Genomic DNA, 107,618 nt, shown 5'->3' with positions numbered 1-107,618 from the left:
GCGCCGCCTCTCGCCGCATCCCTGCGGCTCGCCCTGGAATCCCTCACTCGCTCAGCGGGTTGGGATGTCGCCTCAACACCCGCGCTGCAGCATCCATGCGTTTTTCTAGATCACCATCGCTGTAACGCCTGTAGGGTCGCCGTTCATGGCGACCATAAAGGCATCAGGCATGCAAATACTTCTCAAACCAGCCCAGTGTGCGGCTCCAGGCCAACTCGGCGGCGGCTTTGTCATAGCGCGGCGTCGAATCATTATGGAAGCCATGATTCACGCCCGGATACACATAGCCTTCATAAACTTTATGGTTGGCTTTCAGCGCCTCTTCATAGGCGGGCCAGCCTTCATTGATGCCTTTATCCAGCGCGGCATAGTGCAGCAGCAACGGCGCTTTGATGCGCGGCACATCCTCGGCTTTAGGTTGACGTCCGTAAAACGGCACGGCGCAGGCTAGATCGGGAAATGCCACCGCTGCGGCATTCGCCACGCCGCCGCCGTAGCAGAAGCCGGTAATGCCCACTTTGCCGGTGCCTTCCTCGTGATGCATCAGGAAATCAATCGCGGCGAAGAAGTCATTCATCAATTTGGTGGGATCGACTTTGGCCTGCATGGTTTTGCCTTCGTCATCGTTGCCCGGGTAGCCGCCCAGCGAGCTCAAGCCATCCGGCGCCAGCGCGATATAACCGGCTTTTGCCACGCGTCGTGCCACATCTTCGATATAAGGATTCAGGCCACGATTCTCGTGCACCACCACCACCGCAGGCACTTTGCCTGTTGCGTTGGCCGGACGCACCAGATAACCGCGCACCTCGCCGTGCCCTTGTGGCGAGGGATAGTGAATGTATTCGGGTTTGATCGCCGGATCGGTAAATTCCACCTGCTGCGCCAGCGCATAGTTCGGGCTCATTGCGCTTAACAACGTGGCACCCGTCATCCCGGCAATGGTGAATTTTGCCGCCATCGCGATGAATTCGCGTTTGCTGATTTTTCCATGGGCGTAGTAATCGTAAAGCTCGAGCAGTTCCTGAGGGAAATCCTGTGCGGTAAGACGGGCCATAACCTCTCCTTCGCTGTTTTAACTGGTTGATTACTGTTCTAAAAAAGCACAGCTTGCCGTCGCTGGCAAATGCCATGCAGCACCAGGTTAACGCCGCAGGCTTTACATCACGTCACTAATAAGCATCAGGAATATATCTTTTTGTTCTAAAATGGTTATCTTTTAATTAACAATTAAGATCATGTTTATCTGTCCGGAAATATTTACATGCCAAAATGCCGGCTGATAAATAATCCATTTTTTCTCCGCACTAAAAAATAAATAAATGAAGTGCTTACCTGATAAGCACAGCGGGAATATGTCGCAAATAATAACAATATTGTCACAATGAATGAGGGTGATTAACCTTAACGTGGTGATTTTTAAAGTATTAGTTTCTACTGAAAACAATGATCGAAATCAAAAAACACTGTTATAGTTTTACCGACTTCCACTGTTTCTTTTCGTTCGCATCGCTTGCTTTTACATTGGTGCGACATTTCTTTAAGTACGGCGAAATATCGCGCTGCGCTCTGCTTGTTAATTATAAGTAAAAATTTCGGTGTAATTTGTGGCAATGAGGTAAGCAATGTTTGGATTAGATGCCTTTCATCTGGCAAGGGTACAGTTCGCCTTTACTGTTTCCTTCCATATTATCTTCCCAGCCATCACCATCGGTCTCGCCAGTTTCCTGGCGGTGCTTGAAGGGATGTGGCTGAAAACCCGTAACGAGACCTATCGCGATCTCTACCATTTCTGGTCGAAAGCTTTCGCCGTTAACTTCGGTATGGGTGTGGTATCCGGTCTGGTGATGGCCTACCAGTTCGGTACCAACTGGAGTGGTTTCTCGCAGTTTGCCGGCAGTATTACCGGTCCGCTGCTCACCTATGAAGTGTTAACCGCCTTCTTCCTCGAAGCGGGCTTCCTTGGCGTGATGCTGTTTGGCTGGAACCGCGTCGGTCCTGGCTTGCACTTCTTCGCGACCTGCATGGTGGCGCTCGGCACCATCTTCTCCACCTTCTGGATTCTTGCCTCAAACAGCTGGATGCATACGCCGCAGGGCTACATCATTCAGAACGGCATTGTGGTGCCGGAAGATTGGCTGAAAATCATCTTCAACCCTTCATTCCCTTATCGCCTGTTCCATATGTCGGTCGGTGCCTTCCTTGCCAGCGCCTTCTTTGTTGGTGCGTCGGGCGCGTGGCATCTGCTGCGCGGCAATGACAATCCAGCGATTCGGAAGATGTTCTCGATGGCGCTGTGGATGGCACTGATCGTGGCACCGATTCAGGCGATGATTGGTGATGCGCACGGTCTGAACACCCTTGAGCATCAGCCAGCGAAAATCGCTGCGATTGAAGGTCACTGGGAAAATAAATCGGGTGAAGCGTCGCCGCTGATTCTGTTCGGTGTGCCGGATATGGATCAGGAGCGTACTAAGTACGCCGTTGAGATTCCGTATCTCGGCAGCCTGATTCTGACGCACAGCCTCGATAAGCAGATTCCTGCGCTGAAGAGTTTCCCGAAAGAAGATCGCCCGAACTCAACCATCATCTTCTGGTCATTCCGCGTGATGGTGGCGCTAGGCCTGCTGATGATTACGCTGGGCGTGGTTAGCCTGTGGCTGCGTTTCAAAGGTCGCTTGTATCACTCGCGTCCGTTCCTGTGGTTCACGCTGCTGATGGGGCCATCGGGTCTGATCGCCATTCTGGCCGGCTGGTTTACTACCGAAATTGGTCGTCAGCCGTGGGTGGTGTATGGCGTGCAGCGCACCATTGATGCGGTCTCCGCGCATGGCGATATGCACATGAGCATCAGCCTGCTGGCGTTTATTCTGGTCTACTCATCGGTATTTGGCGTCGGCTATCTCTACATGATGCGTCTGATCAAAGAGGGTCCGGTGACCGGCGAAGGTAAAGAGGTTGATCACGGTGGTCCGGGTCAGCATCACACGCCAGCGCGTCCGTTGTCGGCGGCGAAAACCCATAGCGAAAAGAGTGGGGAGCACTAAGATGATCGACTTTTCAATTATCTGGTTTGCCATCATCGTATTCGGCACCCTGATGTACATCGTGATGGATGGCTTCGACCTCGGCATTGGCCTGCTGCTGCCGTTCAATAAAGATCCCATCGAACGCGACATGATGGTCAACACCGTTGCGCCAGTATGGGATGGTAACGAAACCTGGCTGGTGCTGGGCGGCGCGGCGCTGTATGGCGCATTCCCGCTGGCGTACTCAGTTCTGCTGGATGCGCTGTCGATTCCGTTAACGGCGATGTTGATTGGCCTGATCTTCCGTGGCGTTGCTTTTGAATTCCGCTTCAAAGCCACTTTGGAACATCGCGCGTTCTGGGATAAGTCGTTCATTGCCGGTTCACTGCTGGCGACCTTCAGCCAGGGCGTGGCGGTTGGCGCGATCCTAAATGGCTTCCCAGTGGTTGGCCGCGAATATGCCGGTTCAGCGATGAGCTGGCTGGCACCGTTCCCGCTGTTCTGTGGTGTCGGTTTGGTCATCGCCTATGCGCTGCTGGGTTGTACCTGGCTGATCATGAAAACCGAACACGATCTGCACCGTAAAATGTCTGCGCTGGCCACGCCGCTGACGCTGACGCTGCTGCTGGTAGTGGGGATTATCAGCATCTGGACGCCGCTGACGCATGCGGATATCGCGCAGCGCTGGTTTACGCGTCCAAACCTGTTCTGGTTCCTGCCGGTTCCGGTGCTGGTGGTGCTGTGTTCGTGGGGGATTGTACGTGCGATTAAACGCGAAGCGCATTACTCGCCGTTCATCCTGACGCTGGCGCTGATTTTCCTGGGCTTCTCGGGCTTGGGGATCAGCATTTGGCCGAACATCATTCCACCGTCAATCACCATCTGGCAGGCCGCTTCTCCGGCCAGCAGCCAGGCGTTTATGTTGGTGGGCGGCTTGCTGATTATTCCGGTAATTCTGGGTTACACCTTCTGGAGTTACTACGTATTCCGCGGAAAAATCAAAGCAGACGAAGGATACCATTGATATGAAAACCGAGGTCAGCAGCATGAAAACTCACACTGAAACGAAGATTCCGTGGTGGAAGCAGGTGATGTGGCTGGTTGTTATTTACGGCGCAAGCGTGCTGGCACTCGGTGTGGTGGCATCACTGTTTCGTATGATGATGACGGCAGCGGGCATGCGCTCGCACTGAGCATCTGCACGGAGGTGCGCAGCAATGCGCACCCTACAAATCAGGTCCGTTATGCCCCAGGTCGCCATTCGTGGCGGCCTTTTTTGTTTTTGTGAGCTAAAAAACGTTAGTAACCTAAGCAATTAATGCTTTTCCCGCTTCGGTACGTTTACTCTTCCTTACGTTAGTAATACGTTTTTGTTATATTTATGTGACGAATAACGCATATTCATTACCTTCAACTCCTTCACTCGACCATCAAAATCATGCTCAGTCTGAATCTGAAAAAACAGTACATCATTGATCTGGTGGACTGGATCGAGGCGAATCTGACCGACGAGCTTAATGTCGATCTGATCACCCTGAAATCCGGTTACTCCAAGTGGCACATGCAGCGCATGTTCAAAGAGATGACCGGGCAAACGCTGGCGTCCTACACGCGTAAACGTCGTCTGACGATGGCGGCGATGGCGCTGCGTCTTACCAGCATGCCGCTGATCGATATTGCCGTGCGCTTTGGCTTTGATAATCAGCAGAATTTTACGCGGGTGTTTAAAAGTCACTTCTCGATGACTCCGGGTGCTTATCGCCGCATCCCGGACATGCTGATGAAGGATTTCCACAGTCGTATCTCAACGCAGCGCGAGTGGGTGAATGCGCGTCTGGCGCAGAAGCCGGAGATTCAGCTGTGCGGTGAAGTGATTGAGTGGGAATGCCGCTTTGGCGAATATATTGATCATCACCACCATGTAGTGGCGCAGCACACGCGTGATTTTATCGCCTTTGCCGGCCAACACGTGAGCCGCGGCTGGCTGGGCTTTCAGTTCAGTCCGGGCGTAAATTCTGCCGACCAGCAGCACATTAGTCTGTTCCAGGCGCTGGAGAGTCAGTACGCCGATGTGCTGCCGCGCAACGTACAGAACTGGACCGGTGAAAAGGGCTTGTACGCGGAGATTGACTGGCACGGTACGCCGGAAGAGATTAACGCCTTTACCGCCGAGATTTACTACAACCATCTGCCTGCGCTGGGCGTGGCACGACGTACGGGGAAGGATCTGCTTAAGCTCGATCTGAAATACAGCACGCCCGATCTGCTACAGGGCACGTTCTATATTCCGGTGGCGGATAAGTAATGCATAATTCGTGCGGTAAACCGTGACAAACCGCACGATTTTATAAACTCATCGCCATAATTGGCGTAAAATTCTTCATCGAAACCTGATTGGCCGCGTAAATCACCAGCCGCCACACATCAGGCTGGATAATCACCTGCATTCCTGGTCCATTCCGGACCGCTATAGTGAATTGATAAAAAATTATGCGACTTTTACCGTTGTTCCTCATGACAGCGCTTGTAGCGTTTTCTTCGCTGGCAAGTGCGCAGATGGCTGAGCCTTTTTCACCGCCGGGCGGCCTGCACCCGCATCAACCACATTGTGCGCAACATGAAATTCTTGGCGACAATGTGCTGCCGAATCATACCCAGGATGAGGGTAGCTTCGTCACCTGCGGTAACCATCAGGCTTAATACCCTTTTAATTCCGATCCACACCGTCGCAACCCATGCACGGTCTCGGCATTAATCCTCATTTCTGCATTGCGCAATAAATTGCGCCGCTACCAATCCTGCCTTTAATTAGCTCCACATCCCCGACCGCACTTCACCGTAGCGGCGCGATTTATCGCGCTAATCTGACCTTATGATTCTGCCAATAGCATTTTTCGGCATTGCATCGAAGATATATCATAGCTAATCTTTGCCCATGAGATGAGAATGACTTTCACTATCTTTTAGGGAGACAACGCTTGCAAACTACCCCTACCGCACGCATACCGCGTCGCGTACGAAATGAACTGCGTTTCCGTCACATCACCGTGGTGAGCAAAACGCTTATTGCCGGTGAATTCTGGCGCATTGTTTTCAACGGCAGCGATCTGGCAGGCTTCAATTCGCCGTCGTTTGACGATCACATCAAAGTGTTCTTCCCGGATAGCGCCGGCAGCGCGCTGGCACTGCCACAAATGACGGATGACGGCATTGTCTGGCCGGGCGGCGTACGTCCTGCCGCGCGTGATTACACGCCGCTGGAGTTCAACGGCGTTGATTCACTGACCATCGATTTCTACCTGCACGATGGTGGCGTGGCCAGTAGCTGGGCCAATGACGCTAAGCCGGGCGACCAAATTGCCATGGGCGGCCCGCGCGGTTCACTTATCGTACCCGCTGATTATGCCTGTCAGATTTACGTCTGCGACGAGACCGGTCTGCCGGCCTTTAAGCGCCGTTATACTGAGATGCAGGCGCAGCAGATTCATCTGCTGGCGTATGCGGATGAAGCGACAGGGCGCGATTATCTGGGGGATTTACCCAATGTGCAGGTGACCTGGCTCGGCAGCGGCACCATGCAGGCCGCTAACCTTGCCGCCATCACCGCGCAGCTGGATAACATTGCCTTGCCCGCCGATGATTACTTCATCTGGCTGACGGGTGAGGGCGAAGCGGTGAAACAGCTCAGCGATTACTTTACTCAGGGACGCGGTGCACACACCGATTACGTGCGCGCTGTGGCCTACTGGCATCAGAAATAACCGACACTTCCCCGCGCGCTGCCGCCTGTGTTGAATTTTGCCAGGTGGCAGACTACTATCAACCTCCCCAAATTGACGCTCAGGAAGGCAATGAAACAGCAGCGGGATTTTCCATGGCAGTCCGACCACGCACCGCGTGCCATCTGTGCAGGCGCACGTAAAAAGCGTCGGGAGCGAATGCTGGATGCCAGCGATATCCGCCTGTTAATGCTGCACTTTCTGGCGAACAGCTCTGCGCACGGCTATGAGCTGATCAAATCAGTCGAAGAGCTCTCCAAGGGGGAATACTCCCCCAGTCCCGGCATTATTTATCCCAACCTGACGCTGCTTGAAGAGATGGATGCGATTCGCGTGGTGGATGCGCAGGCGTCACGTAAAGCCTATGCGCTGAATGACAGCGGCGCGGCGCTGCTGGCGGATAATCGTGACAATGTGGAGGCGATTATCGAGCGCTTAACTTCGCTGGCGATTCTGGTGAATAACCGCAGCATTCCGCAGGTTGAGCAGGCGATTCATTTGATCAAGCACACCTTGAATCATCGTCTGGCGCAGGAAGATATTTCGCCAGAGGCGCTGGAGATTGTGATTAACGCGCTGCACGAAGCGGCGGAGAAAATCGCCAGGAGTTAGGTGGTTGCCAGTTCCACCCGCAGGGTCGCCATTTATGGCGACCGTTCCGATAACCGTACGGAGAGCAGATCAGCTCTTCTTCTTGTCCACATGCCCCAATGCGCGATCCGGCCAGCAAACATCGCGCACGCGCTGCTTCAACGCGGCCGCATCCGGGAATCCGCCTTCCTGCTTACGCTCCCAAATCACCAGCCCATCAATCTGAATCTCAAACACGCCGCCGGTGCCTGGCTTAAGCGTTACCGCACTCAAATCCTCGGCAAAGGTATGCAGTAACTCCTGCGCCATCCACGCAGAACGTAGCAGCCAGTTGCATTGAGTACAGTAGTGAATGGTAATGGCAGGTTTCTGAGTCATAGGTGTCTCTGCTTAATTATTGATAATAAACAAGTTAACAAATTGTGCGCTCTAAGATACATCTTAATGTAAATGCTATTGATAATGATTACCACTTGCATTACATTTCTGTCGCAATCATTTATTACATAAAATAAGTCCGCAACTTTTTACGGTCTTTGCTTCAAAGTCCGTACTTTCTGGTAGCAAGCAAGTGAGCGAATACTAACAATTAACCAGGTATTTCGCGCATGTCTTCACTTTTTCAGGGATTAAACCAGCAGCGTCTTTTCAAAGTTGCCATCTTATCTTCGGCTATTCATGCCGCTTGCAGCTTTGCCGCCAGCGATAACGCCAGCAATGAGCCGGTACTCACCGTCACCGCGCCGAAGCAGCAGGCCGGCAATAAAACCACCATCACCGCGCAAGAGCTGCAAAAACGTGGCGCCAATGATTTCGGTTCGATCATGCGGTATGAACCGCTGATCAGCGCGACCGGCTCCAGCGGTGGTTCATCTGCCGGTAAAAGTGGCTTCGACCGCGCGGGTTACACCGGTTACAACATTCGTGGCCTGGAGAGTAACCGCGTCGGCATGGATATCGACGGCATTCCGATTCCGGATGCCACCGGACGTCCTTACGTCAGCCGCACCGGCAATAATACCTTTGGTATCGGCCGCGATTACATCGACCCTTATATGTTCGGCAGCGTCGACATTGAGAAGGGCGCTACTGCGGTGGATCAGCCGAATACGTCGATCGGCGGCAACGTCTCGTTCCACAACAAAACCGCCGATGATTACCTCAGCAGCGATAAAAATACCTACTTTGGCTATCAGAGCGGTTACGACTCATCGAACCGAAGCTGGCACAACGGTATCACCGCTGCCGCAGGCGATGATGAGCTGCGCGGCCTGTTTGTTTACAGCCGTCGTGATGGTCAGGAAACCGAGAACAACAGCGGCGTCAAAGAGGCTTATCCGGCCAACTGGCACTCCGATGCCTTTATGACGTCGGGCATCTGGCAGCCGAACGATCAGCACAAGCTGAGTGCCACCTTCGATTACTACCACAAAACCAATCACAGCCACTACGATACCTGGGACACCAGCGGCAACACCGTGTGGGGCACCGCGCAGCAGCAAAGTGATACGCGCCGCTGGGGCATCAATCTGGCGGATGAGTGGACGCCGTACAACGATTTCATCGACACGCTGACCACGCGCCTGTACTGGCAGCAAACCCAGGCGCATGACAATACCTGGCTGCCGACCAGCGCCAGCCAGTACGGCTTTGTTTATTCTGATTTCAACGTTGATACCTACGGTTTCGACACGCGTGGCACCAAAACGCTGGGGCGCCATGAGCTGAGCGCCGGGATTAACACGCGTCTGGATAACAGCGAGCGCCCGTTCCGTCAGGCGCCGACGCCGAGCACCTTCAGCGCCATTACCCAACCGCAGTCAGACAGCCGCACGTTTGCCGTAGCCGGTTATCTGCAGGATAAGATCAACTTCGATCTTGATAGCCACAACTTCGCGATCATTCCCGGCGTACGCGTGATGTATCAGAGCACTAAGCCGAAGGATCTGGGCGATCTTACCAATGGCAGCGCGGTGTTGACCGAAGAGCAGGTTGATGCGCTGTACGGCAAAACCAACTCTGATACTCAGGTGCTGCCATCGCTGACCTTCCAGTACGATTTGACGCCCGCGCTGACCACCTATCTGCAATACAAACGCGGCGTGCAGTTCCCTACCACCAGCCAGCTGTACGGTTCATGGAACCTGGGTTCGAGCTATGCCGGTAGCGCGCAGTATGCGCTGATTGGTAATACCGATCTGAAAACCGAAACCAGCAACAACTTCGAGTGGGGCCTGAAAGGTCAGGCCACCGAAGGCGTAACGGTTAACACGTCGGTGTTCTACAACCAGTATAAAAACTTCATCGCTTATACCCGCTATCGTCGCGCCACCAATCCGGAGAGGTTCGTCAACGTACCGAGCAACATCTACACCAGCTATCAGGCTGAAAACCGCGATAAGGCCTACATTTATGGTGCTGAGATCTCCACCAAAGTGAATTACGGCACATGGTTCTCGCAGGTGGATGGCCTGAGCAGCACCTTCGCGCTGGGTTATAACGAAGGAAAATCCAAGTCCAGCTACTCCGGTGACAAATACATCGATCTCGATAGCGTCGCACCGCTGAAGGCGATTGTCGGCCTGGCGTGGGATGACAAAGCGCGCGGCTACGGCGCAGCGCTGACCGCCACCTTCGTGAAAGGTAAGCAGGCGACGGCCACCAACCGCGAAAGCTATACCAATGCTGGCACGCCGATCACCGATTCCACCACGGAATATATGCGTGTCCCGGGTTATGGCATGGTTGATGCGACGGCTTACTGGCAGGCGACGAAAAACGTCAAGCTGAGCGGCGGCATCTACAACATTACCGACCGCAAATACTGGGATTACACCAGCAGCCGCACGCTGACCAGCAGCAATGACCAGGAACGCAACGACATTAATCTGGCGGTGATGCCAGGCCGCACCTTCCAGTTAGGTGTTAACGTCGATTTCTAACCTCTTTTCGCCCTGCGGCAGCGCAGGGCCTTTTCATGGAGCAAGCGCAATGAACCCACGTTACGATCACTATCTGGCACTGAAAGGCGAACATCCGAAAAAGTACGCGCGCGATCTCGCCGCGCTGATGGGCATTGGCGAAGCACAGCTGTGCGAAGCGCGCGTTGGTCAGGATGCCAGGGCGTTAAAAGCCGATTTCCCCGCGCTGCTGGCAGCACTGGCCGCCGTCGGCGAAACCAAAAGCATCACGCGCAATGAGTATGCGGTACACGAGCAGGTCGGCAAATATGAAAACCTGCACCTCGGCGAGCATGCCGGGCTGATTCTTAATCCGCGCGCGCTCGATCAGCGCCTGTTTCCCAATCAGTGGCACAGCGCGTTCTTTCTGCGTGAGCAGACCGCGCACGGCGAACGCCAAAGCATCCAGATTTTTGATCGCCACGCTGATGCAGTACTGAAAATTTACGCCACCGACAACACCGATATCGCCGCCTGGGATGCGCTGCTTGCCGAGTTTGTGGTGGAGAGTGCAGCGGCATTAGATCCACAGCCTGCCAGCCCGCCGCAATACAGCAGTGCAATTGACGCCAGCAAAGTGGAAGCCGAATGGCGCGCGATGACGGATGTGCATCAGTTCTTTGGTCTGCTCAAGCGCCATAACCTTGCGCGCCCGCAGGCGTTTCGCGCGGTGGCAGACGATCTGGCACGTCAGGTGAGTAATGATTCACTGGCGCAGCTGCTGAATCTGGCGCAGCAGGATGGCAATGAAATCATGATTTTCATCGGTAACCGCGGCTGCACGCAGATCTTCACCGGCGCGGTGCACAAGCTGATGCCGATGGATAACTGGATCAACATCTTCAATCCCACCTTCACGCTGCATTTGATGGCGGATCGCATCAGTGAAAGCTGGGTGACGCGCAAACCGAGCGGTGACGGCTTCGTCACCAGCCTCGAGCTGTTTGCCGCCGACGGCACGCAGATCGCCCAGCTGTACGGCCAGCGCAGCGAAGGCACGCCGGAGCAGGCACGCTGGCGCGAGCAGGTGACCTCACTGACAGCGGCAGGAGCGTCAGCATGAGACAACTTTTGTTGCTGCTCAGCGCGCTGGCGCTGCCAACCTTCGCGGCGGAGCGTGTCATTTCAATTGGCGGCGACGTCACGCAAATTATTTATGCGCTGGATGCGCAGCAGGATTTGGTGGCGCGCGACAGCACCAGCCAGCATCCGGCGCAGGCCAACAAACTGCCGGATGTGGGTTATATGCGGCAGCTGAACGCCGAAGGGATTCTGGCGCTGAAGCCGACGCTGGTGCTGAGCAGCGAGCTGGCCAAACCGTCGCTGGTGCTGCAGCAGGTGGCACAAGCTGGCGTGAAGGTGGTGGATGTCACCGGCAAAAACAGCCTCGATGCTATCGCGGAAAAAATCGCCACTATCGGCAAGGCGCTGCATCGTGAAGAGGCCGCCAACGCGCTGATCAAAAAAGTGAACAAGCAGCGCGCGCAGATCCCACAAAAACCGTTGCCGATTAAAGTGCTGTTCATCATGGCGCATGGCGGCATGCGCACCCAGGCGGCTGGCGCGCAAACTGGCGCGGACGGTGCCATTCGCAGCGCCGGGCTGATCAACGCCATGGCGGCGGTGCCGCACTATCAACAGCTGTCGCAGGAAGGCGTGGTCGCGGCGGCGCCGGATTTGATTGTGGTGGGCGAAGATGGCCTGCGCACGCTGGGTGGCGAAGATAAAGTGTGGTCGTTGCCAGGATTGGCGCTGACGCCAGCCGGTCAGCATCGCGCCTTGCTAGTGGTGGATGAGATGGCGCTGCTGAGCTTTGGTCTCGATACGCCTGGAACAATTCTAAAGCTGCGTCGAGCCGCCGAAGCAGCTTCCCCGTCACACTTCAAGCCGCAGGCGCGTTAGCGGCGTGTTCTCACCCCAGTCACTTACTTTTGTAAGCTCCTGGGGATTCGAACACTTGCTGCCTTCCTGCATCTTGAATTATTTAGGGGAAAAAACATGACGAATGCATCCCTGCTGCGCTGGCTGTGTGTGATGGGCATCAGCATGGTGATATGTATGCTGATGGCCGCCAACTTCGGTGCGATGCCGCTTTCGATGCGCACCTTGTGGCGCGCCCCGCTGAGCGATATGGCGTGGCAAATCTGGATCAACATCCGCCTGCCGCGCGTGCTGCTGGCGGTGCTGCTCGGCATGGCGTTGGCGGTCTCCGGCGCGGTGATGCAGGGATTGTTTCGTAACCCGCTGGCCGATCCCGGTTTGCTCGGCATCAGCAGCGGTGCTGGATTGGCGGTGGCGATTTCGATTGTGATTCCACTGAGCTTACCGCCGCTGCTGGCGTTATGGTTGCCGACCCTCGCTGCCTTTGGCGGCAGCCTGGTCGTCACCTTGCTGATCTTCAGCTTCAGCCGCCTGGCGCTGGGCAATTTGTCACGCTTGCTGCTGGTTGGCATTGCGATTAATGCCTTGTGCGGCGCGGCGGTCGGCGTGCTGTCCTGGCTGAGTAACGATCAACAGCTGCGTCAGCTGGCGCTATGGGGCATGGGCAGTTTGAGTGCGGCGCAATGGCCAAGCCTGACCGTGTGCGCGCTGCTGATTCTGCCCGCGCTGATCGCCATTCAGCTGCGCGCGCGTCGCCTTAACTTGCTGCAGCTCGGTGAGGAAGACGCACATTACATGGGCATCGACGTAAAGCGTACCCAGCGCCAGCTGCTGGTGCTGAGCGCCTTGTTGGTTGGCACCGCCGTGGCGGTGAGCGGCATTATTGGCTTTGTCGGCTTAGTGGTACCGCATCTGATGCGTTTCTGCCTCGGCAGCGATCATCGCTGGATGCTGCCGGGCTCGGCGCTGGCGGGCGCAATTTTGCTGCTGCTGGCGGATACGCTGGCGCGCACGGTGGTGGTGCCGGCGGAGATGCCAGTGGGGTTGTTAACCAGCCTGCTCGGTGGCCCGTGGTTTCTCTGGCTGATTCTGCGTGAGCCCAAGGGGGATGAATGAGTGATTGCCTGCAGGCGCGCGGCCTGCGTTTTAGCCACGGCTCGCGCGCGTTAATTGATGACGTTTCGCTTAGCTTACAGCCGGGTGAAATGGTCGCGCTGATTGGTCCGAACGGCGCCGGAAAATCTACCCTGCTGCGTCTGCTAACCGGCTTTCTTACGCCGCAAGCCGGCGAATGCTGGCTCGGCGATCGCCCTTTAAACGACTGGCCGCGTGAGCCGCTGGCGCAGCGCCGCGCGGTGATGCGTCAGCAAAACAGCGTCACCTTTCCGTTACCGGCCGCCGAGGTGGTGGCGATGGGACGTGCGCCCTGGCCGAGCAGTCAATCAAAAGCGGTTATCGAAGAGGTGATGCACATCACCGGCAGCCTTGAACTGGCCAGGCGCGATTATCGCTCGCTCTCCGGCGGGGAGCAGCAGCGCGTGCAGCTGGCGCGCGTGCTGGCGCAGCTGTGGCACGACGATGGGCCGCGCGGCTGGCTGTTTCTCGACGAACCGACGTCGGCACTCGATCTGTTCTGGCAGCAGCACAGTTTGCGTTTACTGCACCGCTTAACGCGCAACGGGCGCTTCAGCGTCTGCACCGTGCTGCACGATCTGAATCTCGCGTCGCTGTGGTCGGATCGTGTGTTGCTGCTGCATCAGGGCAAGCTGGTGGCGGAAGGTGCACCGCAGGAGGTGATGACCGAGCGCACGCTAACGCGCTGGTATCAGGCGGAGCTGGACGTGATGATAAAGGATGAAAAGGGCAGGCCGCAGATTCAACTGCGCGCCTGATATGATCTGTCGTAGGGTGCGCATTCATGCGCACCTGGTCGCCATGAATGGCGACCCTACAACGGCATAGGCGGGGGCGCGGCTAACCGCGGCAATCGACGATCAAGCGTCCACGCACTTTCCCCGCCAGCAGATGCTCGGCACCTTCACGCGCTTCCGCCAGCGGAATCACTTTGGTTAACTGCTGCAGCAGCTCGCCATCCACCAGCTCCGCCAGACGTTGCCACGCCTGCTGACGCAGCGGTTTCGCGCACATCACGCTATCCACACCGGCCAGCACCACGCCGCGCAGAATGAACGGCGCGACGCTGGTTGGCAGATCCAACCCTTGCGCCATGCCGCAGGCCGCTACCACGCCATCGCGCTTGATGCCCGCTAATACATTGGCCAGCGTGTGGCTGCCGACGCTATCAATCGCTGCGGCCCAACGCTCTTTGGCCAGCGGTTTGCCGGGCTCGCTCAGTTCTGCGCGATCGATAATCGACGCGGCGCCAAGCGTGTTGCGCAGGTAGTCGCTGTCGCTGGCGCGCCCGCTGGAGGCCACCACTTCGAAGCCGAGGCGTGCCAGCAGGCTGACGGCAAAGCTGCCCACGCCGCCGCTCGCGCCGGTAACTAACACCGGACCGTGCTGTGGCGTGATGCCCTGTTTTTCCAGCGCCAGCACGCACAGCATGGCGGTAAAGCCTGCAGTGCCAATCGCCATGGTTTGCAGCGGACTCAGCGCAGAGGGCACTTTCACCAGCCAGTCGCCCGAGACGCTGGCTTTTTGCGCCAGTCCGCCCCAATGTTTTTCACCCACGCCCCAGCCGGTGAGCAGTGCGACATCGTCCTGCTGCCATTCGGCATGACGGCTATTGATGACACGACCGACAAAATCGATGCCCGGCACCATCGGGAATTGGCGCACAATCGGGCCTTTGTTGCAGATGGCGAGGGCGTCTTTGTAGTTGAGTGTGGAGTAGCTTACTTCGAGGGTGACATCCTGATCGGGCAGTTGTTTTTCTGACAGATCTTGCAGGGTGGTGCGATAGCCCTGTTCATCATTTTCAATGACCAATGCCTTAAACATGCAGCCTCCGGCTGGTTGAGGAAAGTAGGGTAATAGTACTCCTTTTTTTCCCTCACCCCAGCCCTCTCCCGTAAACGGGCGAGGGGGCCGTCCGTGCGGTGGCTAAATATTGAGTACCAAATTCGAAATCTGCTGGATCGGTTCCCTCGCCCGCTTGCGGGAGAGGGTTAGGGTGAGGGCGCGGTTGTTCCTGCAAAAAAAAGATGACATGATTGCGCCCCAGTCAGTGATCAACTCCCTTATGACTTTCGCCGAGGAAACCTCCTCATTGCTGTGCCATCGGCACCCACTCATCCTCTCTCAGGGATTTGTGTTATGAACCCATTGAAAATTGCTGCCAGCGTTGCTGTAGCGCCAAACCTCAGCCTGAACACCGCGCGCGACGTGGTGACGCTGGACAATACTGATTTTACCGATGTGGCAGCGGTGGTTATCTCCCTGTCGGACACCCGCAGCGGCGTTTTGACACTGTTGCGCCAAACCGGCTTCAATCTGCCGGTGTTTGTCGCTCATGCGTTCGATGAAGAGGTGCTGAAATTGCCGGGCGTGAGCGGGGAAATTAATGGCGCGCCTGAAGAGTGGGCCGCGCTGGAGGACGCTGCGCAGGCGTACGAATCCGAGTTACTGCCGCCGTTCTTCGACACGCTAACGCGCTATGTCGATATGCAGAACAGCACCTTTGCCTGTCCGGGACATCAGGGCGGCGCGTTCTTCCGTAAACATCCGGCAGGACGTCAGTTCTATGAGTTCTACGGCGAGAACGTCTTCCGTTCCGATATGTGCAACGCCGACGTTAAGCTTGGCGATCTGCTGATCCACGAAGGTTCAGCCAAAGATGCACAGAAGTTTGCCGCCAAAGTGTTTAACGCCGACAAAACCTACTTCGTGCTTAACGGCACCTCAAGCGCCAATAAAGTGGTGACCAATGCGCTGCTAACGCGCGGCGATCTGGTGCTGTTTGACCGCAATAACCATAAATCCAATCACCACGGTGCGCTGATTCAGGCGGGCGCGACGCCGGTGTATCTGGAAGCGGCGCGTAATCCGTTTGGCTTTATCGGCGGCATTGATGCGCACTGCTTTGACGATGCCTATCTGCGTGAGCAGATTGAGAAAGTCGCGCCACACCGCGCGAAGGATCAGCGTCCTTTCCGTCTGGCGATCATTCAGCTCGGCACCTACGACGGCACGGTATATAACGCGCGTCAGGTGGTCGATCGCATCGGTCATCTGTGTGATTACATCCTGTTTGATTCGGCGTGGGTGGGTTATGAGCAGTTTATCCCGCTGATGGCTGGCTGCTCGCCGCTGACGCTGGAGCTGAACGAGAACGATCCCGGTATTTTTGTTACGCAGTCGGTGCACAAACAGCTGGCCGGTTTCTCGCAGACCTCGCAAATTCATAAGAAAGACAATCACATCCGTGGGCAAAAGCGTTTCTGTCCGCATAAACGCCTGAACAACGCCTTTATGTTGCACGCCTCAACCAGCCCGTTCTATCCGCTGTTTGCCGCGCTGGATATTAACGCGCGTATGCACAAAGGTGAGGCCGGACGTAGCATGTGGCACGACTGCGTCACCATCGGTATCGATGCGCGCAAAGCGATTCTGGAACGCTGTGAAATGATCCAACCGTTCCTGCCGGAAAAAGTGCACGGTAAGCTGTGGCAATCGGCCGAAACGGAGGCCATTGCCGCCGATCCTGCCTACTTTAGCCTTGAACCCGGGGCGAAATGGCACGGCTTTGAAGGTTATGCCCAGCAACAGTATCTGGTCGATCCCTGCAAGCTGCTGCTGACTACGCCGGGCATTGATGCTGCCAGCGGTGAATACACCCGCTTCGGTATTCCGGCGACGATTCTCGCCAACTATCTGCGCGAAAACGGCATCGTGCCGGAGAAGTGCGATCTTAATTCGATTCTGTTCCTGCTGACGCCAGCGGAAACGCCGGAGAAAATGGCGCATCTGGTGGCGATGCTGGAACAGTTTGAGCAGCACGTGAAAGAGGATGCGCTGTTGGCGGAAGTGCTGCCAAGCGTTTATCGCAAGAATATCGAGCGCTATAAAGGCTACACGCTGCGTCGTTTGTGCCAGGAAATGCACGATTTGTATGTCAGCTTCGAGGTGAAGGATTTGCAGAAAGCGATGTTCCGCGCTGCCTGCTTCCCACCGGTGCACGTCAATCCGCAGGATGCGCATCAGGCCTATATTCGTGGTGAAGTGGAGCTGGTGGCGATTGCCAAAGCCGAAGGGCGCATCGCGGCCGAGGGCGCGTTGCCGTATCCGCCGGGCGTATTGTGTGTGGTGCCGGGCGAAGTGTGGGGCGGCGCGGTGCAGCGCTATTTCCTCGCGCTGGAAGAGGGCATCAATCTACTGCCGGGCTTCTCGCCAGAGCTGCAAGGGGTTTACACCGAGGAAGATGAGAGCGGGCGTAAGCATCTGGTGGCGAATATGATGGTGAGCTGATTTCCCTCACCCTAACCCTCTCCCGCACGCGGGAGAGGGAATGTTTAGGTGGTGAGCATTGTTAAGCATGTGCTGATCGGCTCCTTCTCCCGCGAGCGGGAGAAGGTTGGGATGAGGGCCAAGCCGCACCGTCCTAGAACCGACGATAGCTGCGCTGCGCCTGGCTCACCTTATACAAATAACGACGCGATTCTGCCGAAGGGTGGTTGGTGGTCAGCGTCTGATACACCTCCGCTGGCGACATACCGTTAATCGACGAGAACGCACGATCTTTATCGCTGGAGAACACGCGCAGTACGCTGCCAGCACCGCCGTTATAGGCCGTAATCACCGCATAACGCCGCGAAACCGGATCCTGAATGCCACCCAAATAGCTTCTCTGTAGCAGCGACAAATATGCGGTACCCGCATCAATATTATTCTCAGGATCGAGCAGATAGCTACGGCTCGGCTTGCCGCCTTTGCCCTTCATACGGAACACATCAACACCGGCGGTATGCTGCACGACCTGCATCAGTCCCAGCGCATCGGCATGGCTCACCGCATAGGGGTTGAAGCTCGATTCAATCTGCATAATCGCCAGAATCAGTGACGCATCCACGTTATATTGCTCAGCGGCTTTACGCACCATCGGCAGATATTTGTGGGCACGCTTATCGAGGTGGTTCGGCACCATCGGAATGGTCACCGACCAGATGACGTGCAATCCGGAGGTGCGTTTCTGCAGTTTGTTCTGAATCAGATAATCAGCAAAGCTGCCGGCGCGGCCCTGCCAGCGAATCGGCTGACCGGTATTGTCCAGCACCTGGCCGTAGAGCAGCGGCTCTTTACTGATCTGAATATCGTTGGCATCAGAGTAGAGATCGACATTGCCCGGATCTTCGCCAATCAACAGCGTAGTGATGATCGCCTGGCGCAGGCTGGCCATCGGATCGGTGCCGGAAATGGTCTCAATAGTGATGCTACCGCTGTCAAAGTTGATGTGACTGCGGGTGTAATATCCGTCGCTATATTTGACGTAATCTTTCGGTCCAGCGATCAGAACCTCATTGATTCCCCAAATATTTTCAATGTTATGGGCGAACTGGCCCATCAAAATATCAAATCCGTTGGTGTCCTTAACCCACTCTTCATGAAACGGCGATTTTTTTTGTCCGGAGCAGGAAACCAAAAGGGGTGCTATCACCAGCAGGGCTATCAGTTTTTTGTTCATTGTAAATACGTGCCTGACTCGAAAAAGAGGGCCTCAAAGGGAAGCCCTGAACGGTTATTTTTCTGGCGGGGTGTAACCTTCAATGTGCACATCTTTGCCTTCAAACAGGAAATTAATCATCTCCTTTTCCAGCACTTTGCGATCTTCCGGGTTCATCATGCTCAATTTCTTCTCATTGATCAGCATGGTCTGCTTGGACATCCACTGTTGCCAGGCTTCTTTGGAGATCTCATTGAAGATGCGCTTACCCAGTTCGCCAGGGTAGAGCTGAAAGTCCTGGCCTTCAGCATCGCGTTGCAGATAAGTACAAAAAATGGTGCGGCTCATTACTCTTCCTCTTCGGTCACATGCTTATGCAGTGACAGTTGCTGGGGATGGCGCAATTCATGCAATAAGCGCTCAACCGGCGCCGCCAAACCCACTGACGGTGGTTGCGCTAAGTTATACCAGAGACCGCTCGCTTCATCCATCAGCGACCCGGAGGAAGGCCACGCTAGCCACATAGGCACAATGTCTAAATGGAAATGGCTAAAGGTATGACGAAACGCCGTGAGCTGCTGCGGTTGGGTGTGAATGCCCCGTTCGCTTAGCCAGTCAGTTAGCGCTTGCTCACTAGTAAACTGTGGGAAGCAGAACAGTCCGCCCCATAAACCTACTGGCGGACGCTGCTCTAACCACACATCATCGCCATCCTGCATCATCAGCATCCAGCCGCTACGTTCCGGCAAAGTCTGCTTCGGTTTCTTGCCGGGATAGTCAGCCCAGCTGCTGTTGGCATAAGCGACGCAGCCGTTGTTAAGTGGGCAGATTTCACACTTAGGACGTGAGCGAGTACATACTAACGCGCCAAGGTCCATCATCGCCTGATTAAACTGGCTAACGCCTGCGGCTGGCGTGACCTCTTCGCTAATCTGCCACAAACGTTTCTCAACGTCTTTTTTGCCCGGCCAGCCGCCGACCGCGTAGCAGCGCGCCAGCACGCGTTTAACGTTGCCATCCAGAATCGGGAAATGCAGACCCAGCGACAGCGATAGCACCGCGCCCGCCGTCGATCGACCAATCCCTGGCAATGCTGCCACATCATCAAAGTTACGCGGGAATTCGCCGCCGTGTTGCTCAACCACCTGCTTAGCCGCTTTATGCAGATTGCGCGCACGCGCGTAATAACCGAGGCCGGTCCACAGATGCAGCACTTCATCCAGCGGCGCGGCGGCTAGATCGGCCACCGTGGGGAAGCGCGCCATAAAGCGTTCAAAATAGGGAATGACGGTAGCAACTTGCGTTTGCTGCAGCATCACTTCAGAGAGCCACACTTTGTATGGCGTCTTCTCCTGCTGCCACGGCAGGGTTTTGCGACCGAAGCGCTGATACCAATCCAGCACTTGTTGCGCGAACATCGGCGCTTGCATCATAAGAAGGAAATTTTCCGTGTTTACTCTACAATCAGGCAGGAATTCCAGCACAGAGACATCAGGGTGTAAACCGGAACATTGCAAAGGCTTGCTTCTGCTTTCTAACTTTGCATAATGCCCGTTTCCCAGAACAGGCTAACCAGCAGGCTTCAACATGATTAATGACGTCATCACCCCTGAATTTGATGAGAACGGGCGGCCATTACGCCGTATCCGCAGTTTTGTGCGCCGCCAGGGGCGCTTAACGAAAGGACAACAGCTCGCGCTCGATAATTTATGGCCGGAGATGGGCGTTGAGTTCCAGCCGGAACCGCTGGATCTGGTGACGCTGTTTGGCCGTGACGCGCCGGTCGTGCTGGAAATTGGCTTTGGCATGGGCGCCTCGCTGGTGACCATGGCGCAGAACAATCCGCACCAGAACTTCCTCGGCCTGGAAGTTCATGCACCGGGCGTCGGCGCTTGTCTGGCATCGGCGAAGGAAGCGGGCGTAGAGAACCTGCGCGTGATGTGTCACGACGCGGTGGAAGTACTGCAGAAGATGATTCCGGACAACTCGCTGCGTATGGTGCAGCTGTTCTTCCCGGATCCGTGGCACAAAGCGCGCCATAACAAACGTCGTATCGTACAGGTGCCGTTTGCTGAACTGGTGATGCGCAAGTTGAAGCTGGGCGGCGTGTTCCACATGGCAACCGACTGGGAAGCCTACGCCGAACACATGTTAGAAGTGATGAGCAGCATCGACGGATATAAAAATCAGTCGGAGAGTAATGATTACGTGCCGCGTCCCGAAACGCGTCCGTTAACCAAGTTTGAGCAGCGCGGGCAGCGACTAGGCCATGGCGTATGGGATCTGATGTTTGAGAGGGTGAAATAATGGCCGTACAGCGTAGCCGTCGTTTGCGTAAAAAACTGCATATTGATGAGTTTCAGGAATTAGGTTTCTCCGTGGCCTGGCGTTTTGCCGAAGGCACCACCGAGCAGCAAATTGATGCGACTGTTGATCAGTTCATTAATGAAGTGATCGCGCCGAATGGTTTGGCCTACGATGGCAGCGGCTATCTGGTGTGGGAAGGTCTGGTTTGCCTGCAGGAAACCGGCAAGTGCACCGATGAGCACCGCGAGTTGGTGCGTAAGTGGCTGGAAGCCTATAACCTCACTGATATTCAAGTTACTGAACTCTTCGACGTTTGGTGGGACTAATCTTTAGTGGTTAATGCGAGTTAAAAACGTGCTGGCTTTTCCCCACCTCGTACCGTGCTGGCTGTCCCCCTCCTCGGTCCTCCCCCGCTCGCGGGGGAGGAAGATGTGCCATATGTGAGTATTAAATTGGCATGTGGCAGCGTCTCCTTCCCCCGCTTGCGGGGGAAGGCCGGGATGGGGGACAGCAAGCACATTTTGACTACAGCGAGCAAACTGTTACCCATCAGCCCGGTTTGTACCTTTATGGCGACCTTTTTATTGCTCAGGAGATTTCATGGTTCGTAAGGCACTTATTGCCGCGCTGCTGCTGGCGGCAACTCAGGCTCAGGCTGCATACGAGTGCAGCGTCAAGCCACAGGATGATGTGATCATTAAACCGCAGAGCGTGCAGGTGGTGGGCAGCAACGGCAACCTCGAAATCACTCCGCAGGGCGATGTGCAGTTTAATGGCCAGAAGGTCAACGTGGATAACGCCGCGCGCCAGAAAGCCATCAATTATCAAACCGCGCTGCGTCGCGACTTGCCATGGATCGATAGCGGTGCGACTTCGCGTCTTGAACGCAGCCGCGTGGCGCTGGATAAAGTGATCGTCGAAAAGCTCGGCGCTAACAGCAATGTGCGTAATCGTCTGACCAAGCTGGACGGCCAGCTCAAGCAGCAAATGAACCGGATTATTGAGCATCGCCCGGATGGATTAACCTTCCATCATCAGGCCATCGATCAGGTGCGCGCTGAAGGCGAGAAGCTGGTGCAGAGCACATTGGGCGGCATCATGCAGGATAGCCTCAACGAAATGGGCAGCAGCCAGGCCGCGAGCGGCAGCAATCCGCTGCAGGCCATTATGGGCAACCTTGGCGGCTTACAGCAGTCGGTGCAGGCGGAATGGAACAAGCAGGAGCAGGATTTCCAGAATTTCGGCCACGAAGTGTGTAACCGCGTCACCGTGCTGGAAGAGCAGCGCAAAGGGTTGATGCAGGGCGTTAAAGGCTAACAACGCAGAAGGCCGGTTTCCCGGCCTTCTGTTTACTCATCTTCGCTTAAGAACAGCTCCAGCAGCGAGTTCAGGAACAGCTTCCCTTTCTCAGTAATCTGCCAGTATTCAGCGCTTTCCACCACGTATCCCGCGGTTAGCGCGGCATCAATTTGTGGGCGAATGATCTGCTCATCCATACCGGTATAGCGACGGAAATCCGCGCGCGGAGCGGCCTCCAGCAGGCGGAAGCGGTTCATAAAGAACTCGAATGGCTTATCGTTTTCGCCCACCTCGTGCTGCTTATCAAGATAATTACCTGTCATAAAGCCACGTGGATGGCGCGTTTTTACGGTGCGCACGATGCGGCCATCCGGCTGGGTCAGCTTGCCGTGTGCGCCGCAGCCAATGCCCAGATAATCACCAAAGCGCCAGTAGTTAAGGTTGTGTTCGCAGCGATAACCGGGCTTGGCGTAGGCCGAGGTTTCATATTGCTGATAACCTGCGGCGCTCAGCAGTTGATGGCCTTGCTCAAAGATATCCCACAGCGCGTCATCATCTGGCAGCTTTGGTGGACGTGAGCCAAATAAGGTATTCGGTTCGATCGTCAGCTGATACCACGACAGATGCGGCGGGTTAAGAGCAATCGCCTGACGCAAATCATCCAGCGCTTCATCCAGCGACTGATCCGGCAAGCCGTGCATCAGATCGAGGTTAAAGCTGCGCAAACCTAAGCCTTCAGCCAGCTGCGCCGCGCGTACCGCTTCTTGCGGCCCGTGAATGCGGCCCAGACGCTCCAGCTTCTGTGGGCTAAAACTCTGCACGCCAATCGAAATACGGTTAATCCCCGCGCGCTGATAACCACTGAAGCGATCGGCTTCCACCGTGCCCGGATTGGCTTCCATGGTGATTTCCGCATCGGCAGCCAGCGGCAAACGCGCTCGCACGCCATCCATCAGCATCTGCATCGCATTGCTGCTCAGCAGGCTTGGGGTACCGCCGCCGATAAAGATGGTGCGCACTTCGCGCCCCGCGGTGAGCGGCAAATCTTGCTCGAGATCGTTCAGCAGGTGCTGCACATACTCGATGTGCGGCACCTCGCCTTTTAACGCGTGAGAGTTGAAATCACAGTACGGGCACTTCTGCACACACCACGGAATATGGATGTACAGGCTTAACGGAGGTAACTCAGGCATTGCGCATCGCTTCCAGCAGCAGCGTCAATGCTTTACCACGGTGAGAGACGGCGCGCTTTTCGTCTTTACTCAGCTCTGCCGCCGTTTTACCTAATTCAGGTACGTAGAAGATGGGATCGTAACCAAAACCGCCTTCGCCAGCGGCTGAGCGGGTGATTTCACCGGTCCAGCTGCCGTGAAACACCAGCGGCGTGGGATCGGCGGCATGACGCACATACACCAGCACGCAGTGGAATTGTGCCTGGCGTTTGCCCTCCGGCACATTTTCCAGCGCCACCAGCAGCTTCTCCAGATTCTGCTGGTCGCTGGCGTCAACGCCAGCATAGCGCGCGGAGTAAATGCCCGGCGCGCCGCCCAATGCGTCCACCGCCAGGCCCGAATCATCAGCAATCGCCGGTAAGCCGGTAATGTCAGCCGCATGGCGCGCTTTGAGAATGGCGTTTTCGATAAAGGTCAGGCCGGTTTCTTCCGCTGACTCCACGCCGAGTTCGGTTTGCGCCACGATATCGAGTCCGAAGGCCGCTAACAGATCGGCCAGTTCACGAACTTTGCCCGGATTACCGGTAGCGAGAACAACTTTTTGCATAACAGTTCCAGATTAGCGAATTACAGCAAATACCAGAGACCTGGGAACAGGTCCATGCCGAGGAAATTCAGCGCGTACAGCACCAGAATGACAATCATGGCAGAGAAATCGATGCCGCCCATCGCGGGCAGAATACGACGAATCGGTGACATCAGCGGCTCAGTCAGCTGCAACAACACCTGATCCATCGGACCGCGACCCTGGCTGATCCAGCTCATCAGTGAGCGGATGATGATTACCCAGAACACCAGATAACCGGCGGACTTCACCAGCGACAGCAGGCCAACCAGCAGATTGGTCGGATCAATCGAGAATACGCCGACCTGAATCAGCAGCAGTATCGGATATTTCAGCGTGGTGAGCACAAACGCCAGCAGCAGCGAAGCGGTATCAATTGGGCCAATCGCGGGGATGATACGGCGCAGCGGCTTGATAATCGGCTGAGTGATCTTCACGACAAACTGCGCCAGCGGGTTGTAGAAGTCACAGCGCGACCACTGCATCCAGATGCGTAGCAGCAGCACCATCACGTACAAATCGATCAGCGTTTTGACTAAAAACGTCAGTGTTAACATGAGGTTCCTCAATTATTGTTGTGTAGGTCGCGCATAATCCCGCGCGCCGAAAACGGCGGTGCCAATCCGCACCATGGTGCTGCCCGCGGCGATTGCCGCGTCCATATCGTCACTCATTCCCAGAGAAAGCGTATCGACGTCAGGATAATCCTGCTGTAAGGCATGAAACGCGCTGGCCATCTGCTGGCAGACCGCCAGTTGCCGATCGTATTCTGATTCCGGCGCTGGAATGGCCATCAGCCCACGCAGGCGCAAATGTGGCAGCGCGGCGATGTATTGCGCCAGCTCGGGCAGCGCCTCCAGCATGATGCCAGATTTGCTGTTTTCGTCACTGATATTTACCTGAATTAACACGTTGAGCGGCGGCAACGACGCCGGGCGCTGATCGTTCAGGCGCTGCGCGATGCGTTCGCGATCAATGGTGTGGCACCAGGCAAAATTTTCTGCCACCAGACGGCTCTTATTGGATTGTAGCGGACCGATAAAGTGCCATTGCAAATCAGGATGTGCGGCCAGCTCAGCCACTTTTTCAACCCCTTCCTGCACGTAATTTTCACCGAACGCCTGCTGTCCAGCGGCAATGGCTTCTGCGACCGCGCTCGCAGGTTTGGTTTTGCTCACTGCAAGCAGCGTAATTTCTTCTGGCGCGCGCCCGCAACGTGCGGCGGCAGCGGCGATGCGCTCACGCACTTGCTGTAAGTTGTGCTCAATGGAAGTCATAGTCAGGAGAAGTTAAATGGAGTTGGATGAAATTGTGGCCCTTAGTGTAAAGCATAACGCCGCCGATCTGCACCTTTGCAGCGGACATTTGCCGCACTGGCGCCGACAAGGCGTGCTGGAGCCGATTCCGCAGCAAAGCGCGCTGGAGGGCGGCTGGCTGGAAAGCTTTATGCAACAGTGGCTCACTGCGCCGCAGCAGGCCGAGCTGGAGGAAAATGGCCATGTCGATTTTGCCATTACGCTGACCAGCGGCGTGCGACTGCGTGCCAACTTGTTTATGCAGCGGCACGGTTTATCGTTGGCGCTGCGGCTGATTGCCAGCAGCGCGCCTAATCTTAGCAGCCTGCATTTGCCCGAAGTGGTGAGCCAGCTATTACAGCTGGAAGAGGGGCTGATTTTGATCACCGGCGCCACCGGCAGCGGCAAATCCACCACGCTGGCGGCAATGGTGGATAGCCTTAATCGTCAGCAGGCGCGGCACATCCTGACGCTGGAAGATCCAATCGAGTTTGTTCATCACAGTCAGCGATCGTTGATTCAGCAGCGCGAAGTGGGCGCGCACTGCGCCTCGTTTCAACATGGACTTAAAGCCGCGCTGCGCGAAGATCCCGATGTGATTCTGCTCGGTGAACTGCGTGATAGCGAAACCATCCGGCTGGCGCTTACCGCAGCAGAAACCGGGCATTTGGTGCTGGCGACGCTGCATACGCGCGGCGCAACCCAGGCGGTAGATCGGCTGGTGGATGTCTTTCCCGCCGAGGAGAAGAACCTGGTGCGCACCCAATTAGCGGGCAGCTTAAAAGCGGTGCTGGCGCAGCGCTTAGTGCCGGCAAAAGCGGGCGGACGCGTAGGGTTATTTGAAGTACTGGTAGCGACGCCGGCGGTGGCAAACCTGATTCGTGAAGGGAAAATGCACCAGTTGCCAGGCGTGTTACAAACCGGCGCGCAGGCCGGGATGCAAACCTTTGCCCAGAGCGAGCAGGCGCGTCAGCAGGCGGGGATGATTTGATGTGGGATTGAGTACAAATCGTAGCGGCGCAATTTATTGCGCAATGCATGGATGGGCATGGTGCCGTCATTTATACGCGCGATAAATCGCGCCGCTACGGTATGTGATAGATCTGGATGAGATAACTGGTAAGGGTTTAATGCGTCTCGAACCAATCTTCGAGGATAATCACTGCCGATTGCGAATCGACCTGGCCCTTCTGCAGCGCACGAAAACCGCCGCGTTCAAACAGGTCGGCACGCGCTTCGACGGTGCTCAGGCGTTCGTCCTGCAGCTCAACGCGCACGCCAAAACGACCGTGCAGGCGATTGGCAAACTTACGCGCGCGCGCCGTCAGCTCTTGTTCGGTGCCATCCATATTCAGCGGCAAACCGACCACTACATAATCGGGCTGCCACTCTTTCAGCAGTTTTTCGATCAGGTTCCAGTCTGGGGTGCCATCTTGCGCTTTTAAGGCCGTCAGCGCACGAGCGGTACCCGTGAGCTGCTGTCCAATGGCAACGCCGATGCTTTTGGTGCCAAAATCGAAGCCCAATAAGGTTTCATTGGCCATCAGGCGTGTCCTGCATCGGTGGCGATATTATGTATATCCACGCCTAAGCCGCGTGCCGCTTCGCGCCAGCGCTCTGCGATAGGCGTCTGGAACAAAATATTGGTATTAGCAGGTGAGGTAAGCCAGGCATTTTCCAGCAGCTCGTCTTCAAGCTGACCTTTCTCCCAGGCGCAATAACCCAGCGCCACCAGCACATTGTCTGGCTGCGAGGCAGTACCGATCGCTTCCAGCACATCACGCGAGGTGGTGATCACCGTGGTGTCAGAAATACGAATGCTCGAGGAGTAAATGCGCTGCGCCGAGTGCAGAATAAAACCACGATCCTCCGCCAGCGGACCACCGGCAAACACCGGCTTATCCAGTTTGATGGCTGGATCGCGTTCGGATGCGCTAATTTTAAGCTTTTTAAGAATGCCTTCGACCGTCAGGTTTTCCATCGGTTTATTCACGATCAAACCCATGGCGCCATCTTCATTATGCTCGCAGATATACACCACGGAGCGTTTGAATAGCGGGTCCTGCAGCGACGGCATCGCAATTAAAAAATGATGCTGTAAATTCATTATCACTCGTATATCAAAAATAACCGGCGCAGCCGCGACAGCGCCGGTTTTGGGTGTTCACGGAGCTTGCACTCCGACGGCATCAGCCCAGGCGTTTCTCAATGGCATCCATCAGCATGCCGGTGATTGATATCGGGAACGCGGCCTCGATTTCACGTACGCAGGTTGGGCTGGTCACGTTAACTTCAGTCAGTTTATCACCGATGATATCCAGACCGACAAAAATCAGCCCCTTGGCTTTGAGTGTTGGACCGACGCGACGCGCAATTTCCCAATCGCTGTCGCTCAGCGGACGCGCTTCGCCACGGCCACCGGCGGCCAGGTTACCGCGCGTTTCACCGCCTTGCGGAATACGCGCCAGGCAGTAAGGCACCGGTTCGCCATCCACCACCAGTACGCGTTTATCACCCTCTTTAATCGCCGGCAGGTAGTTCTGCGCCATGCAGAAGTTCTGGCCGTGATTGGTCAGGGTTTCAGTGATCACGCCGAAGTTCGGGTCATCTTGCTTCACGCGGAAGATGGACGCGCCGCCCATGCCATCAAGCGGTTTCAGAATCACATCACCATGTTCCTGCCAGAAGGCGCGTAGCTGCTCTTTGTTGCGCGTAACCAGCGTATCGGGCGTCAGGTCGGCAAACCAGGCGGTATACAGCTTTTCGTTGCAGTCGCGCAGGCTTTGCGGTTTGTTGACGATCAGCGTGCCTTGCTCTTCAGCGCGCTCCAGCAGGTAGGTGGCGTAGATAAACTCGGTGTCGAACGGCGGATCTTTACGCATCAGCACCACGTTGAGATCGGCCAGCGGGATAAGCTGCTCGCTGCCAAACGTGTACCAGTTGTCGTAGTTCTGCTCAACGCTCAGCAGACGGGTGCGCGCATAGCTCACGCCGCCGCGCAGGGAGAGATCGCTCATCTCCATGTAATGAATTTCGTAACCACGGCGCTGTGCTTCCAGCAACATGGCGAAGCTGGTGTCTTTTTTAATGTTGATGGACGAAATGGGGTCCATAACGATGCCAAGCTTGATCATTATTCTCTCCTCAAGGGGTATTCAACCAAAAGTATCGCTTAACCGAGGTCGCCAAACCTCACCTGAAGTGCCGTAATGGCGGTGAGCGCGGTAGTTTCGGTGCGTAACACGCGTGGTCCGAGCAAAATATCGGTGAAACCCTGCTGCGCCGTCATGGCAATTTCTTCGGCGGATAAGCCGCCTTCCGGCCCAATCAGCAAACGTACGCGCTCCACCGGCTGCGGCAGCGTGTTAATGCTGTGACTGGCGCGCGGATGCAGATTGAGTTTTAAACCCTCATCGGCTTCCGCACACCAGGCTTGTAAGGTCATCGGCTCGCGAATTTCCGGCACGCGATTGCGGCCGCACTGTTCACAGGCGGCAATTGCGATTTTCTGCCATTGCTGAATCTTTTTCGCCAGTCGCTCGGCATCCAGCTTTACGCCGCAACGCTCAGAAAACAAGGGCGTAATCACATTCACGCCAAGTTCGATCGATTTCTGGATAGTGAATTCCATTTTTTCGCCGCGCGACATCACCTGACCAAGATGCAGATGCAGCGGCGATTCACGGTCATCAGCCTGACTGGCAAGGACCCTTACTTTTACACGCTTTTTATCAGCCTGGGTGATTTCAGCGTTAAAAGTCAGATTACTGCCATCAAACAGCTCAATTTGCTGACCAGCGGTCATGCGCAGCACGCGCCCGACATGGTTAGCGGCGTCCTCATCAAGGAAGACTTCACTGTTTACTTCAAGAGATTCGGGGTGATAAATGCGAGGTATACGCATGCGGTTCCTGCCAGCGTTATGCCGTGTCCGCTGACACGGCGCAATCGAAAAAAGCTAGTGTAGGGTAGCGCTTTTAGCGCTGGCAAGCCTGCTGTACATAAGCGTTATGATTTCCCTGCACTTTAGCGATGCGGTTGTCGCGCTCGCACTCCCACTTCGTCACCGGATATTGCTTATCCCAGGCGGTAAACAGCTGGGTTTGCTGGCGTGACAGGCGCAGCTGATATTGATCGCGCATATAGAAGTAGGTGCGTGCTATCGCACCGCGTGCGCGCTCGGGCGGCTGCGCCAGCTTCTGCTTAAAATCAACCTTCATGCTGCACTGGCCATACTGTTGATCGCCACCGTTCCACTGGCTGTACTGGAAGTTATTGCGATCGCCGTTCACTTCGCCAATCGCCGGCTGCAGGTTATGCAAATCGCTTTCGATGCGGCGGTAATCCGCGTCTTTGCTGCAGTTTTTGCGCCCGCCGTTTTGCCAGCACTGACGCTGATGACCGAATTCCCACGCTGGCATCACATGTTCCCACTCAATGCGTTCAGCGCGATTGGCATTCTTACGCACGCTGTAGCCGCAGCTGGATAAATCCGGCACGCCTTTTTTGCCGTGCCAGCTGATTTTGCAGCCGCAGTAAAAGTCCGCAGGCGCATCGGCGTTGATCTGCGCCGCATAGGCTTTGGCCTGATTAAAATTGTTTTGATGATAGTGAGTGAAACTGAGGCTATAAGCACTAAGCGGGGCAACTAATAAGGTAAGAAACAGCAGCGTTTTGCGAGACATATTCCAAAAATTAACCTGGTCCTGAAAAAGGGCGGCAGGGTAACAGAATGATGACGCACGGGATATGAAATTAGACTATGTTGCTGAGCTATGTTGCTGAACTATGTTGCTAAAAACTCACCGGGCTGCAGCAGAGATTTGCAGTGTACGCAACGATACTCGCTTTCGCCGCGCAGCACGCGGTTATGGCGACGCACAGTCAGCTGGTGCTGCTGACAGCGGCAGCGATAGGGGAACGTATTGCTGCGCACTGAGTCGATTTCAAACTGGTGGGTGCGACGCGCCGGCACGCCGAGCACGCTCTCCATCATCCATTTCCACTCTTTGCCGTGCGGTGGCACGCGGCCAAAGGTTTTCCATACCAGCAGATGCGCCAGTTCGTGCGGCACCACTTCATCAACAAATGCCTGCTGATTTTCCAACAGCAGCACCGGATTGATACGGATTTCCCACTTTTCCAGCCATGCGGTGCCCGCCGCCGTGCCGCGCTGCTGGTAGATCAGCGAGGGCTCATCAAAGCGGCGCTCCAGCTTCTCGTTGGCCAGCTGTAAAAAATGGCGCAGCGAGCGCATGACGGCTTGTTGTAAGGCGATGGGAAGGCGCGGTGTTTTCATGTGGGGCAGAATAAAAGGTTGCGACAGTTGAATCAAACAAAAAAGGGCCGCCAGCAGGCAGCCCTTGAATTCGCTTATCGGGATTACTTCTGACCGATATCGCGCAGTTTTTTGCCTGACATCAGATTGCGTTCGATGTGTTCCAGCGAGACGTTTTTGGTCTCTGGAATCAGCGTCAGCGTCAGCAGAATGAAGAACACGTTCAGACCGGCGTACACCCAGAAGGTTGGCGCGTTGCCCAGCGTATTCAGCATGGTCAGGAAGGTGGCGCCGACAATCATGTTGGCAATCCAGTTGGTCGCGGTGGAAACCGTGATACCAAAATCGCGGCCTTTTAGCGGCTGGATTTCTGAACACAGCACCCAAATCAGCGGACCGGCAGACATCGCAAAACCAATGATAAACATCAGCAGCATCGCGACCGCGAAGTACTGCGCTTCTGGCGAGTGGATGCCGATGTGCAACATTGTACCCAACACGCCCATACCAACGGCCATCACCAGGAAGCCCAGCAGCAGCGTTGGTTTACGGCCCCAGCGATCCACCAGACCAATAGCGATAAAGGTAGCCAGCACGTTCACCAGACCCACAATCACCGTGCCCCACATTTGCTGCGTAGTGTTGGCAAAGCCAGCGATTTCGAAGATTTTCGGCGCGTAGTACATGATGACGTTCATACCGGTGAACTGCTGCATCACCTGCAACAGCACGCCGAGGAACACCGCGCGGCGGAAGTTACTGTTGCTCTGGAACAGCTGCCAGCCAGACTGTTTGATCTTCAGGCTTTCACGAATCTCATCCAGTTCACGTTTTGCTTGTTCGCTGGTATCACGAAGACGCGATAACACGCGTTCCGCACTGCGGAAATCCCCCTTCGCGGCCAGCCAGCGTGGGCTGTTCGGCAGGAAGAACACGCCAATCAGCAGCAACACGGCAGGAATGGTGATGATGCCCAGCATCCAGCGCCATGCGCCGGCGTCGGCGAAGGCGGTATCAGAGAGATAAGCGGCCAGAATACCGATGGTGATCATCAGCTGGTAGAGCGAAATCATACTGCCGCGAATCTTCTCTGGCGCGATTTCAGAGAGATAGAGCGGAGCGGTATAAGACGCGACACCTACGGCCAGACCCAGCACCACGCGCGCAGCGATCAGCATGTCCGGGCTGGTTGCACCCGCAGACCACAGCGAACCAATGACGAACAGAATGGCACCGGCCATCAGGCTTTTTTTACGGCCCAGACGCGATGACATCCAGCCGCTACCCACAGCACCCACCGCCGCACCAAACATCATCGAGCTGACGATCCATTCCTGCTGATGTGCGGTGACGTTAAAATCTTTCGCGATGAAAGGCAGAGCACCGGCGATAACACCGATATCCAATCCAAACAGCAAGCCGGCCAGGGCCGCTAAAAAGCAGACAAACAAGGTCATGACCTTATTTGATGTTCTGCTTTTGTGATTATTACCAGGCATGATGCCTCCAAAGTTTATCCATCGTTGTTGTTATCAATGTTATGAAACCTGTCGGCGGAAAAAAGTGAGAGCGATCACATCAGTGTAATCGGTTACACACGCTGAAACCCTGCAATCCAGCATTTTCCGCCCGAAATAGTTACGTAACCAGTAAGGTATAGCACCCTTTAAGTTTCTGACATTGCACTAAATACCGGCTATCAGACGACGCTGAAAATAACGCATTTTCACAGTAATAACTACGCTGAAAAATCTCTAAATTGCCGATTGTTAAAGGATTTCAAAATGTAATCGTTATCACTATGTTGTAAACACAGCGTAAGAAGTGTAGACGGCATAGAAAAATGCGCCTGACGATTAAAAGGCATAAAAAAAGCCCGCCTAAGCGAGCTCATTTCAGTCATACATCTTGCAGCGTTTCTCTCTCCTGTGGGAGAGGGCCAAGGTGAGGGCATCAGCCCGCAGAGGACGCGATTACTTCAAGCCCGCCGCTTCACGCAGTTGAGCCGCTTTATCGGTCTGCTCCCACGGGAAGTGCTCACGGCCAAAGTGACCGTATGCTGCGGTCTCTTTATAGATCGGTTTCAGCAGATCCATCATCTGAATCAGGCCATATGGACGCAGGTCGAAGAACTCGCGCACCAGCAGCGTCAGCTGCTCGGTTGAGACTTTCTCAGTGCCGAAGGTTTCAACCATGATGGAGGTTGGCTCAGCCACGCCAATCGCGTAGGAAACCTGAATTTCGCAACGGTCAGCGAGGCCAGCTGCAACGATGTTCTTCGCCACATAACGTGCAGCGTAAGCGGCAGAACGGTCAACTTTTGAAGGGTCTTTGCCCGAGAACGCGCCGCCACCGTGACGCGCCATGCCGCCGTAGGTATCCACGATGATTTTACGACCGGTCAGACCGCAGTCACCCATTGGACCACCGATAACAAAGCGGCCGGTTGGGTTGATGTGATATTTGGTGCTGGCGTTGATCCACTCCGTCGGCAGAACCGGCTTGATGATCTCTTCCATCACGGCTTCGCGCAGATCGGCGGTGGTCACCTCTTCAGCATGCTGCGTTGACAGCACAACCGCATCGATACCGACAATTTTGCCGTCATCGTACTGGAAGGTGATCTGGCTTTTCGCATCCGGACGCAGCCATGGCAGTGAACCGCTTTTACGCACTTCAGCCTGACGCTGCACCAAACGGTGCGCATAGGTTACCGGCGCTGGCATCAGCACATCGGTTTCGTTGCTGGCATAACCGAACATCAGGCCCTGGTCACCGGCGCCTTGCTCCAGCGGATCGGTACGGTCAACGCCCTGGTTGATGTCTGGCGATTGCTTACCAATCGCGCTCAGTACCGCGCAAGAGTTCGCATCAAAGCCCATATCGGAATGGACATAACCGATTTCACGTACGGTATTACGGGTGATCTCTTCAATATCAACCCATGCGCTGGTGGTGATTTCACCGCCAACCAGCACCATACCGGTCTTAACGTACGTTTCGCAGGCCACGCGTGCTTTGGGATCCTGTTCCAGGATGGCATCCAGCACGGCATCGGAAATTTGGTCAGCGATTTTATCAGGATGTCCTTCTGATACGGACTCAGATGTAAAAAGGTGTTTAGCCATTCTGTTCTTTACCTTAACAATGGTTTGAATACGACTGCATAGCGTTAATGATGAAATCGACTTAACGCCCCTTCAGGCAAAGCCACGAGCAGTAAGAAGTTTTAATGCGCCAGACAGACACCGCCTGGATGTTAATCAGTTTAGATGGAAAACCATCTGGACGGCTATTCTAGGTTACTCAGTGAGCACTTTTCCAGTGCTTTTTCCGTTCCCGCATTTTCCGCAACATCGCAAGTGGAATAATTTCCTGACACCGCACGCAGTTACCTGACAAAGATTTTGCAATTTAACCCGTGTGGCTGTATAAAACGCCGCTGCTGTTTCAGCGTAAAGGATGACGTCACTGTGCGTCGCGCCGTCAGATGTCATTTATTCTGACTTTCACCCAAGCCGTTTCTCGCAGGCTGTTAGCCGGCGATGGAGGTGATTAAAGTAATGAACCACTCTTTCTCTCTCATTGGTTCACTGCGCTGTGTCGGCGCGCTGGCTCTCCTTTCCCATTCCACATCTGTTCTTTTATCCTGTCGACGTTCTGTTCATTATCCCGACACGAGCATCGGTTAAATTATCCCTACATCTATTACTGCGTTTCACTCGCTAATGAACGTGCAAATCTCCGGCTATTGCCCTGATTTCACCGACTTCGGTGCGGTGTTTTACACTTAGAGTCATGCAACCTTAAAGGGGCAGTAAGCAGGATGGGACAATTTTCACCTGGCGTTACCATGACAAAACGCGGTAACGATTTCATATTTCAACGGAAAATTGAGGTTCGCGATGTCTGACGACATGAAGAATATCAAGGGTTCGTCAGCTGGCGAACAGGGTTCACTCCGCTCCATGCAGGAGGTGGCAATGAACGATCAGGAAGCGAGCAGAATGCTGCGTACCTACAATATTGCCTGGTGGGGAAATAACTATTACGACGTCAACGAACTGGGGCACATCAGCGTGTGTCCCGATCCGGATCAGCCGGAAGTGCGCGTTGACCTGGCAAAACTGGTTAAAGAGCGCGAAGCCGACGGTCAGCGTCTGCCTGCACTGTTCTGCTTCCCGCAGATTCTCCAGCATCGTCTGCGTTCGATTAACGCCGCCTTCAAACGTGCGCGTGAGTCCTACGGCTATAAAGGCGATTACTTCCTGGTTTACCCGATCAAGGTTAACCAGCATAAGCGTGTGATTGAGTCGCTGGTCAACTCCGGCGAGCCGTTAGGCTTAGAAGCCGGTTCGAAAGCGGAACTGATGGCGGTACTGGCCCATGCCGGTAAAACCCGCTCGGTGATCGTCTGTAACGGCTATAAAGACCGTGAATATATTCGTCTGGCGCTGATTGGTGAGAAGCTCGGTCACAAAGTTTATTTGGTGATTGAGAAGATGACCGAAGTGCGCCTGGTGCTGGAAGAAGCTGAGCGGTTGAGCGTGGTGCCGCGTCTCGGTATTCGTGCGCGTCTGGCCTCGCAGGGTTCAGGCAAGTGGCAGTCGAGCGGTGGCGAAAAATCCAAGTTTGGTCTGGCAGCGTCGCAGGTGTTGCAGCTGGTCGACATCATGCGCAAGGCCGGTCGTCTCGATAGCCTGCAGTTGCTGCACTTCCATCTCGGCTCACAGATGTCCAACATCCGCGACATCGCCACCGGCGTGCGTGAGTCGGCGCGCTTCTATGTTGAGCTGGCGAAGCTGGGCGTTAACATCAAATGCTTCGACGTCGGCGGCGGTTTGGGCGTCGACTATGAAGGTACGCGTTCGCAGTCCGATTGCTCGGTCAACTATGGCCTGAACGAGTACGCGAATAACGTGATTTGGGCGATTGGCGACGCCTGTGAAGAGAACGGTCTTGAGCACCCAACGGTGATCACTGAATCGGGGCGTGCGGTAACCGCGCACCATACGGTGCTGGTGTCCAATATCATTGGTGTGGAACGTAACGAATTCAGCACGCCAGTGGCACCGGATACCGATTCACCGCGTCCGATCCAGAGCCTGTGGGATACGTGGCAAGAGATGCATGAACCCGATGTGCGTCGTTCGCTGCGTGAATGGCTGCACGATAGCCAGATGGATCTGTTCGATATCCATACCGGTTATTCATCAGGTACTTACGATCTCGGTCAGCGCGCCTGGGCGGAGCAGCTCTATCTGAGCATCTGCCACTATATTCAGCAGCATCTCGATCCCAGCAACCGTGCGCACCGTCCGATCATTGATGAGCTGCAGGAGCGGATGGCGGATAAGATTTACGTCAACTTCTCGCTGTTCCAGTCGATGCCGGATGCGTGGGGTATCGATCAGCTGTTCCCGGTGCTGCCGCTGGAAGGGCTGAACAAAATGCCTAAGCGTCGCGCGGTGTTGCTGGATATCACCTGTGACTCCGATGGCACCATCGATCACTACGTTGATGGCGACGGTATTGCCACCACCATGCCGATGCCAGAGTACGACATCGATAATCCACCGATGCTCGGCTTCTTTATGGTCGGTGCCTATCAGGAGATCCTCGGCAATATGCATAACCTGTTCGGTGATACCGAAGCGGTGGATGTGTTTGCATTCCCGGATGGCAGCGTTGAAGTGCAGCTGTCCGATGAGGGCGATACCGTGGCGGATATGCTGGAGTATGTGCAGCTGAATCCGAACGATCTGATGACGCTGTTCCGCGATCAGGTCACACAGCAGACCGATATTGATGAAGAGCTGCGTGCGCAGTTCCTGTCAGAATTTGAAAGCGGCCTGTACGGTTATACTTATCTTGAAGATGAGTAATTAACTGCTCATTAACCGGGCTTCGCCAGAGGCCCGGTTTTAACCATTCCTGCCTTTTTTCTTTTTCATCGCCACTTATTTAATTAATCTGTGAAGATGATCACTCTTGACCTATTTATAACCACCCACCCAAAAAACGTCATTAATAGATTTTTCTCTATCTTCTTATTTTTGCTAAGAAAGCCCGCCGGCTGGCATCGCTATTATCAATAATAACCCTGCAGTAAGTACTGATTCATCAATCATCTGACAGCCAATCTGTTATGTATTGATTGGGATGTATAATAAAAATTTAAACATTAAGGGTTGAATAGTAACCATTGTAATTATAGTTTTTTGGCACCTTTTGGAATCATTGATTTAAAATGAATGAATTCGCATTTAAGGATAAAAATATAAATAAACCCATATTGATTTAATTATTTTTGTTTTATTTCAAATACTTCGTTGTTTTATGATCTGTCAAGACTGGTACTAACTTAAATTTTTCTAGGAATAATCCGAATTTTTTATGAACTTTAGAGAAATTTACTTACGTTATTGATTGGTTTAAACGATTGAAGTTGTCAGCACTGTTTACTGAAATCTATTTTTCAAAGTGTAAGTTGTACGTTAACCTTCAGTTAAGGCATTAAGTTTTATCAATGTTTCCCTTACTTCTTACATGAGAAATCCTGACAGTTTAGCGCTATCAGGCAGTTGCAGTAAGGACCATGAAATGAGCAATCAACCGAAGTTTATCTTCATGTTGGAGCCGGTTTACGCTTTATCCGGTCAGGTGATTGCCAGGGAATTGTTAACGCGTTTTGCCGATGACGCAGATATCAATAATAAGCGTAACCCCAACAGGGATGCAGGGTTCTTCAGTCAGCTTTCTGCTGACATTAAATGGCAGTTATTCCTCCACCAGATCGAAAAACTTATTCAGCTATACCAGAAAGGGTTTGATCAGATTGTCAGTGTGAATGTTGATAGAGATATCGTAGCCAGCATCTTTAAAGATGATGAAATACAAGAAAAACTGGCTCAACTGACGCTGCTGCGTCTGGAAATATCCGCATTCTTCACCGCGCGCTTTAATAGCGCCGATCTGCTGCTGTTAAAAGGTGTCGCGAAAGTGACGCCCGCCCCTTTATGGCTCGATGACTTTGGTCCGGGTTATTCCAACCTGAACATGCTCGATAGCGGAATATTTGAAATCGTCAAGATTGACAAAGATTTTTTTTGGCAATTTGGCGACGGTCGCACCTTTGACATTCTGCTCGACCACCTCAACGAATTATGTAACGGCGTGATTGTTGAGGGCGTTGAAAATCAACAACAGGTCGACCTGCTGTCGCGTAAAGCAATTTATGGCATGCAGGGCTATTTCTGGCAGAGCATCTATCTCAATGATTTTATAGCGTAATCCTGATGTTAGTTGGGTTGGTTTCATCCCTCGGGGAAGAAAAATATGTCAAAGCCTGGGCTGCACGCGTTTCACGTAATTACTGCCTGGCCGATTGAGAATAAAACTATTTTTCCCGTGGTGATTTTAAGAAATAAAACCAATGCGTTATCAGGATGGCGGCTTAACAAAACTCAACGCGATTTCATCATTAGCCTGTATGAGGTCGCTCCAGAGAAGAAGTGAATAATCTCACTGATTATTCACTGTAAAAGCCGGTGTCCGCGGATGCCGGGCATTTTTATAGAACTGCGCGGGATCTCAATAACATGAATAATATCTCAGTAACCCCCAAAGGTGGGACCATTGCTTCTGAGCTGAGTGGAAATCAAGTTAATTTAACCGCTCCTAGTGTAGTGAAGCTGCATCTTAATCAGTCTGATATTAAGTCTTTCACACGCAATGGTAATGATTTAGTTGTCACCACAAAGTCTGGTGAAGTGGTTGTTATTCATGGTTTTTATAGCCCGAATGGCGATAGCGATCTGGTCCTGCAGGACGATCGCGGCGCGATGTGGTGGGTGGAAGATCCCGGTACAGAAGGTTTCCAGTATGTCTCTATCGACAGCACCGAAGGTCTGTTAGCGGAAAACACCACCAATGACGGCACCATTGCCGCCTTCGGTATCGGTGGTGCAGCGCTGGCCGGTATCGGCGCGCTGTTTGCTGGCTCTGGCGGCGGTGGCGGAAATGCCTCACCTGGAGATAACGGTGGCAATCCCACTAACCCGACCGATCCCGACACCACACCACCAGCCGTAGTGAGCGATGTGGTGGTTACGGACGCCGTTGGCCCCTATCAGGGCACGATCAGTGCAGGTGGCATAACCGACGACAACACGCCAACGTTAAGCGGAACCGCAGAAGCGGGTGCCATCATCCGCATCTATGACGGCAATACGCTGATCGGCTCAGTGACCGCAGGTGCCGATGGTAGCTGGAGCTTCACCACGCCTACGCTGACGGATGGCCAGCATAGCCTGAGCGTGACCGCAACCGATGCCGCTGGCAATACCAGCGCGGCGTCAAATCCCGTAGGTTTCACCGTTGATACCGTAGCGCCGGATGCCGTGGCGGGTTTGACCGTGGTGAACAACAGCGGCTCTACTGCGCAGCCGATCACCAACGGCGGTGCTACCAATGACACCACGCCACAGCTGAGCGGTACCGCAGAAGCGGGCAGCATCATCACCATTCGCGATGGCAATACGGTGCTAGGCAGCGTTACCGTCGGTAGCAATGGCGCATGGAGCTTTACCAGCCCAGCGCTGAGCCAGGGTAGCCATACGCTAAGCATCACTGCCACCGATGCGGCGGGTAATTCCAGCACGCCGACCACCATCACCTTTACCGTGGATACCCAGGCGCCTGCCGCTGCTACGGAGCTGTCACTGAGTGATAACTCCGGCAATAACTCAGGCAATGTGCCAAACGGCTCCTCCACCGATGACAATACGCCAACCCTGAGTGGGCGCGGTGAAGCAGGCGCAGTGGTGAGCGTTTATGACGGGCAAACCCTGCTCGGCACGGCGGTGGTGGGAGCAAATGGCAGCTGGAGTTTCACCACGCCAACCTTGAGCAACGGTAGCCACAGCTTAACGGTTACCTTGACTGATGCCGCCGGTAACGTCAGTCCCGCGTCGCCTGCATATGAAGTCAATGTTCAGGCCGGTATTCCGCCAGCCACCACCTCATTTGAAATCACCGATGATACCGGTAGCACGCTGGTGCAGCTTAGCAACGGTGCCAGCACCCACGACAACACGCCAACGCTGAGTGGCCTCGCCACCGCCGGGGCGCTTATCACGCTGTACAACGGTACAACCGTGCTGGGTAGCGTGGTGGCGGGCAGTGATGGTCAGTGGACCTTTACTCCAGGCACTTTGGCTGATGGTTCTTATGCTCTTCACGCCTCGGTGACTGATACCGGCGGCAACGTGACGCAAACGCCGACAATTTCCATCACTATCGATACCGTCGCCCCAGCGGCGGCTGGCGACATACAGCTGAGCGATAACGATGGCAGCACGCTGCAACCGATCGCTTCCGGTGGCGCCACCAATACCACCACGCCGGTGCTCAGCGGCACCGCCGAACCGGGCAGCACAGTGACGGTGCGCGATGGCAGCACCGTGCTGGGCACGGCAACTGTCGGCAGCAATGGCACATGGAGCTTCACCTCGCCGACGCTGACCGAAGGCAACCACAGCCTCACCACTACCGTGACCGATGCGGCGGGTAACGTTGGTCCGGCTTCCAGCCCAATCACCTTCACGGTTGATACCCAGGCGCCAACAGTTGCCAGCAATGTGGTGATCAGCGATAACGTCGGCAGCACCACCGGCCCTATCACCGCAGGCGGTACCACCGATGACAACACCCCGACCTTAACCGGTAACGGTGAGGCGAATGCCATCGTCAAAATTTATGACGGCACCACGCTGATTGGCAGCGTTACCGTGGGCACCAATGGCAGCTGGAGCTTTACCACGCCAACCCTGAGTAACGGTAGCCATTCGCTGAGTGTCACGCTGACCGACGCGGCGGGCAACGTCAGCCCGGCCTCCCCCGATGTTGAATTCACCGTCAATGCGGGCGTGCCGCCAACCACCAGTACGCTGGAGATCACCGATGACAGCGGCAGCACGCTGAAAGTGCTGCCTGAGGGTTCCAGCACGCAGGACACCACGCCAACCCTCAGCGGGCTGGCTGCGGCCAATGCGGTCGTTGAGTTGTACAATGGCACCACGCTGCTGGGCAGCACCGTCGCCGGTGCGGATGGCCAGTGGAGCTTCACGCCAGCGGCTCTGGCCGACGGCACTTACGCCTTCCACGCGGTGGCCACGGATACCAGCGGCAACGTGACCGATTCCGGCACCATCAACATCACCGTTGATACCGTGGTGCCGGATGCGGCGAGCGGGGTAGCACTCACCAATGATGCCGGCAGCATTACGCAGCCCGTCACCTCCGGCAACGCCATCAATGATGCAACGCCGGTGTTGAGCGGCAGCGCGGAAGCGGGCAGTACCGTCACGATTCTGGATGGCACCACCGTGCTGGGAACCGTGACGGTGGGCAGCGATGGCAACTGGAGTTTCACCACGCCAACGCTGGCGGAAGGCAATCACAGCCTGACCACCACGGTGACCGATGCGGCGGGCAACGTCAGCCCGGCCACGGCACCGATCGCCTTTAGTGTTGATACCGTGGCGCCAGCGGCGACCAGCGGATTGGTCGTCACGGATAACGTTGGCAGCAGCACCGGCCCGTTAACCTCCGGCACCATTACCGATGACAGCACGCCAACCCTGAGCGGCACAGCCGAAGCGGGAGCGGTGGTGCGCGTCTATGACGGCACCACGCTGCTCGGCTCAGCGACGGTTGGCAGCAACGGCAGCTGGAGCTTCACGCCAGATGCCGCGCTGACCAATGGCCAGCATAGCCTGACCACCACGGTGACCGATGCGGCGGGTAATGTCAGTCCCTCTTCGCCGGTATTTACACTCAATGTCGATGCTGGCGTACCGGCCACCAACAGCTTGCTGATTGTCAGCGACGACAGCGGCAGCACGCTGGTGGAACTGCCAAACAATTCCAGCACCAATGACACCACGCCGATTTTGAGTGGCCAGGCAAGCGAGGGCGATCTCATCACCCTGTACAACGGCACCACGATTATTGGCAGCGTGGTGGCGGGCACCGATGGGCAGTGGAACTTCACGCCAGCGGCGTTGGCTGATGGCAACTACGCGTTCCACGCCACGGCCACCAATCCAACAACCGGTGTTGAAACCGATACGCCGACCATCAACATCACCATTGATACCGTGGTGCCAACCGCGCCAGCGGATGTGGCGCTGACCAATGATGCAGGCGATCCGATTCCTGCCGGCAGCAGCACTAACGACAATGCGCCAACGCTGAGCGGAACCGGTGAAGCCGGTGGTACGGTCACCATCTCCGATGGCACCACCGTGCTCGGTACCACCACGGTGGGCAACGATGGCAACTGGAGTTACACCACGCCTCCGCTAAGCGATGGTAATCACAGCCTGACCTCAACCGTCACCGATCCGGCGGGCAATATCGGCCCAGCGTCACCGCCGGTTACCGTCACCGTCGATACCCAACCGCCAGCGGCGGCAGGCAATGTACAGTTCAGTAACGATGACGGCACGCCGATTGCCGCAGGCGGCACCACCAATGACACCACGCCAACGCTGAGCGGCACCGCCGAGCCAGGTAGCACCGTAACCGTCAGCGACGGCACCACCGAGTTGGGGACGGCGACTACCGGCAGCGATGGCAACTGGAGCTTTACGCCAACCGAACCACTGAGCGAAGGACAGCACAACCTCAGCACCACCGTCACCGATCCGGCGGGCAACGTTGGCCCAGCATCGTCGGTGGTGATCGTGATTGTCGATACCACGGCACCGGCCGTTGCCAGCGATCTGCAGCTCAGCAATGATGGCAGCGGCACGCTGGTGCCGATAGCCGATGGTGGCACCACCAATGATTTGACGCCGGTACTCAGCGGGCGCGCTGAACCGGGCAGCATCGTGACGATTCTCGACGGCACTAGCGTGCTGGGTTCGGTGGCCGTCGGCAACGATGGCAACTGGAGCTTTACGTCACCCGCGCTGGATCCGGGCGCACACAGCCTGACCACCACGGTGACCGATGCGGCGGGCAATACCGGCGCGGCGAGTACGCCACTGACCTTTACCCTTGATGTCACCACGCCGCCAGCACCCGGCGGTGTGCAGCTCAGCAACGACACCAGCGGCACGCCAGTTCCGATTAACTCAGGCGCGGCGACCAATGATGCCACGCCGGTGTTGAGTGGTACCGCAGCGGAGGGCAGCACTATTACCGTCTCTGATGGCGGCACCGTGCTGGGCTCCGTTACCGTCGGCAGCGGTGGCGAGTGGAGCTTTACAACGCCAGCCCTGAACGAGGGTAACCACAGCTTAACCGCGACGGTAACCAGTCCGGCGGGCAATACCAGCGCGCCATCAACGCCGATTGTGGTCACGGTAGATATCACACCGCCAGCCGCGGCTACGGGTCTGCAACTGAGCAATAACGACGGTGCGACGCCGCTACCGATTGCCGCAGGCGGCACCACCAATGACACCACGCCAGCCCTGAGCGGTACGGCCGAAGCGGGCAGCATCGTAACGGTACGTGATGGCACAGACATTATTGGCAGCGCCACCGTAGGCAGCGATGGCAGCTGGAGCGTTACGCCAAGCCAACCGCTGGCGGCAGGCGAGCATACGCTCACCGCCACCGTCACCGATCCGGCCGGCAACGTTGGGCCAACCTCTACGCCGATCACCGTCAACATTGATACCACGCAGCCACCGGCAGCAGGCGACGTGGCGCTCAACAATGACAATGGCGGCACGCCAGTGCCGATTACCTCCGGCGGCGCAACCAACGACACCACGCCGGTGATCAGCGGCACAGCAGCCGCAGGTAGCACCGTCACGGTGCTGGATGGCACCACGGTATTGGGCACGGTGACGGTGGGCAGCGGTGGAACCTGGAGCTTCACCACGCCAGCCCTGAGCGAAGGCGCGCATAGCCTGACCACCACCGTGACTAGCCCGGCGGGCAACGTCAGCGATCCGTCTACGGCGATCGCCTTTACGGTGGATACGCAGCCACCGGCCACCTCAACCGGGCTACAGCTGAGCAATGATGGCGGCACGACCATCGCTGCTGGCGGCATCACCAACGACAGCACTCCTATCCTGCGCGGCACCGCGGAGGCGGGCAGCACCGTCACGGTGCGTGATGGCACAACCGTATTGGGCACAGCAACCGCGGACACTGACGGCAGCTGGAGCTTCACCCCAGCAACCGCGCTGGGTGAGGGCGCGCACAGCCTGACCACCACCGTGACCGATCCGGCTGGCAACAGCAGCGGCGCTTCCACACCGATCGCCTTTACCGTGGATACCACACCGCCAGCCGCCGCCACCGATCTGCAACTCAGCAATGACAGCAGCGGCATAGCGGTACCGATTGATACCGGTGGCCGCACCAACGACACCACGCCAGTATTGAGCGGCAGCGCCGAAGCGGGCAGCGTGGTGACGGTCAGTGATAATGGCGCGGTGCTGGGTAGCACCACGGTTGGCACCGATGGCAAATGGAGCTTCACACCAACCACACCACTGGATGCGGGTGCACATAGTCTGACCACCACGGTGACCGATACGGCGGGTAACGTCGGCCCGGCATCATCGGCGGTGACGGTGACCATTGATACCGAAGCACCGCCAGCAGCCACTGACGTGGAACTCAATAACGATCAGGGCAACACGCCAGCGCCAATTGCTTCCGGCGGCGCGACCAATGACACTACGCCGGTGCTGAGTGGTAACGCGGATCCGGACAGTATCGTGGTCGTGCGCGATGGCACTACCGTGCTCGGCACGGTGATTGTCGGAAACGACGGAGCCTGGAGCTTCACCACACCGGCGCTGAGCCAGGGCGAGCATAGCCTGACGGCGACCGTCACCGATGCCGCAGGCAACAGCAGCGCACCGTCCACGGCCATCACCTTTACCGTGGATACCGAAGCGCCGTCGGCAGCCACCGGCCTGCAGCTGAGTAATGATTCAGGCGGCACCGCGGTGCCCATCGCCGTAGGCGGTTCCACCAACGACACCACGCCGGTATTGAGCGGTAGCGCCGAAGCGGGCAGCACGGTGACTATCTCTGATGGCAGCAACGTGCTGGGTTCGGTGGTGGTAGGCAGCAGCGGCAACTGGAGCTTCACTTCGACGGTGCTCGGCGAGGGTCCACATAGTCTGACCACCACGGTGACCGATCCCGCCGGTAACGTTAGCGCGCCATCGGCGGCGCTGAACTTCAGCATTGATACCACACCGCCGGCAGCACCAGACGCGCTGGAGCTGAGTAATAACAACGGCAGCACGCCGGTGGCGATTGATGGCAATAGCACCACTAACGATGCCACGCCGCTGCTCAGCGGCACCGCCGAAGCGGGCAGCACCGTCACGGTACGAGATGGCACGCAGGTGCTGGGCAGCGCGACTGTTGGCAGTAATGGCCAGTGGAGTTTCACCACGCCAACGCTGGGTGAGGGCGGCCATAGCCTGACGGCGACGGTCACCGATCCAGCCGGCAACGTGGGCCCCGCATCCAGCGCGATTGCCTTTACCGTGGATACCGTTGCGCCGGTGGCGGCGACGGGCCTTGAACTCAACAATAACAACGGCGGCACGCCGGTGCCGATTGCCAACAACGGCACCACCAACGACAGCACACCGCTGTTGAGCGGTACGGCGGAAGCCAACAGCATCGTTATCGTTTCTGATGGCACCACGGTGTTGGGCAGCGCCATCGCCAATGCGCAGGGCGACTGGAGCTTCTCACCCACCCTGACTGACGGTACGCATAATCTGAGCGTGACGGTGCGCGATGCGGCGGGGAATACCAGCCCGGCAAGCAGCGCGATTACCGTCACCGTCGATACCGTAGCACCGCCAGCCGCAATCGGACTGACGCTGACTAACGATATCGGCACGCCGGTCACTATCCCGAACGGCGGCCTCACCAATGACAACACGCCGGTGCTGAGCGGTTCGGGCCAGGCGGGCAGTATCATTACCATTGCCGATCAAAATGGCGTGCTGGGTTCCACCACGGTGGGAGCGGGCGGTACATGGAGCTTTACGCCGCAAACGGCGCTGGCGGACGGTACGCATTCCTTCAGCGTTACGGCCAGTGATGCGGCGGGTAACGTCAGCGCACCTGCCACCATTGGCGTAGTGATCGATGCCACTCCACCGGCAGTCGCGGGGAATGTTGTCGCCAGCAACGATGAGGGCACTTCACCGGTTGCCATCACCAACGGTGGCTTCACCAATGACAACACGCCGTTCCTGAGCGGTACGGCAGAAGCGGGCAGCACCATCATAATTCGTGATGGCACTGAAATCCTGGGCAGCGCTTCGGTGGGTAGCAACGGGCAGTGGAGCTTTAGTTCACCGCAGCTTGATGATGGCGAGCACAGTCTGACCACCACCGTTGTCGATGCGGCAGGTAACGCGGGTCCCGCTTCCACGGCGATCGACTTTACCGTTGATACCACCGTGCCTACGCCAGCCACGCTGGTGGTGAGTAATGACAACAGCGGTGCGCCGGTGCTGGTGCCTAACGGCGCGAGCACCAGTGACAACACACCGCTGCTGAGCGGTGCGGCAGAAGCGGGCAGTCTGGTGACCATTTACGACGGTAATGTCGTGATTGGCAGCACCACGGCGCTGGGCGACGGAAGCTGGAGCTTCAGTTCGCCAGTGTTGACGGACGGTTCGCACACGCTGACCGCGACAGTGACCGATGAAGTGGGGAATGTTAGCGCGCCTTCCGCCAGCTTTACCGTGGTGGTGGATGTTACGCCACCGCAGCCGGCTGACGATCTGCTGCTGCAGAACAACAATGGCGGCACGCCGATCACGATTGCTGACGGCGGCATCACCAACGACAGCACGCCAGCCATCAGCGGCACGGCGGAAGCCAATGCCGTGGTCAGAGTCTACGACGGCACCACGCTGGTGGGTTCGGCGATAGCGGGCAGCAATGGTACGTGGAGCATCACCACTACGGCGCTCTCGAATGCCACGCATACGTTGAACGTCACCGTGACGGATGCGGCGGGTAACGTCAGTTCCAATGCCTCGGTATCGCTGACGGTGGACACCTCAACGCCAGCGCAAGTGCTGAGCTTTGCTGTCTATAACGATGCTAATACCACGCCGGTGCAGGTCGCGAATGAAGGGGATACCAACGACAACACCCCAGTGATAAGCGGTACCGGTGTAGCGGGCACCACCATCAATGTTTACGAAGGACCTACCCTGCTCGGCACCACCACGGTGGGTGATAACGGCACATGGAGCTTCCAAACCACGACCTTGTCGGATGGCCAGCATAGCTTCACCGTGTCGGTCACTAACGCGGCGGGTACCACCGGGCCTGAAGCGACGCCGATTACCGTCTATATCGATACGTCGGTGCCGGATCCGATCACCCTCGCTGATTTGACGGTAAACGACAACGTAGGCGGCAGCACCGGCCCATTGACCAACGGCGTCACCACCGATGACAACACCCCAACCTTTAGCGGTACGGCGGAAGCGGGCAGTAGAATCTCGATTTACGATGGCACCACGCTGCTGGGTACCGTCAACGCGGTTGGCGGTAACTGGAGTTATACGCCGGGTACCGGGCTCTCTAACGGCGGGCACAGTTTCACCTTCACGGTAACCGATGCGGCGGGTAACGTCAGCGCGGTGAGCAGTCCGGCGTTTACGCTGAACATTGCCGCCGATCTGCCACCCGCCACCAGCACGCTGGTGATCACCGATGACAACGGCACCACGCCGGTTGAGTTGAGCAACGGTGCCAACAGTAATGACAGCACGCCGGTCTTAACCGGTGCCGCTGAGGAAGGGGATGTGATCACCATCCATGATGGCGCTACCGTGCTGGGCAGCGTTACCGTTGGCAACACTGGGCAGTGGAGCTTTACGCCTACGCTAGCCGATGGTGCGCACGGTATCTATGTCACGACGGTCGATTCAGTCGGTAATCCGGGAGCGACATCGCCGACGGTGAACTTCACTATCGATACCGGAGTACCGCTCGCCGCCACCAATCTGTCTGCCGCCAATAACAACGACGGCATCACAGTACCGATTGCTGACAACGGTATCACCAACGACAGCACGCCACGGCTGGCAGGACTGGCCGAAGCCAACGGTATTGTCACGGTTTATGATGGCAACACGGTGATTGGCTCTACGGTCGCGAACGCTAGCGGTGAGTGGACCTTCACCGCGCCAACCCTCAGCCAGGGTGGGCATGCGCTGAGCGTCACCGTCACCGATGCGGCGGGTAACGTTGGACCGCGCTCGGATGCGGTGAATCTCACCGTGGATACCCTTGCGCCAAACGCCTCAACGCTGGTGGTCAACAACGACGAGACCGGTGCGGTGGTGCCGAATGGCGGCGCGACCAACGACAATACGCCAACCCTGAGCGGTACGGCGGAAGTCGGCAGCGTCATTACCATTTACGATGGCACCACGCTGCTGGGCTCCGTGGCTGCCGGTGCGGGCGGTGACTGGAACTTCACCACTGCAGTACTGGGTGACGGTAGCCATGCGCTCTCCGTGCGTGTGACCGATGCAGCAGGGAATACCAGCGTCGCGTCCAGTACGGCAACGGTGATCGTTGATACTGCAGCTCCTGCAGCCGTCAGCGGTCTGGCTGCGGCTAACAACAACGGCAGCTCACCGGTGGCGATTGCCGCTGGTGGCACCACTAATGACAATACGCCAGCGCTGAGCGGTACGGCGGAAGCCGGTAGCATCGTTAAAATTTTCGATGGCGCCAACCAGATTGGTTCAGTCACTGCAGGCAGCAACGGTGCGTGGAGCTTCACCTCGCCAACGCTCGCTGATGGTCTGCATACGCTGACGGTGACGGCGACCGATGCAGCAGGCAATGTTAGCCCAGATGCCTCGATCAGCCTCACGGTGATCACGGCGGCACCAACGCCCGTCACCAATCTGCTGGTCTCTGACAACGTGGGTGCCACTACCGGTAACCTCAGCAACGGCGCTTCAACCGATGACAACACGCCAACGCTGAGCGGAACCGCCACGGCGGGCAACGTGGTGATCATCTCGGAAGGTAGCACGGTGCTGGGTTCTGCGGTTGCCGGCAGCAACGGCGCATGGAGCTTCACCACTGCCGCACTGAGTGATGGTTCGCATCCATTGAGCGTGACGGTGCGCGACGCGGCGGGCAACACCAGCACCGCGACCAACTTCACGGTCAATGTGGATACGGTGGCACCGGCCAACGCAACGCTGCTGGTCACCAACGATACCAACGGAACCACGGTGCCGAATGGTGGATCGACCAACGACAGCACGCCAACGCTGAGCGGTACGGCGGAAGCGGGCAGCCGCGTCTCGGTTTACGATGGCACAACGCTGCTGGGCACCGCGACGGCAGGAAGCGGCGGGGCATGGAGCTTCACCACCGATGTCCTGACCCAGGGCGCGCATGCGCTGAGCGTGACGGTGACCGATGCGGCCGGTAACGTCAGTGGCAGCACCGCGGCGACGGTGAATATTGATACCGTAGCGCCGGTGGCGATCACCGGGCTGGCGGCGGCCAATAACAACGGCAGCACGCCGGTAGCGATTAACGCCGGTGGCAGCACCAACGACAATACGCCAGCCCTCAGCGGTAGCGCAGAAGCGGGCAGTCTGGTGATCATCCGTGATGGCACCGCGATTATCGGTTCGGTCACCGCAGGCAGCAACGGCAGCTGGAGCTTCACTACGCCAACCCTGGCGGACGGAGCACACACCCTTAACGTTACGGCGACCGATGCAGCGGGCAACGTCAGCCCGAACGCCGCGTTCGCCCTGACGATTGATACCGTGGCACCGTCACCGGTGACTAACCTGGTGATCAACGATAACGTCGGCACGATTCAGGGACCGCTGGCTAATGGCGCGGTAACCGATGATGCCACGCCAACGTTGAGCGGCACGGCGGAAGCCATTGCAATTGTCACCATCTATGACGGCAGCACGGTGCTGGGTTCGGTGACTGCTGGAGCCGGCGGTGCCTGGACCTTCACCACCGCCACACTGAGCAACGGCGTTCATCCGCTCAGCGTAACGGTGAAAGATGCCGCGGGTAATACCAGCGCGGCTACCACGCCAGTCTCCATCACCGTAGACACGGTAGCACCGACGGCATCAACGCTGGTGATCACTAACGACGTCACCAACACCACGGTGCCGAGCGGCGGTGCCACCAACGACACCACGCCAACGCTGAGCGGCGTGGCCGAAGCGGGCAGTCGAGTCACGATTTACGATGGCGCTGCGCCGCTGGGTACGGCGATTGCCGGCAGCGACGGCAGCTGGACCTTCACGACCGGTGTACTGACCACCGGCCCGCATCCACTGAGCGTCACGGTAACGGATGCGGCGGGTAACGTTAGCGGCACCACCTCGGCCTCGGTGATTATCGATACCACGCCACCGGCGGCGGTCACCAATCTGGTGGCAGCCAACAACAACGGCAGTACGGCGGTGACCATTCCGAACAATGGCGTGACCAACGACAGTACGCCGCTGTTAACCGGTTCGGGTGAGATTGGTGCGAAGATCAGCGTTTACGACGGGACAACGCTGCTCGGCACCACCACGGTGGGCAGCAACGGTACATGGAGCTTCGTCTCCACTGCGCTGAGTAATGGCACCCATACGCTGAATGTGACGGCGACGGATGCGGCGGGCAACGTCAGCCCAACCACGTCCACCACCCTGAGCATTGACACCGTGGCACCGAATCCGGTCACCAATCTGGTGATCACCGATGATGTCGGGACGATTCAGGGACCCCTGGCCAACGGCGCCTCTACCGATGACGCCACGCCAACGCTGAGCGGCACGGCGGAAGCGAACGCCATTGTCACTGTCTACGATGGCACCACCGTTCTCGGTTCCGTGACGGCGGGCAGTACTGGCGCATGGACCTTCACTACCGCGACGCTGAGTAACGGCACCCATCCGCTCAGCGTAACGGTAACGGATGCGGCAGGTAACACCAGCGCGGCTTCGGCGACGGTCTCTATCATCGTCGATACCGTGGCGCCAGCGGCGTCAACGCTGGTGATTACCAACGACGTTACCGGCACCGTGGTGCCGAGCGGCGGCGCCACTAACGACACCACACCAACGCTGAGCGGTTCGGCAGAAGTGGGTAGCAGGGTGTCGATCTTCGATGGCAGCACGCTGTTAGGTACCGTGACCGTTGGCAGCGGCGGGACCTGGAGCTTCACCACCGCCACGCTCGCTCAGGGCACGCATCCGCTGAGCGTCACGGTGACCGATGCGGCCGGTAACGTCAGCGGCACCACCGCGGCCTCGGTGACGATCGATACCGTGGCTCCGGCGGCGGTAACCAACCTTGTCGCTGCTAACAACAACGGCAGCACGGCGATCGCTATCCCGAATAACGGCGCGACCAACGACAGCACACCGCTGTTGACCGGTAACGGCGAAGTGGGGGCAAGGATCAGCGTTTACGATGGCACCACGCTGCTCGGCACCACCACGGTAGGCAGCAACGGCAGCTGGAGCTTTATCTCTACTCCGCTGAGCAACGGCACGCATACGCTGAACGTGACGGCAACCGATGCGGCGGGCAACGTCAGCCCGAATTCCTCGACTACCTTGCGCGTTGACACGGTGGCGCCAGCGGCCAGTTCGCTCACCATCACCGACGATGCGGGCAGCACGCCAGTGACGTTGGTTAACGGTGCTTACACTCGCGATACCACGCCGGTCCTCAACGGTACGGCGGAAGTGGGGGCGATTGTCACCATCTATGATGGCACCACTGCGCTGGGTTCCGTGACGGTGGGCGCAGGAGGAACCTGGACCTACACCACCGCAGCGCTGGCGAACGGTGCGCATCCACTGAGCGTGACGGTAACTGATGCGGCGGGCAACGTGAGTACCGGCAATACGGCGGTGACCGTCAATGTCGATACGGTGCCACCGGCGGCGGTTAGCGGTCTGGCGATTAACGATGCCGGTACCACCGTCACCGGTAGCGGTGAGGTGGGCGCCATCGTCACCGTGCGTGATGCGGGCGGCAACGCCCTCGGCACGGCGACCGTCGGCACGGGCGGCACCTGGTCGGTTAGCCTGAGTACCGCGCAGACCACCGGAGCCTCGCTGTCGGTGATACAGACTGACCGCGCGGGTAACGTCTCCACCAGCAGCCCGCTGACCGGCGCGATTCGTATCGTGGCGGCCAACGATGTCAACGAAGTGGATTACACCACCCAAACCGGCACGCTGAACAATGGCACGACCAGTGTGTCGCACACCGCGCTGCTTACGGTCGGGCTCGGCAATGTGCTGCAAGCCAGCGTATTGACCAATGGTAACGCCTACCTGTTTAACGTGGGGCCGGATGACACGCGTACGGTAACGCTGAACGGTTCAATCAGCAGCGTGGGTTTGTTAACCAACTACTCATTGAATCTGTATGAGCAGCAAACTAATGGTACCTGGCTGCTAATTAACAGCACCACTAACTACCTCGGTGCCGTGTTGTCGCTGGGAACGTTGAAAGGTGCCAACGTGACCTATAACAATCTGGGTACCGGCAACTACGCGGTGATCGTCGCTTCAACCGTTAACGTCAGTCTGCTGCCAACCTCCACGATTAGCACGGTGTCAGACATCACGACGCTGGCAGTGACAGTCGCGGCAACGGTCACCGGTAACTTGCTGACCAACGACACCAGTTCGCTGGCGGGCACCATTCCTAATGGCACGGCGGTAACGGCGGTATCGGGCAACGTGGTGGCGGCGACGGGCAACACCGTGATCAACACCACTTACGGCACCCTGACCATCGATTCACACGGTAACTACACCTATGCACTCAAGGCGGGTCTTAATATCGATACCCTGCCAACGGCGGATACTTTTACTTACTCGGTAAGGGATGCGAGCGGTGCGTTGACCTCGGCCAGCCTGACGGTGAATTTGCACAATGGTGCGTCGGCGACCTCGTTGTTGGCAGCTAACAGCTTGTTTGCTGACACCACCAGCGGCGACCACGATGCCAGCGGCAGCATCTACGGTTCATCAACGGCTAGCCATACGGGAACCTTGAGTATCACTAATGAACACGGTGATATCACCACGGTTCACAGCGTGGGTACCACGGCGATTGCCGGGGACTTTGGTGTGCTGAGTATTGCCGCCAACGGTAGCTATACCTATGCGCTGAATGCCGGCGTGGATGGACAATCGCTCACCCACAAAGAGGTGTTCAGTTATACCCTGGCCGCGAATGACGGCACCATCACCAGTCAGTCGTTCACCATTGAGCTGCATCCAACCATCACAGGCACAGCGGGGGCTGACACGCTGACCGGCGGTGCCTACGACGACACCATCACCAGCGGTGCCGGCGCAGATACGTTGGTGTATCACTTACTGGCGAGCGCGGATGCCACCGGCGGTAACGGTCACGATACCTGGACCGACTTCAATGTTGCGCAAGGCGACAAAATTGATGTCAGTAACTTGCTTATCGGCTGGAATGATTCCACAAGTAATATTAATGATTTCGTGAAAGTGGACCATACTTCAGATGGCAATACGGTGCTCTCAATTGACCGTGACGGTACCGGTACGGGTTACAGCGCGACTCAACTGATTACGCTGGAAGGCGTGAACGTTTCTCTGGAGGAGCTGCTGCAACAACCGCACCAAAACCACACGGTCTAACGGCTATGTGACGCAGGGATGCAGTAAGGGCACAGGGATGTGCCCCTTTCTCTTTATTGACTGGTGGACTATCGATGGAACTGATGCACTCAGGCGCAACTTTTCGCCGTTCGTTTAAGCTCAGCGTTCTCTGTGCGGGCATGGCTTTACTTTACAGTTCTCAACTTTTAGCGGCCAGTGACGCGTTAACCAACGCGGGGCGTATTACTTCAGCAGGTTTGGCGCAACAACAGGAACTCCCTTCATTAGCCGGCGAGGTGGCTGAACCGGCCCTTGCCAACGTACCCGACTCTCTCACCATCAACCAGGCCGTGCAGCGCGCCATTCAGTGGCATCCGGATATTGCCGAAGCCGTTGGCAAGATGCTGGAACAGGCCAATCAGGTTGATGTGGCGAAAGCCAAATACTATCCGCAAATCAGTGCCGGGATGAATAACGGCTACAGTAACGCCTATAGCGAAAAGGGCTTCAGCCCATCGTTTGTGCTGTCGGTTTCGCAGATGCTGTATGACTTTGGCAAGGTCAGCAGCTCGGTGCGTTCCGCCGAAGCGGGCGTGGCGCAGGAGCAGGCCAACGTGTTGGTGAGTATTGACACCGTAGCGCACGATACCGCGGCAGCGCTGGTGGAAGTGCAGGGTTATCAGCAACTGGTGACGATTGCGCAGCAGCAGCTGGCGGCGCTGAGTAAAATTGGCGATCTGGCGCGCCAGCGGAATGAAGAGGGCGCGGCGTCACTGTCGGATGCGACGCAAACCGATGCGCGTATCGAAGGCGCGCGTACCACGTTGACGCAGTATCAGGCCAATCTTAACCGCTGGCGCGCCACGCTGGCGACCTATCTGGGCTGGCCGCTGGTGAAAAAAGTCAGCGATGATTTCCCCACCAATCTCACCAAATCCTGTCAGATGGCGAAAGCCGATGACAAGCTCAATCCAGCGGTGCTGGCGGCCTGGGCGCAGGCCAATCAGGCGCAGGCAAAACTCGATAACGCGAATGCGCAAAATATGCCCACCATCTCGCTGGAACCGCAGGTGACGCATTATCTCAACGATCACTACTCCGGCAGTGAAAGTCTGGATCGCACGCAATATTCCGCCTTTGTCAAAGTCGAGATGCCGCTCTATCAGGGCGGTGGCATCACCGCCAGCCGTGACGCGGCCGCCAATGCGCTGCGCGCCGCCAATGCGGCCGTCAACTCGGCGCGGCTCAAGGCGCGGCAGCAGCTGAGCGAATCGCAGAACGAGTCGCAAAGCCTGGCGCTCAGCCTCGCCATCATGGGTCGGCAACAGACGTTGGGTGAGAAAACCCAGTCGCTGTATCAGGATCAGTATCTGCAGCTTGGCACGCGTCCGCTGCTGGACGTGCTCAACGCCGAGCAGGAGGTGTTCCAGACCCGTTTCACGCTGCAGCAAACCATCAGCCAGTTACGCTCACTGCAGCTCGATTGCCTCTACAGCACCGGGCATATGCGGTCGGCGTTTGCCCTGAATAATCAGCGGATCCAGTCCGTGGAGATCCAGCCATGACGCAACTACAACTGCCCGATGCGCCCGATAGCGCCTCCGGGGGAAATGTGCCCCTGCACGGATGGGCCACCGCCATTATCTTGATCGCCGGTCATTATCGCTTGCCCTGTTCGCCGGGGATGATCATGGCCGCTGCGGAGTGGCAAGGCAAACAGACGCGTGACAAAGCGTTGCGCCATCTGGCGCGCCAGGCCGGTTTATCGCTGCAGCTGTATGAAGAGAATAAGTGGGAGATCACCAGCTGGCGGCTGCCGCTGGCGGTAGAGCTGGCCGATGGTCAGGTGGGCGTGATCACCCAGTTTGACGGTGACGATGAGGTGCGGGTGCACTTTGCCGGTGATGAACAGCCAGCGCCGATTGCGCTGGCAACGCTGCTACCGGAAATCCGCTTTGCCGCCGCGCTGCGGCCGGTGACGGCGGCCAAAGACAGCCGCGTTGATCGCTATCTGTCGACGGTGAAACCGGACTGGCTGCGCCGCCTGGTGCTGAACGATCTGCGTCCTTACGGCTACGTGATGCTGGGATCGTTTCTGATCAACCTGCTGGCGCTGGTCGGCATTATCTTCTCAATGCAGGTGTATGACCGGGTGATTCCGGCGCAGTCCTACCCGACGCTGTATGTGCTGTATATCGGGGTGATTATCTCGGTGGTGTTCACCTATATCCTGCGCGTCGGGCGCGATCACGTCACCGATCTGCTGGGTAAACGCGCCGACATGCGCGTCTCCGATCGCGTCTTTGGTCACGCGCTGCGGCTACGGAGCAGCGCGGTGCCGCGTTCGACCGGCACCTTCATCTCGCAGCTGCGCGAGTTGGAGTCGATCCGCGAAATGGTCACCTCCACCACGGTGACGGCGATTGTCGATATGCCATTCTTCCTGCTGTTCCTGCTGGTGATGGCAATCATCGCGCCGCAGCTGGCCTGGATTGCGCCGGTGGCGGTGCTGCTGATGATCTTGCCGGGGGTGCTGAGCCAGAAAAAACTGTCGAAGCTGGCGCAGCAAAACCTGAAAGAGTCGACGCTGCGTAACGCGGTGCTGGTGGAGAGCGTACAAGGGCTGGAGGACATCAAGCTAATGCAGGCGGAAGATCGCTTCCTGCAGCAGTGGAACAGCTACATTCGCATTACCGCCCAATCCGGCGTCGAGATGCGCAAAGTGATGCACTCGCTGATTACTTGGGGCGTGACGGTGCAAGGGTTGGTGTATGCCAGCGTGATCGTCATCGGCGCACCGATGGTGATCGACGGCGATATCACCACCGGTGCCATCGTGGCCGCGTCGCTGCTCTCTTCACGCATGATTGCGCCGATGGCGACGCTGTGCGGCGTGCTGGCGCGCTGGCAGCAGGTGAAAGCGGCGAAAGGCAGCCTCGATGCGCTGATGAACTTGCCAGTGGAAAACAGCAAGGACGAGACGCGCATTCACACGCCGGTGTTGTTTGGTCACTATCAGTTCACCGACGCCATGTTCCGTTACTACACCGATTCGATGACTATCGCGCTACGCATTAAAAGCCTGACGATTAAACCGGGCGAGCGCATTGCGGTGCTGGGGCGCAACGGTTCCGGCAAATCGACCCTGCTGCAGGCGATGTGCGGCGGCATTGATTTAGTCGGCGGCGAGCTGCGGCTGGATAACCTCAGTTTGCCGCATATCGATGTTGCCGACGTGCGACGCAACGTCGGCCTGCTGACGCAAAATGCGCGCCTGTTTCACGGTACGCTGCGTGAAAATTTGACTCTCGGCGCGGCGCACGCCACCGATGATGCCATCTTTGGCGCGCTGACCGTCAGCGGCGGGGCAGATTTTATTCGTCGTCTGCCGCTCGGTCTCGATCATCCGATTATGGAAGGTGGCACCGGGCTCTCTGGCGGTCAGCGCCAGTCGCTGCTGCTGGCGCGTATGCTGCTGCGCGATCCCAACATTATCCTGCTGGATGAGCCGACGGCGGCGCTCGACGATCACACCGAGAAGGAGTTTATCGAACGTCTTGGCCAGTGGCTGAATGGTCGCACGCTGATCGTCGCCACGCACCGCGCGGCGATCCTGGCGCTGGTGGATCGTGTGCTGGTGTTGAAAGAGGGACAGCTGGTGATGGATAGCCCGAAAGAGAACGCCTTGCCGTCGCCGCGCGCTAACGGTAGTCAACCGGAGGCGCAATCATGATCAAACAATTACCGGCAAGACTGCGGCTGGTGACCGCCGCAGAGGTGGACTCCTCCGACGATCTGCTGGGCGAGCTGCGATCCGAAACCCATTACACCGGCGCCGTGCGGCTGATTGTCATCAGCACCGCGTTGATCCTCGTCACGGTGATTTGGGCGTGGCTTGGCGTGCTGGATGAAGTCTCAACCGGCACCGGCAAAGTGATCCCCAGCTCGCGCGATCAGGTGCTGCAATCGCTGGAGGGCGGCATTTTGACCGAGCTGTATGTGCATGAAGGCGATCAGGTGCAGGCCGGACAGATTGTGGCCAAGCTTGACGCCACGCGTTCGCAATCCAACGTCGGTGAGAGTGCAGCGCGCTATCGTGCGGCGCTGGCAGCGGCGGCCCGTTTGACGGCGGAAGTGAACGATCAGCCGCTCACTTTCCCGGCGGAGCTGGATAAGTTTCCCGAGCTGGAGGCCTCAGAAACCCGGCTGTACAAAACCCGCCGCGCTCAGCTCTCCGATGCCACCGCGCAGTTTAAAGAGTCGCTGGCGTTGGCCAACCGCGAACTGGCGATTACGCAGCGCCTGGCGAAAACCGGCGCGGCCAGTAGCGTGGAGGTGCTGCGTTTGCAGCGTGATAAATCGGATCTGGAGCTGAAGCTTACTGACATGCGCTCGCAATATTACGTGCAGGCGCGCGAAGAGCTGGCGAAGGCCAACGCCGAAGCCGACAGCATGGCGCAGGTGGTGAAAGGGCGTGAAGACACGGTAACGCGTTTAACCATCCGTTCACCGATGCGCGGCATTGTGAAAAACATCAAAGTCTCCACCGTCGGCGGCGTGGTGCCACCGAATGGTGAGCTGATGAACATCGTGCCAATGAACGATCGCCTGCTGATAGAAGCGCGCCTGTCGCCGCGTGATATCGCCTTTATTCATCCCGGCCAGCGCGCGGTGGTGAAGATCTCCGCCTATGACTACGCCATTTATGGCGGCCTCAACGGCGTGGTGGAGAGCATTTCGCCGGATACCATTCAGGATGAGGTCAAACCGGAGATCTACTATTACCGCGTGTTTATCCGTACCGATAACGACTACGTACAGAATAAAGCCGGTAAGCGCTTCTCCATCAGTCCTGGGATGGTTTCTACCGTGGATATCAAAACCGGCGAGAAGACGGTGATGGATTATCTGATTAAACCGTTTAATAAAGGCAAAGAGGCGATGCGCGAACGCTGATTTTTGCTGCCCGATTGCAGGGCGCTGCAATCTTCGCGATAATCGCGCCCATCATCCCTTCCTCGTCGGGCCTAACGACGCGGAGGGGATTTTTTTCATCTATACCCTAAATACTTCATGCTCTAGGTGCGTTGGCTGCTCTCGTTCACCCGAATCACTTACTCAAGTAAGCTCATCGGGATTCGCTCGTTTGCCGCCTTCCTACAGCATGAATTATTTAGGGTATACCTTATTAGGCTAATGACGGATTAAAGAGGACGATTTATGTATAACACCCTGGGCAATCAGTACGATAACTCCCTGGTTTCTAACGCTTTCGGTTTCATGCGCTTCCCGCTGAACTTCCAACCTTACGACAGCGATGCGGAGTGGGTGATTACCGGTGTTCCTTTCGATGCGGCGACATCAGGCCGTCCGGGCAGCCGTTTAGGGCCGGGCGCGATTCGTCAGATTTCCACTAATCTGGCGTGGGAAGGCTGTCGCTGGCCGTGGGATTTCGATCTGCGTCAGCGTCTGAACGTCGTCGATTGTGGCGATCTGGTGTATGCCTTCGGCGATTCACAGGATCTGTCGGACAAACTGCAGGCGCACGCCGAGAAGCTGCTGGCGAACGGTAAACGCATGCTGACCTTCGGCGGCGACCACTACGTGACGCTGCCGCTGCTGCGCGCGCACGCTAAGCACTTCGGTAAAATGGCGCTGGTGCACTTCGATGCGCATACCGATACCTACTCTAACGGTCCAACCTTCGACCACGGCACCATGTTCTTCACCGCGCCGAAAGAAGGTTTGATCGATCCGCAGCATTCGGTGCAGATCGGTATTCGTACCGAGTTCGACAAGAGCCTTGGCTTCAACGTGCTGGATGCGGCGCAAGTCAACGATCGCAGCGTCGACGATATACTGGCGGAAGTGAAGCGCACCGTCGGCGATCTGCCGGTGTATCTGACCTTTGATATCGATTGCCTTGATCCTGCCCATGCGCCGGGCACTGGCACGCCAGTGATTGGCGGCCTGAGCAGCGATAAAGCCACCAAGCTGATTCGCGGTTTGCAGGGCATGAATATCGTTGGTATGGATCTGGTGGAAGTGGCGCCGGGTTACGACCACGCCGATCTCACTTCGCTGGCGGCGGCCACACTGGCGCTGGATATGCTGCACGTTCAGGCGGCGAATAAAGGTTAATCCTTGCGCCTGCGGCTACACTTAGTGGCGGTTAATTAATCTGCGGAGGCTTTTATGGGCTTGCTAGACGATTTAGTGGGATCGCTGGGCAATGGCAACAGCGCAAGTGGACAGGGCAATCAGCTCCAGCAGCTGATGGCTATCTGGAACTGGGTGCAGGAGCAGGGCGGTGTGGAAGTGCTGCTGCAGAAGTTTCAACAGGGCGGACTGGGGCAGGTGCTGAATACCTGGATCGGCAGCGGCGATAACCAGTCGATTGGCGGCGGCGATATTCAAAATGCACTTGAGCCTGGGCAGCTCCAGTCGCTGGCGGACAAGTTAGGCACCGATGTGAATGGCGCATCCGGTACGTTGGCGGCGTTGCTGCCGCAGGTGATTGATAAGTTATCGCCGCAGGGCCACATCGATACGTCCAGCACGCAGGATTTGGGTGCGATGGTGGACGGCATATTTAAGCGTTAAAGCTGCTACGTTCCCTCACCCCAACCCTCTCCCGCGCGCGGGAGAGGGAGCCGATCCAGCTAATTTCACCCTTCTAACTATTCCCTCTCCCGTTTGCGGGAGAGGGCTAGGGTGAGGGGAATTTTACTTCCCGTCTGCGGCAATACGTTCGCGGATATGCTGCGCGCGTGCTTCAGAATCCGGGTGAGAATCAAACATCGAACTCTGGCGCCCCTGTTCCAGTTTTGCCAACTTCTCAAAGCTTGTCGCCAGGCCCATTGGATTCACGCCGCGTTTTTTCAGCAGATCGTAAGAGTAATCATCGGCCTGTGACTCCTGGGTTTGCGAGAACTGTGCATTGACCAGCTTCTCGCCCATTTCACCCAACTGCGATTGTGACAGCGAGCCAATCACGCCGCCTACCGATGCCGCCGCAGTGCGTGTCGCCGTGGTGGTCAGCGCGACCTGCATAGCTTTACGTGTGTGACCCAGCGCAACGTGGCCCATTTCATGGCCGAGCACGCCTTCCACTTCGTTATCGGTCATCATATCCATCAGCCCGCTATACACGCGGATGCAACCATTGGCCATCGCCCAGGCGTTGACGTCTTTGGTTTGATACACCTTGTAGTTGGCGGGTACGCCGTTGATATTGTCGCCGAGCGCGGCAGCGATTTTATTCAACCGCTGCTGATATTCACTGTTGGCGGGCGCAAGCTGGTTGTCTTTATCCATCTGCGCACAGGATTGGTCGCTCAACTCCTTCACTTGTGAATCGTTCAGCGCATAGGCTTGATAAGCCTGCGCGCCAGATTGCAGCAGCGCGTTGTTGTCGAATCCTTCGCAGCCGCTCAGCAGCGAAGCCAGGCCCAGAGCAACAATCGTGGCTCTCATTTTCATATCCGCATCCTTTAGGTAACAAGGTAAAGAAAACAAACACCTGAAACCGTGGCAGGTGTTTAAACGCATTGGTTATAGCTCGCAACTTATTCAATGGCTAGCAGACAAGGCCGGAAATGCAACCGTTTACCCGCTATTTAGCACCCCGATGCATGTACTTTTGCCCTGATTTTCATGTACATTGATGTGCGACTTTTTTCTCGCTTCGCCTTATAACTGATTAATTACAATAAGTTAAGCGTGGCGGAGCATTAATCCGACCTGGAGTAGAAGATGCCCTCTCGTAAAGAGCTTGCCAACGCCATTCGCGCGTTAAGTATGGATGCAGTACAGAAAGCCAATTCGGGACATCCGGGTGCCCCGATGGGCATGGCGGACATCGCCGAAGTACTGTGGCGAGACTTCCTGAACCATAACCCTACTAACCCGCTGTGGGCAGATCGCGACCGCTTTGTGCTGTCGAACGGTCACGGCTCAATGCTGATTTACAGCCTGCTGCACCTCACCGGCTACGATCTGCCAATGAGCGAGCTGCAGAACTTCCGTCAGCTGCACTCCAAAACTCCAGGCCACCCGGAATACGGCTACACCGCAGGCGTGGAAACCACCACCGGCCCGCTGGGCCAGGGCATCGCTAACGCCGTTGGCTTCGCCATTGCCGAGCGCACGCTGGCGGCGCAGTTCAACCGTCCGGGCCATGACATCGTAGACCATAACACCTACGTGTTTATGGGCGACGGCTGCATGATGGAAGGTATCTCACACGAAGTGTGCTCCATCGCCGGCACCCTGAAGCTGGGCAAACTGGTCGCCTTCTATGACGACAACGGCATCTCCATCGACGGTCACGTCGACGGCTGGTTCACCGACGACACCGCCAAACGTTTCGAAGCCTACGGCTGGCACGTGGTGCGCGGCGTGGACGGTCACGATGCGGACGCCATCAGGAAAGCCGTTGAAGAAGCCAAAGCGGTTTCCGACAAGCCTTCGCTGCTGATGTGCAAAACCGTGATTGGCTTCGGCTCGCCGAACAAAGCCGGCACGCACGACTCGCACGGCGCGCCGCTGGGTGCCGATGAAATCGCGCTGACCCGCAAATCACTGAATTGGAACCACGGTCCGTTTGAAATCCCTTCAGACATCTACGCGCAGTGGGACGCCAAAGAAGCCGGCCAGGCGAAGGAGTCCGCGTGGGACAAAAAGTTTGCCGCCTACGCCGCCGCGCACCCGGAGCTGGCTGCCGAGTTTACACGTCGCGTGAACAACGAATTGCCGGCTAACTGGGCCAGCGAGTCGCAGACGTTTATCGAGCAGCTGCAGGCCAATCCGGCGAAAATCGCCAGCCGTAAAGCCTCGCAGAACGCCATCGAAGCCTTCGGTAAAATCCTGCCGGAATATCTGGGCGGCTCGGCTGACCTGGCGCCAAGCAACCTCACCATGTGGTCCGGCTCGAAGCCGATCAACGAAGACGCAGCGGGCAACTACATTCACTACGGCGTGCGCGAGTTCGGTATGACCGCGATCGCCAACGGCCTGGCGCTGCACGGCGGCTTCCTGCCGTACACCGCGACGTTCCTGATGTTCGTCGAGTACGCGCGCAACGCCGCCCGTATGGCCGCGCTGATGAAAATCCGTCAGATCATGGTCTACACCCACGACTCGATTGGCCTGGGTGAAGATGGCCCGACGCACCAGCCGGTTGAGCAGATGGCCAGCCTGCGCGTGACGCCAAACATGAGCCTGTGGCGCCCGTGCGACCAGGTTGAGTCGGCGGTGGCATGGAAGTACGCCATCGAGCGCGTTGACGGCCCGTCGGCGCTGATCTTCTCGCGTCAGAACCTGGCGCAGCAGGATCGTAGCGCTGAGCAGCTGGCTAACGTGGCGCGCGGCGGTTACGTGCTGAAGGACAGCAACGGCACGCCGGAGCTGATCCTGATCGCCACCGGTTCGGAAGTGGAGCTGGCGGTAGCGGCGTTTGACCAGCTGACGGCGGAAGGCCGCAAGGTGCGCGTGGTCTCCATGCCATCCACCGACGCGTTCGACAAGCAGGATGCGGCGTACCGTGAATCGGTGCTGCCGAAAGCGGTGGCGGCGCGCGTAGCGATCGAAGCGGGTATCGCGGACTACTGGTTCAAATACACCGGCCTGAACGGCGCGATCGTCGGCATGACCACCTTCGGTGAGTCGGCGCCAGCGGATCAGCTGTTTAAAGCGTTTGGCTTCACCGTTGAGAACGTGGTTAAAACGGCGAAATCCATTCTGTAATAGGCGGTCGCCATGAATGGCGACCTTACAGGGCAGCTCAATTGAGCTGCCCTCGTTTTATCCGCTTTGTAACTTAAGGGTGAAACGGTTCAATTATTCCTGCAGTAATAATCCCTCAGCGTAAAATTTGTGACGCAGATCCAATATTCCGCCACTCAATTGATCGCAATCATTCCCGTTATTCCGCGCATGCATTACTCTAGCTGAACCGTTTCAGTTGTAAGCGAAAGACTGCATCTGGCCAGTGCTGACGGACAATAATTCCCTGTACAAAACGGTGTGAAACGCTCAGGCTAATCGGCACGTTTTTTCGGGTGTGGTTGAAGGTAGAGATGACCGTTCGCGTAGCAATAAATGGTTTTGGCCGTATCGGGCGCAACGTGTTGCGAGCCCTGTATGAAACCGGCCGCCGCGCCGAGATCACCGTAGTGGCGATTAACGAACTGGCAGACGCTGCCGGTATGGCGCATCTGCTGAAGTACGACACCAGCCACGGCCGGTTTGCCTTTGATGTGCGCCAGGAGCGCGATCAGCTGTTTGTGGGCGATGACACCATCCGCATCCTGCATCAGGCCGAAATTGATGTGCTGCCGTGGCGCGAACTGAATGTGGATATCGTACTGGATTGTACCGGTGTTTACGGTAGCCGCGCCGATGGTGAAGCGCATCTGCAGGCGGGCGCGAAGAAGGTGTTGTTCTCGCATCCGGGCGGCAACGATCTCGATGCCACCGTCGTGTTCGGCGTAAACGAACAGGCTCTTAAACAAACTGACCGCATTGTCTCCAACGCATCCTGCACCACCAATTGCATTATTCCGGTGATCAAGTTGCTGGATGACGCCTTTGGCATTGAATCGGGCACTGTGACCACGATTCACTCGGCGATGCACGACCAGCAGGTGATTGACGCCTATCACAGCGACCTGCGCCGTACCCGCGCCGCCAGCCAATCGATCATCCCGGTAGATACGCGTCTTGCTGCTGGCATTACCCGTATTTTTCCGAAATTTAACGATCGCTTTGAAGCGATTGCGGTGCGCGTGCCGACCATCAACGTGACAGCCATTGATTTGAGCGTGTCGGTGCGCGAAGCGGTGAAGGCGTGTGAGGTCAATGCGTTGCTGCAAAACGCGTCAGAAGGGGCGTTTCGTGGTATAGTTGACTATACGGAATTACCGTTAGTCTCAGTAGATTTTAACCATGATCCGCACAGTGCCATAGTCGATGGCACGCAAACGCGGGTTAGTGGTCATCACCTTATCAAAACGCTGGTTTGGTGTGACAACGAATGGGGCTTTGCTAACCGCATGATCGACACCACGTTAGCAATGGCCGCAAGCGGTTTCAGGTAAGACGCGGACTGCGTCTGGCAAAACTTATGAGAATCAACGAGAGGGTTCACCATGTCTGTAATTAAGATGACCGATCTGGATCTTGCTGGTAAACGCGTTCTGATCCGTGCCGATCTCAACGTGCCAGTGAAAGAAGGGAAAGTGACGTCAGATGCACGTATTCGTGCTTCTCTGCCTACCATCGAAGCGGCGTTGAAACAGGGCGCGAAAGTGATGGTTACCTCTCACCTGGGTCGTCCGACCGAAGGTGAATACAACGAAGAGTTCTCCCTGCTACCGGTTGTTAACTACCTGAAAGACAAACTGAATGGCACCAATGTCACCCTGGCGAAAGACTATCTCGAAGGCGTAGAAGTGGGCGCGGGTGAGCTGGTGGTGCTGGAGAACGTACGCTTCAACAAAGGCGAGAAAAAAGACGAAGAAACCCTGTCGAAGAAATATGCCGCCCTGTGCGACGTCTTCGTCATGGATGCGTTCGGTACCGCGCACCGCGCGCAGGCGTCGACTCACGGTGTGGGCAAGTTCGCACCAATCGCCTGTGCGGGTCCGCTGCTGTCAGCTGAGCTGGAAGCGCTGGGTAAAGTGATGAGCAATCCAGAGCGTCCGCTGGTTGCTGTGGTTGGCGGTTCTAAAGTTTCTACCAAATTTGATGTGCTGCAGTCGCTGGTTAAGATCGCCGACACCGTGATTGTGGGCGGCGGCATCGCCAACACCTTCGTGGCCATCGACAACAACGTCGGTAAATCTCTGTACGAGCCAGACTTCGTCGAAGCGGCCAAAAAGCTGCGTGACGAGCACGGCATTCCGGTTCCAACCGATTCCCGCGTAGGCACGGAATTCTCTGAAACTGCACCGGCAACCGTGAAAAAGGTTTCTGAAGTGGCGGATAACGAAGAGATTATGGACTTCGGCGACGAAACCGCTCAGGCAATGGCAGCGATCCTGAAAGGCGCGAAAACCATTCTGTGGAACGGCCCGGTTGGCGTGTTCGAGTTCCCGAACTTCCGTAAAGGCACCGAGATCGTGGCGAACGCCATCGCCGATAGCGAAGCGTTCTCTGTTGCAGGTGGCGGCGATACACTGGCCGCTATCGACCTGTTCGGTATCGAAGATAAGATCTCTTATATCTCTACCGGCGGCGGCGCATTCCTCGAGTTCGTGGAAGGCAAAAAACTGCCAGCTGTTGCTATGCTGGAAGAGCGCGCGAAGCAGTAATTCTTTGGGGGCGGCGCTTTGGCGTCGCCTGAAGGCTAGCCCTTTCTTGGGCAATCAAATCGCAATCCCTTCGGGGATGAACGGTAACGAAACGGGACACAACCATGTCTAAAATTTTTGATTTCGTAAAACCCGGCGTTGTCACTGGTGACGACGTTCAGAAAATTTTCCAGGTAGCGAAAGAGAACAAATTCGCTCTGCCAGCAGTTAACTGCGTCGGCACGGACTCCATCAATGCAGTATTGGAAGCTGCGGCCAAAGTGAAAGCGCCGGTCATCGTTCAGTTCTCCAATGGTGGTGCTGCCTTCATCGCCGGTAAAGGTTTCAAAACCGATAAACCACAGGGCGCGGCAATTTTCGGCGCTATCGCGGGTGCTTACCATGTGCATCTGATGGCGGAACAATACGGCGTGCCAGTTATCCTGCACACCGACCACTGCGCGAAGAAACTGCTGCCGTGGATCGATGGTCTGCTGGATGCGGGTGAAGAGCACTTCAAGAAAACCGGTAAGCCGCTGTTCTCCTCACACATGATCGACCTGTCTGAAGAGTCACTGGAAGAGAACATTGAGATCTCTTCTAAGTATCTGGCGCGCATGGCCAAGCTGGATATGACGCTGGAAATCGAACTGGGTTGCACCGGTGGCGAAGAAGACGGTGTGGACAACAGCCACATGGACGCTTCTGCACTGTATACCCAGCCAGAAGACGTTGATTACGCTTACACCGAGCTGAGCAAAATCAGCCCACGTTTCACCATCGCTGCTTCCTTCGGTAACGTGCACGGTGTGTACAAGCCAGGCAACGTGAAACTGACCCCAACCATCCTGCGTGATTCTCAGGAATACGTAACCAAGAAACACAATCTGCCGCATAACGCGCTGGACTTCGTGTTCCACGGTGGTTCAGGTTCTTCTGCTGCAGAGATCGAAGAGTCTATCGGCTACGGCGTGATCAAGATGAATATCGATACCGATACCCAATGGGCAACATGGGACGGTATTCTGCAGTACTACAAAAAGAACGAAGACTATCTGCAAGCGCAGTTGGGTAACCCTAACGGCGTGGATAGCCCGAACAAGAAATACTACGATCCACGCGTTTGGCTGCGTTCTGCTCAGGCATCAATGGTTGTTCGCCTCGAGCAAGCTTTCAAAGAGCTTAACGCTGTCGACGTACTGTAATTTTTCCTTACAGTACAAAAAAGGCCCGAAAGGGCCTTTTTTTATGCGTCTCATCTGGAAAAGCCCGTAAATTCAGGCCATTTTTGGCGCTTCGCTCCATTATTGTTTACCCTTGTAGTCGGAGTGTCGGAGTCAATCTGGCAGTTTTTTGCATTTTCCTGCGGGAAACTCACTAACAGGGCTAACAAATGGAAGACTTAGATGTCGTTAATGGCATTAACAGTGCCGGTGGATGGCTGGTACGCAATCAGGAACTGATCCTGAGCTACGCGGTAAATATTGTGGCGGCAATCATTACCATCATTATCGGTATGTTCATCGCCCGCATCATCTCTAATGCGATTAACCGCGTGCTGCTGGCGCGTCATATTGATGCCACAGTGGCCGATTTTCTCTCTGCCATGGTGCGTTACGGCATTATCGCCTTCACCATTATTGCCGCACTGGGCCGCGTCGGGGTGCAAACTGCGTCGGTGATCGCCGTGCTGGGTGCCGCCGGTTTGGCCGTCGGTTTGGCATTGCAAGGTTCGCTGTCGAATCTCGCGGCGGGTGTACTGTTGGTTACCTTCCGTCCGTTCAAAACCGGTGAGTTTGTTGATCTTGGCGGCGTAATGGGCACCGTACAGAATGTGCAGATCTTCTCTACCACGCTGAAAAGCGCCGATGGCAAAATCGTGGTGGTGCCAAACGGTAAAATCATCGCCGGCAATATCATTAACTATTCGCGTGAGCCGATCCGCCGTAATGAATTCATTATTGGCGTGGCCTACGATGCGGATGTCGATCAAGTGATTGCGCTGTTCAAGGAAGTGGTTGAAGCGGATGAGCGCGTATTAAAAGATCTGGGCATCCAGATTGGCCTGAATGAACTGGCTGCATCGTCGCTCAATTTCGTGGTGCGCTGCTGGAGCAAAAGTAGCGATCTGCAGAACGTCTACTGGGATCTGATGAAGAACTTCAAACGTACGCTAGACGCGAACGGCATCGGTATTCCTTACCCGCAGATGGATGTGCATCTGCATCAGGTGAAGAGCGAGCAACAGCTGCCCGCCCGCACCGAGTAACTGAGCAAGGCACCTGCGGGTGCCTTTCTTATTAATTAAGCTAATACCCAATTAATTTTTTCAATTTCCTCTAATAACATTGCGTCACTATACTGCACAGCATCTTCCCCCATTTTCAGGAATATCGCTGTGTTATCTGTTTATTTACAAGGGCTTGCTTTAGGTGCTGCGCTGATTCTGCCGCTAGGTCCGCAAAACGCTTTCGTGATGAATCAGGGCATTAAGCGCCACTACCATCTGATGACCGCTTCGCTCTGTACCCTCAGCGATATTGCGCTGATCTGCGGCGGCATTTTTGGCGGTAGCGCGTTGCTCAATCAATCACCGATGCTGCTGATGCTGATTACCTGGGCGGGCGTCGCGTTTCTGCTGTGGTATGGCTGGGGTGCGCTGCGCAGTGCCTGGCAAGGTGATGTGTCGCTAACATCTGACGCGGAGTTGAAGCAGGGGCGCTGGCGCATCATCGCCACTATCCTTGCGGTCACCTGGCTTAATCCGCATGTCTACCTCGATACCTTTGTGGTGCTCGGCAGCCTCGGCAGCCAGCTGCCCTCCGCGGATGCACGCCGCTGGTTTGCTCTGGGCACCGTAAGTGCATCGATCATCTGGTTCTTCGGCCTGGCTTTGCTGGCGGCATGGCTATCACCGCGCCTGCGTACCGTACGGGCGCAGCGGATTATCAATCTGTTAGTCGGCGGCGTGATGTGGTTTATCGCCATTCAGCTGGCGCGTCAGGGCATGGCTGCCTTCTAATCCAGATGCAGGCCATACAGTGCAGGCGGCGCGCCTGCACTGGCCAGCAGCTCGAGCCGAATCTGCTGGAAGGTCGCATCTTGCGGAACCCGGTGATGACAAAGCGAGTGGTGATTCTCCGTCACCTCGGCCAGCAACTTCTCATCCAGCCACAGGCGATAATGCGTGGTGCAGTGCGGCGTAACCGCCTGCGCATGGCCCATCTGCACCGTTTCCATTGCATGATCAAAATCGTTATCAAACAGCAGGGTGATCTGGCGGGCCTGTTGCGGCTGCGGCCATTGCCAGCTGACGCTGGGATGCGGGTCATCCGGTGCGGGTACCCAGCAGTTGGTGTGCTGCTCCGGACGTAACTTGCCGTTGAGCAGATAGTCGCGGTGCCACAACTGCAGCGGTGTTTCCAGCGCAAAGGCCAGCAGGATTTGCTGTGGCGCTCGGCGCGGCAGCCAAAAATCAAACTCGTCGACGCCGTAATCGCCATCGTTAATTTGACGCGTGCGTTTCGCCACGCGCGGGTTAAGGCTATTGAACACCATCATGACACCCGGCAAGCGCTGGCTGGTGAGCGCTATCTCAATCGCTGGATTTTCTGCGAAAGTGATAAACACATAGCGATCGCAATCAGCGAGGTAATCAAAGCTCAGACGATAAGCGCCCTGATCGTTGACCTCAATATACTGCGTGGCGATCGGGCGATCGCCGCAGGTATTGGCAGGATTGTCGCTGGTAAGCAGCGATACCTGCAGTTTCTGCGTCTGTGCGGCACGCAGTTGCACACTGATCGTTGGCAAGCGCTCACCGGCTTTCAACGGCAGCAGTAGCGCACAGCGTGATTGCAGGGATTGCCAGCCGGCATCGGCGGGCAGGGCGCGGAGTTCAAAAGTACTGCTGACGGTGACGTGGGCATTGCGCGCCGGATTCTCTAGCCGATGTCGCGGGATAAACGCGCCGGCGCGCAGCAGATGCTGCTGCAACTGACCCACGCGCTCCGGCTGTGCCAGTTCGGCGGGGGTGATCTGCTGTTGCTGGCACAGCGCCGCCGCGCGACCCACGGCTTCACCCAGCACGCCGCAGGTGCACATCACGCGTGCGCTGCCAAAAGCGACGTGAGTGGCGGAGATGAGCCGGCCAGTTAACAACAGATTATCCAGTGATTGGCTGTACAACGCGCGGAATGGAATGGTGTAGGTGCCTTTGCTGTGAAACTGGCGGCAGCCATCGTGCTCGCTGTATACGCCGTCGGCTGGATGCAGATCAATCGACCAGCCGCCATACGCGACCGCATCGTAATGATCGCGCTGCTCGATAATATCCTGTTGGCAGAGCAGGGTATCGCCGAGAAAACGCCGACTTTCGCGCTTGCCGGGAATCAGGCCAACCCATTCGAGGGTGAGGTTGTCGGCATCGGGGAATTCGCCGGAGTTTTTGATGTAATCCCACACGCCCCAAACGATTTTCCACAGCTCCCATTTGATGGTTTCGCTCTCATGCACGGTATCAAGCCGTCCGCCCCATTCCAGCCACCATAAGTCGCAGCCGTTCAGTGCTGAGGTCAGGCGTCTGTAACGCGGAATCGCGGTGATCTCTTTTAGCGCGAAAGAGGGCGGCACGAAGCGCACCGGCTGGGAAGAGCGCTTGGTGTAGAAGTAGATCGAGTGTCCGAGCTTGTGACCGAAATTTTCGCCCGGTGCCATCTTCTCGCCGAACTCTTCAATGGATTCTGCTCCCACGCGATGCGCCGCGCCAGCCAGATACCCCAACACGCCATCGCCGCTGGCATCGATAAACTGCGCTGCCGAGACGTGATACTGCGTTTGATTGATGGCGTTAAAAGCCCGCACCGCCTGCAGGCTGCGGCCGGATTTTTCGATGTCGGTAACCACGGTGTTGAGCAGTAACGTTAGACCGGTCTGCGACTGCACGATATCCAGCAGCACCATATCGAACAGCACCGGATTTCCTTCTTTATTGCGCCACAGGTTCTCCTCCATGATCTCGCCCATGATACCGCCTTCGCGCGCCCAGCGATTATTATTACCCATGTGCGAGGTGGCGCCATTGGCCCACAAACGCACTTCGCTGGAGGCGTTGCCGCCTAATACCGGGCGATCCTGTATCAAGATTACGCTAAGGCCATCACGCGCGGCGGCCAATGCCGCACACACGCCCGCTAATCCACCGCCAGCAATCAGTAAGTCCGCTTGTAATCGCTGCTGCGGAAAGTGACGCGCATTTTGCGAAGAGAAAGTTTGCATCATTTCATTCCTCTAACTCTAAGGCTAAGATTGAGTTTTCCCCGCCGCAGGTGATCTATGTCTTCTCAACCCAACCAAAGCCTGATCGACGGTATTCGCTGCCTGCAATATCTGGTCTCCAGCGATAAAGCCGTGGGCTGTCGCGAACTGGCGCGTCAGATGGGGATGAACAGTACGCGCGTTAATCGCCTGCTGATGACCATGGCTTCCATCGGATTGACGACGCAGGATGAGCACCGGCGCTATCTGCCCGGTCCCGGCATTCACGCGCTGGCGGCGCAGGCGATTCGCGGCTCCTCGCTGTTTGCTCAGGCGCTGCCGCAACTGGAAATGCACGCGCCGCGCGACATTGTGGTGGCGCTGGGCGTGCTGTGGGAAGATCAGGTGATCTATATCTGGCACTCCGAGCCGGGGGAGCGCACCAACGCCAGCCAGGCGCTGGCGGGTTTCCGCATGCTGCCTGCGTGGCAGTCGGTGATTGGCGTGTCGTTGCTGGCCGCCGAAAGTGATGAGGTGCTGCGCCCGCGTTTTAGCGACGAACAGTGGCAGCACATTGCGCCGCTGCTGGCACGCAAGCGTGCGGCAGATCATCTGATTTGGCATCGTGATGACGGTGAAATCAGCATGGCGCAGCCGATTAATCACAATCGCGCGGCGCTGGCCTTTGCCAAAATCTGGCAGCACGATGAGGCGCATCTCGCGCAGCGGTTGCAACAGCTGCAATCGCTGGCGCAGATAGTTGTCAGCCCGCGCTAACATGGTCGATTTTCCCGACGATAAACAGATAGCTGCAGATGCCAATCGCGGCCAGTACCGCAATAAATGCCAGTGCTGGCGCGAAGTTGTTGCCATCAATCAGCGCACCGATGGCAATCGGCACGACGATCGATGACAGCGCGCCGGTAAAGTTAAACACCCCACCCGCCAGGCCAATCAAATGACGCGGCGCCAGCGCCGTCACAAACACCCAGGTGATGGTTGCCAGACCGTTACCGAAGAACGCCAGCGACATAAACAGAATGATCAGCGCGGAATCATCGGTGTAATTGGCACCCAGGATAAACAGCGTCAGGAACAGGCCAAGAATCACCGGCAGCTTACGTGCCACGCTGGCGGACACGCCGCGTCGTATCATTCGATCTGAGGCAAAGCCGGCCAGCAAAACTCCGCAGAAGGCGGCGAAATAGGGCACTGAGGCAACATAGCCGCTTTTGATGAATCCCATATGGCGATATTCCACCAGATAGGTCGGGAACCAGGTGAGAAAGAACCAGAAGGTGGCAGAGATGGTGAACTGACCAATATAGATGCCGACCAATTTGCGGCTGCGGAACATCTGCGCCAAATCGCGCCAGCGCGCTTGCGGTGATTGATTCTTATGCTCACTTTCCAGGAGCGCACCGTTACTGCGCAGGTAGTTCAGTTCAGCGTCGGACACACCTTTATGGTGGTTTGGCTCGCGGTAGAGCCAATACCACACCAGCGACCAAATCATGCCCGCCAAACCGGTAATCAAAAACAGTCCGCGCCAGCCAAACGCAGCCTGCACATGAAACAGCAGCGGTGTCATGCAGGCCAGGCCAACAAACTGCGCTGAAGAGTAGATACCAATGGCGCTGGCGCGCTCCTGTTCCGGGAACCAGCTGGAGATCACCCGATTGTTGGCGGGCATCACTGGCGCTTCAAACGCACCCACGCCGAGCCGCAGGCCAAATAGCGCAGTAAAACTGTTGGCAAGCGCATGCAGCGCGGTGATTAAAGACCAGACGAACAGACCAACGCCATACACCACGCGCGCGCCAAGGCGATCAATCAGGAAGCCGCCGGGGATCTGCAAGGCGGCGTAAATCCAGCCGAACGCTGAGAAGATTAACCCCATTTCCAGCGGCGTGAAGCGCAGCTCTCCGGCCATTTCCGTGGCGGCAACCGACAGGTTAGTGCGATCCATATAGTTGATGATGATGTTGATAAACACCAGGCCGAGCATCAGAAAGCGCGTACGTCCGGCGGGAAGGCTGGCAGCGGTTTGGCTCAGGGGCTGTTCTGTCATAATGCAACTCTCCCGAATGCAGGGGGTGTTTCTTTAATAGAAACGTTTAAGTGAAGTTTCGGCCAATCTGTTCATTAAAATTTGCGATCGCGGCCAGGTTTAAACCGCAGCATGCCCGAACTTTTAGTCAGTTTAAAAATCAGATAAGCACACATGTTAATGTGTTTTAGGTTTAGCCATAGTGGCGACCTGTAAATTGAATCCCTCAAGGAGGACTTTCGTGAAACTGAAAGCACTGGCGCTGGCCGCCGTAATGAGCACCGGCGCACTGTCCGGTTTAGTCCACGCGGGTGAACTACCAAATGGACCGCATGTGGTGACGTCAGGACAGGCAAGCGTTGATGCCACGCCCGATATCGCTACGCTCGCTATTGTGGTGAATGTTTCGTCGAAAGACGCGGCGGAAGCGAAGAAACAGGCTGATGACCGCGTGGCGCAATATTTCGATTTCCTGCAAAAGAATGGCATCGAGAAAAAAGATATTGATGCGGCAAACCTCAGCACCCAGCCGGAGTATGACTACACCAAAGAAGGCAAATCGGTGCTGAAAGGTTATCGTGCGGAGCGTCAGGTACAGGTGACGCTGCGTCAGCTGGATAAGCTGAACGAGCTGCTGGATGGCGCGCTAAAATCCGGCCTGAATGAAATTCGTTCGGTAGAGTTGGGTGTGGCGAATCCTGACAGCTATAAAGAGAAGGCGCGTAAAGTGGCGATTGCTAACGCCACGCAGCAGGCCAATGCGCTGGCTGAAGGCTTCAACGCTAAACTGGGTTCGGTCTACAGCATTCGTTACCACGTTGCTAACTACCAACCAATGCCGATGGCGCGGATGTACAAAGCCGCGGCAGCGCCGGCTGACACCACCGCACAGCAAACTTACGAGCAGCAGAGCATTCACTTTGACGATCAGGTGGATGTGGTGTTCGAGATTAAACCGAATACGCCGTAAGGCTTTAAGTCAGGTCGCCGTTTATGGCGACCTGATCATTATGCAGGCAAAACATCCTGGCGCAGCACGCGATGTCCGTGCGCAATCAGCGCATCCGTAACGCTGCGCATTAAACGGCTTTCTGGGGCAAAACGGTGCCAGTACAGCATGCGACGCTGATACAAACCTGGCGTCAAATCTACCAGCTCACCTTGCGCCAGCTCGCGCTCAATCTGCAGATGCGGAATCATACAGCACACCGAACCTTGGCGCGCCAACTGCACAAAGGCTTCTGACGAGTTAACGATGTGGCAGGGCACGCTGCCTGGCGACAGGTCAAAGTTCTGCTGCAAAAACGCCTGATGCATATCATCTAAATGATCAAATGCTACCGCCGGTGCTTTGAGCAATGCGGAGCGGGTCACGCCGTTGGGGAAATAACGTGCGGCGAAATCAGGCGAAGCGCAGAACAGATAATCGAGCGCACCCAGCTGATCAACCAAACAACTTGGCAAGGGCTGTGGCTGAATACTCACCGCGCCAACCACTTCACCGCGACGCAGACGTTCCTGGGTGCGGGTTTCATCTTCTACCTGCAAATTCAGGCGCACCGGCGAATCGGCCAGCACATCTTTCAGGGCGGGCAGCAGCCAGGTTGCCAGGCTGTCGGCGTTAACCGCCAGCGACAGCAGCAGCGGCGTGGTACCGCCGTTATCGTCACCCAGCCACTCCTCTTCCAGCAGCTCAACCTGATGCAATAACGCCAGCAGTTTTTGTCCCTGTTCGGTGGGGCGCGGCGGCACGGTGCGCACCAGCAGCGGCTGACCGAATAAATTTTCCAGCTGTTTAATACGCTGCGAAACCGCAGATTGCGTAATACAGAGTTTTTGCGCGGCGCGCTCGAAGCCGCGCTCGCGAATCACAGCATCCAGCGCCTGAAGCGTTCGATAATCCGGGCGTTTCATTGTTGTTCTCTCTCGTTCAGGGTGGACGTTACTATGCCATAAAACGCTCAAATTGTGCTGTGGCGCTTTTTTGCGGGCTGGCTTCCAAAGACTTAAATCGGCTGTTCAACAGTCGCGCTTTTTTACGACGCCTTGTTTTATACTACGCGCACTTCGATGTCGCACAGGTTTTAAACATACCATGACCCAGGATGAACTGAAAAAAGCGGTAGGTTGGGCAGCGCTGCAGTACGTAGAGCCCGGCACGGTGGTTGGCGTGGGAACGGGATCCACTGCCGCGCATTTCATTGATGCGCTCGGCACCATGAAGAATCAGATTGAAGGCGCGGTTTCCAGTTCGGAAGCGTCGACAGAAAAACTGAAAGCTTTAGGCATCCACGTCTTCGATCTCAATGAAATTGACGAACTGTCGGTTTATGTGGATGGCGCAGATGAAATCAATCCGCAGATGCAGATGATCAAAGGCGGTGGTGCAGCGCTAACGCGTGAGAAAATCGTTGCGGCGGTCGCAAAAAAATTCGTCTGTATTGCTGATGCATCGAAAGAGGTTGATGTGCTGGGCCACTTCCCGCTGCCGGTTGAAGTCATTCCCATGGCGCGTTCCTTTGTGGCTCGTGAACTGGTGAAGCTGGGCGGCTTGCCGGAGTATCGCCAGAACGTCATCACTGATAACGGCAACATTATTCTCGACGTGCATAATCTGCGGATTCTTGATCCTATCGAGCTGGAAAAAACCATTAACGCGCTGCCGGGCGTGGTGACCGTGGGTCTGTTTGCCGGACGAGGTGCTGACGTCGCGCTGATTGGCACCGCTGACGGCGTAAAAACCATCGTAAAATGATCTGTCCGGCGCCCGACATGCGCCGGTTATTTCCATCCGCAAAACATCTTTTCTCGCCAGGCTGAAATTTGGTGACTTATGTCACAAAAGATTCATCAGCAGTGGGTTCGTACTCCGTCCAACATAGATGCCACGATTTTGTACGGCATTGTGCTGCCTCCGCGTGGGCGCGTGCTGGCACGCAGGCAATCGTTTGTATTGCTGCGCACGAAATTTTTGATATTTTGACAGAAGGCTACCTTATGGTAGTCCTCATTGAATTCTGAATAGGGTCGGGAAATGGCAAAGGTATCACTGGAAAAAGACAAGATTAAGTTCCTGCTGGTGGAAGGCGTTCACCAGAGTGCGCTGGAAAACCTGCGTGCAGCAGGCTACACCAACATCGAGTTTCACAAAGGGGCGCTGGATGCGGAGTCGCTGAAATCCTCCATCCGCGATGCGCACTTCATTGGTATCCGTTCCCGCACCCAACTGACTGAAGAGATCTTTGCTGCCGCTGAAAAGCTGGTTGCAGTTGGCTGCTTCTGTATCGGTACTAACCAGGTTGATCTTGCTGCTGCGGCGAAACGCGGTGTGCCGGTGTTTAACGCACCGTTCTCCAACACCCGCTCCGTTGCTGAGCTGGTGATTGGCGAAATGCTGCTGATGCTGCGCGGTATTCCAGAAGCGAACGCCAAAGCGCACCGAGGCATCTGGAATAAAGTTGCCAACGGCTCATTCGAAGCGCGTGGTAAGAAACTGGGCATCATTGGTTACGGTCACATCGGCATGCAGCTGGGTGTGTTGGCAGAAAGCCTGGGTATGCACGTGTTCTTCTACGATATCGAAAGCAAACTGCCGCTGGGTAACGCCACGCAGGTTCGCCACCTCTCCGATTTGCTCAATATGAGCGATGTGGTTAGCCTGCATGTGCCTGAAACCCAATCCACGCAGAACATGATCGGTGCTGAGGAGCTGGCATTAATGAAGCCGGGCTCGCTGCTGATTAATGCCGCGCGCGGTACCGTGATTGATATCCCGGCGCTGTGTGAAGCACTGGCGAACAAACATCTGGCTGGTGCCGCTATCGACGTGTTCCCGGTCGAGCCGGCGACTAACAGCGATCCGTTCAACTCGCCGCTGTGCGAATTCGACAACGTGATTTTGACTCCGCACATTGGTGGTTCAACCCAGGAAGCGCAGGAAAACATCGGTCTGGAAGTGTCTGGCAAGCTGGCGAAATACTCAGACAACGGTTCTACGCTGTCTGCGGTCAACTTCCCGGAAGTTTCGCTGCCAATGCATGCAGCGAGCGCCAGTCGTCTGCTGCATATCCATGAGAACCGTCCAGGTGTGCTGACGGCTATCAACCAGATCTTTGCTGAGCAGGGCATTAACATTGCCGCGCAGTATCTGCAAACCACGCCAATTATGGGCTACGTGGTGATCGATATTGATGCGACAGAAGAGGTGGCGGATAAAGCGCTTCAGGCAATGAAAGCCATTCCGGGCACCATTCGCGCCCGTCTGCTCTACTAATCAATCAGGGCGCCACTGGCGCCCTTTTTTCTGCTTACGTTTCCCATTGCCACAGTTTTGATGGCGTCAGTATCGCCGGCAGCGGGACGTCCCATGCAGCGACGGGAAGTGTATCCACGCGCTGGCAATCATGCGCAATGCCCACCGGAAGAAAACCGTGCTGCTGCCAGTTTTGCAGCGTGCGATCGTAGAATCCGCCGCCCATCCCCAAACGTTGGCCCTGGTGGTCAAACGCTACCAGCGGCACCAGCATCACATCTAATTGGTCCAGCGTGGCCAGCTGCGTGATATCTAACGGCGGCTCGGGAATACGCAGTTTATTTGGCGTGAGCGCGCTCGCGGGCGTATAGCGGATAAACAGCAGATTGCCTGGCGAGAAGGGGTGCAGCACGGGTAGATAAACCTGCTTTTTTTGCTGCCACAGTTTGGCGATCAGCGGGCGGGTGTTGATTTCACCATCGACAGACAAAAACAGCGCGATGCGTTGGGCATTGGCGATCGGCGCGATATTGATGGCGTGTTCAGCCAGCTGATCGGCGGCCTGTTCCTGCTGCTCAGACGTGAGATTACGGCGCAAATGGCGCACATGCTGACGGATGTCTTGACGGTCGAGAAAGGAGGGTGTTGACATGATATCCCCGGCAGAGTGGGCTGTTGCAAGCCACTATATCATGCGAACCGGGGGATTCGCGTCATACTTCAATCTGCAGCCGCGTTGGCTGCTCTCGTTCACCCGAATCACTTACTTAAGTAAGCTCACTGGGATTCTCTCGATTGCCGCCTTGCTGCAGACTGAATTATTTAGCGAGTAAAACTAAGTGGAGATCTCCGAGATGCCGCCGCAGGCTGTAACCCTTGAACCCTTGGTTCAAGGTGAACATGCCGTCACAACTATTAGGCTTCTCGGACGGACCGAGCATGCGCACAAATTGTGGAGCGTCACATTCTGTTGGTATGAAATATCGGCTCAGGGGACTGGCCCGCTTGCAAACATCTCAGAGAAAATTTACTTCACCGTCACTCTAGCATGAGGACCATGAAGTGTTATTCAAAATTAGGGCCCTGGCGGTCAGTTATGCGACCTTGCTCAACTAACGCTTGTTCTATGGTCTGCTGCAGCATGCGGATACGTTGTTCCATGTTTGCTGCATAGTCGCGCGTCTTACCTTTCTCTTGTGCCAGCTCGTGGCAGATGTTTAACGCGGCGATGAACACCAGTTGCTCTGTATTGGTGACTCTAGTGCGAACTTTTAAATCTTGCAACCGTTGATTGAGATCCTCTGCGGCCAGATTCAGCGCATCTTGCTGTTCAGGCGGACAATTCACTCTCAATGAACGACCAAAAATTTGAATATCTACTGGTTGTGCAGACATGCCACCATCCTGACTGATTACTTCGATCGCATCTCCCTTACCGGTCAATGGGTTGGGAGGTGCGAAACTATATATACCCGAGTTATAAGTTACAACCCCTTTTCTGGAAACCCAGAGGCACCTGGTGGTAGCATAACACGAACTTATTCCGCCAACGACGACCAAAGCTTATGTCTTTACAGAACGCAACGCCTAGTTACAACGCGCTGGCCGCGGCCCTTTCTCAGCAGGGCGTGGGCATGACGCCGGCCGAAATGCACGGACTCCTTTCCGGGATTCTGTGCGGTGGCAATCAGGATACCAGCTGGAAAACCATGGTTCACGATCTCACCAACGAAGGCATGGCGTTTTCGCAGAGCCTGTCTCAGCCGTTACAGGCGCTGCACGAGAGCCTGGCGACCACGCTGGAAGACGAAGGCTTTATGTTCCAGCTGATGTTGCCGGAAGATGATGACATCACGGTGTTCGATCGCGCCGATGCGCTGGCCGGCTGGGTCAATCACTTCCTGCTCGGTTTGGGCGTTACGCAGCCTAAGCTTGAGAAAGTAACCGGCGAAACCGGTGAAGCGATTGACGATCTGCGCACCATCGCTCAGCTCGGCTATGACGAAGATGAAGACCAGGAAGAACTGGAGCAGTCGCTGGAAGAGGTGATCGAGTACGTGCGTGTTGCCGCCTTACTGTGCCACGACACCTTCACGCGTCAGCCTCAGCCAACGGCACCTGAAGTACAGAAACCTACGTTACACTAAGCGCGTCAATGCGGGTACGTTGTGGCCCGTCTTCAACAGGGAGTGCAAACATGATTACTCTGGAAACGTTCCAGCAACGTCGTCAGGCGCTGATTGCCCGCATGGCGCCAGGCAGTGCCGCTTTGATTTTTGCTGCACCTGAAGTGACGCGCAGCAACGATACTGAATATAACTTTCGGCAAAACAGTGATTTCTGGTACTTCACCGGTTTTAACGAACCGCAGGCGCTGCTGGTTTTAATTAAAAGCGATGACAAGCACAATCACAGCGTGTTGTTCAATCGTGTGCGCGATCTGACCGCTGAAATCTGGTTTGGTCGCCGCCTTGGCCAGGATGCCGCTCCGGCCAGGCTGGGTGTCGATCGTGCTTTGCCGTGGGATGACATTGATGAGCAGCTGCATCAACTGCTTAACGGCCTTGATGTGGTTTATCACGCGCAGGGCGAATATGCCGAAGCCGATCAACGGGTGTTTAGCGCGCTGGAAAAACTGCGTCGCGGCTTCCGCCAAAATCTTAGCGCACCGAATACGGTCACTGACTGGCGTCCGTGGGTGCATGAGATGCGCCTGTTCAAAAGCGCGGAAGAGATTGAGATTCTGCGCCGTGCCGGAAAAATCAGCGCACTGGCGCATACCCGAGCGATGCAAACCTGCCGTCCGGGCATGTTCGAATATCAGCTGGAAGGCGAAATTCACCACGAATTCAATCGCCACGGCGCGCGTTTCCCCTCTTACAACACCATTGTCGGTGCTGGCGAAAACGGCTGCATTCTGCACTACACCGAAAACGAATGTGAGATGCGCGATGGCGACCTGGTGCTGATTGACGCTGGCTGTGAATTCCACGGCTATGCGGGCGATATCACCCGCACCTTCCCGGTCAACGGTAAGTTCAGCGAGCCGCAACGTGCCATCTACGACATCGTGCTGGCTTCGCTCTACAAAGCGCTGTCGATGTTCCGCCCGGGTATCAGCATCCATGATGTTAACGACGAAGTGGTGCGCATCATGATTACCGGCCTGGTCGACCTCGGCATTCTGGATGGCAATATCGATACGCTGTTTGAAGAGCAGGCACACCGCCCGTTCTTTATGCACGGTTTAAGCCACTGGCTGGGGCTTGATGTGCATGACGTGGGACATTACGGCACGCCGAGCCGCGACCGCACTCTTGAGCCGGGCATGGTGCTAACCGTTGAGCCAGGCTTGTATATCGCGCCAGATGCCAACGTGCCGCCGCAATATCGTGGCATTGGTATTCGCATTGAAGATGACATCGTCATCACCGCGGACGGCAACGAGAATCTCACCGACAGCGTGGTGAAAGACGCCGATGCGATTGAAGCCCTGATGGCGGCGGCACGTCAGGCATGAGCATTTTAATTGCTGGCGGCGGTATGACCGGCGCCACCCTGGCGCTGGCGATTTCGCACCTGACGCAAGGTCAGCTGCCGGTAACGCTGATTGAGCGTAGCCAGCCCGACAGCCGTGCACATCCCGGCTTCGATGGACGCGCGATTGCCCTGGCGGCGGGCACCTGCCAGCAGTTAGCCGATATCGATGTGTGGCGCTCGCTGGCGGATTGCGCCACGCCTATCACTGATATCCACGTCTCCGATCGCGGCCATACCGGTTTCGTCTCGCTCAAAGCGCAAGATCACCAGTTGCCCGCACTGGGTCAGGTCGTGGAACTTTTCGATGTCGGCCAGCGCTTGTTCCTGCGTTTACAACAGGCACCGGGCATCAGCGTGCGCTGCCCGGATCACGCCACGGCGGTGTCACGTAGCGCCAATAGCGTGCTGGTTACACTCAACAGCGGTGAGCAATTAACCGGTGATTTACTGGTGGCCGCCGATGGATCGCGATCGCCTTTAGGCGCATCCTGCGGTATGACCTGGCAGCGCGACGACTATCATCAGGTAGCGGTTATCGCCAATGTCTCGACCCAGCTGCCGCATCAGGGACGCGCATTTGAGCGTTTTACCGAGCATGGCCCGCTGGCGCTGTTGCCGATGTCCGGTAACCGCATGTCATTGGTGTGGTGCCATCCGCTTGACGCGCAAGCAACGATTAAACAGTGGGATGACGCGACCTTCCTGCAAGAACTGCAGCAGGCATTTGGCTGGCGCCTTGGGCGCTTTACGCACGCGGGTCAACGCGAGCTTTATCCGCTGGCGCTGCAAACCGCCGAACGTCAGGTCACACATCGGTTGGCGCTGGTAGGCAATGCGGCGCAAACGCTGCATCCGATTGCCGGACAAGGCTTTAACCTTGGCCTGCGCGATGTGATGTCGCTGGCAGAAACGCTGGCGGGCGCATGGCGTCAGCAGCAGGACCCAGGCAGCTACGCGGTGTTGCAGCATTTTGCCGCGCGGCGTCAACCCGATCGTGCCGCCACCATTGGCGTCACCGACGGTTTAGTCAAACTGTTTGCTAACCGTTATGCGCCATTAGTGGCGGGACGAAATCTTGGGCTGGTGGCAATGGACCATCTGCCATGGCTGCGAAACCCACTTGCCGCGCGAACGCTCGGCTGGGTTAAGCGTTAAGCACCAATTAAGGGGCAGCAATGCAAACTTTCGATGTGGCAATCGCCGGTGGCGGCATGGTGGGCTTGGCCGTCGCCTGCGGATTACAGGGCAGCGGCTTACGCGTTGCCGTGCTGGAAAAAGCACCCGAGCCACAATTTGATCCGGCGGCTAACGCGTCGATTCGCGTCTCCGCCATCAACGCTGCCAGTGAACGTCTGCTGCAAAAGCTCGATGTCTGGTCGAGCATTCTGGCCCTGCGCGCCAGCGCCTATCACGGCATGGAAGTGTGGGATCAGGACAGCTTCGGCTCCATCAGTTTTGATGATGAGCAGCAGGGCCTGTCGCATCTCGGTCATATTATTGAAAACGAAGTGATTCATAGTGCCTTGTGGCAACGAGCCAGCAACAGCAGCGACATCACGCTGTTCGCTCCGGCGCAGTTGCAGCAGGTGGCATTTGGCGACAACGAAGCCTTCATTACCTTGCAGGATGGCAGCATGATGAGCGCGCGTTTGCTGGTTGCTGCTGACGGCGCTAATTCGTGGCTGCGTGACAAAGCCGATATCCCGCTGACCTTCTGGGATTACGAGCATCATGCATTAGTGGCAAATATCCGCACCGATATGCCGCATGATGCCATCGCGCGTCAGGTATTCCACGGCGATGGCATTCTGGCATTCCTGCCGATGCAGGATCCTCATCTCTGCTCGATCGTTTGGTCGCTCTCGCCGCAGGAAGCGACGCGCATGAAATCGATGCCGGAAGCGCTGTTCAACCAGCAGCTGTCGGTAGCGTTTGATATGCGTCTTGGCCTGTGTCAGGTCGAGAGCGAGCGCAAAACCTTCCCGCTGACGGCGCGTTATGCGCGTAACTTCGCCGCGCACCGTTTGGCGCTGGTTGGCGATGCCGCACACACCATTCATCCGCTGGCCGGGCAGGGCGTCAATCTTGGCTTTATGGATGCGGCCGAACTGATTGGTGAAATTCGCCGTCTGCACCAGGAAGGCAAAGACATTGGTCAGCATCTCTATCTGCGTCGCTATGAACGTAGCCGCAAGCACAGCGCGGCGATGATGCTGGCGGGGATGCAGGGGTTCCGCGAGCTATTTGCCGGCACGCATCCGGCGAAAAAGCTGTTGCGTGATGTCGGCCTCAAGCTAGCCGATACTTTACCGGGCGTTAAACCGCTGATGCTGAAGCAGGCGATGGGGCTAAACGATCTACCCAGCTGGATACGTTAATTTTTTCCGCTGACGGCGCCCAACTGGGCGCCGTTTTTCTTTGCTGCACCGCCATGATGCAGCACTGCACCGCAATCGCGCCTCGTTTGATTTATTCTAATTTCACCCCTTAATTCGCATTAGATTAATTCATGTTATGGCAATGCGAACACCGGACCATTTCTTAATCCTGCGGCGTCTATTCCTTCATTTTGCTGCATGAAAGTAATTTAGTCGTATTTTGTGCGAGGCTAATCACAATAATGCAGTGATTTATGCTGGTAGCTGTTCGGTGCTTCGTTGAAAGGTGGTAGTGTTTCACCCTCGTTTTCCTCATGGTTAATTGCCGCATTAGGTGATAACTTCAGCACAAAGAGAACGTTTGCGTCAGCCAGCAAAGGCGACGCAGGCGCGTCACACTCACTTGTTTTCACAGGATGGTTATGACTCAGCAAACGCCTCTATTCGAACAGCATCAGGCATGTGGTGCACGCATGGTGGATTTCCACGGTTGGATGATGCCGCTGCATTACGGCTCGCAAATGGATGAGCATCACGCGGTGCGTAACGATGCCGGCATGTTTGATGTTTCCCACATGACCATCGTCGATCTACGCGGCGTACGTACCCGCGATTTTCTGCGTTATCTGTTAGCCAACGATGTCGCTAAATTGACCCAGCCGGGCAAAGCACTTTACACCGGCATGTTGAATGCCTCCGCTGGCGTCATCGATGATTTGATTGTTTACTTTATGAGCGAAGATTTCTTCCGCCTGGTGGTGAACTCCGCCACGCGTGAGAAAGATTTGGCATGGATTAAACAGCATGCACAACCGTTTGGCGTCGAGCTGACCGAGCGTGACGATCTGGCGCTGATTGCGGTGCAGGGCCCGAACGCGCAGCAAAAAGCGCAAACGCTGTTCAGTGCCGCTCAGCGTGACGCCATTGCTGGCATGAAGCCGTTCTTTGGCGTGCAGGCAGAAAACCTGTTCATCGCTACTACCGGCTACACCGGCGAAGCGGGCTACGAGATTGCAATGCCTGCCACTGAAGCTGCCGCTTTCTGGCAGCAACTGTTAGCTGCAGGCGTTAAGCCGGCGGGTCTGGGGGCGCGTGACACGCTGCGTCTGGAAGCGGGCATGAACCTGTACGGCCAGGAGATGGATGAAGGCGTGTCGCCGCTGGCTGCCAACATGGGCTGGACCATCAGTTGGGAACCTGCCGACCGCGATTTCATCGGTCGTGACGCACTGCAAGCGCAGCGCGAAAAGGGCACCGAGAAGCTGGTTGGTCTGGTGATGACCGAAAAAGGCGTGCTGCGTAACGGTTTGACTGTGCGTTTCACCGATGAACAAGGTCAGCCGCAGCAAGGTATTATTACCAGTGGCTCCTTCTCGCCAACGCTGGGTTACAGCATCGCGCTGGCACGTGTGCCTGCGGGGATTGGCGAGCAGGCGATTGTGGAAATCCGCAACCGTGAAATGCCAGTGAAAGTGACAAAACCGATTTTTGTTCGCGCCGGTAAGCCGGTCGCCCAGTAATTTTTTTCAGGAGAAATGGCCAATGAGCAATGTGCCAAGTGAATTGAAATACCGCGATAGTCACGAGTGGGTCCGTAAAGAAGCCGACGGCACCTTCACGGTAGGTATCACCGAACATGCGCAGGAACTGCTGGGCGACATGGTATTTGTCGATTTGCCAGACGTCGGCGCCTCCTTCGCGGCCGGTGATGATTGCGCGGTGGCGGAATCGGTGAAAGCCGCTTCTGACATCTATGCACCCTTAAGCGGTGAAATCGTCGAGGTGAACGATCAGCTAGGCGATTCACCGGAGCTGGTTAACAGCGCGCCGTATGCCGATGGTTGGTTGTTCCGCATCAAAGCCAGCGACGAGTCAGAACTCGACTCCATGCTGGATGCCGATGCCTACAAAGCCGCGATCGACGAGTAACCGGTAGTTGCAGAAGGTGGCGCACAGCGGCACCTTCTTTTTTATCTGCCTGACTTAACGCCATTTTTGTAACCCAGCCCGATTCAGGATTTACTGCAAATGACCCAGACTCTCAGCCAGCTCGAACATAACGGTGCTTTCATTGAGCGCCACATCGGTCCTACGCCGGAACAACAGGCCTTAATGCTGAAAGCGATTGGTGCCAGTTCGCTCTCATCATTGATTAGCTCTATCGTCCCGGCCGACATCCAGCTGCCAGGCCCGCCTGCGGTTGGCGACGCCGCGACCGAGCAGCAAGCGCTGGCAGAGCTGAAGGCCATTGCCAGTCAGAATCAACGCTACAAATCCTGGATCGGCATGGGCTACAGCGCGGTAATTACGCCGCCGGTTATCCTACGTAACATGCTGGAAAATCCGGGCTGGTACACCGCGTATACGCCGTATCAGCCAGAAGTGTCGCAGGGGCGTCTTGAAGCGCTGCTGAACTTCCAAACCCTGACGCTGGATCTGACCGGTCTGGACATCGCTTCCGCATCACTGCTGGACGAAGCCACCGCCGCTGCAGAAGCCATGGCGATGGCCAAACGTGTCAGCAAACTGAAAAACGCCACTAAATTCTTTATCGCCAATGACATCCATCCCCAGACGTTGGATGTGGTGCGCACGCGTGCCGAAACCTTTGGTTTTGAACTGATTATCGATAGCGTTGATAAAGCATTAGATCACGACGATCTGTTCGGCGTATTGCTGCAGCAGGTTGGTACGCACGGTGAAGTGCACGATTACCGTTCACTGATTGCCGAGCTGAAAAACCGCAAAGTGGTGGTGAGCGTCGCGGCAGACTTTATGGCGCTGGTGCAGTTAGAAGCGCCAGGCAAGCAGGGCGCAGATATCGTCTTTGGTTCGGCCCAGCGTTTCGGCGTGCCAATGGGTTACGGCGGACCACACGCTGCGTTCTTCGCCAGCCGCGACGAACACAAGCGCTCAATGCCTGGACGTATCATTGGCGTATCACGCGATGCCGCCGGTAACACCGCGCTGCGCATGGCGATGCAAACCCGCGAGCAGCATATTCGTCGTGAAAAAGCCAACTCCAACATCTGTACATCGCAGGTGCTGCTGGCGAATATCGCCGGTCTCTATGCGGTGTATCACGGCCCGGTTGGCCTGAAGCGCATTGCTTCCCGCATTCACCGTCTGACCAGCATTCTGGCCGCTGGCCTGCAAAATGGCGGTATGAAACTGCGCCACAACAGCTGGTTCGATACGCTGACGGTAGAAGTCGCTGATAAAGCAGCGGTGCTGAACCGTGCACTGAGCTTTGGCGTCAATCTGCGCAGTGACATCCATAATGCCGTGGGCATTACGCTGGATGAAACCACCGCGCGTGAAGACGTGCTGGCGCTGTTCGCCATCCTGCTGGGCGATGCGCATGGCCAGGATATTGATGCACTGGATACAGCAGTTGCGGCGGAAAACAGTGCCATCCCAACCGGTCAGGTGCGTGAGAGCGCCTTCCTGACGCATCCGGTGTTCAATCGTCATCACAGCGAAACTGAGATGATGCGTTATATGCACAGCCTGGAGAAAAAGGATCTGGCGCTGAACCAGGCGATGATCCCACTCGGCTCGTGCACCATGAAGCTCAACGCCGCGGCGGAAATGATTCCGATCACCTGGCCAGAATTTGCTGAGCTGCATCCGTTCTGCCCGGCTGAGCAGGCGTCGGGTTACCTGCAGATGATTGCTCAGCTGTCGCAATGGCTGGTACAGCTAACCGGCTACGACGCGCTGTGCATGCAGCCAAACTCCGGCGCGCAGGGGGAATATGCGGGTCTGTTGGCGATTCGTCGTTACCACGAAAGCCGCAATGAAGGCGGCCGCAATGTTTGCCTGATTCCAAGCTCGGCACACGGGACCAACCCGGCGTCTGCACAAATGGCCGGTATGTCCGTTGTGGTGGTGGCATGCGATAAACAAGGCAACATCGACCTCGGCGATCTGCGTGAGAAAGCCGCACAGGTCGGCGAGCAGCTGTCGTGCATCATGGTGACTTACCCGTCAACACACGGCGTTTACGAAGAGACCATTCGCGAAGTGTGCCAGATTGTGCATCAGCACGGCGGCCAGGTGTATCTTGACGGCGCGAACATGAATGCGCAGGTGGGAATCACCACGCCAGGTTACATCGGCGCGGATGTCTCGCACCTCAACCTGCATAAAACCTTCTGTATCCCGCACGGCGGCGGCGGTCCAGGCATGGGGCCAATCGGCGTGAAAGCGCACCTGGCGCCGTTTGTTCCGGGCCACAGCGTGGTACAAATTGATGGCGTACTGACGCAGCAGGGCGCGGTTTCTGCGGCACCTTTCGGCAGCGCCTCGATTCTGCCAATCAGCTGGATGTATATCCGCATGATGGGCGCGGAAGGCCTGAAGCAAGCGAGTTCAGTAGCGATTTTGAACGCCAACTACATCGCCAGCCGTCTGCAATCGGCTTATCCCATTCTCTATGCTGGCCGCGATGGTCGCGTGGCACACGAATGTATTCTCGACATTCGTCCGCTGAAAGAGCAAACCGGCATTAGCGAATTGGATATCGCCAAGCGTCTGATCGATTACGGTTTCCACGCCCCAACCATGTCATTCCCGGTAGCGGGCACGCTGATGGTTGAGCCAACGGAATCGGAAAGCAAAATCGAGCTGGATCGCTTTATTGATGCGATGCTGGCAATCCGCATGGAGATCGACCGCGTAGCCGATGGCGAATGGCCGCTGGAAGATAACCCTCTGGTTAACGCGCCGCACACGCAGACGGAAATCGTCGGCGACTGGGCACATCCTTACACCCGCGAGCTGGCGGTGTTCCCGGCAGGCAGCGCTAACAAATACTGGCCGACCGTTAAACGTCTGGACGATGTATTTGGTGACCGCAACGTGTTCTGTTCGTGTGTACCCATGAGCGAATACCAGTAATTTAGCCGTCATACTATGAGCCTTAGCGGCGTTGGCTGCGCTCATTCACCCCGGTCACTTACCGAAGTAAGCTTCCGGGGATGAACGAGTTCACCGCCTTGCTGCAGCGCAAATTATTTAGGCTAAAGTTATGGGGAGTATTTATGGAAAGGGCCGATTATTCGGCCCTTTTTTTTGGAGGCAAAAATGGATCTGGCTTTGGTAACGGGCGGCAGTCGCGGGATTGGACGTGCAACCGCCTTATTGCTGGCGCAGGCTGGTTATCGGGTAGCGATTAACTTTCGCCAGCGTGTAGCTGAAGCGGCTGCGGTAGTGACAGAAATTGAAGCGCAGGGCGGAAGCGCCTTTGCGCTGCAGGCCGATATCGCTGATGAGGCACAGGTGATGCGCATGTTTGCCCAACTGGATGAGCAAGCCGGCGCGCTGCGGGTGCTGGTGAATAATGCCGGCATTTTGTTTACTCAATGTCGGGTAGAAGAGTTAGATGCCGAGCGAATTCAGCGCGTGTTCGCCACCAACGTCACCGGCACCTTTATTTGCTGCCGCGAGGCGGTAAAACGCATGGGTACGCATCATGGCGGAAAAGGTGGCGCCATCGTCAATGTATCATCCGCCGCGTCACGTCTCGGTGCGCCGGGTGAGTATGTGGATTACGCCGCGTCAAAAGGGGCGATGGATACGCTAACTAAAGGCTTATCGCTGGAAGTGGCGGCGCACGGAATCCGCGTTAACAGCGTGCGACCGGGCCTGATTTATACCGAAATGCACGCCGATGGCGGCGAAGCGGGCCGAGTGGATCGTCTTGCCAGCGCGTTGCCGATGGGGCGTGGCGGCCAGGCTGAAGAGATAGCCGAAGCGATTGTCTGGCTGGCGAGCGATGCTGCGTCGTACGTGACGGGCACCTTTATTGACGCCGCTGGCGGCAGATAAGTAACCTGCTCGGCACAAATGCCGATCCAAAAAAACAGCCCAATATTCCTGTATCGACAAAACCATATCTGAATATCGTAGGGTCGCCATTGATGGCGACCGATGTCAGTCAATGCAGCCAAAATTGAGTCCAAGCCGTTCACACCCGCTGACAGATTTATTTTAGCGTACATGTGTACACTGAAATTTATCTTCGTTACTCTGATTGCTCAGAAATAGCACACTCGCTTTTTCCGTTGTTCAGGAATCCCCTTCATGGCACAAAACCGAATTATGGCCCAGGGCTATTCATTGGCTGAAGAGATCGCCAATAGTATTAGTCACGGAATTGGCTGCATTTTCGGCATCATCGGCCTGGTGCTAATGCTGACCCAAGCCGTTGAATCTCAAGCTAACCTTACCGCAATTACCAGTTACAGTTTGTACGGCGGCAGCATCATTTTGCTGTATCTCGCTTCAACTCTTTATCACGCTATTCCACATCAGAAAGCCAAATATTGGCTGAAGAAATTTGACCATTGCGCCATCTACGTGTTGATTGCGGGCACCTACACGCCATTTTTGCTGGTCGGGCTCAATTCGCCGCTGGCACAAGGTTTGATGGCGGTGATCTGGGGCCTGGCGCTGATGGGCATCCTGTTCAAAATCGCCTTTGCCCACCGCTTTGAAGCGCTGTCGCTGGTGACCTATCTCGGTATGGGATGGTTGTCATTGGTGGTGATTTATCAACTGGCGATTAAGCTGTCGCCGGGCGGGATTTGGCTGCTGGCAGCCGGAGGGGTTGTCTACTCGCTCGGCGTGATTTTTTACGTCTCGCGCCGTATTCCATACAGTCACGCCATCTGGCATGGCTTCGTGCTGGGCGGCAGCGTGCTGCACTTCTGCGCTATCTATTTTTATGTGATGTAGCTTGTGGTCCCGGTCGCCCTGAATGGCGCCCCTACAATAGAACCGCGCGGATTTCGTCGGGTGCGCATTCAGGCGCACCCGGATTAACACAGCGGCAATCAATCAGCCAATGAATACGGCAGTGGCTGAATCGTCAGTTGGCCACTTTCGTCACCTTCCACGCGCAGTACGCTATCCGGTTCCAGATCGTTGTTCATCACCACCTGCACCCACACATTACCATCATCCAGCTGCACGCCACTCAAGACTGTGCCGGTGCGGCGCCACTTATCGCCCATCTGCAGCTCAAGTGAACCACCCACTTCCGGCACTTTGCTGGCTTTGCCTGCCAGCCAGTAAAGCGCACGTTTGTTCGCACCGCGGAATTTGGCGCGCGCCACCATCTCCTGGCCGGTGTAACAGCCTTTTTTAAAGCTGATGGCATCCAGCGCCTGCAGGTTAGTGGCTTGTGGAATCAGTTGCGCGCTGGTGGTGCTTTCAATCACTGGAATGCCAGCTTCGATATCCAGCGCCAGCCATTGCAGGCTGTCGTTGAACTGCGCTTCCCCCGCCAGGTTCTCTTTCAACACATTCGCTTGCTCTGGCGTCGTCACCAGCATGAAACGCTCAGCAGGATGTGCAAACCACAGCAGCGTACTCTCGCCGTGCTGTACAACCGGTGTTTCCGCATCGGGCAGGGTGCTGAAAAGATTGGCCAGCGCGGCGCGCGCCTGAAAACCGGCGACGCCCAGCAGTACCGCATCATCATCGGCCACGATGGTCACTTTGGCGAACACCGCGTATTTCTTCAGTTCGGTAAGCTGCTGCTCACGCAGATTACGACGCACCGTGTAAGCGTAACCTTCGCCGCGATGGAACAGGCGAATATTGCTCCACATTTTGCCTTTGGCGTCGCAGTGCGCGGCCGGGCGATGTTGCGTTGCGCCCATGGCGGCGACGTCCAACGTTAACTGACCTTGCAGATAAGACGTGCTGTCGTTGCCCTGCACCTTAACCAACGCCCATTCGTCGAGCGAAATCAGGGTTAAAGGCAGGCGTGACGAAGCAGCGGGCTGGCGGGGTGGAAGGGTAAAAATCGACATATGTCTTTCCTGATTAATGAGGTAATAGGTAGCAATGGTAAAAGAGCAGTGCGGCTTTGCAACCTGTTTACTGAATCTGGCGCACAAATCGCGTGATGTCCTTTGCAAATCAGGGGCCGTAACGCCGTGACATTGCACAGGGATAAGCACAGCGCCTGCAGCGAGAAAAAAAAGCAGGTACACTGAGCCCCACTGTTTTTAGCCATGGAATGAGAGACATGGAAATTAATGACAAAGCCCGCGTCCAGTGGGCGTGCCGTCGCGGCATGCTGGAGCTGGATATCGCTATCATGCCGTTTTTCAAATACGAATATGATTCGCTGAACGATACCGATAAGCAGGTGTTTATTGCCCTGCTGAAGAGTGACGATCCGGACCTGTTCAACTGGTTGATGAATCACGGCGAACCGGTGGATCCCGAGTTCAAACGTATGGTGAAACTGATTCAGCAGCGCAACCGTGAACGCGGTCCGGTGGCAATGTAATTTGCGGGCGTCACCCAGTGCGCGCGCGCTGAATGTGACGCTGTCGCTGCTGTGTGCCGGTTTGCTGCTGAGCCTGAGTTGGCCAGACGAATGGGCGTGGGGCAAAGCGGCCATCTTATTGTTACTGCTGGCGGAGTGCTGGCGTAACGAACGGCGCTTAGTGCAGCGCGTGGGTTGCCTGACGCTGGACGTAAAGGGCGATTGGCTGTGGCGCGGCGTGCGCTGGCAAGCCCAACGTAAAGCGGATTGGCTGCCGTATGGCGTGTTGCTGGTATTGCGTAATCAGCAGGGGAAACGCTGGCGGCTGTGGTTGATGCACGACAGCCTGCCGCCCGGTGAATGGCGCACGCTGCGCGCCTGCTGTTTTCTGCGTGATGGGCAAACGCTGCCTTAAAGCAGCGCCGCGGTTTCGGTCAGAATCTGTTCGCACCACTGTTCGACGCGCTCATCGCTCAGGTCGAACTGGTTCACATCATCAAGCGCTAAACCAACGAACTGCGAGCCGTCAGCGGTCAGCGGTTTTTTACTGGTGAACTCGTAGCCTTCCAGCGGCCAGTAGCCGACAAACTGCACGCCCATCGGCTGCAGCAATTCGTGCAACATGCCTAGCGCATCGAGAAACCATTCGGCGTACTCGCCCTGATCGCCCATGCCATATAGCGCCACGATTTTACCGCGCAGATTCAGTGCCGGGATTTGCGGCCAAATCGCTTCCCAATCTTCCTGCAGCTCACCAAAATCCCACGTTGGAATCCCGAGGATCAGCAGATCGTACTGCTCCATCAGCGACGGATCGTCATCTTTCAGATTGTGCAGCGTGACTAACTCTTCGCCGATAAAGTCGCGAATCTTCTCCGCCGTCATCTCGGTGTAACAGGTACTGGAACCGTAAAATAGACCAATATTCATGCAATTAATGCTCTGACTGAAACTGACTCGGGGGCAATTGTACCAGAAGCAGGCTACATTCAGGCATAATGAGCACGATTTCACACGGCGGAGATAACAGTGCAGGACAGCGATCTGATCGAACAGTTTCTCGATGCGCTTTGGATTGAACGTAATCTGGCGCAGAACACGCTCGCCTCCTACCGGCAAGATCTCCAGACGCTCACCGGCTGGCTGCATCATCACGATCGCACGCTGCTAACGCTGGAAGCGCTTGATTTGCAGCAGTTTCTCGCCGAGCGCGTTGAGGGCGGCTATAAGGCCACCAGCTCGGCGCGCACCCTCAGCGCCATCCGCCGCCTTTGCCAATATCTCTATCGGGAAAAAGTGCGCAGCGACGATCCCAGCGCGCTGCTTGCCGCACCAAAGCTGCCGCAGCGTCTGCCGAAAGATCTCAGCGAGAATCAGGTCGAGCGCCTGCTGCAGGCGCCGAGTATTGATGTACCACTCGAACTGCGTGACAAAGCGATGCTGGAGCTGCTGTACGCCACCGGATTGCGCGTCACGGAACTGGTCGGGCTAACCATCAGCGATATTAGCCTGCGCCAGGGCGTGGTGCGCGTAATCGGTAAAGGCAACAAAGAGCGCCTTGTGCCGTTAGGTGAAGAAGCGGTTTACTGGATTGAATACTATATGGAACATGGCCGACCGTGGTTGCTGAATGGGCAAACGCTGGACGTCATGTTCCCCAGCCAGCGCGCGCAGCAAATGACGCGGCAGACCTTCTGGCATCGCATTAAACACTATGCGACCCTTGCCGGTATCGATAGCGAAAAACTGTCGCCGCACGTGCTGCGCCACGCATTTGCCACACATTTACTGAACCACGGCGCCGATTTACGCGTCGTACAGATGTTGCTGGGCCACAGCGACCTTTCGACTACGCAAATTTATACGCACGTCGCTACCGAGCGTCTGCGTCTGTTACATCAACAGCATCATCCGCGCGCTTGAGTTGCGGTAACAAGGATTTAAGATGAAAAAGCAGCTTACGATGCTGGCTCTGCTGGTCAGTGCATTCACTGGATTGGCACACGCCGATGACAATGCCATTCAGCAAACCCTGAAGAAAATTGGGCTGCAGCAGGCGGAAATCCAGCCGTCACCGCTGCCAGGCATTAAAACCGTGCTGACCGAAAGCGGCGTGCTGTACGTTTCCGAAGACGGCAAACATATGATTCAGGGCCCGCTGTATGATGTCAGCGGCAGCCAGCCGGTCAACGTCACCAACCAGCTGCTGGACAAAAAAGTCAGCGCGCTGGCGCCAGACATGATTGTCTACAAAGCGCCGAAAGAGCAGCACGTAATCACCGTGTTCACCGACATCACCTGCGGCTACTGCCGCAAGCTGCATGAGCAGATGGCGGACTACAACGCGCTTGGCATCACCGTGCGCTATCTCGCCTTCCCGCGTGAAGGTCTGAACGGCCAGGTGGAAAAAGCCATGCGCGCCATCTGGTGCAGCGCCGATCGTAAAAAAGCCTTTGATGCCGCGATGAAAGGCGATGCGCCGCAGATGGATGCGCCGGCTACCTGCAAAATCAATATTGAGCAGCAGTACAAACTCGGCATCCTGTTTGGGATTCAGGGCACGCCAGCCATTCTTACCGATAGCGGCATGATGATTCCTGGCTATCAGGGACCGCAAGAGCTGAAGCAAGTGCTCGACGGTCAGAAGCGTGGCGGTTAACGCACAGTGATGCACTCTGTTGAACTGCGTCGGCGTGAAGCCGAGGCCGACGCCAGCCTACCCGCTGATTTACCGCCCTTGCTGCGTCGTTTATATCTGCAGCGCGGCGTTAAAGACGCGCAGGAGCTGGAGCGCGGCGCCAAACACTTGCTACCGTGGCAAACGCTGGGGGGGATTGAAGCCGCAGTAACGCTGCTGCATCAGATGCTGCAAGCGGGCAAGCGCATAGTGGTGGTGGGCGATTTCGATGCCGATGGCGCCACCAGTACGGCGTTAACCGTGCTGGCGTTGCGCAGCCTGGGCGGCAACGTTGATTATTTGGTGCCGAACCGCTTCGAAGATGGCTACGGATTAAGTCCGGAAGTGGTCGAGCAGGCCAAAGCGCGCGGTGCGGAGATGATCCTCACCGTCGATAACGGCATCTCTTCGCATGCCGGTGTTGATACCGCACATCAGCATGGTATTCCGGTGCTGGTTACCGATCACCATCTGCCGGGCGAAACCTTGCCTGCCGCCGAAGCGATTGTGAACCCCAATCTTCATGACAGCGCATTTCCTTCGCGCTCGCTGGCGGGTGTCGGCGTTGCCTTCTATCTGATGCTGGCGCTGCGTGCGCATCTGCGTCAGCAAAACTGGTTTAGCGATGGCCGCGCGGAGCCGAACCTGGCGGAACTGCTCGATCTGGTGGCGCTGGGTACGGTGGCGGATGTGGTGCCGCTGGATGCCAATAATCGCATTCTGGTGTGGCAAGGCTTAAGTCGCATCCGCGCGGGCAAATGCCGCGCCGGTATCCGCGCGCTGCTGGAGATCGCCAACCGCGATGCCCGCCAGCTCGCCGCCAGCGATCTGGGCTTTGCCGTCGGTCCGCGCCTCAACGCCGCCGGTCGCCTGGATGATATGTCGGTCGGCGTGGCGCTGCTGCTCACCGAGGATATTTCCCAGGCACGCATGCTGGCTAATGAACTTGATGCGCTCAATCAGACGCGTAAAGAGATTGAGCAGGGCATGAAGAGCGAAGCGCTGGCGCTGTGTGATGAACTGGAGCGTCAGCACACCGATCTGCCGCTGGGCCTGGCGTTCTACCATCCGGAGTGGCATCAGGGCGTGGTGGGCATCCTCGCGTCGCGACTCAAAGAGCGTTTCCATCGTCCGGTGATCGCCTTCGCACCCGCCGGTGACGGCACGCTGAAGGGCTCCGGTCGCTCGATCGCCGGTTTGCATCTGCGCGATGCGCTGGAGCGTCTCGATACGCTCTACCCCGGCATGATGATCAAGTTTGGTGGCCACGCCATGGCGGCCGGTTTGTCACTGCAAAGCGAAAAGTATGAGCAATTTCGTGAGCGTTTTGCCGCACTGATTGATGAGTGGCTGGATGGTGAAGCGTTGCAGGGCGTGATTTGGTCTGATGGCGAGCTGCACGCGCAGGAGTTTACGCTGCACACCGCTGAGATGCTGCGCGAAGCCGGTCCGTGGGGCCAGGCGTTCCCGGAACCGGTGTTTGATGGCAAGTTCAAGCTATTGCAACAGCGGCTGGTGGGCGAGCGCCATTTAAAAGTGATGGTCGAGCCGCTCGGTGGCGGCCCGCTATTAGATGGCATTGCCTTCAACGTGGATACCACGCTGTGGCCAGACAGCAGCGTGCGTCAGGTGCAGCTGGCCTATAAGCTGGATATTAACGAGTACCGCGGCAACCGTTCAGTACAGTTGATCATTGATCACATCTGGCCGATGTAGGTTGCATCAGTTGCATCGCGCAATGAATTGCGCCGCTACAAGATTTGCACGTATTTGTAGCGGCGCGTTTTATCGCGCTCTTTTGACCTTCATAGCGCTTTTCAGAAACTCACATCCACGCCGCCGCGCAGCACTTTCTCGTCACCATGATCGGCGAAGTGCTGATCGGCACGCAAGAACAGCCGCGCGCGCGCCGCTTGCACCACGTCCAACCGTACGCCTAACCACTGCGAACGGCGATCGAGCTGCATGCCGGGAATCTGGAAGCTGTTCTGTTCAGCGCCAAAACCGCTCCAGCGCGCGCTGACATCCATTGACGGATTGTTGAGCGCGTACTGATATTCGCCATACAGACTCAACATGCTCCACCAATTCGCCGACCAATCCTGTTGTGCGCTGAGATTCAAGCCGCTGTAACCGACGCTGCGATGATAGCTATCGCCGTCGCCGCTCAAGCCGAACGCGCTGCCTTTATCGGTAAACGCGCCGGTTTCCAGCCCGGTTTCACGCCAGCCGAGATACGGTTCAAGGCGATAGTTATCCTCAATCGTCCAGCGATAGCCGCTTTGCAGCGCCGCCTGCCAGCTGTTGCTGCTGGTGGTGGATGAGACCGGTGCGGCCTCATCCAGCAGCACCAAACGTTTTAACTCATCGCGGCCGTGTTGATAGCTAAGATTGCCCTGCAGATACCATGCCGGCGTCAGGTCGTAACGACCATACAGCATGGCGCCCTGCAGGCGGTTGCGGCTGGTGCCGCCGGTTTGATCGTATGTTGAATCGATCTGATTCTGCGTCCAGGCCACACCCACGCGCAGACCTGAAATGCCCAAATCACTGTCCACGCCTAAGGCCGTCAAAGTATTGCGATAATCGCTGCCGAGATAGCCATCCTGATTGAGCGAACCGCGTAGTTGGCCGCTCTCCAGCCAGAATCCGTAACGCTTATCGGCGCTGGCATCGGCGATGCGGTTGCTCAGCAGACGCGTTTGATAATCCAGCGCATTAAACAGCACCGCGTTGCTGGAGGCGTGCGCCTGGCCGGAAAGCGAATTGAGAGCAGATTGCGCGCTGCTGGCATCGGCCAGCGTCTGGAATGCACCAGCGGCACCCAGCGCACTCTGCTGTGAGCGGCTGAGCGAACCCTGTTGCTGCCAGTTATCCGCCACGCTGAATGCCTGCTCCAGATTGGCCGCCGTTTGCTGCGTGCTGGAAGCGCTTAAGCCGAGTGCCGCCGCAGTAGCAGCGGTATTTTTGCGAGTAAGCTGGCCGCTAACGCTAGTGGCGTTATAGCTGACGGAACCCTCAAGGAATACGCCGGTGTTCACCTGGCTGAACTGCCCGCTGACGCCCGCATTGCTGGTCAGCAGCGTCTCCTGCTGTTTCACCACATAGGCCGATGAGGGCGGCGCAAGATTCAGCGTGCCGTCCAGCGTCGAGTGGCCTGCGACGCGCAGCGGACTATCCAGCGCGATATTCAGCGCGCCGTTGCTGCCTTGCTGATAATCGCCTTGTACCTGTAAGCCGCCGTTAACCGAGCCCTGATTTAGCAGGCTGCCGCCAATCACGCCGCTGCCGCCCAAGGTGCCGCTGCCGCTGACGCTGGCACTTCCGGCGATAGCCCCCGCAATCAGCAAGGTGTTGGCTGCGACGCGCGTCTGGCCGAGATAGCTGTTATTCGCAGTTAACTGCAGTACGCCGCCACGCTCTGTGCCGTCCAGCACTAATCCATGGTCGCCGCTAATTGCATTGGAAAACTGATAACGACCGCCATCGAGGCTGGCATGAAAATCATCGGCCCAGAACATCGCCGGACCGTTCAGCGCTTTGGCCTGGTTGAGATCGCCCCAGCCGAAGGTGTCGTTGTAAGGTCGCCCGTTGGCGCTATCCGCCACGTTCGCGTAGGCATCGCTGCGGTAACTGGCGGTCGTCAGCAGGGTTTGCTGCAGGTTGTAGCCGCTCATCCACGGAAAGCGCTGTAACACCTGCGAGGCCGCCGCTGCGGCACGTGGTGCAGCAAACGAGGTGCCGTAGCTACGCACGTTTGACCCGCTGCCATCGGCATTTTGGAAGCGATAATCGGTATAACCGGGCGCACTCAGACACCAGGCCGCAGCATTGCCGCAGGCATCAAACGGGCCGGTTAATGGAGCGCGATTTGCCGTGTCATACGAAGTGCTGTCCATCACGCCGGTGACGGCCAGCATGTTTTTTTGCAGCGTACTCTCCTGATAAATCAGCGGTAGCTGGGCATTAGGGGAAGGGGTTGAGGTACCACCGTTGCCAGTGATCACTACCGCCAGACCGTCAGCGGCGGCAATAGCGCGCAGGCTTTGCACCAGCACCTGATAGCGCGGCTGTGCATCAGTTAACGCCTGCGCCGTGGTCAGGCGCTCGGTTGAGGCAAACGACATATTGAAAACGCGCACGCCCTGACTCAGCAGGCCGTTAACCGCGCGCTCGGTGTCATCATAGTTAAACAGATTATTCTGCGATCCCTGAGCCACATACAGCGCGCTGCTGGATGACAAACCCAGCAGCGTCAGCGCCACCACCGTGCCGTGACCGTTAATCCCCTGATTATCATTTAAGCCGGAGCCACCGCCGACATAGCTGGCGAAATGCACGTTGGCGTAGTTGATTTCGCTGCGATCCGGCGACAATCCCGAATCAATAATGCCCACTTTGCTGGCATTAGCTGCACTGCTGGGCTGATCCGGCGGTTTAGGCGTGCCGGTGGTGGGTGAGGGGGCTGAACTGCCGCCGCCTCCACCGCCGCCACAGGCGGCGAGTAACAAGGGAATTAACCATGCAAGTAAGCGTGGTGAAGTGCGCAAACCGGTATACATCAATGCTCCTTCATGTCTCTCAGGACATGTCGTGCCCGCTCACGTTAACGGGCGCTGATTACGGTGTCGTTCCTTGTCGGGGCGGCGCGTTCCTGGCGGGCGTGGTGACAAACGATCGGGACGGTAGTGATGCTGGATAGGGGATAGTCACTGAGCAAAATGATAAAGGCGGACGCACAAATCGATGGTCGAAGTATCAGCTGCTTAATGGCGTTATTTGAGACGCTTCTGCTTTATTGCAGGAAATTTCTCACGCAGTATTTTTGATGAAATTGCCTTAAAAATCATGATCTTTAATGAATGCATTCGGCATTAACTATCCGGGATTTATACGAAATTTCTTAAACGATGTCTGAAGCTGTTGGGCCAGCGGAGGATTTTTGGAAAGGGTCATGCGGTGAGCTTTCCAGAAGTGGGCGAACTTTTTTTCTTTTCGCTGACAGATACCTTCGTCAGCCGCGTGCAATGCTACAAAGTACGCACACTTTCGGGTAAACTAGCGCGTTAGTTTTTATCTCCTTTCACCGAATCGTCAAAAAAGACTGAAAAGCCATGTTTGAAATTAATCCGGTCAAAAATCGTATTCAGGACCTCAGTGAGCGCAGCGACGTTCTTCGGGGGTATCTTTGACTACGATGCCAAGAAAGAACGCCTTGAAGAAGTAAACGCCGAGCTGGAACAGCCTGACGTCTGGAACGAACCTGAGCGCGCACAAGCGCTGGGTAAAGAACGCGCTTCCCTGGAAGCGGTGGTAGAAACCTTAGATCACATGCGTCAGGGCCTGGAAGATGTGCAGGGCTTGCTGGATCTGGCGGTAGAAGCCGACGACGAAGAGACCTTCAACGAAGCCGTGGCCGAGCTGGATGCACTGGAAGTGAAGCTGGGCGAACTGGAGTTCCGTCGTATGTTCTCCGGCGAATATGACAGCGCTGACTGCTACATGGATATTCAGGCCGGTTCCGGCGGCACCGAAGCGCAGGATTGGGCCAGCATGCTGCTGCGTATGTATCTGCGCTGGGCCGAAGCCAAAGGCTACAAAACCGAAATCATCGAAGAGTCAGACGGTGAAGTGGCCGGAACCAAATCCGCCACCATTAAAATCATCGGCGACTACGCGTTTGGCTGGCTGCGTACCGAAACCGGCGTGCACCGCCTGGTACGTAAGAGCCCGTTCGATTCCGGTGGCCGTCGTCATACCTCATTCAGTTCGGTGTTTATCTACCCGGAAGTGGATGACAACATCGATATCGATATCAACCCCGCCGATCTGCGTATCGACGTTTACCGTGCCTCCGGTGCGGGCGGCCAGCACGTCAACAAAACCGAGTCTGCGGTGCGTATTACCCACTTGCCGACCAACATTGTGGTGCAGTGCCAGAACGACCGTTCACAGCACAAGAACAAAGATCAGGCCTTCAAGCAGTTACGCGCCAAGCTGTACGAATATGAGATGCATAAGAAAAACGCGGACAAGCAGGCAGCGGAAGATAACAAGTCTGATATCGGCTGGGGCAGCCAGATCCGTTCTTATGTTCTCGACGATTCACGCATCAAGGATCTGCGCACCGGCGTAGAGACCCGCAACACCCAGGCGGTGTTGGATGGCGATATCGATCGTTTTATTGAAGCAAGTTTAAAAGCAGGGCTATAAGGAACCGACATGTCTGAACAACAACCGCAGAGCGCTGATGCCGCCCTTGAGTTAAATAACGAACTGAAAGCGCGTCGCGAAAAACTCAACGCGCTGCGTGAAAAAGGCGTGGCGTTCCCTAACGATTTCCGCCGTGATACCACGTCAGATCTGCTGCACGCCAGCTATGACGCCAAAGAGAACGAAGAGCTGGAAGCGCTCGGCGTCGAAGTGAGCGTGGCGGGTCGTATGATGACGCGCCGCATCATGGGTAAAGCGTCTTTCGCTACCCTGCAGGATGTTGGCGGCCAGATTCAGATCTACGTATCACGCGACGATCTGCCAGAAGGCGTCTACAACGAGCAGTTTAAGAAGTGGGACCTTGGCGATATCCTCGGTGCGCGCGGCAAGCTGTTCAAAACCAAAACCGGTGAGCTGTCGATCCACATCTCTGAGCTGCGTCTGCTGACCAAAGCGCTGCGTCCGCTGCCGGATAAATTCCACGGCCTGGCCGATCAGGAAACCCGTTATCGTCAGCGTTATCTTGATCTGATCTCCAACGACGAATCGCGTAACACTTTCAAAGTACGCTCAAAAATCATGGCCGGCATTCGCCAGTTCATGGTTAACCGCGACTTTATGGAAGTGGAAACTCCGATGATGCAGGTGATTCCTGGCGGTGCTTCTGCGCGTCCGTTCATCACCCATCACAATGCGCTCGACATCGATATGTACCTGCGTATTGCGCCAGAACTGTATCTGAAGCGTCTGGTGGTAGGCGGTTTTGATCGCGTGTTCGAGATCAACCGTAACTTCCGTAACGAAGGTATTTCACCGCGTCATAACCCAGAGTTCACCATGATGGAACTCTATATGGCGTATGCGGATTACAAAGATCTGATCGAGCTGACCGAAAGCCTGTTCCGTACTCTGGCGCAGGATGTTTTGGGCACCACCGAAGTGCCGTATGGCGATCACAGCTTCGATTTCGGTAAGCCGTTCGAGAAGCTCACCATGCGTGAAGCGATCAAGAAATACCGTCCGGAAACCGACCTGAGCGATCTGGAAGACTTCGATAAAGCGGTGGCGATTGCCAAATCGCTGCATATCAAAGTTGAGAAGAGCTGGGGCCTGGGCCGCGTGGTCACGGAGATCTTCGAAGAGACCGCCGAAGCACACCTGATTCAGCCAACCTTCATCACTGAATATCCGGCTGAGGTTTCCCCGCTGGCGCGTCGTAACGACGAGAACCCGGAAATCACCGATCGTTTCGAGTTCTTCATCGGCGGCCGTGAAATCGGTAACGGCTTCTCGGAGCTGAACGATGCAGAAGATCAGGCTGAGCGTTTCCTGCAGCAGGTGAATGCGAAAGATGCCGGTGATGACGAAGCGATGTTCTACGACGAAGACTACGTAACCGCGCTGGAGCACGGTTTGCCGCCAACCGCAGGTTTGGGTATTGGTATTGACCGTATGGTGATGTTGTTTACCAACAGCCACACCATCCGCGACGTAATCCTGTTCCCGGCACTGCGCCCGACCGGTAAGTAATTCGGCGTCGCTGTCCCCCATCCTGGTCGGTGCCTGCTGTCCCCCTCCTCGGTCCTCCCCCACAAGTGGGGGAGGAAGATGCTGCCACATGTTAGTTCTGAGTTGCATGTGGCAGCGTCTCCTTCCCCCGCTTGCGGGGGAAGGCCGGGATGGGGGACAGCCAGCACAGACCGAGTAGTGAGACAGCCAGCACAGACCGAGTAGTGAGACAGCCAGCACACTCCCCCCAACACAAAATTCCTGATGACAACCCGGCACGCTCTGTGCAGGATGGTTTTTTTCATTTTCAGGGAATCACCATGAGTGCAAAAGCGGCAACGTTAGAGGGCCGGATTCGTCAGCACTGGGATCAACTCTCCAGCCATGAACAGCGCTTAGCCGATGTGCTTCTTGCCGCACCTGGCCAGTTAGCCATGAATACCGCCACCGAACTGGCGCACAGCGCCGGCGTCTCGAAAGCCACCACCACGCGTTTCTTCCGCCATCTTGGCTATGAAAGCTATGAAGCCGCACGTCGCCAGGCGCGTGAGATGCAGAGCAGCGGATCGCCGCTCTATCTGCAACCGGCGCCCAGCGCATCACCGCTGGCCAGCATCATGCAGCAGCACCTGGAAAAAGAGATCGCCAACCTGGTCAACAGCTATCGCACGCTGGATAGCGAACAGCTGCAGCAAGCGGTTACCGCCATCAGCGCGGCGCGGCGCGTGGTGGTGATGGGCTGGCGCCACAGCCAAACCATCGCCCATTTGATCTACCGCGACCTGATCCATATTCATTCCGATGTCCGTCTGCTGCCGCGTCCCGGCGATTCGCTGGCGGAGCATATGGCGGCGCTGACGGCGGAAGATGTGGTGATTTGCGTCGGTCTGCGGCGACGCATGCCGGCGCTGGAAGCGGCAATGAACGCGCTGGCCGAGCGCAATGTCCCAATGCTGTATATCGCCGATGTGCTCTCCGGCAAACCGGTGCGCCACGCGCAATGGGTGATCCGCTGCCACACCGACAGCAGCCTGATCTTCGACAGCACCGCCGCGCTCTCTGGCGTATGCAATCTGCTCTGTTCATTGGTGGCCCGACAAATGGGTAAAGCCAGCAACGATCATCTCGCGCAAATTGAAGCGCTGCACCAATCCCTCGACGAGCTTGAATAGTGCGCCGTGCTGGCGCATTTTGCGCCAGAAGTCGCCCCAAAACAGTGCAATCCTGCCAACTCTCTCTCCAGCAATAGCCGCCGTCCCACTTGTCAGTGAAACCTAAGAAATTAAAAATAAAATCTAAGAAACAATTGTTTCCAGTTGATTTTATTCACTAAAGATTGACCTGGCGTAATGCACTCTGCGTAGTGGTGAAAAAACTGGCACAAAACATGCTCAGTAGAAAAAGACATTTCACCAACACCAGGGAAACACCATAATGAAAAAAACAGCACTGCTGATCGCCGCACTTCTTTCCGTTGGCACCATGGCGCAGGCGCAAGCCGATACGCTGGCCGACATCAAAAGCAGCGGCAAAATTACCGTCGGTATCGATCCAACCTTTCCTCCCTATGAATACACCGATGACAAAGGTGAGATCACCGGCTACAGCGTGGCGATCATGCAATCCTTTGCAAAAGATCTCGGTGTGAAACTGGAGTTTCAGAAAACTGCCTTCAGCGGCATTTTGCCGGGGCTGATCTCTGGCTCGTTCAACGCCGAAGGTTCCTCCCTTAACGTCACTGCTGAACGCGCGAAGAAAGTGCTGTTCACCGTGCCGTACAGCAAAACCGTTAACGGCGTGCTGGTGCGTGAAGACGCAGCCAAAGCGTTCAGTGGCAAAACCCTCAGTCCGGAAAGCTTGTCAGGCCTGCGTGGCGCGGTGAAAACCGCCAGCGTGCCGGAGCAGTTGCTGAAAGGCTTTAACGAGCAGCTTAAGAAAGAGGGCAAAAAACCGATCACCATCATTAACGTTGATTCGCTGGATCAAACCGTCAGCACGCTGATGACTAAACGCGCCGATTTCGTCTATGACGACATCTCGGTACTGGCGCCAGTAGCGAAAAAATACGCCGGTAAAGTGGCGCAGGTGGGCGAAGTCGGCCCGTCGCAGTGGATGGGTTGGGCGACGCGTAAAGAAGATGGCAGCCTGAACCAGGCGATTAGCGCGCATATCCTGGCGATGCAGAAAGAGGGCGAGCTGACCAAACTGCAGCAGCAGTATCTCGGCACCACCTTCACCGTACCCGCCAGCGACTTCATTCCGCAGGAGTAATTATGTGCCAGTCCAACCTGACGGTGCCCGCCGGCTTTGGCAAAACCTTCCGCGTGCGCAAAGGCCAGTTCATTACCGTAATTGATAGCGAAGGGCAGCAGGCGGCCGATTTCGTCGCGGTAAACGCCGACGATCTCAACGAGAAGCTGTCGCCGGTCCATACGCGCCAGCAGCTGCGTTCGCTGTTCTTCAAACCCGGCGATGCGCTGTGGTCGAGTGAAAACCGCCCGATGCTGCGCATTCTTGCCGACAGCATCGGCATTCACGATGCCAACGTACCGGCGTGCGATCGCACCCGTTTCAGCGTCGATTTCGGCGTAGAAGGGCATCGCAACTGCGTTGACAACCTGCTGGAGGGGATGAAGGCATTTGGCGTGACCTACTTCTCGCTGCCGGAACCGTTCAACCTGTTCCAGAACGGCCCGGTCACCGCCGATGGCCGCATGGAAGTCACCGATCCCAACAGCGTTGCGGGCGATAGCATCACCTTTGAAGCGCTGTGCGACCTGATCTGCTCGGTGTCATCCTGCCCGCAGGACATCATTCCCGGTAACGGCCTGCAGGTGACGCCAATTGACATCGTGGTCAGCGACCATTTTCACGCTCAGGAGATGAATCATGCTGTTAATGCGTGAAAGTTATGAAGAAACCGCCGTGCGCACGCTGGCTGAACCGGTGCAGGTTGCGGCGGGCAGCGTGGGTTCGATTCGCGTGCTGCGCGGTCAGCTACTGCGCATCACCGCGCTGGGCGAAGGTGCCGTTGCGTCGCTGTTTGGCTTTAGCCTTGCCGATTCCGCCGTATGGTTGTCGGTGCACCATACGCGGGTGTTCAGCAACAGTTATCTGCTGGGTTCCGGTATGCGTCTGGTGAATAACCGTCGCCGTCCGATGATGGTGCTGGGCAAAGACAGCGTAAAGCGTCACGACCTGCTGCTACCGGCGTCTACCACCGCGTTTCTCGCCGAGCGCGGCTATCAGGGCGAAGGTTGCGTTGAGGGTGTGCGCGGCGAGCTGGCGCGTCTTGGTCGGGTGGTGCCGAAGCTGCCGGATCCGATCAACTTGTTTATGCACGTCAAGCTCACGCGCGAGGGCGATATTCTGCCGGAAACCAATCAGACCAAAGCCGGCGACAGCATTACCTGTCGCGTGGTGATGGATACGGAATTCATCGTCTCCGCCTGCAACACCGGCATTGAGGGTAACGATAAGCCCGCGCCGCTGCTGCTGTCGGTGGCGGAAAACCTGCACGACTTTAACGCGGAGTAACGCATGGGGCTGGATCAACAGGTGGTAGCCGCGCTGCCGGAACTCGGACGCGGACTGCTAATGACGCTGGTGCTGACCGTGCTGGCGTCGTTAGTCAGCGTGGTAATGGGGCAGCTCGGCTGCTACCTGCAGCTGCGCCGAGCCTGGATCTGGCGCGCCATCGGCCGCGGCTACGTCAGTGTGATGCGAGGCACGCCAGCGATCGTGCAGCTGTTTGTGGTGTTTTTCACGCTGCCACGGCTGGGATTGGGTGGGCAGCCGATGCTGGCGGCGGTAATTGCCATCGGCCTCAACAGCGGCGCATACGTGGCGGAAATCCTGCGCGTTAATCGCAGCCTGGTGACGCGCGGCCAGCTTGAAGCCGCGCGCACGCTGGGGTTGAGCCGTTTTCTCAGCTGGTGGTATGTGATTAATCCCCAGGTGATGCGCGCCAGCCTGCCGATGCTGGTCAATGAATTCACCATTCTGCTGAAAACCACGCCGCTGGCCTCGGTGGTGGCGCTGACCGAACTGACCTATGCCGGACAGATCGTCATCGCCCGCACCTATGAAGCCACTCAGGTGTTGCTGCTGGTGGCGGCGGGTTACCTGTTAATCGCCATGCCGTTGATTGCCGCGGCGCGGCGTCTGGAAGCGAAACGGAGGATGGCGTAATGGATTGGCAGGCAATTACCACCTCGTTACCGTCGCTGGCTGACGGCCTGGTCGCTACCCTGCAGCTCTGTCTGGTGGCGGCGCTCTGTTCGCTGCTGTGGGGCGCGCTGCTGGCCGTACTGCTGATGCGCGCCTCGCCGTTCTGGCTGCGTTTGCTCAATATTTACAGCGGCTTAACCCTCGCGCTGCCGCTGCTGGTGGTGATCTATCTGCTCTATTTTGTGCTGCCGGAATATGACATCACGCTGTCGTCGCCGGTGGTGGGCGTGCTGGCGCTAACGCTCTACTACGCGCCCTATATCGCGCAGGTGATCCGCTCAGCCATTGATGCGCTGCCGAAAGGGCAGTGGGAAGCGTGCCGCGTGCTCGGCTTAAGCCGTAGCGAACAGCTGCGTGATGTGGTGCTGCCGCAAACCCTACCGCAGATGTTATCGCCGCTGGTGGGGCTGATGATCGGTTTGATTAAAGACTCGGCGCTGCTGTCGATTGTCTCGGTGCAGGAGTTTATGTACGCCGCCAAACAGGCGATTTCGGATACCTACGCGCCGCTGGAGATCTATCTCACCGTGGCGCTCTGTTACTGGCTGCTCAACAGCGCGATCGACTGGCTGGCGCGCGGCCTTGAATCTCGCATGACGCGCTATCGTCGCGCCATGCAGCACTAATCTGGAGAACAACATGTCAGCGGAATTTCAGCATCGTGAAGTGATAACTATCCCGGCGCGCTTTGGTAAAGCGGTGCGACTGAAGAAGGGTGAAGCGGTACAGGTGATCAACCTGCACGGCACCCAGGTGGTGGATTGCTGGGCGTATAACGCTGAGGATGTGAGTGAATATATGTGTATGGAGGCGACGCGGGTGTGGAATCAGCGTCTCAATCCGAAAGTGGGCGACAGCTTTATTACCAGCCAGCGCCACCCGATTTTGACGCTGGTGGCGGATACCTCGCCGGGCGTGCACGACACCTTTATGGCCGCCTGCGATGCGCGGCGTTATGAGTTGCTGGGTTGCACTGAACCGCATCGCAACTGCCATGACAACCTGTTTGAAGGCATGAGCGAGCTGGGCGTGACGCTGCCGCACGGCAATCTGGCATCGTTTAATATTTTTATGAATATTCAGGTGCAGCCGGACGGCATCACGCTGAAGACGCTGCCGGTGGTGACTAAGCCGGGCGACTATATAGTGCTGCGCGCCGAGATGGATTGTTTGGTGGCGTTCTCCGCCTGCCCGCAGGATATCGTCAGCATTCAGGGGCAGGGCGACAACACGCCGCGCGATGCTGAACTGCGTATTCTGACCGATGGCTTCCCGCAGGTGCAGCTGCAGGGTGCGTGGGTTCCGGCTTGACTGTGCATGCTGTCCCCCATCCCGGCCTTCCCCCATAAATGGGGGAAGGAGACGCTGCCACATGCAGCTCCCCAACTATCATATTGCAGCATCTTCCTCCCCCAT

The 107,618-nt window shown here is 56.6% G+C and carries 85 protein-coding genes and 1 other RNA gene; 58 read left to right on the top strand and 28 right to left on the bottom strand.

The window, feature by feature from the left end; translation table 11 throughout:
• Positions 1 to 163: 163 nt before the first annotated feature.
• Positions 164 to 1,054, bottom strand: a complete 891-nt coding sequence (yghX, locus tag PMI17_RS15330) for a YghX family hydrolase (RefSeq protein WP_007890348.1) — start codon at positions 1,052 to 1,054, stop codon at positions 164 to 166.
• Positions 1,055 to 1,622: 568 nt separating this feature from the next.
• On the opposite strand from yghX, the gene PMI17_RS15325 reads away from it, so the two are divergent.
• The 7 genes from PMI17_RS15325 (at position 1,623) to PMI17_RS15300 (ending at position 7,417) form a co-directional block, all read left to right on the top strand.
• Positions 1,623 to 3,044 (top strand): cytochrome ubiquinol oxidase subunit I, encoded by a 1,422-nt coding sequence (locus tag PMI17_RS15325; protein ID WP_007890347.1) that lies wholly within the window; start codon positions 1,623 to 1,625, stop codon positions 3,042 to 3,044.
• A 1-nt stretch (position 3,045) separates the two neighbouring features.
• Positions 3,046 to 4,050 (top strand): cytochrome d ubiquinol oxidase subunit II, encoded by a 1,005-nt coding sequence (gene cydB, locus PMI17_RS15320; protein ID WP_007890346.1) that lies wholly within the window; start codon positions 3,046 to 3,048, stop codon positions 4,048 to 4,050.
• A gap of 1 nt (position 4,051) precedes the next feature.
• A complete protein-coding gene (locus PMI17_RS24915; RefSeq protein ID WP_007890345.1) occupies positions 4,052 to 4,219 on the top strand; it encodes a DUF2474 domain-containing protein in 168 nt (55 codons plus the stop codon).
• 245 nt (positions 4,220 to 4,464) lie between these two features.
• Positions 4,465 to 5,331, top strand: a complete 867-nt coding sequence (locus PMI17_RS15315; RefSeq protein ID WP_007890344.1) for a helix-turn-helix domain-containing protein — start codon at positions 4,465 to 4,467, stop codon at positions 5,329 to 5,331.
• Between the two features lie 251 nt (positions 5,332 to 5,582).
• On the top strand, positions 5,583 to 5,726 hold the full coding sequence (locus tag PMI17_RS15310) for a hypothetical protein (protein WP_235440716.1): 144 nt from the start codon (positions 5,583 to 5,585) through the stop codon (positions 5,724 to 5,726).
• A 278-nt stretch (positions 5,727 to 6,004) separates the two neighbouring features.
• Positions 6,005 to 6,787, top strand: coding sequence for a siderophore-interacting protein (locus tag PMI17_RS15305; RefSeq protein ID WP_007890342.1), 783 nt, complete (start codon positions 6,005 to 6,007; stop codon positions 6,785 to 6,787).
• A 90-nt stretch (positions 6,788 to 6,877) separates the two neighbouring features.
• Positions 6,878 to 7,417: a PadR family transcriptional regulator gene (locus tag PMI17_RS15300; protein ID WP_007890341.1), complete on the top strand. Its 540-nt coding sequence runs from the start codon at positions 6,878 to 6,880 to the stop codon at positions 7,415 to 7,417.
• 69 nt (positions 7,418 to 7,486) lie between these two features.
• Here PMI17_RS15300 and PMI17_RS15295 read toward each other — a convergent pair whose 3' ends face one another.
• Positions 7,487 to 7,774 carry a SelT/SelW/SelH family protein gene (locus PMI17_RS15295; RefSeq protein WP_007890340.1) on the bottom strand — a complete coding sequence of 96 codons (288 nt, stop codon included), beginning with the start codon at positions 7,772 to 7,774 and terminating at the stop codon, positions 7,487 to 7,489.
• A 230-nt stretch (positions 7,775 to 8,004) separates the two neighbouring features.
• Here PMI17_RS15295 and PMI17_RS15290 point away from each other — a divergent pair, with 230 nt between their 5' ends.
• From PMI17_RS15290 to PMI17_RS15270, 5 genes are all read left to right on the top strand, one after another.
• A complete protein-coding gene (locus PMI17_RS15290; protein WP_007890339.1) occupies positions 8,005 to 10,338 on the top strand; it encodes a TonB-dependent receptor domain-containing protein in 2,334 nt (777 codons plus the stop codon).
• A gap of 49 nt (positions 10,339 to 10,387) precedes the next feature.
• Positions 10,388 to 11,419: a hemin-degrading factor gene (locus PMI17_RS15285; RefSeq protein WP_007890338.1), complete on the top strand. Its 1,032-nt coding sequence runs from the start codon at positions 10,388 to 10,390 to the stop codon at positions 11,417 to 11,419.
• Positions 11,416 to 12,258, top strand: coding sequence for a hemin ABC transporter substrate-binding protein (locus PMI17_RS15280; RefSeq protein ID WP_007890337.1), 843 nt, complete (start codon positions 11,416 to 11,418; stop codon positions 12,256 to 12,258). The genes PMI17_RS15285 and PMI17_RS15280 overlap by 4 nt, the downstream gene beginning before the upstream one ends.
• A 96-nt stretch (positions 12,259 to 12,354) precedes the next feature.
• Positions 12,355 to 13,353 (top strand): iron ABC transporter permease, encoded by a 999-nt coding sequence (locus PMI17_RS15275; RefSeq protein WP_007890336.1) that lies wholly within the window; start codon positions 12,355 to 12,357, stop codon positions 13,351 to 13,353.
• A complete protein-coding gene (locus PMI17_RS15270; RefSeq protein WP_007890335.1) occupies positions 13,350 to 14,129 on the top strand; it encodes a heme ABC transporter ATP-binding protein in 780 nt (259 codons plus the stop codon). Before PMI17_RS15275 ends, PMI17_RS15270 begins: the two co-directional genes overlap by 4 nt.
• An 82-nt stretch (positions 14,130 to 14,211) precedes the next feature.
• Here the strand turns inward: PMI17_RS15270 and PMI17_RS15265 are convergent, their stop codons facing one another.
• Positions 14,212 to 15,198 carry an MDR family oxidoreductase gene (locus PMI17_RS15265; RefSeq protein WP_007890334.1) on the bottom strand — a complete coding sequence of 329 codons (987 nt, stop codon included), beginning with the start codon at positions 15,196 to 15,198 and terminating at the stop codon, positions 14,212 to 14,214.
• A gap of 315 nt (positions 15,199 to 15,513) precedes the next feature.
• Here PMI17_RS15265 and PMI17_RS15260 point away from each other — a divergent pair, with 315 nt between their 5' ends.
• Positions 15,514 to 17,664, top strand: a complete 2,151-nt coding sequence (locus PMI17_RS15260; protein WP_007890332.1) for an ornithine decarboxylase — start codon at positions 15,514 to 15,516, stop codon at positions 17,662 to 17,664.
• 133 nt (positions 17,665 to 17,797) lie between these two features.
• Here PMI17_RS15260 and mltC read toward each other — a convergent pair whose 3' ends face one another.
• From mltC to mutY, 3 genes are read right to left on the bottom strand one after another with little or no spacing between them, the layout of a single operon-like run.
• Positions 17,798 to 18,877 carry a membrane-bound lytic murein transglycosylase MltC gene (gene mltC / locus PMI17_RS15255; RefSeq protein WP_007890331.1) on the bottom strand — a complete coding sequence of 360 codons (1,080 nt, stop codon included), beginning with the start codon at positions 18,875 to 18,877 and terminating at the stop codon, positions 17,798 to 17,800.
• Positions 18,878 to 18,931: 54 nt separating this feature from the next.
• Complete coding sequence (locus PMI17_RS15250) at positions 18,932 to 19,204, bottom strand: oxidative damage protection protein (protein WP_007890330.1); 273 nt, start codon at positions 19,202 to 19,204, stop codon at positions 18,932 to 18,934.
• Positions 19,204 to 20,289 carry an A/G-specific adenine glycosylase gene (gene mutY / locus PMI17_RS15245; protein ID WP_007890329.1) on the bottom strand — a complete coding sequence of 362 codons (1,086 nt, stop codon included), beginning with the start codon at positions 20,287 to 20,289 and terminating at the stop codon, positions 19,204 to 19,206. Before mutY ends, PMI17_RS15250 begins: the two co-directional genes overlap by 1 nt.
• Positions 20,290 to 20,443: 154 nt before the next feature.
• On the opposite strand from mutY, the gene trmB reads away from it, so the two are divergent.
• The 3 genes from trmB to PMI17_RS15230 all read left to right on the top strand — a co-directional run bounded on the left by trmB (position 20,444) and on the right by PMI17_RS15230 (position 22,480).
• A complete protein-coding gene (gene trmB / locus PMI17_RS15240) occupies positions 20,444 to 21,163 on the top strand; it encodes a tRNA (guanosine(46)-N7)-methyltransferase TrmB (protein WP_007890328.1) in 720 nt (239 codons plus the stop codon).
• Positions 21,163 to 21,489, top strand: a complete 327-nt coding sequence (locus PMI17_RS15235; protein ID WP_007890327.1) for a YggL family protein — start codon at positions 21,163 to 21,165, stop codon at positions 21,487 to 21,489. The genes trmB and PMI17_RS15235 overlap by 1 nt, the downstream gene beginning before the upstream one ends.
• A gap of 274 nt (positions 21,490 to 21,763) precedes the next feature.
• Entirely contained in the window at positions 21,764 to 22,480 is a 717-nt protein-coding gene (locus tag PMI17_RS15230; protein ID WP_007890326.1) for a DUF2884 domain-containing protein, read from the top strand.
• Positions 22,481 to 22,512: 32 nt separating this feature from the next.
• Here the strand turns inward: PMI17_RS15230 and hemW are convergent, their stop codons facing one another.
• The 4 genes from hemW to PMI17_RS15210 are packed head-to-tail and all read right to left on the bottom strand — an operon-like array spanning position 22,513 to position 25,536.
• Positions 22,513 to 23,655, bottom strand: coding sequence for a radical SAM family heme chaperone HemW (gene hemW, locus PMI17_RS15225; RefSeq protein WP_007890325.1), 1,143 nt, complete (start codon positions 23,653 to 23,655; stop codon positions 22,513 to 22,515).
• Positions 23,648 to 24,241 (bottom strand): XTP/dITP diphosphatase, encoded by a 594-nt coding sequence (locus PMI17_RS15220; protein WP_007890324.1) that lies wholly within the window; start codon positions 24,239 to 24,241, stop codon positions 23,648 to 23,650. The genes hemW and PMI17_RS15220 overlap by 8 nt, the downstream gene beginning before the upstream one ends.
• A 20-nt stretch (positions 24,242 to 24,261) precedes the next feature.
• Entirely contained in the window at positions 24,262 to 24,816 is a 555-nt protein-coding gene (locus PMI17_RS15215; RefSeq protein ID WP_007890323.1) for a YggT family protein, read from the bottom strand.
• 12 nt (positions 24,817 to 24,828) lie between these two features.
• A complete protein-coding gene (locus PMI17_RS15210; RefSeq protein WP_007890322.1) occupies positions 24,829 to 25,536 on the bottom strand; it encodes a YggS family pyridoxal phosphate-dependent enzyme in 708 nt (235 codons plus the stop codon).
• Positions 25,537 to 25,552: 16 nt separating this feature from the next.
• Between PMI17_RS15210 and PMI17_RS15205 the strand changes: the two genes are divergently transcribed.
• Positions 25,553 to 26,545, top strand: coding sequence for a type IV pilus twitching motility protein PilT (locus tag PMI17_RS15205; protein WP_007890321.1), 993 nt, complete (start codon positions 25,553 to 25,555; stop codon positions 26,543 to 26,545).
• A gap of 136 nt (positions 26,546 to 26,681) precedes the next feature.
• Here the strand turns inward: PMI17_RS15205 and ruvX are convergent, their stop codons facing one another.
• The 8 genes from ruvX to metK form a co-directional block, all read right to left on the bottom strand.
• The gene (gene ruvX / locus PMI17_RS15200) at positions 26,682 to 27,098 is read right to left on the bottom strand and encodes a Holliday junction resolvase RuvX (protein WP_007890320.1); all 417 of its coding nucleotides are present in this window, start codon (positions 27,096 to 27,098) and stop codon (positions 26,682 to 26,684) included.
• On the bottom strand, positions 27,098 to 27,661 hold the full coding sequence (locus PMI17_RS15195; protein WP_007890319.1) for a YqgE/AlgH family protein: 564 nt from the start codon (positions 27,659 to 27,661) through the stop codon (positions 27,098 to 27,100). The genes ruvX and PMI17_RS15195 overlap by 1 nt, the downstream gene beginning before the upstream one ends.
• Before the next feature lie 82 nt (positions 27,662 to 27,743).
• Positions 27,744 to 28,688, bottom strand: a complete 945-nt coding sequence (gene gshB, locus PMI17_RS15190) for a glutathione synthase (protein WP_007890318.1) — start codon at positions 28,686 to 28,688, stop codon at positions 27,744 to 27,746.
• A 38-nt stretch (positions 28,689 to 28,726) separates the two neighbouring features.
• Entirely contained in the window at positions 28,727 to 29,458 is a 732-nt protein-coding gene (gene rsmE, locus PMI17_RS15185; RefSeq protein ID WP_007890317.1) for a 16S rRNA (uracil(1498)-N(3))-methyltransferase, read from the bottom strand.
• 73 nt (positions 29,459 to 29,531) lie between these two features.
• Entirely contained in the window at positions 29,532 to 30,239 is a 708-nt protein-coding gene (gene endA, locus PMI17_RS15180; RefSeq protein ID WP_007890316.1) for a deoxyribonuclease I, read from the bottom strand.
• A gap of 101 nt (positions 30,240 to 30,340) precedes the next feature.
• The gene (locus tag PMI17_RS15175; RefSeq protein WP_052013360.1) at positions 30,341 to 30,853 is read right to left on the bottom strand and encodes a SprT family zinc-dependent metalloprotease; all 513 of its coding nucleotides are present in this window, start codon (positions 30,851 to 30,853) and stop codon (positions 30,341 to 30,343) included.
• Between the two features lie 83 nt (positions 30,854 to 30,936).
• A complete protein-coding gene (locus PMI17_RS15170; protein WP_007890314.1) occupies positions 30,937 to 32,331 on the bottom strand; it encodes a sugar porter family MFS transporter in 1,395 nt (464 codons plus the stop codon).
• Between the two features lie 474 nt (positions 32,332 to 32,805).
• Entirely contained in the window at positions 32,806 to 33,960 is a 1,155-nt protein-coding gene (gene metK, locus PMI17_RS15165) for a methionine adenosyltransferase (protein ID WP_007890313.1), read from the bottom strand.
• A gap of 777 nt (positions 33,961 to 34,737) precedes the next feature.
• On the opposite strand from metK, the gene speA reads away from it, so the two are divergent.
• From speA to PMI17_RS15120, 8 genes are all read left to right on the top strand, one after another.
• Positions 34,738 to 36,717 (top strand): biosynthetic arginine decarboxylase, encoded by a 1,980-nt coding sequence (speA, locus tag PMI17_RS15160; RefSeq protein WP_007890312.1) that lies wholly within the window; start codon positions 34,738 to 34,740, stop codon positions 36,715 to 36,717.
• A gap of 664 nt (positions 36,718 to 37,381) precedes the next feature.
• Positions 37,382 to 38,125 (top strand): EAL domain-containing protein, encoded by a 744-nt coding sequence (locus PMI17_RS15155; RefSeq protein ID WP_238541548.1) that lies wholly within the window; start codon positions 37,382 to 37,384, stop codon positions 38,123 to 38,125.
• A gap of 308 nt (positions 38,126 to 38,433) precedes the next feature.
• Positions 38,434 to 53,556 carry an Ig-like domain-containing protein gene (locus tag PMI17_RS15145; protein WP_007890309.1) on the top strand — a complete coding sequence of 5,041 codons (15,123 nt, stop codon included), beginning with the start codon at positions 38,434 to 38,436 and terminating at the stop codon, positions 53,554 to 53,556.
• Positions 53,557 to 53,630: 74 nt separating this feature from the next.
• Positions 53,631 to 55,082 (top strand): TolC family outer membrane protein, encoded by a 1,452-nt coding sequence (locus PMI17_RS15140; RefSeq protein ID WP_007890308.1) that lies wholly within the window; start codon positions 53,631 to 53,633, stop codon positions 55,080 to 55,082.
• Positions 55,079 to 57,250, top strand: coding sequence for a type I secretion system permease/ATPase (locus PMI17_RS15135; protein ID WP_007890307.1), 2,172 nt, complete (start codon positions 55,079 to 55,081; stop codon positions 57,248 to 57,250). The genes PMI17_RS15140 and PMI17_RS15135 overlap by 4 nt, the downstream gene beginning before the upstream one ends.
• Positions 57,247 to 58,473, top strand: a complete 1,227-nt coding sequence (locus PMI17_RS15130; protein WP_007890306.1) for an HlyD family type I secretion periplasmic adaptor subunit — start codon at positions 57,247 to 57,249, stop codon at positions 58,471 to 58,473. The genes PMI17_RS15135 and PMI17_RS15130 overlap by 4 nt, the downstream gene beginning before the upstream one ends.
• 264 nt (positions 58,474 to 58,737) lie before the next feature.
• Positions 58,738 to 59,658: an agmatinase gene (speB, locus tag PMI17_RS15125; protein WP_007890305.1), complete on the top strand. Its 921-nt coding sequence runs from the start codon at positions 58,738 to 58,740 to the stop codon at positions 59,656 to 59,658.
• Positions 59,659 to 59,712: 54 nt separating this feature from the next.
• Entirely contained in the window at positions 59,713 to 60,120 is a 408-nt protein-coding gene (locus tag PMI17_RS15120) for a YidB family protein (protein WP_007890304.1), read from the top strand.
• Positions 60,121 to 60,243: 123 nt separating this feature from the next.
• Here PMI17_RS15120 and PMI17_RS15115 read toward each other — a convergent pair whose 3' ends face one another.
• Entirely contained in the window at positions 60,244 to 60,999 is a 756-nt protein-coding gene (locus PMI17_RS15115; protein ID WP_007890303.1) for a M48 family metallopeptidase, read from the bottom strand.
• A 273-nt stretch (positions 61,000 to 61,272) separates the two neighbouring features.
• Here PMI17_RS15115 and tkt point away from each other — a divergent pair, with 273 nt between their 5' ends.
• The 6 genes from tkt to argO all read left to right on the top strand — a co-directional run bounded on the left by tkt (position 61,273) and on the right by argO (position 68,832).
• A complete protein-coding gene (tkt, locus tag PMI17_RS15110; RefSeq protein ID WP_007890302.1) occupies positions 61,273 to 63,264 on the top strand; it encodes a transketolase in 1,992 nt (663 codons plus the stop codon).
• Positions 63,265 to 63,596: 332 nt separating this feature from the next.
• Entirely contained in the window at positions 63,597 to 64,616 is a 1,020-nt protein-coding gene (epd, locus tag PMI17_RS15105) for an erythrose-4-phosphate dehydrogenase (RefSeq protein ID WP_007890301.1), read from the top strand.
• 51 nt (positions 64,617 to 64,667) lie between these two features.
• Positions 64,668 to 65,831, top strand: coding sequence for a phosphoglycerate kinase (pgk, locus tag PMI17_RS15100; RefSeq protein ID WP_007890300.1), 1,164 nt, complete (start codon positions 64,668 to 64,670; stop codon positions 65,829 to 65,831).
• 104 nt (positions 65,832 to 65,935) lie between these two features.
• Entirely contained in the window at positions 65,936 to 67,015 is a 1,080-nt protein-coding gene (fbaA, locus tag PMI17_RS15095; protein WP_007890299.1) for a class II fructose-bisphosphate aldolase, read from the top strand.
• Positions 67,016 to 67,203: 188 nt separating this feature from the next.
• Entirely contained in the window at positions 67,204 to 68,079 is an 876-nt protein-coding gene (gene mscS, locus PMI17_RS15090; protein WP_007890298.1) for a small-conductance mechanosensitive channel MscS, read from the top strand.
• A gap of 129 nt (positions 68,080 to 68,208) precedes the next feature.
• On the top strand, positions 68,209 to 68,832 hold the full coding sequence (gene argO / locus PMI17_RS15085) for an arginine exporter ArgO (RefSeq protein ID WP_007890297.1): 624 nt from the start codon (positions 68,209 to 68,211) through the stop codon (positions 68,830 to 68,832).
• Here the strand turns inward: argO and PMI17_RS15080 are convergent.
• Positions 68,829 to 71,087, bottom strand: a complete 2,259-nt coding sequence (locus PMI17_RS15080) for an FAD-dependent oxidoreductase (RefSeq protein WP_036621416.1) — start codon at positions 71,085 to 71,087, stop codon at positions 68,829 to 68,831. The two genes, argO and PMI17_RS15080, sit on opposite strands and share 4 nt — an antisense overlap.
• Positions 71,088 to 71,144: 57 nt before the next feature.
• On the opposite strand from PMI17_RS15080, the gene PMI17_RS15075 reads away from it, so the two are divergent.
• Positions 71,145 to 71,843: a hypothetical protein gene (locus PMI17_RS15075; protein WP_007890295.1), complete on the top strand. Its 699-nt coding sequence runs from the start codon at positions 71,145 to 71,147 to the stop codon at positions 71,841 to 71,843.
• On the opposite strand, the gene PMI17_RS15070 is transcribed toward PMI17_RS15075, so the two are convergent.
• Positions 71,830 to 73,137, bottom strand: coding sequence for an MFS transporter (locus PMI17_RS15070; protein ID WP_007890294.1), 1,308 nt, complete (start codon positions 73,135 to 73,137; stop codon positions 71,830 to 71,832). The two genes, PMI17_RS15075 and PMI17_RS15070, sit on opposite strands and share 14 nt — an antisense overlap.
• 220 nt (positions 73,138 to 73,357) lie before the next feature.
• Here PMI17_RS15070 and PMI17_RS15065 point away from each other — a divergent pair, with 220 nt between their 5' ends.
• Positions 73,358 to 74,086: an oxidative stress defense protein gene (locus PMI17_RS15065; protein ID WP_007890293.1), complete on the top strand. Its 729-nt coding sequence runs from the start codon at positions 73,358 to 73,360 to the stop codon at positions 74,084 to 74,086.
• Positions 74,087 to 74,124: 38 nt separating this feature from the next.
• On the opposite strand, the gene PMI17_RS15060 is transcribed toward PMI17_RS15065, so the two are convergent.
• On the bottom strand, positions 74,125 to 75,030 hold the full coding sequence (locus tag PMI17_RS15060) for a LysR family transcriptional regulator ArgP (RefSeq protein ID WP_007890292.1): 906 nt from the start codon (positions 75,028 to 75,030) through the stop codon (positions 74,125 to 74,127).
• 181 nt (positions 75,031 to 75,211) lie between these two features.
• Here PMI17_RS15060 and rpiA point away from each other — a divergent pair, with 181 nt between their 5' ends.
• Complete coding sequence (gene rpiA / locus PMI17_RS15055) at positions 75,212 to 75,871, top strand: ribose-5-phosphate isomerase RpiA (RefSeq protein WP_007890291.1); 660 nt, start codon at positions 75,212 to 75,214, stop codon at positions 75,869 to 75,871.
• A 279-nt stretch (positions 75,872 to 76,150) separates the two neighbouring features.
• Positions 76,151 to 77,389, top strand: coding sequence for a phosphoglycerate dehydrogenase (gene serA, locus PMI17_RS15050; RefSeq protein ID WP_007890290.1), 1,239 nt, complete (start codon positions 76,151 to 76,153; stop codon positions 77,387 to 77,389).
• A gap of 34 nt (positions 77,390 to 77,423) precedes the next feature.
• On the opposite strand, the gene PMI17_RS15045 is transcribed toward serA, so the two are convergent.
• The 3 genes from PMI17_RS15045 to zapA all read right to left on the bottom strand — a co-directional run bounded on the left by PMI17_RS15045 (position 77,424) and on the right by zapA (position 78,763).
• The gene (locus tag PMI17_RS15045; protein WP_007890289.1) at positions 77,424 to 78,020 is read right to left on the bottom strand and encodes a 5-formyltetrahydrofolate cyclo-ligase; all 597 of its coding nucleotides are present in this window, start codon (positions 78,018 to 78,020) and stop codon (positions 77,424 to 77,426) included.
• Between the two features lie 190 nt (positions 78,021 to 78,210).
• A non-coding RNA gene (ssrS, locus tag PMI17_RS24910) (6S RNA) lies at positions 78,211 to 78,394 on the bottom strand.
• Positions 78,395 to 78,433: 39 nt separating this feature from the next.
• On the bottom strand, positions 78,434 to 78,763 hold the full coding sequence (gene zapA / locus PMI17_RS15035; protein ID WP_007890288.1) for a cell division protein ZapA: 330 nt from the start codon (positions 78,761 to 78,763) through the stop codon (positions 78,434 to 78,436).
• Positions 78,764 to 78,933: 170 nt separating this feature from the next.
• Between zapA and PMI17_RS15030 the strand changes: the two genes are divergently transcribed.
• The 9 genes from PMI17_RS15030 (at position 78,934) to PMI17_RS14990 (ending at position 90,027) form a co-directional block, all read left to right on the top strand.
• Positions 78,934 to 79,515, top strand: coding sequence for a YecA family protein (locus PMI17_RS15030; RefSeq protein ID WP_007890287.1), 582 nt, complete (start codon positions 78,934 to 78,936; stop codon positions 79,513 to 79,515).
• A gap of 50 nt (positions 79,516 to 79,565) precedes the next feature.
• Positions 79,566 to 80,888 carry a Xaa-Pro aminopeptidase gene (gene pepP, locus PMI17_RS15025; RefSeq protein WP_007890286.1) on the top strand — a complete coding sequence of 441 codons (1,323 nt, stop codon included), beginning with the start codon at positions 79,566 to 79,568 and terminating at the stop codon, positions 80,886 to 80,888.
• On the top strand, positions 80,885 to 82,063 hold the full coding sequence (gene ubiH, locus PMI17_RS15020; protein ID WP_007890285.1) for a 2-octaprenyl-6-methoxyphenyl hydroxylase: 1,179 nt from the start codon (positions 80,885 to 80,887) through the stop codon (positions 82,061 to 82,063). Before pepP ends, ubiH begins: the two co-directional genes overlap by 4 nt.
• A 20-nt stretch (positions 82,064 to 82,083) precedes the next feature.
• Positions 82,084 to 83,286 (top strand): FAD-dependent 2-octaprenylphenol hydroxylase, encoded by a 1,203-nt coding sequence (gene ubiI / locus PMI17_RS15015; protein WP_007890284.1) that lies wholly within the window; start codon positions 82,084 to 82,086, stop codon positions 83,284 to 83,286.
• A gap of 422 nt (positions 83,287 to 83,708) precedes the next feature.
• A complete protein-coding gene (gene gcvT, locus PMI17_RS15010) occupies positions 83,709 to 84,806 on the top strand; it encodes a glycine cleavage system aminomethyltransferase GcvT (RefSeq protein ID WP_007890283.1) in 1,098 nt (365 codons plus the stop codon).
• 22 nt (positions 84,807 to 84,828) lie between these two features.
• Entirely contained in the window at positions 84,829 to 85,215 is a 387-nt protein-coding gene (gene gcvH, locus PMI17_RS15005) for a glycine cleavage system protein GcvH (protein ID WP_007890282.1), read from the top strand.
• Positions 85,216 to 85,314: 99 nt separating this feature from the next.
• Positions 85,315 to 88,188 carry an aminomethyl-transferring glycine dehydrogenase gene (gene gcvP / locus PMI17_RS15000; protein ID WP_007890281.1) on the top strand — a complete coding sequence of 958 codons (2,874 nt, stop codon included), beginning with the start codon at positions 85,315 to 85,317 and terminating at the stop codon, positions 88,186 to 88,188.
• Between the two features lie 186 nt (positions 88,189 to 88,374).
• Positions 88,375 to 89,118 (top strand): SDR family oxidoreductase, encoded by a 744-nt coding sequence (locus tag PMI17_RS14995; RefSeq protein ID WP_007890280.1) that lies wholly within the window; start codon positions 88,375 to 88,377, stop codon positions 89,116 to 89,118.
• A gap of 255 nt (positions 89,119 to 89,373) precedes the next feature.
• Positions 89,374 to 90,027 (top strand): hemolysin III family protein, encoded by a 654-nt coding sequence (locus PMI17_RS14990; RefSeq protein ID WP_007890279.1) that lies wholly within the window; start codon positions 89,374 to 89,376, stop codon positions 90,025 to 90,027.
• Between the two features lie 98 nt (positions 90,028 to 90,125).
• Here the strand turns inward: PMI17_RS14990 and ygfZ are convergent, their stop codons facing one another.
• A complete protein-coding gene (ygfZ, locus tag PMI17_RS14985) occupies positions 90,126 to 91,109 on the bottom strand; it encodes a tRNA-modifying protein YgfZ (protein ID WP_007890278.1) in 984 nt (327 codons plus the stop codon).
• A 218-nt stretch (positions 91,110 to 91,327) separates the two neighbouring features.
• Between ygfZ and sdhE the strand changes: the two genes are divergently transcribed.
• Both sdhE and PMI17_RS14975 read left to right on the top strand, forming a co-directional pair.
• Positions 91,328 to 91,594 carry an FAD assembly factor SdhE gene (sdhE, locus tag PMI17_RS14980; protein WP_007890277.1) on the top strand — a complete coding sequence of 89 codons (267 nt, stop codon included), beginning with the start codon at positions 91,328 to 91,330 and terminating at the stop codon, positions 91,592 to 91,594.
• Between the two features lies 1 nt (position 91,595).
• Positions 91,596 to 91,988 carry a protein YgfX gene (locus PMI17_RS14975; protein ID WP_191322097.1) on the top strand — a complete coding sequence of 131 codons (393 nt, stop codon included), beginning with the start codon at positions 91,596 to 91,598 and terminating at the stop codon, positions 91,986 to 91,988.
• Here the strand turns inward: PMI17_RS14975 and fldB are convergent.
• On the bottom strand, positions 91,985 to 92,503 hold the full coding sequence (fldB, locus tag PMI17_RS14970) for a flavodoxin FldB (protein WP_007890275.1): 519 nt from the start codon (positions 92,501 to 92,503) through the stop codon (positions 91,985 to 91,987). The two genes, PMI17_RS14975 and fldB, sit on opposite strands and share 4 nt — an antisense overlap.
• Positions 92,504 to 92,602: 99 nt before the next feature.
• Here fldB and xerD point away from each other — a divergent pair, with 99 nt between their 5' ends.
• From xerD to recJ, 3 genes are read left to right on the top strand one after another with little or no spacing between them, the layout of a single operon-like run.
• Entirely contained in the window at positions 92,603 to 93,496 is an 894-nt protein-coding gene (gene xerD, locus PMI17_RS14965) for a site-specific tyrosine recombinase XerD (protein WP_007890274.1), read from the top strand.
• A gap of 22 nt (positions 93,497 to 93,518) precedes the next feature.
• Positions 93,519 to 94,232, top strand: coding sequence for a bifunctional protein-disulfide isomerase/oxidoreductase DsbC (gene dsbC / locus PMI17_RS14960; RefSeq protein WP_007890273.1), 714 nt, complete (start codon positions 93,519 to 93,521; stop codon positions 94,230 to 94,232).
• Between the two features lie 9 nt (positions 94,233 to 94,241).
• The gene (recJ, locus tag PMI17_RS14955; RefSeq protein ID WP_007890272.1) at positions 94,242 to 95,966 is read left to right on the top strand and encodes a single-stranded-DNA-specific exonuclease RecJ; all 1,725 of its coding nucleotides are present in this window, start codon (positions 94,242 to 94,244) and stop codon (positions 95,964 to 95,966) included.
• 101 nt (positions 95,967 to 96,067) lie between these two features.
• Here recJ and PMI17_RS14950 read toward each other — a convergent pair whose 3' ends face one another.
• Positions 96,068 to 98,812 (bottom strand): autotransporter domain-containing protein, encoded by a 2,745-nt coding sequence (locus tag PMI17_RS14950; protein ID WP_007890271.1) that lies wholly within the window; start codon positions 98,810 to 98,812, stop codon positions 96,068 to 96,070.
• Between the two features lie 552 nt (positions 98,813 to 99,364).
• On the opposite strand from PMI17_RS14950, the gene prfB reads away from it, so the two are divergent.
• The 9 genes from prfB (at position 99,365) to PMI17_RS14905 (ending at position 107,513) form a co-directional block, all read left to right on the top strand.
• A protein-coding gene (gene prfB, locus PMI17_RS14945; protein ID WP_157178887.1) for a peptide chain release factor 2 occupies positions 99,365 to 100,463 on the top strand; the annotation gives its coding sequence in 2 pieces (ribosomal slippage) (positions 99,365 to 99,439 and positions 99,441 to 100,463; 1,098 coding nt in all).
• Between the two features lie 9 nt (positions 100,464 to 100,472).
• Positions 100,473 to 101,993: a lysine--tRNA ligase gene (gene lysS, locus PMI17_RS14940; protein ID WP_007890269.1), complete on the top strand. Its 1,521-nt coding sequence runs from the start codon at positions 100,473 to 100,475 to the stop codon at positions 101,991 to 101,993.
• A gap of 299 nt (positions 101,994 to 102,292) precedes the next feature.
• Complete coding sequence (locus PMI17_RS14935; RefSeq protein WP_007890268.1) at positions 102,293 to 103,144, top strand: MurR/RpiR family transcriptional regulator; 852 nt, start codon at positions 102,293 to 102,295, stop codon at positions 103,142 to 103,144.
• Positions 103,145 to 103,406: 262 nt separating this feature from the next.
• On the top strand, positions 103,407 to 104,243 hold the full coding sequence (locus PMI17_RS14930) for a transporter substrate-binding domain-containing protein (protein ID WP_007890267.1): 837 nt from the start codon (positions 103,407 to 103,409) through the stop codon (positions 104,241 to 104,243).
• A 2-nt stretch (positions 104,244 to 104,245) separates the two neighbouring features.
• Positions 104,246 to 104,878, top strand: coding sequence for a DUF1989 domain-containing protein (locus PMI17_RS14925; RefSeq protein ID WP_007890266.1), 633 nt, complete (start codon positions 104,246 to 104,248; stop codon positions 104,876 to 104,878).
• Positions 104,862 to 105,509: an urea carboxylase-associated family protein gene (locus PMI17_RS14920; RefSeq protein WP_007890265.1), complete on the top strand. Its 648-nt coding sequence runs from the start codon at positions 104,862 to 104,864 to the stop codon at positions 105,507 to 105,509. Before PMI17_RS14925 ends, PMI17_RS14920 begins: the two co-directional genes overlap by 17 nt.
• A gap of 3 nt (positions 105,510 to 105,512) precedes the next feature.
• Complete coding sequence (locus tag PMI17_RS14915; protein ID WP_007890264.1) at positions 105,513 to 106,163, top strand: amino acid ABC transporter permease; 651 nt, start codon at positions 105,513 to 105,515, stop codon at positions 106,161 to 106,163.
• Positions 106,163 to 106,828, top strand: coding sequence for an amino acid ABC transporter permease (locus PMI17_RS14910; RefSeq protein ID WP_007890263.1), 666 nt, complete (start codon positions 106,163 to 106,165; stop codon positions 106,826 to 106,828). The genes PMI17_RS14915 and PMI17_RS14910 overlap by 1 nt, the downstream gene beginning before the upstream one ends.
• 13 nt (positions 106,829 to 106,841) lie before the next feature.
• A complete protein-coding gene (locus PMI17_RS14905) occupies positions 106,842 to 107,513 on the top strand; it encodes a DUF1989 domain-containing protein (protein ID WP_007890262.1) in 672 nt (223 codons plus the stop codon).
• The last annotated feature ends 105 nt before the right edge of the window (positions 107,514 to 107,618 follow it).

The organism is Pantoea sp. GM01, assembly GCF_000282675.1.
Taxonomy (GTDB): Bacteria; Pseudomonadota; Gammaproteobacteria; order Enterobacterales; family Enterobacteriaceae; genus Pantoea; species Pantoea nemavictus.
Note: the sequence above shows the minus strand (reverse complement) of the source record. Positions and strands in the feature narration are given on the sequence as shown.

Coding starts and splice junctions, on each gene's coding strand:
- gcvT (WP_007890283.1), top strand. CDS start 83,709: ATGACTCAGCAAACGCCTCTATTCGAACAGCATCAGGCATGTGGTGCA.
- PMI17_RS15315 (WP_007890344.1), top strand. CDS start 4,465: ATGCTCAGTCTGAATCTGAAAAAACAGTACATCATTGATCTGGTGGAC.
- mutY (WP_007890329.1), bottom strand. CDS start 20,289: ATGATGCAAGCGCCGATGTTCGCGCAACAAGTGCTGGATTGGTATCAG.
- ubiI (WP_007890284.1), top strand. CDS start 82,084: ATGCAAACTTTCGATGTGGCAATCGCCGGTGGCGGCATGGTGGGCTTG.
- PMI17_RS15230 (WP_007890326.1), top strand. CDS start 21,764: ATGGTTCGTAAGGCACTTATTGCCGCGCTGCTGCTGGCGGCAACTCAG.
- endA (WP_007890316.1), bottom strand. CDS start 30,239: ATGTCTCGCAAAACGCTGCTGTTTCTTACCTTATTAGTTGCCCCGCTT.
- ygfZ (WP_007890278.1), bottom strand. CDS start 91,109: ATGTCGATTTTTACCCTTCCACCCCGCCAGCCCGCTGCTTCGTCACGC.
- yghX (WP_007890348.1), bottom strand. CDS start 1,054: ATGGCCCGTCTTACCGCACAGGATTTCCCTCAGGAACTGCTCGAGCTT.
- PMI17_RS15250 (WP_007890330.1), bottom strand. CDS start 19,204: ATGAGCCGCACCATTTTTTGTACTTATCTGCAACGCGATGCTGAAGGC.
- PMI17_RS14905 (WP_007890262.1), top strand. CDS start 106,842: ATGTCAGCGGAATTTCAGCATCGTGAAGTGATAACTATCCCGGCGCGC.
- rsmE (WP_007890317.1), bottom strand. CDS start 29,458: ATGCGTATACCTCGCATTTATCACCCCGAATCTCTTGAAGTAAACAGT.
- PMI17_RS15175 (WP_052013360.1), bottom strand. CDS start 30,853: ATGAAAACACCGCGCCTTCCCATCGCCTTACAACAAGCCGTCATGCGC.
- PMI17_RS14935 (WP_007890268.1), top strand. CDS start 102,293: ATGAGTGCAAAAGCGGCAACGTTAGAGGGCCGGATTCGTCAGCACTGG.
- ruvX (WP_007890320.1), bottom strand. CDS start 27,098: ATGGCCAATGAAACCTTATTGGGCTTCGATTTTGGCACCAAAAGCATC.
- pepP (WP_007890286.1), top strand. CDS start 79,566: ATGATTACTCTGGAAACGTTCCAGCAACGTCGTCAGGCGCTGATTGCC.
- lysS (WP_007890269.1), top strand. CDS start 100,473: ATGTCTGAACAACAACCGCAGAGCGCTGATGCCGCCCTTGAGTTAAAT.
- gcvP (WP_007890281.1), top strand. CDS start 85,315: ATGACCCAGACTCTCAGCCAGCTCGAACATAACGGTGCTTTCATTGAG.
- PMI17_RS15080 (WP_036621416.1), bottom strand. CDS start 71,087: ATGCAAACTTTCTCTTCGCAAAATGCGCGTCACTTTCCGCAGCAGCGA.
- dsbC (WP_007890273.1), top strand. CDS start 93,519: ATGAAAAAGCAGCTTACGATGCTGGCTCTGCTGGTCAGTGCATTCACT.
- PMI17_RS15075 (WP_007890295.1), top strand. CDS start 71,145: ATGTCTTCTCAACCCAACCAAAGCCTGATCGACGGTATTCGCTGCCTG.
- PMI17_RS15260 (WP_007890332.1), top strand. CDS start 15,514: ATGAACCCATTGAAAATTGCTGCCAGCGTTGCTGTAGCGCCAAACCTC.
- PMI17_RS14925 (WP_007890266.1), top strand. CDS start 104,246: ATGTGCCAGTCCAACCTGACGGTGCCCGCCGGCTTTGGCAAAACCTTC.
- PMI17_RS15235 (WP_007890327.1), top strand. CDS start 21,163: ATGGCCGTACAGCGTAGCCGTCGTTTGCGTAAAAAACTGCATATTGAT.
- serA (WP_007890290.1), top strand. CDS start 76,151: ATGGCAAAGGTATCACTGGAAAAAGACAAGATTAAGTTCCTGCTGGTG.
- PMI17_RS15115 (WP_007890303.1), bottom strand. CDS start 60,999: ATGAAAATGAGAGCCACGATTGTTGCTCTGGGCCTGGCTTCGCTGCTG.
- ubiH (WP_007890285.1), top strand. CDS start 80,885: ATGAGCATTTTAATTGCTGGCGGCGGTATGACCGGCGCCACCCTGGCG.
- PMI17_RS15290 (WP_007890339.1), top strand. CDS start 8,005: ATGTCTTCACTTTTTCAGGGATTAAACCAGCAGCGTCTTTTCAAAGTT.
- PMI17_RS15030 (WP_007890287.1), top strand. CDS start 78,934: ATGTCTTTACAGAACGCAACGCCTAGTTACAACGCGCTGGCCGCGGCC.
- speA (WP_007890312.1), top strand. CDS start 34,738: ATGTCTGACGACATGAAGAATATCAAGGGTTCGTCAGCTGGCGAACAG.
- zapA (WP_007890288.1), bottom strand. CDS start 78,763: ATGTCTGCACAACCAGTAGATATTCAAATTTTTGGTCGTTCATTGAGA.
- PMI17_RS15300 (WP_007890341.1), top strand. CDS start 6,878: ATGAAACAGCAGCGGGATTTTCCATGGCAGTCCGACCACGCACCGCGT.
- PMI17_RS14950 (WP_007890271.1), bottom strand. CDS start 98,812: ATGTATACCGGTTTGCGCACTTCACCACGCTTACTTGCATGGTTAATT.
- PMI17_RS14915 (WP_007890264.1), top strand. CDS start 105,513: ATGGGGCTGGATCAACAGGTGGTAGCCGCGCTGCCGGAACTCGGACGC.
- tkt (WP_007890302.1), top strand. CDS start 61,273: ATGCCCTCTCGTAAAGAGCTTGCCAACGCCATTCGCGCGTTAAGTATG.
- PMI17_RS15275 (WP_007890336.1), top strand. CDS start 12,355: ATGACGAATGCATCCCTGCTGCGCTGGCTGTGTGTGATGGGCATCAGC.
- PMI17_RS15070 (WP_007890294.1), bottom strand. CDS start 73,137: ATGACAGAACAGCCCCTGAGCCAAACCGCTGCCAGCCTTCCCGCCGGA.
- recJ (WP_007890272.1), top strand. CDS start 94,242: ATGCACTCTGTTGAACTGCGTCGGCGTGAAGCCGAGGCCGACGCCAGC.
- PMI17_RS15210 (WP_007890322.1), bottom strand. CDS start 25,536: ATGACTTCCATTGAGCACAACTTACAGCAAGTGCGTGAGCGCATCGCC.
- PMI17_RS15285 (WP_007890338.1), top strand. CDS start 10,388: ATGAACCCACGTTACGATCACTATCTGGCACTGAAAGGCGAACATCCG.
- PMI17_RS15120 (WP_007890304.1), top strand. CDS start 59,713: ATGGGCTTGCTAGACGATTTAGTGGGATCGCTGGGCAATGGCAACAGC.
- mltC (WP_007890331.1), bottom strand. CDS start 18,877: ATGAACAAAAAACTGATAGCCCTGCTGGTGATAGCACCCCTTTTGGTT.
- gshB (WP_007890318.1), bottom strand. CDS start 28,688: ATGATCAAGCTTGGCATCGTTATGGACCCCATTTCGTCCATCAACATT.
- pgk (WP_007890300.1), top strand. CDS start 64,668: ATGTCTGTAATTAAGATGACCGATCTGGATCTTGCTGGTAAACGCGTT.
- PMI17_RS15205 (WP_007890321.1), top strand. CDS start 25,553: ATGGAGTTGGATGAAATTGTGGCCCTTAGTGTAAAGCATAACGCCGCC.
- PMI17_RS15130 (WP_007890306.1), top strand. CDS start 57,247: ATGATCAAACAATTACCGGCAAGACTGCGGCTGGTGACCGCCGCAGAG.
- PMI17_RS14930 (WP_007890267.1), top strand. CDS start 103,407: ATGAAAAAAACAGCACTGCTGATCGCCGCACTTCTTTCCGTTGGCACC.
- PMI17_RS14910 (WP_007890263.1), top strand. CDS start 106,163: ATGGATTGGCAGGCAATTACCACCTCGTTACCGTCGCTGGCTGACGGC.
- PMI17_RS15295 (WP_007890340.1), bottom strand. CDS start 7,774: ATGACTCAGAAACCTGCCATTACCATTCACTACTGTACTCAATGCAAC.
- PMI17_RS15135 (WP_007890307.1), top strand. CDS start 55,079: ATGACGCAACTACAACTGCCCGATGCGCCCGATAGCGCCTCCGGGGGA.
- gcvH (WP_007890282.1), top strand. CDS start 84,829: ATGAGCAATGTGCCAAGTGAATTGAAATACCGCGATAGTCACGAGTGG.
- PMI17_RS14995 (WP_007890280.1), top strand. CDS start 88,375: ATGGATCTGGCTTTGGTAACGGGCGGCAGTCGCGGGATTGGACGTGCA.
- PMI17_RS15215 (WP_007890323.1), bottom strand. CDS start 24,816: ATGTTAACACTGACGTTTTTAGTCAAAACGCTGATCGATTTGTACGTG.
- PMI17_RS24915 (WP_007890345.1), top strand. CDS start 4,052: ATGAAAACCGAGGTCAGCAGCATGAAAACTCACACTGAAACGAAGATT.
- sdhE (WP_007890277.1), top strand. CDS start 91,328: ATGGAAATTAATGACAAAGCCCGCGTCCAGTGGGCGTGCCGTCGCGGC.
- mscS (WP_007890298.1), top strand. CDS start 67,204: ATGGAAGACTTAGATGTCGTTAATGGCATTAACAGTGCCGGTGGATGG.
- trmB (WP_007890328.1), top strand. CDS start 20,444: ATGATTAATGACGTCATCACCCCTGAATTTGATGAGAACGGGCGGCCA.
- metK (WP_007890313.1), bottom strand. CDS start 33,960: ATGGCTAAACACCTTTTTACATCTGAGTCCGTATCAGAAGGACATCCT.
- fbaA (WP_007890299.1), top strand. CDS start 65,936: ATGTCTAAAATTTTTGATTTCGTAAAACCCGGCGTTGTCACTGGTGAC.
- PMI17_RS15195 (WP_007890319.1), bottom strand. CDS start 27,661: ATGAATTTACAGCATCATTTTTTAATTGCGATGCCGTCGCTGCAGGAC.
- PMI17_RS15265 (WP_007890334.1), bottom strand. CDS start 15,198: ATGTTTAAGGCATTGGTCATTGAAAATGATGAACAGGGCTATCGCACC.
- speB (WP_007890305.1), top strand. CDS start 58,738: ATGTATAACACCCTGGGCAATCAGTACGATAACTCCCTGGTTTCTAAC.
- PMI17_RS15155 (WP_238541548.1), top strand. CDS start 37,382: ATGAGAAATCCTGACAGTTTAGCGCTATCAGGCAGTTGCAGTAAGGAC.
- rpiA (WP_007890291.1), top strand. CDS start 75,212: ATGACCCAGGATGAACTGAAAAAAGCGGTAGGTTGGGCAGCGCTGCAG.
- PMI17_RS14920 (WP_007890265.1), top strand. CDS start 104,862: ATGCTGTTAATGCGTGAAAGTTATGAAGAAACCGCCGTGCGCACGCTG.
- cydB (WP_007890346.1), top strand. CDS start 3,046: ATGATCGACTTTTCAATTATCTGGTTTGCCATCATCGTATTCGGCACC.
- PMI17_RS15270 (WP_007890335.1), top strand. CDS start 13,350: ATGAGTGATTGCCTGCAGGCGCGCGGCCTGCGTTTTAGCCACGGCTCG.
- hemW (WP_007890325.1), bottom strand. CDS start 23,655: ATGCCTGAGTTACCTCCGTTAAGCCTGTACATCCATATTCCGTGGTGT.
- PMI17_RS15045 (WP_007890289.1), bottom strand. CDS start 78,020: ATGTCAACACCCTCCTTTCTCGACCGTCAAGACATCCGTCAGCATGTG.
- PMI17_RS15280 (WP_007890337.1), top strand. CDS start 11,416: ATGAGACAACTTTTGTTGCTGCTCAGCGCGCTGGCGCTGCCAACCTTC.
- PMI17_RS15220 (WP_007890324.1), bottom strand. CDS start 24,241: ATGCAAAAAGTTGTTCTCGCTACCGGTAATCCGGGCAAAGTTCGTGAA.
- epd (WP_007890301.1), top strand. CDS start 63,597: ATGACCGTTCGCGTAGCAATAAATGGTTTTGGCCGTATCGGGCGCAAC.
- PMI17_RS15145 (WP_007890309.1), top strand. CDS start 38,434: ATGAATAATATCTCAGTAACCCCCAAAGGTGGGACCATTGCTTCTGAG.
- PMI17_RS14990 (WP_007890279.1), top strand. CDS start 89,374: ATGGCACAAAACCGAATTATGGCCCAGGGCTATTCATTGGCTGAAGAG.
- fldB (WP_007890275.1), bottom strand. CDS start 92,503: ATGAATATTGGTCTATTTTACGGTTCCAGTACCTGTTACACCGAGATG.
- PMI17_RS15060 (WP_007890292.1), bottom strand. CDS start 75,030: ATGAAACGCCCGGATTATCGAACGCTTCAGGCGCTGGATGCTGTGATT.
- PMI17_RS15310 (WP_235440716.1), top strand. CDS start 5,583: ATGGCTGAGCCTTTTTCACCGCCGGGCGGCCTGCACCCGCATCAACCA.
- PMI17_RS15325 (WP_007890347.1), top strand. CDS start 1,623: ATGTTTGGATTAGATGCCTTTCATCTGGCAAGGGTACAGTTCGCCTTT.
- PMI17_RS15140 (WP_007890308.1), top strand. CDS start 53,631: ATGGAACTGATGCACTCAGGCGCAACTTTTCGCCGTTCGTTTAAGCTC.
- PMI17_RS15170 (WP_007890314.1), bottom strand. CDS start 32,331: ATGCCTGGTAATAATCACAAAAGCAGAACATCAAATAAGGTCATGACC.